This is a genomic window from Acidisoma sibiricum (assembly GCF_057837225.1).
The window spans coordinates 3,003,542-3,118,884 of the sequence record NZ_CM174445.1 but is presented as its reverse complement, the minus strand read 5'-3'; the positions used below and the strand labels follow the sequence as shown (position 1 = coordinate 3,118,884).

The 115,343-nt window shown below is 63.5% G+C and carries 98 protein-coding genes, 1 tRNA gene and 1 pseudogene (1 of these 100 cut by a window edge); 47 read left to right on the top strand and 53 right to left on the bottom strand.

The genetic code is table 11. The annotated features are described in order from the left end of the window. Window positions 1-168: 168 nt before the first annotated feature. Window positions 169-1,209: an extracellular solute-binding protein gene (locus AC3G7M_RS14850; RefSeq protein WP_489212908.1), complete on the top strand. Its 1,041-nt coding sequence runs from the start codon at window positions 169-171 to the stop codon at window positions 1,207-1,209. 104 nt (window positions 1,210-1,313) lie between these two features. Here AC3G7M_RS14850 and AC3G7M_RS14845 read toward each other — a convergent pair whose 3' ends face one another. Continuing rightward, on the bottom strand, window positions 1,314-2,129 hold the full coding sequence (locus tag AC3G7M_RS14845; protein WP_489212907.1) for a Stf0 family sulfotransferase: 816 nt from the start codon (window positions 2,127-2,129) through the stop codon (window positions 1,314-1,316). Between the two features lie 321 nt (window positions 2,130-2,450). On the opposite strand from AC3G7M_RS14845, the gene AC3G7M_RS14840 reads away from it, so the two are divergent. From AC3G7M_RS14840 to AC3G7M_RS14800, 9 genes are all read left to right on the top strand, one after another. Beyond that, window positions 2,451-2,870, top strand: a complete 420-nt coding sequence (locus AC3G7M_RS14840) for an NUDIX hydrolase (RefSeq protein ID WP_489212906.1) — start codon at window positions 2,451-2,453, stop codon at window positions 2,868-2,870. Window positions 2,871-3,346: 476 nt separating this feature from the next. Next, window positions 3,347-4,015, top strand: a complete 669-nt coding sequence (locus tag AC3G7M_RS14835) for a hypothetical protein (RefSeq protein ID WP_489212905.1) — start codon at window positions 3,347-3,349, stop codon at window positions 4,013-4,015. Between the two features lie 150 nt (window positions 4,016-4,165). Continuing rightward, window positions 4,166-5,056 carry an SDR family oxidoreductase gene (locus AC3G7M_RS14830; RefSeq protein WP_489212904.1) on the top strand — a complete coding sequence of 297 codons (891 nt, stop codon included), beginning with the start codon at window positions 4,166-4,168 and terminating at the stop codon, window positions 5,054-5,056. Window positions 5,057-5,136: 80 nt separating this feature from the next. Next, window positions 5,137-6,486, top strand: a complete 1,350-nt coding sequence (locus AC3G7M_RS14825) for an amidohydrolase family protein (RefSeq protein ID WP_489212903.1) — start codon at window positions 5,137-5,139, stop codon at window positions 6,484-6,486. A gap of 100 nt (window positions 6,487-6,586) precedes the next feature. Continuing rightward, window positions 6,587-7,567, top strand: a complete 981-nt coding sequence (locus tag AC3G7M_RS14820) for an isopenicillin N synthase family dioxygenase (RefSeq protein ID WP_489212902.1) — start codon at window positions 6,587-6,589, stop codon at window positions 7,565-7,567. A gap of 68 nt (window positions 7,568-7,635) precedes the next feature. Continuing rightward, window positions 7,636-8,724 (top strand): BMP family ABC transporter substrate-binding protein, encoded by a 1,089-nt coding sequence (locus AC3G7M_RS14815; protein ID WP_489212901.1) that lies wholly within the window; start codon window positions 7,636-7,638, stop codon window positions 8,722-8,724. 2 nt (window positions 8,725-8,726) lie between these two features. After that, window positions 8,727-10,292, top strand: coding sequence for an ABC transporter ATP-binding protein (locus AC3G7M_RS14810; protein ID WP_489212900.1), 1,566 nt, complete (start codon window positions 8,727-8,729; stop codon window positions 10,290-10,292). Between the two features lie 7 nt (window positions 10,293-10,299). Then, a complete protein-coding gene (locus tag AC3G7M_RS14805) occupies window positions 10,300-11,406 on the top strand; it encodes an ABC transporter permease (RefSeq protein ID WP_489216058.1) in 1,107 nt (368 codons plus the stop codon). Further along, entirely contained in the window at window positions 11,403-12,329 is a 927-nt protein-coding gene (locus AC3G7M_RS14800; RefSeq protein WP_489212899.1) for an ABC transporter permease, read from the top strand. Before AC3G7M_RS14805 ends, AC3G7M_RS14800 begins: the two co-directional genes overlap by 4 nt. Before the next feature lie 19 nt (window positions 12,330-12,348). Here AC3G7M_RS14800 and AC3G7M_RS14795 read toward each other — a convergent pair whose 3' ends face one another. The 6 genes from AC3G7M_RS14795 to AC3G7M_RS14770 form a co-directional block, all read right to left on the bottom strand. After that, entirely contained in the window at window positions 12,349-13,860 is a 1,512-nt protein-coding gene (locus AC3G7M_RS14795) for a sensor domain-containing diguanylate cyclase (protein WP_489212898.1), read from the bottom strand. Between the two features lie 166 nt (window positions 13,861-14,026). Then, a complete protein-coding gene (locus tag AC3G7M_RS14790) occupies window positions 14,027-15,316 on the bottom strand; it encodes an amidohydrolase family protein (RefSeq protein ID WP_489212897.1) in 1,290 nt (429 codons plus the stop codon). Between the two features lie 3 nt (window positions 15,317-15,319). Continuing rightward, on the bottom strand, window positions 15,320-16,273 hold the full coding sequence (locus tag AC3G7M_RS14785) for an isopenicillin N synthase family dioxygenase (RefSeq protein ID WP_489212896.1): 954 nt from the start codon (window positions 16,271-16,273) through the stop codon (window positions 15,320-15,322). A 41-nt stretch (window positions 16,274-16,314) separates the two neighbouring features. Then, window positions 16,315-16,983: a hypothetical protein gene (locus AC3G7M_RS14780; protein ID WP_489212895.1), complete on the bottom strand. Its 669-nt coding sequence runs from the start codon at window positions 16,981-16,983 to the stop codon at window positions 16,315-16,317. Continuing rightward, the gene (locus tag AC3G7M_RS14775) at window positions 16,983-17,402 is read right to left on the bottom strand and encodes a RusA family crossover junction endodeoxyribonuclease (RefSeq protein ID WP_489212894.1); all 420 of its coding nucleotides are present in this window, start codon (window positions 17,400-17,402) and stop codon (window positions 16,983-16,985) included. Before AC3G7M_RS14775 ends, AC3G7M_RS14780 begins: the two co-directional genes overlap by 1 nt. 71 nt (window positions 17,403-17,473) lie before the next feature. After that, window positions 17,474-18,697: a CaiB/BaiF CoA transferase family protein gene (locus AC3G7M_RS14770; RefSeq protein WP_489212893.1), complete on the bottom strand. Its 1,224-nt coding sequence runs from the start codon at window positions 18,695-18,697 to the stop codon at window positions 17,474-17,476. 151 nt (window positions 18,698-18,848) lie between these two features. On the opposite strand from AC3G7M_RS14770, the gene speB reads away from it, so the two are divergent. Both speB and AC3G7M_RS14760 read left to right on the top strand, forming a co-directional pair. After that, window positions 18,849-19,817 (top strand): agmatinase, encoded by a 969-nt coding sequence (gene speB / locus AC3G7M_RS14765; RefSeq protein ID WP_489212892.1) that lies wholly within the window; start codon window positions 18,849-18,851, stop codon window positions 19,815-19,817. Beyond that, a complete protein-coding gene (locus tag AC3G7M_RS14760; protein ID WP_489212891.1) occupies window positions 19,814-20,425 on the top strand; it encodes a flavin reductase family protein in 612 nt (203 codons plus the stop codon). Before speB ends, AC3G7M_RS14760 begins: the two co-directional genes overlap by 4 nt. Window positions 20,426-20,485: 60 nt before the next feature. On the opposite strand, the gene AC3G7M_RS14755 is transcribed toward AC3G7M_RS14760, so the two are convergent. Beyond that, window positions 20,486-20,983, bottom strand: coding sequence for a hypothetical protein (locus AC3G7M_RS14755; protein WP_489212890.1), 498 nt, complete (start codon window positions 20,981-20,983; stop codon window positions 20,486-20,488). Between the two features lie 155 nt (window positions 20,984-21,138). Here AC3G7M_RS14755 and AC3G7M_RS14750 point away from each other — a divergent pair, with 155 nt between their 5' ends. The 4 genes from AC3G7M_RS14750 to AC3G7M_RS14735 are packed head-to-tail and all read left to right on the top strand — an operon-like array spanning window position 21,139 to window position 25,490. Continuing rightward, window positions 21,139-22,446 (top strand): paraquat-inducible protein A, encoded by a 1,308-nt coding sequence (locus AC3G7M_RS14750; RefSeq protein ID WP_489212889.1) that lies wholly within the window; start codon window positions 21,139-21,141, stop codon window positions 22,444-22,446. Continuing rightward, complete coding sequence (locus tag AC3G7M_RS14745; RefSeq protein WP_489212888.1) at window positions 22,446-24,140, top strand: PqiB family protein; 1,695 nt, start codon at window positions 22,446-22,448, stop codon at window positions 24,138-24,140. Before AC3G7M_RS14750 ends, AC3G7M_RS14745 begins: the two co-directional genes overlap by 1 nt. Further along, window positions 24,137-24,715, top strand: coding sequence for a PqiC family protein (locus tag AC3G7M_RS14740; protein WP_489212887.1), 579 nt, complete (start codon window positions 24,137-24,139; stop codon window positions 24,713-24,715). The genes AC3G7M_RS14745 and AC3G7M_RS14740 overlap by 4 nt, the downstream gene beginning before the upstream one ends. Window positions 24,716-24,728: 13 nt before the next feature. Further along, a complete protein-coding gene (locus tag AC3G7M_RS14735) occupies window positions 24,729-25,490 on the top strand; it encodes a bestrophin-like domain (protein WP_489212886.1) in 762 nt (253 codons plus the stop codon). A 48-nt stretch (window positions 25,491-25,538) separates the two neighbouring features. On the opposite strand, the gene iolG is transcribed toward AC3G7M_RS14735, so the two are convergent. Beyond that, window positions 25,539-26,531 (bottom strand): inositol 2-dehydrogenase, encoded by a 993-nt coding sequence (gene iolG / locus AC3G7M_RS14730; protein WP_489212885.1) that lies wholly within the window; start codon window positions 26,529-26,531, stop codon window positions 25,539-25,541. A 265-nt stretch (window positions 26,532-26,796) separates the two neighbouring features. Here iolG and AC3G7M_RS14725 point away from each other — a divergent pair, with 265 nt between their 5' ends. From AC3G7M_RS14725 to AC3G7M_RS14685, 9 genes are all read left to right on the top strand, one after another. Next, window positions 26,797-27,750, top strand: a complete 954-nt coding sequence (locus AC3G7M_RS14725; RefSeq protein WP_489212884.1) for a MurR/RpiR family transcriptional regulator — start codon at window positions 26,797-26,799, stop codon at window positions 27,748-27,750. Window positions 27,751-27,882: 132 nt separating this feature from the next. Beyond that, window positions 27,883-29,796: a bifunctional 5-dehydro-2-deoxygluconokinase/5-dehydro-2-deoxyphosphogluconate aldolase gene (locus AC3G7M_RS14720; protein ID WP_489212883.1), complete on the top strand. Its 1,914-nt coding sequence runs from the start codon at window positions 27,883-27,885 to the stop codon at window positions 29,794-29,796. A 26-nt stretch (window positions 29,797-29,822) separates the two neighbouring features. After that, window positions 29,823-31,706 (top strand): 3D-(3,5/4)-trihydroxycyclohexane-1,2-dione acylhydrolase (decyclizing), encoded by a 1,884-nt coding sequence (iolD, locus tag AC3G7M_RS14715; protein ID WP_489212882.1) that lies wholly within the window; start codon window positions 29,823-29,825, stop codon window positions 31,704-31,706. Between the two features lie 51 nt (window positions 31,707-31,757). Next, a complete protein-coding gene (iolE, locus tag AC3G7M_RS14710; RefSeq protein WP_489212881.1) occupies window positions 31,758-32,642 on the top strand; it encodes a myo-inosose-2 dehydratase in 885 nt (294 codons plus the stop codon). Then, the gene (iolB, locus tag AC3G7M_RS14705) at window positions 32,642-33,442 is read left to right on the top strand and encodes a 5-deoxy-glucuronate isomerase (RefSeq protein WP_489212880.1); all 801 of its coding nucleotides are present in this window, start codon (window positions 32,642-32,644) and stop codon (window positions 33,440-33,442) included. Before iolE ends, iolB begins: the two co-directional genes overlap by 1 nt. 163 nt (window positions 33,443-33,605) lie before the next feature. Beyond that, window positions 33,606-35,099: a CoA-acylating methylmalonate-semialdehyde dehydrogenase gene (locus AC3G7M_RS14700; RefSeq protein ID WP_489212878.1), complete on the top strand. Its 1,494-nt coding sequence runs from the start codon at window positions 33,606-33,608 to the stop codon at window positions 35,097-35,099. A gap of 259 nt (window positions 35,100-35,358) precedes the next feature. Further along, the gene (locus AC3G7M_RS14695) at window positions 35,359-36,864 is read left to right on the top strand and encodes a sugar ABC transporter ATP-binding protein (RefSeq protein ID WP_489212876.1); all 1,506 of its coding nucleotides are present in this window, start codon (window positions 35,359-35,361) and stop codon (window positions 36,862-36,864) included. A gap of 261 nt (window positions 36,865-37,125) precedes the next feature. After that, complete coding sequence (locus tag AC3G7M_RS14690) at window positions 37,126-38,037, top strand: ABC transporter permease subunit (protein WP_489212875.1); 912 nt, start codon at window positions 37,126-37,128, stop codon at window positions 38,035-38,037. A gap of 98 nt (window positions 38,038-38,135) precedes the next feature. Beyond that, window positions 38,136-39,098, top strand: a complete 963-nt coding sequence (locus tag AC3G7M_RS14685) for an ABC transporter substrate-binding protein (RefSeq protein ID WP_489212874.1) — start codon at window positions 38,136-38,138, stop codon at window positions 39,096-39,098. Between the two features lie 66 nt (window positions 39,099-39,164). Here AC3G7M_RS14685 and AC3G7M_RS14680 read toward each other — a convergent pair whose 3' ends face one another. Beyond that, window positions 39,165-40,286 (bottom strand): Gfo/Idh/MocA family protein, encoded by a 1,122-nt coding sequence (locus AC3G7M_RS14680; protein ID WP_489212873.1) that lies wholly within the window; start codon window positions 40,284-40,286, stop codon window positions 39,165-39,167. Between the two features lie 116 nt (window positions 40,287-40,402). Between AC3G7M_RS14680 and AC3G7M_RS14675 the strand changes: the two genes are divergently transcribed. Next, window positions 40,403-41,476, top strand: a complete 1,074-nt coding sequence (locus tag AC3G7M_RS14675) for a threonine aldolase family protein (protein WP_489212872.1) — start codon at window positions 40,403-40,405, stop codon at window positions 41,474-41,476. A gap of 2 nt (window positions 41,477-41,478) precedes the next feature. Here the strand turns inward: AC3G7M_RS14675 and AC3G7M_RS14670 are convergent, their stop codons facing one another. Together AC3G7M_RS14670 and AC3G7M_RS14665 are read right to left on the bottom strand one after the other, a co-directional pair. Beyond that, window positions 41,479-41,940 carry a CreA family protein gene (locus AC3G7M_RS14670; RefSeq protein ID WP_489212871.1) on the bottom strand — a complete coding sequence of 154 codons (462 nt, stop codon included), beginning with the start codon at window positions 41,938-41,940 and terminating at the stop codon, window positions 41,479-41,481. Between the two features lie 107 nt (window positions 41,941-42,047). Continuing rightward, window positions 42,048-43,187 carry a ceramide glucosyltransferase gene (locus AC3G7M_RS14665; RefSeq protein ID WP_489212870.1) on the bottom strand — a complete coding sequence of 380 codons (1,140 nt, stop codon included), beginning with the start codon at window positions 43,185-43,187 and terminating at the stop codon, window positions 42,048-42,050. 284 nt (window positions 43,188-43,471) lie between these two features. Here AC3G7M_RS14665 and AC3G7M_RS14660 point away from each other — a divergent pair, with 284 nt between their 5' ends. Then, window positions 43,472-44,008 (top strand): hypothetical protein, encoded by a 537-nt coding sequence (locus AC3G7M_RS14660; RefSeq protein ID WP_489212869.1) that lies wholly within the window; start codon window positions 43,472-43,474, stop codon window positions 44,006-44,008. Between the two features lie 58 nt (window positions 44,009-44,066). Here AC3G7M_RS14660 and AC3G7M_RS14655 read toward each other — a convergent pair whose 3' ends face one another. Next, window positions 44,067-45,197, bottom strand: coding sequence for a M20/M25/M40 family metallo-hydrolase (locus AC3G7M_RS14655; RefSeq protein ID WP_489212868.1), 1,131 nt, complete (start codon window positions 45,195-45,197; stop codon window positions 44,067-44,069). A 237-nt stretch (window positions 45,198-45,434) separates the two neighbouring features. Here AC3G7M_RS14655 and AC3G7M_RS14650 point away from each other — a divergent pair, with 237 nt between their 5' ends. The 3 genes from AC3G7M_RS14650 to AC3G7M_RS14640 all read left to right on the top strand — a co-directional run bounded on the left by AC3G7M_RS14650 (window position 45,435) and on the right by AC3G7M_RS14640 (window position 49,170). Continuing rightward, window positions 45,435-46,196: a hypothetical protein gene (locus AC3G7M_RS14650; RefSeq protein ID WP_489212866.1), complete on the top strand. Its 762-nt coding sequence runs from the start codon at window positions 45,435-45,437 to the stop codon at window positions 46,194-46,196. A 220-nt stretch (window positions 46,197-46,416) separates the two neighbouring features. Beyond that, window positions 46,417-47,265 (top strand): hypothetical protein, encoded by an 849-nt coding sequence (locus AC3G7M_RS14645; RefSeq protein WP_489212864.1) that lies wholly within the window; start codon window positions 46,417-46,419, stop codon window positions 47,263-47,265. A 702-nt stretch (window positions 47,266-47,967) separates the two neighbouring features. Then, entirely contained in the window at window positions 47,968-49,170 is a 1,203-nt protein-coding gene (locus AC3G7M_RS14640) for an acyltransferase family protein (protein ID WP_489212863.1), read from the top strand. A 13-nt stretch (window positions 49,171-49,183) separates the two neighbouring features. Here the strand turns inward: AC3G7M_RS14640 and AC3G7M_RS14635 are convergent, their stop codons facing one another. Beyond that, on the bottom strand, window positions 49,184-49,501 hold the full coding sequence (locus AC3G7M_RS14635; protein ID WP_489212862.1) for a hypothetical protein: 318 nt from the start codon (window positions 49,499-49,501) through the stop codon (window positions 49,184-49,186). A gap of 127 nt (window positions 49,502-49,628) precedes the next feature. Here AC3G7M_RS14635 and mads1 point away from each other — a divergent pair, with 127 nt between their 5' ends. The 4 genes from mads1 to AC3G7M_RS14615 are packed head-to-tail and all read left to right on the top strand — an operon-like array spanning window position 49,629 to window position 58,794. Continuing rightward, window positions 49,629-49,820: a methylation-associated defense system helix-turn-helix domain-containing protein MAD1 gene (mads1, locus tag AC3G7M_RS14630; protein WP_489212860.1), complete on the top strand. Its 192-nt coding sequence runs from the start codon at window positions 49,629-49,631 to the stop codon at window positions 49,818-49,820. A gap of 49 nt (window positions 49,821-49,869) precedes the next feature. After that, on the top strand, window positions 49,870-53,193 hold the full coding sequence (locus AC3G7M_RS14625) for a helicase-related protein (RefSeq protein WP_489212858.1): 3,324 nt from the start codon (window positions 49,870-49,872) through the stop codon (window positions 53,191-53,193). Further along, window positions 53,186-57,259 (top strand): Eco57I restriction-modification methylase domain-containing protein, encoded by a 4,074-nt coding sequence (locus AC3G7M_RS14620; protein WP_489212856.1) that lies wholly within the window; start codon window positions 53,186-53,188, stop codon window positions 57,257-57,259. Before AC3G7M_RS14625 ends, AC3G7M_RS14620 begins: the two co-directional genes overlap by 8 nt. Further along, window positions 57,259-58,794 (top strand): AAA family ATPase, encoded by a 1,536-nt coding sequence (locus tag AC3G7M_RS14615; protein WP_489212855.1) that lies wholly within the window; start codon window positions 57,259-57,261, stop codon window positions 58,792-58,794. Before AC3G7M_RS14620 ends, AC3G7M_RS14615 begins: the two co-directional genes overlap by 1 nt. A gap of 42 nt (window positions 58,795-58,836) precedes the next feature. Here the strand turns inward: AC3G7M_RS14615 and AC3G7M_RS14610 are convergent, their stop codons facing one another. Continuing rightward, window positions 58,837-59,661 (bottom strand): hypothetical protein, encoded by an 825-nt coding sequence (locus AC3G7M_RS14610; protein WP_489212853.1) that lies wholly within the window; start codon window positions 59,659-59,661, stop codon window positions 58,837-58,839. Between the two features lie 244 nt (window positions 59,662-59,905). Between AC3G7M_RS14610 and AC3G7M_RS14605 the strand changes: the two genes are divergently transcribed. The 5 genes and pseudogenes from AC3G7M_RS14605 to AC3G7M_RS14585 form a co-directional block, all read left to right on the top strand. Then, window positions 59,906-61,954 (top strand): DUF3363 domain-containing protein, encoded by a 2,049-nt coding sequence (locus tag AC3G7M_RS14605; RefSeq protein WP_489212852.1) that lies wholly within the window; start codon window positions 59,906-59,908, stop codon window positions 61,952-61,954. Window positions 61,955-62,073: 119 nt separating this feature from the next. Beyond that, on the top strand, window positions 62,074-62,313 hold the full coding sequence (locus AC3G7M_RS14600) for a hypothetical protein (RefSeq protein WP_489212850.1): 240 nt from the start codon (window positions 62,074-62,076) through the stop codon (window positions 62,311-62,313). Between the two features lie 68 nt (window positions 62,314-62,381). Next, the gene (locus AC3G7M_RS14595) at window positions 62,382-62,738 is read left to right on the top strand and encodes a type II toxin-antitoxin system RelE/ParE family toxin (protein WP_489212849.1); all 357 of its coding nucleotides are present in this window, start codon (window positions 62,382-62,384) and stop codon (window positions 62,736-62,738) included. Next, complete coding sequence (locus AC3G7M_RS14590; protein ID WP_489212848.1) at window positions 62,735-63,034, top strand: helix-turn-helix domain-containing protein; 300 nt, start codon at window positions 62,735-62,737, stop codon at window positions 63,032-63,034. The genes AC3G7M_RS14595 and AC3G7M_RS14590 overlap by 4 nt, the downstream gene beginning before the upstream one ends. Further along, window positions 63,031-64,062, top strand: a pseudogene (locus AC3G7M_RS14585) (recombinase family protein); the annotation flags it as partial. The gene AC3G7M_RS14590 and the pseudogene AC3G7M_RS14585, both read left to right, overlap by 4 nt. A gap of 195 nt (window positions 64,063-64,257) precedes the next feature. Here AC3G7M_RS14585 and AC3G7M_RS14580 read toward each other — a convergent pair. The 11 genes from AC3G7M_RS14580 to AC3G7M_RS14530 all read right to left on the bottom strand — a co-directional run bounded on the left by AC3G7M_RS14580 (window position 64,258) and on the right by AC3G7M_RS14530 (window position 79,385). Next, a complete protein-coding gene (locus AC3G7M_RS14580; protein ID WP_489212847.1) occupies window positions 64,258-64,455 on the bottom strand; it encodes a hypothetical protein in 198 nt (65 codons plus the stop codon). A 180-nt stretch (window positions 64,456-64,635) separates the two neighbouring features. Further along, window positions 64,636-64,725 (bottom strand) — tRNA-Ser (locus AC3G7M_RS14575). 69 nt (window positions 64,726-64,794) lie between these two features. Continuing rightward, window positions 64,795-65,700, bottom strand: a complete 906-nt coding sequence (locus AC3G7M_RS14570; RefSeq protein ID WP_489212846.1) for an IclR family transcriptional regulator — start codon at window positions 65,698-65,700, stop codon at window positions 64,795-64,797. Between the two features lie 220 nt (window positions 65,701-65,920). Then, window positions 65,921-69,034, bottom strand: a complete 3,114-nt coding sequence (locus AC3G7M_RS14565) for an efflux RND transporter permease subunit (protein WP_489212844.1) — start codon at window positions 69,032-69,034, stop codon at window positions 65,921-65,923. A 6-nt stretch (window positions 69,035-69,040) separates the two neighbouring features. Next, complete coding sequence (locus AC3G7M_RS14560; RefSeq protein WP_489212843.1) at window positions 69,041-72,277, bottom strand: efflux RND transporter permease subunit; 3,237 nt, start codon at window positions 72,275-72,277, stop codon at window positions 69,041-69,043. After that, the gene (locus AC3G7M_RS14555) at window positions 72,274-73,491 is read right to left on the bottom strand and encodes an efflux RND transporter periplasmic adaptor subunit (RefSeq protein ID WP_489212842.1); all 1,218 of its coding nucleotides are present in this window, start codon (window positions 73,489-73,491) and stop codon (window positions 72,274-72,276) included. Before AC3G7M_RS14555 ends, AC3G7M_RS14560 begins: the two co-directional genes overlap by 4 nt. Window positions 73,492-73,499: 8 nt before the next feature. Further along, entirely contained in the window at window positions 73,500-75,026 is a 1,527-nt protein-coding gene (locus AC3G7M_RS14550) for an efflux transporter outer membrane subunit (RefSeq protein WP_489212841.1), read from the bottom strand. A 48-nt stretch (window positions 75,027-75,074) separates the two neighbouring features. Beyond that, window positions 75,075-76,100 carry a glycosyltransferase family 2 protein gene (locus tag AC3G7M_RS14545; protein ID WP_489212839.1) on the bottom strand — a complete coding sequence of 342 codons (1,026 nt, stop codon included), beginning with the start codon at window positions 76,098-76,100 and terminating at the stop codon, window positions 75,075-75,077. Continuing rightward, window positions 76,097-77,074 (bottom strand): glycosyltransferase, encoded by a 978-nt coding sequence (locus AC3G7M_RS14540; RefSeq protein WP_489212838.1) that lies wholly within the window; start codon window positions 77,072-77,074, stop codon window positions 76,097-76,099. Before AC3G7M_RS14540 ends, AC3G7M_RS14545 begins: the two co-directional genes overlap by 4 nt. Before the next feature lie 16 nt (window positions 77,075-77,090). After that, the gene (locus AC3G7M_RS14535; protein ID WP_489212836.1) at window positions 77,091-77,555 is read right to left on the bottom strand and encodes a GtrA family protein; all 465 of its coding nucleotides are present in this window, start codon (window positions 77,553-77,555) and stop codon (window positions 77,091-77,093) included. Window positions 77,556-77,657: 102 nt separating this feature from the next. Continuing rightward, entirely contained in the window at window positions 77,658-79,385 is a 1,728-nt protein-coding gene (locus AC3G7M_RS14530) for a bifunctional protein-serine/threonine kinase/phosphatase (RefSeq protein ID WP_489212835.1), read from the bottom strand. A 209-nt stretch (window positions 79,386-79,594) separates the two neighbouring features. On the opposite strand from AC3G7M_RS14530, the gene AC3G7M_RS14525 reads away from it, so the two are divergent. Both AC3G7M_RS14525 and AC3G7M_RS14520 read left to right on the top strand, forming a co-directional pair. Beyond that, the gene (locus tag AC3G7M_RS14525; RefSeq protein WP_489212834.1) at window positions 79,595-80,092 is read left to right on the top strand and encodes a L,D-transpeptidase family protein; all 498 of its coding nucleotides are present in this window, start codon (window positions 79,595-79,597) and stop codon (window positions 80,090-80,092) included. Window positions 80,093-80,357: 265 nt separating this feature from the next. After that, complete coding sequence (locus AC3G7M_RS14520; RefSeq protein ID WP_489212833.1) at window positions 80,358-81,077, top strand: response regulator transcription factor; 720 nt, start codon at window positions 80,358-80,360, stop codon at window positions 81,075-81,077. Window positions 81,078-81,112: 35 nt separating this feature from the next. Here AC3G7M_RS14520 and AC3G7M_RS14515 read toward each other — a convergent pair whose 3' ends face one another. Continuing rightward, complete coding sequence (locus tag AC3G7M_RS14515; RefSeq protein ID WP_489212832.1) at window positions 81,113-81,922, bottom strand: HpcH/HpaI aldolase family protein; 810 nt, start codon at window positions 81,920-81,922, stop codon at window positions 81,113-81,115. 120 nt (window positions 81,923-82,042) lie between these two features. Beyond that, on the bottom strand, window positions 82,043-82,444 hold the full coding sequence (locus AC3G7M_RS14510) for a c-type cytochrome (protein WP_489212831.1): 402 nt from the start codon (window positions 82,442-82,444) through the stop codon (window positions 82,043-82,045). 174 nt (window positions 82,445-82,618) lie between these two features. Here AC3G7M_RS14510 and AC3G7M_RS14505 point away from each other — a divergent pair, with 174 nt between their 5' ends. After that, on the top strand, window positions 82,619-83,377 hold the full coding sequence (locus AC3G7M_RS14505) for a GolD/DthD family dehydrogenase (RefSeq protein ID WP_489212829.1): 759 nt from the start codon (window positions 82,619-82,621) through the stop codon (window positions 83,375-83,377). Window positions 83,378-83,399: 22 nt separating this feature from the next. After that, window positions 83,400-83,891: a copper chaperone PCu(A)C gene (locus AC3G7M_RS14500; protein ID WP_489212828.1), complete on the top strand. Its 492-nt coding sequence runs from the start codon at window positions 83,400-83,402 to the stop codon at window positions 83,889-83,891. 10 nt (window positions 83,892-83,901) lie between these two features. Here the strand turns inward: AC3G7M_RS14500 and AC3G7M_RS14495 are convergent, their stop codons facing one another. From AC3G7M_RS14495 to AC3G7M_RS14485, 3 genes are read right to left on the bottom strand one after another with little or no spacing between them, the layout of a single operon-like run. After that, on the bottom strand, window positions 83,902-85,053 hold the full coding sequence (locus AC3G7M_RS14495) for a glycosyltransferase family 61 protein (RefSeq protein WP_489212826.1): 1,152 nt from the start codon (window positions 85,051-85,053) through the stop codon (window positions 83,902-83,904). 12 nt (window positions 85,054-85,065) lie between these two features. Next, entirely contained in the window at window positions 85,066-86,241 is a 1,176-nt protein-coding gene (gene rlmN / locus AC3G7M_RS14490; protein ID WP_489216056.1) for a dual-specificity RNA methyltransferase RlmN, read from the bottom strand. A 56-nt stretch (window positions 86,242-86,297) separates the two neighbouring features. Continuing rightward, the gene (locus AC3G7M_RS14485) at window positions 86,298-86,774 is read right to left on the bottom strand and encodes an invasion associated locus B family protein (RefSeq protein WP_489212825.1); all 477 of its coding nucleotides are present in this window, start codon (window positions 86,772-86,774) and stop codon (window positions 86,298-86,300) included. 120 nt (window positions 86,775-86,894) lie between these two features. On the opposite strand from AC3G7M_RS14485, the gene AC3G7M_RS14480 reads away from it, so the two are divergent. Beyond that, window positions 86,895-88,142 carry a class I SAM-dependent methyltransferase gene (locus AC3G7M_RS14480; protein WP_489212824.1) on the top strand — a complete coding sequence of 416 codons (1,248 nt, stop codon included), beginning with the start codon at window positions 86,895-86,897 and terminating at the stop codon, window positions 88,140-88,142. Between the two features lie 14 nt (window positions 88,143-88,156). Here the strand turns inward: AC3G7M_RS14480 and AC3G7M_RS14475 are convergent, their stop codons facing one another. The 8 genes from AC3G7M_RS14475 to AC3G7M_RS14440 form a co-directional block, all read right to left on the bottom strand. Then, window positions 88,157-89,554, bottom strand: coding sequence for an MFS transporter (locus AC3G7M_RS14475; protein WP_489212823.1), 1,398 nt, complete (start codon window positions 89,552-89,554; stop codon window positions 88,157-88,159). Further along, on the bottom strand, window positions 89,551-91,047 hold the full coding sequence (locus AC3G7M_RS14470) for an efflux transporter outer membrane subunit (RefSeq protein ID WP_489212822.1): 1,497 nt from the start codon (window positions 91,045-91,047) through the stop codon (window positions 89,551-89,553). Before AC3G7M_RS14470 ends, AC3G7M_RS14475 begins: the two co-directional genes overlap by 4 nt. 1 nt (window position 91,048) lies before the next feature. Next, complete coding sequence (locus tag AC3G7M_RS14465; protein WP_489212821.1) at window positions 91,049-91,969, bottom strand: efflux RND transporter periplasmic adaptor subunit; 921 nt, start codon at window positions 91,967-91,969, stop codon at window positions 91,049-91,051. A 10-nt stretch (window positions 91,970-91,979) separates the two neighbouring features. After that, entirely contained in the window at window positions 91,980-92,177 is a 198-nt protein-coding gene (locus tag AC3G7M_RS14460; RefSeq protein WP_489212820.1) for a DUF1656 domain-containing protein, read from the bottom strand. A gap of 3 nt (window positions 92,178-92,180) precedes the next feature. Next, entirely contained in the window at window positions 92,181-94,364 is a 2,184-nt protein-coding gene (locus tag AC3G7M_RS14455; protein ID WP_489212819.1) for an FUSC family protein, read from the bottom strand. After that, a complete protein-coding gene (locus AC3G7M_RS14450; protein WP_489212817.1) occupies window positions 94,361-94,828 on the bottom strand; it encodes a MarR family winged helix-turn-helix transcriptional regulator in 468 nt (155 codons plus the stop codon). The genes AC3G7M_RS14455 and AC3G7M_RS14450 overlap by 4 nt, the downstream gene beginning before the upstream one ends. A gap of 147 nt (window positions 94,829-94,975) precedes the next feature. Continuing rightward, window positions 94,976-95,734 carry an ABC transporter ATP-binding protein gene (locus AC3G7M_RS14445; RefSeq protein WP_489212816.1) on the bottom strand — a complete coding sequence of 253 codons (759 nt, stop codon included), beginning with the start codon at window positions 95,732-95,734 and terminating at the stop codon, window positions 94,976-94,978. A 93-nt stretch (window positions 95,735-95,827) separates the two neighbouring features. Further along, the gene (locus AC3G7M_RS14440; RefSeq protein WP_489212815.1) at window positions 95,828-96,712 is read right to left on the bottom strand and encodes an ABC transporter permease; all 885 of its coding nucleotides are present in this window, start codon (window positions 96,710-96,712) and stop codon (window positions 95,828-95,830) included. A gap of 162 nt (window positions 96,713-96,874) precedes the next feature. Here AC3G7M_RS14440 and AC3G7M_RS14435 point away from each other — a divergent pair, with 162 nt between their 5' ends. Then, window positions 96,875-97,819 (top strand): aliphatic sulfonate ABC transporter substrate-binding protein, encoded by a 945-nt coding sequence (locus tag AC3G7M_RS14435; protein ID WP_489212814.1) that lies wholly within the window; start codon window positions 96,875-96,877, stop codon window positions 97,817-97,819. A gap of 16 nt (window positions 97,820-97,835) precedes the next feature. On the opposite strand, the gene mazF is transcribed toward AC3G7M_RS14435, so the two are convergent. The 5 genes from mazF to AC3G7M_RS14410 form a co-directional block, all read right to left on the bottom strand. Beyond that, window positions 97,836-98,174, bottom strand: a complete 339-nt coding sequence (mazF, locus tag AC3G7M_RS14430; protein WP_489212813.1) for an endoribonuclease MazF — start codon at window positions 98,172-98,174, stop codon at window positions 97,836-97,838. Then, window positions 98,168-98,350 carry an AbrB/MazE/SpoVT family DNA-binding domain-containing protein gene (locus tag AC3G7M_RS14425; RefSeq protein ID WP_489212812.1) on the bottom strand — a complete coding sequence of 61 codons (183 nt, stop codon included), beginning with the start codon at window positions 98,348-98,350 and terminating at the stop codon, window positions 98,168-98,170. Before AC3G7M_RS14425 ends, mazF begins: the two co-directional genes overlap by 7 nt. Before the next feature lie 117 nt (window positions 98,351-98,467). Continuing rightward, entirely contained in the window at window positions 98,468-99,697 is a 1,230-nt protein-coding gene (locus tag AC3G7M_RS14420) for an aminopeptidase (protein WP_489212811.1), read from the bottom strand. Between the two features lie 57 nt (window positions 99,698-99,754). Next, window positions 99,755-100,369 carry a hypothetical protein gene (locus tag AC3G7M_RS14415; RefSeq protein WP_489212810.1) on the bottom strand — a complete coding sequence of 205 codons (615 nt, stop codon included), beginning with the start codon at window positions 100,367-100,369 and terminating at the stop codon, window positions 99,755-99,757. A 3-nt stretch (window positions 100,370-100,372) separates the two neighbouring features. Beyond that, window positions 100,373-100,765, bottom strand: coding sequence for a hypothetical protein (locus tag AC3G7M_RS14410; RefSeq protein ID WP_489212809.1), 393 nt, complete (start codon window positions 100,763-100,765; stop codon window positions 100,373-100,375). Window positions 100,766-101,212: 447 nt separating this feature from the next. Between AC3G7M_RS14410 and AC3G7M_RS14405 the strand changes: the two genes are divergently transcribed. Both AC3G7M_RS14405 and AC3G7M_RS14400 read left to right on the top strand, forming a co-directional pair. Then, a complete protein-coding gene (locus AC3G7M_RS14405) occupies window positions 101,213-101,995 on the top strand; it encodes an N-formylglutamate amidohydrolase (protein ID WP_489212808.1) in 783 nt (260 codons plus the stop codon). Further along, window positions 101,992-103,176, top strand: a complete 1,185-nt coding sequence (locus AC3G7M_RS14400) for a mandelate racemase/muconate lactonizing enzyme family protein (protein ID WP_489212807.1) — start codon at window positions 101,992-101,994, stop codon at window positions 103,174-103,176. Before AC3G7M_RS14405 ends, AC3G7M_RS14400 begins: the two co-directional genes overlap by 4 nt. Before the next feature lie 198 nt (window positions 103,177-103,374). Here the strand turns inward: AC3G7M_RS14400 and AC3G7M_RS14395 are convergent, their stop codons facing one another. The 9 genes from AC3G7M_RS14395 to AC3G7M_RS14355 form a co-directional block, all read right to left on the bottom strand. Next, window positions 103,375-105,222, bottom strand: a complete 1,848-nt coding sequence (locus tag AC3G7M_RS14395; protein WP_489212806.1) for a methyl-accepting chemotaxis protein — start codon at window positions 105,220-105,222, stop codon at window positions 103,375-103,377. Window positions 105,223-105,343: 121 nt separating this feature from the next. Next, window positions 105,344-106,699: an L-serine ammonia-lyase gene (locus AC3G7M_RS14390; protein ID WP_489212804.1), complete on the bottom strand. Its 1,356-nt coding sequence runs from the start codon at window positions 106,697-106,699 to the stop codon at window positions 105,344-105,346. Between the two features lie 18 nt (window positions 106,700-106,717). Continuing rightward, window positions 106,718-107,263 (bottom strand): sarcosine oxidase subunit gamma, encoded by a 546-nt coding sequence (locus AC3G7M_RS14385; protein WP_489212803.1) that lies wholly within the window; start codon window positions 107,261-107,263, stop codon window positions 106,718-106,720. Further along, window positions 107,253-110,312 carry a sarcosine oxidase subunit alpha family protein gene (locus tag AC3G7M_RS14380; protein ID WP_489212801.1) on the bottom strand — a complete coding sequence of 1,020 codons (3,060 nt, stop codon included), beginning with the start codon at window positions 110,310-110,312 and terminating at the stop codon, window positions 107,253-107,255. The genes AC3G7M_RS14385 and AC3G7M_RS14380 overlap by 11 nt, the downstream gene beginning before the upstream one ends. Continuing rightward, entirely contained in the window at window positions 110,312-110,605 is a 294-nt protein-coding gene (locus AC3G7M_RS14375; protein ID WP_489212799.1) for a sarcosine oxidase subunit delta, read from the bottom strand. Before AC3G7M_RS14375 ends, AC3G7M_RS14380 begins: the two co-directional genes overlap by 1 nt. 11 nt (window positions 110,606-110,616) lie before the next feature. Then, on the bottom strand, window positions 110,617-111,870 hold the full coding sequence (locus AC3G7M_RS14370) for a sarcosine oxidase subunit beta family protein (RefSeq protein WP_489212798.1): 1,254 nt from the start codon (window positions 111,868-111,870) through the stop codon (window positions 110,617-110,619). Between the two features lie 120 nt (window positions 111,871-111,990). Beyond that, the gene (locus AC3G7M_RS14365) at window positions 111,991-112,689 is read right to left on the bottom strand and encodes a trypsin-like serine peptidase (RefSeq protein WP_489212796.1); all 699 of its coding nucleotides are present in this window, start codon (window positions 112,687-112,689) and stop codon (window positions 111,991-111,993) included. Window positions 112,690-112,771: 82 nt separating this feature from the next. Next, window positions 112,772-114,496 (bottom strand): family 4 glycosyl hydrolase, encoded by a 1,725-nt coding sequence (locus AC3G7M_RS14360; protein ID WP_489212794.1) that lies wholly within the window; start codon window positions 114,494-114,496, stop codon window positions 112,772-112,774. Window positions 114,497-114,873: 377 nt separating this feature from the next. Beyond that, window positions 114,874-115,343 carry the 3' portion of a GNAT family N-acetyltransferase gene (locus AC3G7M_RS14355; RefSeq protein WP_489212793.1) on the bottom strand. It continues 133 nt past the right edge of the window, so the window shows 470 of its 603 coding nt (coding positions 134-603); its start codon lies beyond the right edge, outside the window; it ends in the stop codon at window positions 114,874-114,876.

Below are 115,343 nucleotides of genomic sequence, written 5' to 3'. Positions count from 1 at the left end.
CGTGTCGTGGCGGGGCGGTGGCCTGCCGCCTGGCATAGCGACCGGAAACGTTTCGGCAGTATCGTCCAGAACCGCAGCAATGCCATACGAAGCGGGCGCTATAACGGTTTCTGGCCCAAATTTTGCATGCTTTGCGTCGTTCAACAATTTGTATTGAGGGCCGCCTTCATGCGACACGCCTTTGGCTTCCTCTTCGCCGCTTTACCGCTCCTAGGGCTTGGTGCTCCGGCAGCAGAAGCCGCCGACCCCGGCGTCCTGCATATCTACAACTGGACCGACTATACATCGCCCGATCTGCTCAAGAAATTCACGGCTGAGACCGGAATCAAGGTGACACTTGATACCTATGATTCGAACGAGACTCTGCTGGCGAAGCTGAAGGCGGGCGCGACCGGCTACGATCTTGTCATCGTGACCAATGATTTTGTCAAAATTTTCATCGATCAAAATCTGATTCAAAAGGTCGATGTCGCGTCGATGCCGAATTTCAAAAATCTTGATGAGCGGTGGAAAGCCCGTCCCTGGGACCCGCAGGCCGATTATACCGTGCCGTGGCAGTGGGGGCTGACGTCCTTCATCTATGATACCAAGGTCTATCCCGAACCGGTCGATAGCCTGGCGACGCTGTTCAAGCCGCCGGCGGTCTTTGACGGCAAAATCGGCATGCTGGGCTCACCCAGCGAGGTCATCAATCTGGCGCTGATCTATGAAGGCGCCAAACCCTGCGACAGCGATCCGGCTCTGATGAAGCAGACGATGGCGCTGCTCAAGGCGCAGAAGCCCTTCGTGAAGCTTTATAACTCCGACGCGATCATCGACCGCATGATGTCTGGCGAGACGACGATCAGCATGGAGTGGTCGGGCGGTGCGGCGCGCGTGCGGCAGCAGAAGCCAAGCGTCAAGTTCGTTTATGCCAAGGAAGGCGGCGGCGGCTGGATGGATAATTTGGCCGTGCCGGTCGGCGCGCCCGATGTGGAGAACGCCAAGAAGTTCATGAACTTCATGATGGACCCGCAGAATGCGGCCCTGGAGACCGAGTTCGCTCAGTATCAGAACGCCATTCCGGCGTCGAACCAGTATCTCCCGGCCAGCATCAGCCAGGCACCTGAATTCAACCCGCCCAAGGACTACAAGATTTTCTTCTCGCCGGGTTGCGATGCCAAAGCGACCAAAAGCTATGACCGTATCTGGACTGTTCTGCGCCAGTAGTCTTGCGGAGGCCTCTGGCCGGCGAACGCCGGCCAGAGGCTCTATCTCGCGGCGTCTGTTGTGAGGCCGGCCTCAAACCAGACGCTGGCTAAGAAAGGGGGCCGCTAGCCTGCAAGCGCATCCAAAAAGCGCGTGTCGGCATATTCAGCCAGGAAGCGCTCTCGCCAGGCCTCATTGATATGGTCGCTTTGCTGCTCAAACCGATACCAATCGGTTTGGCGCATCGGCGGCGTGGCCGTCAGGCCGGCATGGCCAGCGACGCGGCCGACCACGGCCTGCGGCTCGCTTTGCAACTGCTCGTAGTCGATATAAAGCGGCCGGATGCCGTTGCGCGCGAAGTAAATTTCCCAACGCTCACGCCGCAGGGCGAGTTCAGAGACAAGGGCGCGGATGCGGGCGCCGTCATACACGGGCTCTGATTTGTTTTGAGACCAGGACGTGAATTTCTGTGTTGACTGCGCCTTATGCAGGGACAGTGCCTGAGCCAGGAGGTCCCGGCGCTGCAGGGAAACGAACTGCGGTTCGGGCAGGTCCCGGCACAGATCGAGATAGGGCGCTATGCGGTCCATCGCCCAGGGATGCAGCTTCAGACTGAAATACCCATTGGACGTCGTGCCCAATCGCTTGGCCCAGAGAAGCTGCCCCGGCACATCCTCCGGGTAGTCGGCGTAATGCGCCTTCATCCAGGGCGTATTAAAATATTCGTAGGCGCGGCCAAGCTGCTCCGTGGCGGCCAGAAGCTGCGCCAGATAATGCGAGCCGGTGCGCTCATCGGTACACAGGATCAATGTCCGGCGGGGGGCAGGCGCTTCCGTTTCCCGCAAACGTGTCGCGACCTCTGCCGGGTCAAAGATCTGAGTCTCTACCTCCGCGTCATCCTGGCGCCACCGTGCGAGGAGATTGCGCAACACCGCGGTCACGCCGCGCGCAGGAGAGACGCATGCCTCACCCTGCGGCCGTGTTGGGCCATGCGACCCTCAAACCCTCGCAAACTCATAATCTGTGTCATGGAAGATGCCTTCTTCCCTGATCAAGGCGGATGACGGAAACGGACAGGCGCGGCAGCGCATCTGTCACCAAAGTCTCATGAAATTTTCATGACAGCAAGACGCCATGTCGTGGCATCAACCTCTGCTCGCGGGCCTGTGAAGGGATGAATTTACCCTTTTGGGTGTAACGAACCCGTGATGCGGCCTGTAAAGACATCTAGACATTTAGGGATCTGGGCTTGATAACGCCTCATGGCTAAATCCGATCGAACCGCCGATACCCAGTTCGCCGCTTTGCCTTACCGCTTTGAGAAGGGCGAGCTGGAGGTGATGCTGATCACCTCGCGCGGCCGCGGTCGCTGGGTCATTCCCAAGGGCTGGCCCATGCTCGGTCGGAAGCCCTATCAGGCGGCGGAAATCGAGGCTTTTCAAGAGGCTGGGGTCAAGGGCAAGATCGACAAGACGCCGATCGGGACCTACGCCTATTCCAAACGCCTGCCCAGCGGCGAGGATCGACTGTTTCTCGTCGTCGTCTATCCGCTGCGGGTGACGCTGGAAGCCGTGAAATGGCGCGAGCAGGCGGAGCGGCAAAGGGGCTGGTTCAGCAAAGGCGATGCGGCCGATCGCGTGGAAGAGGGCGGCCTGGCCCAAATCATCGCGGGATGGCGCTGACCGTCGGCCCTGGCGGCAAGGTGATGACCTGCTACGGGCCCATGGCCCATGGCCCATGGCCCATGGCCCATGGCCCATGGCCCTGCCTGCTCGGCGCCGACGGCGCTCTGGTCGATCGCGGTGGGCCGGCGAAAGGGCCGATGATCCAGGGGCCGGTCGGTCGGTTTTGGGTCGATACGATGCATAATCATAATGAAATGGACATAATGAGACTGGCGGCTTGCGGCCGGGACAGTGTTGTTGACCTGACAATTTCGGTGACATCGTCCTGTTCAGTGTGGAATGTTGCCATCAAAAAGACGTGAGACCTCGCCGCCGTAGGTAACGAATCTTTGCTTTTGAGGCGGCAGGCTGGATTCGGGGCCATGCGCAGGGCGTAAGGCAGTATCCGCTGTATGAGTCCCATGCAGTTAGCCGGAGAAGCGCCATGTCTTTGCAAAGGGCAGAATGCCCTTCAAAGAACACGGCACAAACATATGGACTTTGTAGAGACTGAAGCGATGGGGCAGGGCGATGTGCCCCCCACGCGTCTTGATATTACGGCCATCAGTCCAGGCGCCTTGCCGTTTACGGCGCTGGTCGGCCAAACCGTTTTGGCCGCCAATGAGTTGGTGAGCGCCTGGGCGATGTTGTATGCGTCCATTTCCGGGCATAGCCTGTCTTATGTCGGCACCGCCTTCGACAAATGGGCCCGCGAGAGCGTGCAGCGCGAGCATGTGTCCGAGCTTGCTGGGCAGTTTCTGGGCAAGCTGCCGCGGGAGCTGGAACAGGTAGAGACGCTGCTGGAGCGGGCCGAAGAATTGGCGCATGAGCGCGACCTTCTGGTCAGCCAGCCCTGGAGCATCAGCCAGCTGCACGAAATGCGGCCCGCTCAGCCCGTCGATGCGTCCGGCCATCTGCCGGTCAGGCAGGAATTTCTTCTCGAACATATCGCCCAGTTTGAGATGCTGTTTGAAGCGCTGGAGCGGCTGCACGGCGACGTGATGGCGCTGGCCGCGGAGTTCAGCCAGTCCCGCGACATCGAAAAACTGCGCGTCCTCAACCGCAGCGCGGTTCTGGCCGCCGAGCAGAAATCCGCCCAGAAGGGTCGCCGGGGCAAAGCCGGATCGCGCCAGAAATCCTGGCCGCAATCGCTGCGGGCCTAACTTGCGTGCCGTCCACACAATGGCGCGGGCAATAAATTGTCTGATCAACGTTTAAGTTTTGTGAAGCCGTGCTCACGGGAGGTTGTTGACGCCGCTGCTTGAGCGACCATCGTCACTGCGTAGCTAAGGCCCTGAACGGAATACCCCGTGATGGAGACCATTGCTATGCAGGACCCGCGCACGAAATATCCCGCGCCCCCCTTTCCCAAGCAGCCTCAGTCCGTGCCCGGCCTCGCCGCTGAGATGATCCCGACACCCGATCATGGCGAAACAAGCTACAAGGGCAGTGGCCGCCTGGCCGGCCGCCGGGCGCTGATCACCGGTGCTGACAGCGGCATCGGCCGGGCTGCCGCCATCGCCTATGCCCGCGAAGGCGCGGATATCGCGCTGAGCTATCTGCCCGAGGAGGAGCGCGACGCGCAGGCAGTCGTGGCGCTGATCCGCGATGCCGGACGCCGCGCGATTGCGCTGCCAGGCAAGCTGGTCGATGAAGCCAGCTGCATCGCCCTGATCAAAAAGGCCGAGGCCGAACTCGGCGGCCTCGATACGCTCGTCATTGTCGCGGGTCACCAGCAGGCCTGCGAGGATATTCTGGAACTGAGCACCGAGCAGTTCGACGAGACGTTCAAGACCAATGTCTATGCCCTGTTCTGGCTGTGCAAGGCGGCGATCCCCTCTCTGAAACCGGGTTCGACCATCATCACCACGACCTCGATCCAGGCCTATGAGCCTTCGGCCAGCTTACTGGATTATGCACAGACCAAGGCCGCGATCGTCGCCTTCACCAAGGCGCTGGCCAAGCAGCTGGCGGAGAAGGGGATTCGGGTCAATTCCGTGGCGCCCGGCCCGATCTGGACGCCGCTGCAGTCGTCCGGCGGTCAGCCCCAGGACAAGATTCCGACCTTTGGCGCGCAGACGCCGCTCGGCCGGCCTGGTCAGCCGGCTGAACTGGCCGGGGTCTATGTGCTGCTGGCGTCGGAGGATTCGAGCTACATCACCGGCGAGACCTTCGGCGTGACCGGCGGCAATCCGCGTCCCTGATCGCTAGCGCCGCCCCCGCCGCTTGCGGGGGAGAGCGACGCTCGTCATCTTCGGCCCCGTTTCAGCGGGAGGGGCCGGCGATGGCGGCGGATTGGGCGATATACGGCCGGGCCATTCACGCGCCCGATGGCGTGGAAGACCTGGCCGCGGCGCTGATCTGCATCGGCGCGGATGGCATCATCACCGCGGTTGAGCCGGGCGTGGACCAAAACGATCCGCGCCTTGCCGCGCTGCGGGCCGATGGCCGTCTGATGGAACTCGCTCCTGGCGAAATCCTGATCCCCGGCCTGGTCGATCTGCATGTCCACGCGCCGCAATTCCCGCAGCTCGGCACCGCGCTGGATGTGCCGCTGGAAGACTGGCTGCAGCGCTATACCTTTCCGCTTGAAAGCCGCTACGCGGATCTCGGCTTTGCCGAGACCGTCTATAGCGATCTGGTCGCGACGCTGCTGGCCCATGGCACAACGACCGCAGTCTATTTCGCGACCATCCATCTGCCCGCGACGCAGCGTCTGGCGGAAATTTGCCTCTCTGCCGGGCAGCGCGCCTTTGTCGGCCGGGTCGGCATGGATCATCCGGCGCAATGTCCCGCCTTCTATCGCGACTCCTCTGCCGCGGTTGCGATTGCCGAGACGCGCGGGCTGATCGACCATATCCGCGCGCTGCCGGGCAATGACGGCGAATTGGTGCGGCCCATCATCACGCCGCGATTCGTGCCGGCCTGCACCGATGCGCTGCTCGACGGTCTCGGCGCTCTTGCGGCGGAGACCGGCTGCGCCGTCCAGACCCATTGTTCCGAAAGCGACTGGGCGCATGCCCATGTGCTGGACCGCACCGGTATCACCGATACCGAAGTGCTGGACCGCGCCGGCCTGCTGCGCCGGGGCAGCGTGCTGGCGCATTCCAATTTCATCACGGACGCCAATGCGGCGCTGATCCGAGCGCGGGGTGCGGCCGTCGCCCATTGCCCGCTGTCCAATATTTATTTCGCGGGCGCCGTGTTTCCCCTGCAGCAGATGCTGGGGCAGGGGCTGCATATCGGCCTCGGGTCCGACATTTCCGGCGGGCCCAGCGCATCGTTGTTTGAGGCGGCGCGGCAGGCGGTCGCCTGCTCGCGCCTGCTCGAAAGCGGCACCGATTCCCGAATGCCCGCGGCAGAGCGGGGCCGTGCAGGCACGCGGATCGATTTTCGCACGGCTTTCCGTCTGGCGACCGCTGGCGGCGGCGAATCGCTCGACCTTCCCATCGGCCTCTTCCGCCCCGGCTATGCCCTCGACGCCCTTTTGCTCGCGACCTCCCTGCCCGATGGAAACCTGCGCTTCCATGCGGCCGAGAGCGGGGAGATGATTGTCGAAAAAATCGTCATGACGGCAGGGCGCGGCGATATTGCACGGGTCTGGGTCGCGGGCAGGCTCGTCAAATCGCGCTGACTATGGTCATAGGCGCAGGCTGCCGGGTGGACAAACAGCTGGCATGAATTTTGCGTGATGTGGCAGCATACTGGGCTGGCTAGCTGGATAGGAAGAGACCGTGGCTTTTGACGCAATCCCGATCATCGATTTCGCGCCGATGCTGGGCGAGGACGCTGCGGCGAAGCACAAGCTTGCCGCCGAACTGCGCGTGGCCTGCACCGAAATCGGCTTCTTCTACATCAAGAACCATGGCGTCGCTCAGGACCTCATCGACCGGACCTTCGCCGAATGTCCGCGCTTTTTCGGCCTGCCGCTGGATGAGAAGATGCGCATCCATGTGCGCGGCTCGGTGAATAACAGCGGCTATACGCCGCTGCTGGAAGAGAATACCGACCCGACCGCCAAGGGCGATCTGCACGAAGCCTTCGACATTGCCCATGAACTGCCCGAATCCGACCCGGACCGGGCGGCGCACCCCAACCATTACGGCCCAAACCAATGGCCGCCCGGTCTGCCGGGATTCCAGGCGCAGCTGGAAGCCTATTATGCCGCCATGCTGGACCTGGGGCAGCGGCTGTTCGGCGCCTTCGCGCTCGCGCTCGATCTGCCGGAGGATTACTTCCGCACCCTGGCCGACAAGCCGACCGCCATCATGCGCATCATTTCCTATCCCAGCCAGGATGGGCCGATCGACCCTAAGCAGATCGGCATCGGGGCGCATTCGGATTATGAATGCTTCACCATCCTGTGCCAGGAAACGGTGCCCGCACTTCAGGTGCGCAATACCGACGGAAACTGGATCGACGCGCCGCCCATCCGCGGCACCTTCGTCATCAATATCGGTGACCAGATGGCACGCTGGACGAACGATCTGTTCGCCTCCACGCTGCATCGCGCGCTGAACACCTCCGGCCGCGCCCGCTATTCGATCCCGTGCTTCGTGGGCTCGAACTTCGATACGCTGATCGCGGCGCTGCCCGGCACTGTCACGGCAGACCGCCCCGCCAAATATCCGCCCGTTCTTGCTGGTGATTATGTCCAGGGCCGCCTCGACGCGACCTATGCCTATCGCCAGGACGGAACGGAGGCTGTGGGTTGAGCGCTGCTCAGCCTTGCTTGCCTGCCAATCACCTCAATCCCAGTCGCCTTAATCCTAGGAGGATCTCCGTGAAACGGCTTTCCCTGCTTGCTTCGGTCTTCGGCCTATTCGGCAGCCTCGGTTTCGCCGCGCATGCGCAGGCGCAGGTGAAGCTCAGCGGTCCGCCCAAGGTTGCCTTCATCTATCTGGGTGCCATCAGCGATGGCGGCTGGACCGGCGCGCAGAACCGCGCGCGCCTGGTTCTGCAGAAGGAATTCGGCGTCAAAATTCCCTATGTCGAGAACATCCCTGAGCAGACCGAGAAGGTTGAGCAGACGGTCGAGCTGTTCGTCAACCGCGGCTACAACGTCATCATCGGCGGCACCTACGGCTATGGCGATGCCTTCAAGGCCGAAGCGAAGCTGCATCCGAATGTGGCCTTCGTGAACATGGCCGGCGTGACGACGGCGCCGAACCTGGAAAGCCCCTACCCGAAGACCTATCAGGGCTGGTACCTGGCCGGCTACGCGGCGGGCTCCGTCACCAAGTCCAAGGTCATCGGCATGATCGAAGGCTTCCCGATCCCGACCGTGCTTTGGGACATCAACGCCTATGCGCTCGGCGCGAAGGCCGCCAATCCCGGGACCGTGGCCAAGGTCGCCTTCGTCAATTCCTGGGATGATCCGGTGAAGGAAGGCCAGCTTTCCAACGCCATGATCGAGCAGGGCGCGGACGTCATCGCGACCGACATGGACAGCCCCGCCGCCATCGTGCAGTCCGAAAAGGCCGGCAAGTTCTCGATCGGCTATGAAAACGATATGTCTGCCGCGGCGCCGAAGACCATCATGACCTCGGTTGTCTTCCATTGGGACAAGATGCTGGTGCCGATGGTCAAGGCTTTGAAGGCGGGCACCTGGACCAGCGCCGGCGCCAGCCTCTACGGCATGGATTCCGGCATGGTCGAGATCACCGAGCCGGTGAACCACGTGACCCCGGATGTGCAGAGCAAGATCGACGCGCTGAAGGCCGAGATGGCCGCCGGCAAGTTCGAGCCCTTTACCGGCCCGATCAAGGCGCAGGATGGGTCCGTGAAAGTCGAAGACGGCAAGGTGATGACCCTCGACCAGCTCTTCGGGATGAACTACCTGTTCGACAACGTTCAGGGCTCGATCAAGTAGGCATGACTGTGACGACCACTGACCGCGCGGATAAAGCCGCGGCGCCCAGCTTGCCCGCGGCCGGCGGCGCGGTCGCTGTTCGTATGCAGACTGTGCGTAAAGCCTTCGGAGACCGCATCGCGCTTGACGGTGCGGATCTGACCGTGACCTGGGGCGAGGTTCACGCCCTGCTTGGCGAAAACGGCGCCGGCAAATCCAGCCTGATGAATATCCTGGCTGGCTTCTACGGTGCGGATGACGGGCTGATCGAGGTGGACGGCCGGCCCGCCGTCTTTGCTGAGCCGAAGGCGGCGTCGGCCGCCGGCATCGGCATGATCCACCAGCATTTCAAGCTGGTGGGGCCGCTGACGGTGCTTGAAAACCTGCGCCTTGCCTGCGGTCGCAAGGCCGGCTGGACCTCGCGGGAGGCAGCACTCGCCGCCATTCAGGCCATGGCGCAGGATCTGGGCTTCGTCATCCATGCCGATGTCCGGGTCGATCAGCTGTCGGTCTCCGAACAGCAGAAGGTCGAAATCCTGAAGGTACTGCTGGGTGGCGCGCGCATCCTGATCATGGACGAGCCGACGGCCGTGCTGGCGGAAAGCGAAGCCGCCGGCATGCTGGAACTGGCACGCCGGCTGGCCGATGACGGGCGCGCGGTTATCCTGATCACCCATAAGCTGCGCGATGTGAGTGCGACCGCCGACCGTGTCACTGTCATGCGGGCCGGCCGCACGGTCATCGACGGTGCCCCGGCGCGCGGCCTGTCGGCGGGTGAACTGGCGCGCGCCATGGTCGGCGGCGAGACCGCCGTGGTTCGCCGCGGCACCGCCAGCCTGTCCGGCCAGGTCGTGCTGGAATTGAAGGATGTCGCGACCGCCGCCGCCGAGCATGACGTGCCGCTGCGCGACCTCAACCTGCGCCTGCATAAGGGAGAGATTTTGGGTGTCGCTGGCCTGGGCGGCAACGGCCAGTCGGAGCTGCTGGAGACGATCATCGGCCTGCGCCTGCCGACCGAGGGCGATATCATCATGCATGGTGAGACCGCCCCCTTGCAGCCGGCAGAGCGGCGGGAGGCAGGATTGCGCTTCGTGCCCGCCGACCGCTTTCATCTCGGCCTGTTCGGCAGCCTGTCGCTTGCCGAGAATCTGGCCGTGCCGGCGCTGTCAGGCTCCAAGCCCGAAAAGCGCTATTGGGTGACGCGCAGCTGGATGCGCCGCCGGGCCGAGGGCTCGATCAAGGAATTTGAAATCGCCGGTGGCGTCGCCGATACGCAGGCGCGGTTGCTCTCGGGCGGCAATGCTCAGAAGCTGATCCTGGCGCGGGAGTTTGAGGGCGACTTCTCCATCCTGATCGTCCATTCGCCGGTGCGCGGCCTGGACGTGCGGGCCGCGGCCGCGGTGCAGAATCGCCTGCTGGCCGCCGCCGCCCGGGGGGTTGGCGTGCTGATGATCTCCGAGGACCTGGATGAGGTTCTGGCGCTGTCCAGCCGGGTCGCCGTCCTGTCCCATGGCCGGCTGTCAGACGCCATGCCGATCGAACAGACCGACCGTGCCGAACTGGGCCGGTTGATCCTGGAAGGTGCCTGACGTGTCCATGATGCCCTATCGCCTTGTGCTGTCGCCGCGCCTGGCCGTGCCGCGCTGGCTGACGGCCGCGACCCTGATCGCGGGTATTATTTTCGGTCTGCTGTGCTGTGCGATCTTTCTGATCGCCTTCGGCGTTCCGGTGAGCGACCTCGGCAACGAATTCATCCTCTATGTCTTCGGCAATAGCGCCGGGCTTGACCAGACATTGACGCGCGCCATTTCGCTGACACTGGTCGCGATGTCGGTCGCACTTTGCCTGCGCATCCGCTTCTGGAATATCGGCGTCGAGGGCCAGCTTTGGATCGGCGCGCTGGCGGCGACCGCCGTCAGCATCTACCAGATCGGGCCGTGGTTCCTGCGCATGCCGCTGATGATCCTGGCCGCCATGATCGGCGGCGGAGTGTGGTGCGGCATCGCGGCGGTCGCCAAGGTGCGCCTGCGCGCGGATGAAGTGATCACGACGCTGCTGCTGAACTATGTCGCCTATCTTCTCGCCCAGGATCTGCTGTACGGCCATTGGCGCAATCAGGCCGACCAGTTTCCGACGACGCCGATTTTCCCGAAATACGAGCAGTTGCCCAATTTCGGCAGCTGGCACCTGCATTATGGCGTGTTCATCGCCCTTATCGTCACCGCCTTCTGCTGGTGGCTGTGCCGCTACAGCCGCTTCGGGCTGCTGTCCAAGGCGGTCGCTGAAAACCGCACGGCGTCGCGCGCGCTGGGCATTCCGGTGGGTCGCATCACGCTCGCGACCGCCTGCCTGGCCGGCGCCGTCTCGGGCCTGGCGGGCTTCAGCATCATCTCCGGCGAAGAACACAAGCTCACGCAATTCGTCGGCAATGATTTCATCTTCCCGTCGATCGCCATCGCCTATCTCGGCCGCGCCAATCCGATCGGCGTCCTCATCGCGGCGCTGGCGGTCGCGGGTCTCTACACCGCGGGCGACTCGCTGAAAGCCTTTTACCAGCTGCCGGACACGGTGGTGGTGACGATGGAGGCTTTCCTGCTGATGACGGTCGCGGCCTTCGACGTCTTTGTCCGCTACCGCATTTCCATCCTGCGCCAGCGCCCGAAGGCGGCGGTCGCGGTGCCGGCCGCAGGACGCAAGGCATGAACGGGTTTCTGGGCGACTGGATCGGCGCCATTCCGGTTTTCGCGGCACCCTATCTGCTGGCGACGACGGGCCTGATTATCAACGAGCGTGCCGGCGTGCTCAATCTCGGCGCTGAGGGCATCATGTCGATGGGGGCGGTCGCGTCCGTCATCGCCATGCTGTCGGGCCTGGGTCTGCCAGCGGCCATCCTGCTCGGCTGCGTCGCGGCCCTCGGTATGACGATCCTTTTCGCGCTGCTGACGGTGGTGCTGCGCCTGGAGCAGGTGCTGTCGGGCCTTGTCATCTTCGCCTTCGGCGTCGGGCTTTCGGGCGTGATTGGCGACAGCTTCGCCAACCAGCCGATCAAGGCGCTGGGGCCGATTTTCCCGTCACTCTTTGCGGGACTGCCGCACTGGCTGGCGCGGCTGATCGATCAGGACCCGTTGACCTATCTCGCCTTCCTTCTGCCCTTTCTCGTCTGGTGGGTGTTGGAGAAGACGGAGCTTGGCCTGCGCCTGCGTGCGGTGGGCGAGAATGCCCCGGCGGCGGATGCGGCGGGCGTCAATGTCATGCTGATGCGGATCGGCGCGGTGCTGGCCGGCGGCATCGTGCTTGGCCTGGCGGGCGCGCATCTCAGCCTCGTCGGGAGCCAGGTCTGGGTCACCGGCATGGTCAGCGGCCGCGGCTGGATTGCGGTGGCACTGGTGACCTTTTGCCGCTGGAATTCGCTGCGGGCGATTGGGGCGGCGGTACTGTTCGGGGCCGTGCAGGCGGTTATTCCGCTGCTGCTGTCGAGCGGCCTGCATGTGCCGATCTATCTGATTCAGATGATGCCGTACCTGGCGACCATCGCCGTGCTGGCGGTCTCCGGCATGGGGCGCCTGCGTACGAGCGCGCAGCCGGAAGATCTGTCGCGGCCCTTCCTGCGGGAAGAGCGGCGCTAGGCGCGACCTTCGGTGAGGGTCAGCCCGGGCGGTCGCGCTTCACGCGCGGTGGCGGATGGGGCGTGCTGCTGTAGTAGCTCTGTTTGGCATCGTACATGGCCTGATCCGCTGCGCGAATCGCCTGTTCCAGCCGCATGCCGTCGCGAGCCGTGGCGCAACCCATCGCCGCGCGCAGGGGCGTGCTGTAGAACTGGTTGTTGATGGCAAACAGTTCCTCGATCTGCGCCATCAAGGTCTGGGCGGCGTTCTCGTCCGCCTTGGGCATCAGGATCGCGAATTCATCCCCGCCGATGCGACAGGCGAAATAGGGTTCGGCCGCCGCCTTGTTCAGCACTTCACCGGCGCGGCGCAGCAGCGCGTCACCGGCCTGGTGGCCCCATTCGTCATTGACCTCCTTCAGGCCGTTGAGGTCGATCATGATGATGGAAATCGGATAATGGCCACGCCGCTCCAGCCGGTTGATTTCCTCAACATGAAAGGAGCGGTTGTAAAGCTTGGTCAGTTCATCATGCTTGCCGAGATATTCGAGATAGGCTTCGGCCTTCTTGCGTGCCGTGATATCGGTCAGCGCGATCAGCACCATGCTCCAGTCATCCTCATGCCCGGGCATGACGGAGAATTGCAGGTGCAGGTAGATCTCTTCGCCGGTCAGGCTGTAATTGATCACCTCAAGCTGATGAAACAGATTGCCGTCCCAAAGATGCTTGAGCTGTTCGGCAAAGGGCTGCCGCATCCTGTCCCGGAAGATATCTCCGGTGCGCTCCAGCAGCGTGTTCCGGTCGGGCGCACGAAACAGGCGCAGCGTGTAGTCATTGACGTCAATGACCCGGATTTCGCTCATGCAGCGCTGGATAAATTCGCCGTGGACGTCAAGAAAGACCGGAAAATCGACAATGCCGCATTGCCGCACCTCAGCGAGCAGATGGCGAATGGCACTGAAATCCTCGACCCAGAGAGACACCGGGGAATATTCAAAAAGGCCGCGGGCGTAGCCTTCACTGTCCAGCAGCTTGGCGCGCGCCTGCTCGCGCTCCGTCACATCCTGCACGGCGACGAGGACACGACTGAAACTGTCTTCGTGGCCGGGCAGAACCGTGCCGGTTATTTCGACATCCAGCCGCCTGCCGGACAACGTATAATTCACGGCACGGTTGCTGAAGTGCAGATGCCCGTCCCAAAGGGCCACAAGCTCCTGCGCGTGGACGGCGAGCGAATCCTCCCGGAAGACCCGGTCGAGATTGCCAACCAAATCATGCAGTCCGCCCGCTTCAAACAAATCCAAAGTGCGCTTGTTGACCTTTAGAACGCGCAGTTTGCTGGCGCAGGTACGGATACGCGCCTCATCTTCCTCGAAATAGGCGGCCAGAGAGGTCACGCCCTGCGCACGCAGGACATGGAACAGCGTCTTAAGTTCGCTGTAATCCTCCAGCCAGAGAGACACTGGGGCGAGATCGAACACATCGGCATCAGCGGCGGCCATAACCTGCGCCGCCAAGGGTTCTTCCCCGTTATCCAAGACGTTATCGACCATGCTGCTATTTCGTTGAAATGAAGACCAGCGGGATTAGTAGCACCGTCAACGGGTCTGGTCCAAATCAGCTTTAGGTGTTTTCAGGACGCATGTCATTCAGGTCCGAAAAGACGATGCGTAAGTGGTATGATTTCTAAGCCAGGTCGCGCCGCGGACCGCGCCGTGACTAGGTCAGCTTCGGCGCGTAGCGGGCGGGGTTCACGCTGGCTGGGCGGCCGGCGAGGAACAGCGACGCTTCGCGCGCCGGCGTGCGGGCGATTACGCGTCCCGCGCGGATGACCGCCAGCCGTGTCGCCCGCAGCCGGATCGCTTCCACGGGGCTTGCCGCCTGCAGCAGGACCATGTCGGCCTTGCAGCCGACCGCGATGCCATAGCCTTCCAGCCCCATGAGCTTGGCAGAATGCGTGGTCACCGCATCGAAACAGGCTGCCATGGCCGTTTGTGAGGTCATCTGCCCGACATGGACCGCCATATGCGCCACGTCCAACATATCGCCGGAGCCGAGCGAATACCACGGGTCCATGGTGCAGTCCTGTCCGAAGGCGACGTTGACGCCAGCGGCCAGCAGTTCCGGCACGCGCGTCATCCCGCGCCGCTTGGGATAGGTATCGTGCCGGCCTTGCAGCGTGATGTTGATGAGGGGATTGGCAATGACGTTCAGCCCGGATTCCGCGATCAGCGCGATCAGCTTGGATGCGTAGTAATTGTCCATCGAATGCATCGACGTGACATGGGAGGCGGTGACGCGATCACCGAGCCCGTAGCGGACCGTCTCCGCCGCCATCGTCTCGACATGGCGGGAGAGCGGATCGTCACTTTCATCGCAATGGATATCGACGCGCAGACCGCGGTCGGCTGCGATGCGGAACAGCGCCTCCACCGACTGCCGGCCGGCTTCCATGGTCCGCTCGAAATGCGGAATGCCGCCGACGATCTCGATACCCCGATCCAGAGCCTGGGTCAGCAGGCTGGCGGCGCGGGGAGAGCGGAAATAGCCGTCCTGCGGGAAGGCGACGAGCTGCAGGTCGATAGAGGGTTTGACCCGCTCACGCACATCCAGCAGCGCTTCGACGGCGAGGAGCGAATCACTGACATCGACATGGCTGCGGATGGCCAGCAGTCCCTGGGCCACGGCGAGGTCGCAATAGCGCAGGGCGCGTTCAACCAATGCCTCATGCGTCAGCAGGGGCTTGAGTTCACCCCAAAGGGCGATGCCCTCCAGCAGCGTGCCGGATCGGTTGATGCGGGGAATGCCCAGCGAGAGCGTCGCATCCATGTGAAAATGCGGATCGACGAAGGGCGGCGATACGAGCTGCCCGGCGGCGTCGATGATCTCGCCAGCCTCGGCGGTGATGCCAGGCTCCACGGCGGCAATGCGGCCGTTGCGTATGGCGATATCCTGGCCGGTACGGCCATCGGGCAGGGTGGCGCCGCGAATGATAAGGTCGAAGGTCACGCGTCAGTTCCCGGTCTTGAGATGATCATAGGTCGCCGTCAGCCGCTCGCGCAGATAGTCGGCGCAGGTGATGGCCGGATAGCGCGGCGCCTCACCAGGGGCGAGGCAGGTGGCCAGGGTCTCGACAACCGCATCCGGGTTGGCATCGGCGAAGAAGGCGACCGAGTAGCGTTCGGTCCGCGGGCGCAGCACGCGATGCGGGGTGGAGACGTAGACGTCATTGGTCCAGCGCATCAGACAGTCGCCGATATTGCAGACAAAGGCGCCGTCGATATGTGGCGCATCCAGCCAGACGCCGTCGCGCCGCTGCACCTGCAGCCCCGCCACGCCGTCGGTCGCCAAGATGGTGACATTGCCGTAATCTGTATGCTGGCCGGCGCCGATTTCGGCACCCGCAACCGCGTCCCCGGCCGGATAGTGCAGCAGGCGCAGCGTGGCGATTGGCCGGTCCATCTTATCGGCGAAGAAATCCTCAGGCACGCCCAGGTCGAGCGCGAAGCCACGATGGATGGTCAGCTGCAGGGTCATGCAGGCGTCGTAATAGGCCAGAACCTGATCGCGCCAGCCCGGGAGATCTGGCCACAGATTGACGCCGCGGAAGGGTTTGCCGGCCAGCACCTCGGGGTCGTCGGGCGGCAGGTCGAAGCCGATATTGAAGGCCTCCTTCTGGTCTGGGCTCGCTTTGGTATCCAGCCGTTCCCCGGCGACGCCGACATAGCCGCGATTATGCGGCGAGCGCTTGATCGACAATTTTTCCTTCTCCGCTGGCGGCTGCGCGAAGAGCGTGCGTGCGGCGTCAAAGATACCGCGCGCCACACTGTCCGGGATACCGTGGTTCTTCACGTAGAAGAAGCCTACATTCCGGCAGGCGGCGCCAAGCGCGGATGCGACGGCGCGGCGCGCAGCCTGATCCTCCGACCTCAGGTCAGTGAGGTCGATGATGGGAATGTCGGTCATGAGCGGGTTCCGTGGAGGGACAATGCAAACGCCCGCAATGCTCAAGCAGCGCCGGCCGGTTCGGTCAATTCCAAAAGAAGATGTGTCACGGCAACCAACTGTTCCAGTTCGGATTCTGTCATGACGATATCAAGCTTGCCGTGCGCAGCTTGGTTTCTGAGCCGTCCCAAGCGGCGGAGGAGATCGGCCTCATCGGGGGTCACAGCGCCGCGTGAGGCGAGGGTCTCCAGCATCAGGGAGGGCGGCTGCGGTCGTTCAAAATCCTCGGGCATCAAATGTCGCGCGGCAGCTTCAAACGCCGACCAGCCGGTGAGCAGGGCTGCCACAGCACCGCCTTGGTCGTACAGAGATGGGAGGCGGTCAAGCGCAGCGGCGATTGCCGCTTTGGATTGCGGTCCGGGGGAGAGGTCCGCGTCAGACCCTTCCGACGGGGCATAGAGAACCCGAAACTCCCAATCCTCATGACCGTAGAAAAGTGCGCGAGCACGTTCCAGCGAGGTCGCGTCTCCGCGCTCTTTGCCGCCGGTTTGGATTTCGATGGCCAGGTTACGGCCAGGTTTCACCGCAATCGCATCAGGCCTATAGCCCTGCATGAAGGGCGGCAGAAGCTTTGGCGATGGCTGAATAAATACCTCATACCCTTCCGCTTCCAGTCGCGGGAGAAGGATTTGCAGAACGGCAGCCTCTCTATTGCTCCCTGTTTCGGTCATCAGCCCAATTCCTCAGTCGGGTCATCGGATAGCCGCACATAGAGCAGCGGCTTCGGTCCAGCGATCGCGCGGGCGAGGATAGGGGATGGCGCGGCGAAGGCGAAGATTTTTTCTGGTTCAAACTTTTGCACCAGAATCCGATCGACCTGTCGGTCATCCATGTAAATGTGACGTGAGAAAGCGTCGAGAATCGGTTTGACGATATTGTCGATATCTCCACGCATCTCGCCGTCTGGAAAATAGAAGAGTGTGATCGCAATTCGGTTTTCGCTGGCGAAATGCCCCTCAGGCGAGGAAGGGGCGCAGGCGGACCGGATAGTCTCCTGCCAATTCTTTCTCGCTTCCGCGCGCTTGGTCTGGAGTGAAACCGGCGTGCCCGCGATGATGAACTCGATTGGAAAGGAGAGTTCGAGCGTCATAAGCGCGTTCCAGCCTCGTCTCATTGAGAGACATCCCACGATTACCTTCAAAAAGTCGATTCCAAATCAAATCAAACCACCCCTTTTGCCACCAGCCGTTCGATCTCCGTTTCGTCCAGGCCAAGCCTATCCGCCAGCACGGCCTTGGTGTGCTGGCCGAGCGTGGGCGGGGCAGACCGGTATTCGGGCGGGGTTTCTGACATGCGGATGGGATTGGCGACGAGCGGCACATCCACGCCCGCTGCGTGTGGCAGGGTGATGCGCGTAGCGCGGGCGATGACCTGGGGGTCGTCGAAAACCTCGGCCAGGGTATTGATCGGCCCGCAGGGCACGCCGGCCGCTTCCAGGGCTGCGATCCAGTCCTTCGTCGTGCGCGTGACGGAGACGGCGGTGAAAGCCTCCACAAAGGCCGCCCGATTTTCCACCCGCGCGCGGTTGGTGGAAAATTCCGGTGCCAGCGCCCATTCGGAATGGCCGGCGACGATCGCGAGTTTCGCGAACTGGCTGTCGTTGCCCACCGCGAGGATCATCGCTCCGTCCTGGGTCGGGAAATCCTGGTAGGGCACGATATTGGGATGGGCATTGCCCATGCGCTGCGGGCTGCTGCCAGTGGTAAGGTAGTTCATGGTCTGGTTGGCCAGGCTCGCCACCTGCACATCCAGCAGCGCGAGGTCGATATATTGCCCGCGACCCGACATCTCGCGGTGGAGCAGGGCGGCCATGATGGCATTGGCGGCATAAAGGCCTGTCATCACATCCGTCAGCGCGACGCCCACCTTCTGCGGCCCGGCCCCGGCCTCGCCGTCACGCCTTCCGGTGATGCTCATCAGCCCGCCCATGCCCTGGATGAGGAAGTCATAGCCCGCACGCTCGGCATAGGGGCCGGTCTGGCCAAAGCCGGTGATGGAGCAATAGACGAGGCGCGGGTTCACCGCCGCCAGGCTCGCGTAATCCAGCCCATATTGGGCGAGACCGCCGACCTTGAAATTCTCCAGCACGACATCCGATTGCCGGGCGAGGTCACGCACCAAGGCCTGGCCCTCGGGCTTGGTGAAGTCGATGGTGACCGACTGCTTATTGCGATTGGCACAGAGGAAATAGGCGGCGTCGCGCGTATCCTGGCCCGCGTCATCCTGCAGGAAGGGCGGCCCCCAGGCGCGGGTATCGTCACCGCTGCCCGGCCGCTCGACCTTGATGATCTCGGCGCCCAAATCTCCCAGCAACTGGCTGGCCCAGGGCCCGGCCAGCACGCGCGAGAGATCAAGCACCCGAATATGAGACAGCGCGCCGGCCATTATTACCCCAATCCTGCATCGGCCTGACGGTCAGGCGCGCGGGAGAGAGACAGGATACCACTGGCCGCGGTTGATCAAGCCGCCGTTGATCCAGCGGGGGGAGCATGCTCTGTGAGACCCACGCCCAGTCCGATCATCCAGGAGCCTTGCCATGACGAGTTTCAACCAGCCGGTCGACGCGGCCCTGGTGCCGCGCTTTGCCGGTCATTCGACTTTCATGCGCCTGCCTGCGGTGGAAACCCCCCATGGTCTGGATGTCGCGCTGATCGGCGTGCCGTTCGACGGCGGCACCACCAACCGTGCCGGCGCCCGCCACGGTCCGCGGGAGATCCGCAACCAGTCAAGCCTGATGCGCCGCACCAACCATGCGACCCGCATCTCTCCCTATGATCTGCTGCAGGTCGCAGACCTCGGCGACTGTCCGGTGAACCCGATCGACGTGCGCGATTCGCTGCAGCGCATCGAAGCCTTCTTCCTGGACGTGGTGATGGCGGGCGCCGTACCGCTGACGGCAGGCGGCGACCATCTCATCACGCTGCCCATCCTGCGAGCGGTCGGCCGGCGCGAGCCCCTGGGCCTGGTCCATTTCGACGCCCATTCCGATACCAACGACACCTATTTCGGCGACAATCCTTTCACTCATGGCTCGCCCTTCCGCCGCGCGATCGAGGAAGGCGTGCTCGATCCGCGCCGCATGGTACAGATCGGCCTGCGCGGCTCGTTGTATACGGCGGAGGATCACGCCTGGGCGCAAGCGCAAGGCATAAGGCAGATCTATATCGAGGAATTTGCCGCCCGCGGCATCGACGCCGTGATGGACGAGGCCTTGGCCATCGCCGGGGACGGCCCCACCTATGTGTCCTTCGATATCGACAGCCTTGATCCGTCGATGGCGATCGGCACCGGCACGCCGGAGATCGGTGGCTTCACCACGCGGGAAGCGCAGTTCATGCTCCGCCGCCTGAACGGACTGCGCATCGTGGGTGCCGATGTTGTGGAAGTATCGCCACCCTTCGACCCGTCGGGTCTGACCGCGCTGACCGGGGCGACGATGATGTTTGAACTGCTATGCGCCATTGCCGCCGGTCGGCAGTCCGCGCGTGTGGAGGCCATGGAATGAGCGAGACGCATTTTTACCAGCCGGAGCAGGGGCATCGGCTGCCGCATGACCCGCTAAAAGCGATTATCGCGCCGCGCCCCATCGGCTGGATTTCAACCATCAGCCAATCTGGGCTGGTCAACCTCGCGCCCTACAGCTTCTTTAATATGGTCTCAGACGAACCGCCCATGGTGATGTTCAGCAGCTATGGCTGGAAGGACAGCGTGCGCAATGTCGAGGAGACCGGGGAGTTCGTCGCCAATCTGGCGGTCGAGGCCTTGGCCCGGCAGATGAACGAAACCAGCGCATCGGTGCCGCCGGAGGTGGATGAGTTCACGCTGGCAGGTCTGGCCCAAGCGCCGTCCGTTCTGGTGAGGCCGCCCCGCGTCGCCGTGGCCCCGGCAGCGCTGGAGTGCAAATGCGTCTCCATCCAGCAGTTGCAGGGCCTGGGCGGCGTGCCGTCCTCCAACTACATGGTCATCGGCCAGATCGTCGGCGTCCATATCGACCCGGCTTTTCTGAAGGACGGCCTTTTCGATACGGCCGGGGCCAGGCCGCTCGGCCGCTGCGGCTATCGGGGCGACTATGTCTCGGTCAGCCACCTGTTCGAGATGGTGCGGCCGCGCTGACGGGCAGGGCACCCGGCGAGGGGCACCCTGCACCGGGTGCCCGCCATTGTCGCCGCTCCTCTATTTCCAGGTGATGACGACCACGTCGCCGCCCAGGCTGAGCATCAGTCCCTCCCGCTTGGCATGAAGATGCAGCACCACGCCGTCATTATTCTTCAGCCATAGGTCGCCGCGGCTGGTCGTCCCGAAGGCGAAGCCATAGCGTCCCTGGACATAGGACCCGGGGAACTGGCTGAGGGATTTCAGGCCATAGACCTCGCCGGTCGCGTCGATGGTCGAGGCGCCAATACCGCCGACGCCCAGGCCGCCGACGGTGAAGTCACGCGTGATGCCCTGAAAGGTCAGCGTGCCGTAGCCGCCGCTGCCGCTGCCGATGAAGGCCGCCTGCACCTGATGCATAACGAGCGTGCCGTCGGGCGCCTGCCCATCGACCGTCTTCGGACCCGCCCCGGAATGGCTGCAACCGATGAGGCCTGAGACCGACAGCAGGGCGGCCAGCATGAGGGCGCGGGGGAGGCCCGCGGTGCGACGCCGGGTGATGGTTTTGCTCATCATCATCGTTCCATTCTCGTTCGCAGTACAGATGATCGCGGGGTGATCCCGTCGGTGCGGGCTGCATCATCACGACAGCCACGCTTGACACTTGTTTTGGAAAGCTATCATTGCAGACGACGGTTTGAACAGAAGCTTGGGCGGCAGAGGCGGAGAGCGCGGTGACGATTGCGGGCGAAGATACTGCCGGCGATATCAGCCCCGCGCATCCCATCATGTGCCGATCCTGCGGACTATTGCAGCAGATACCGGCGCTTGTGGCGCCGAGCACCGCATCCTGCCTGCGCTGCGGCGTGACCCTGCGCCGCGTGCAGGTGAATACGCTCGGTCGCGGGCTGGCCTTTTCCCTGACCGGCCTGGCACTCTTTGGCGTTGCCTGCAGCATGCCCCTGATGCGCGTGAGCACGTCCGGCATGACGCTCGGCGCCGATCTTTTTTCCGGTCCGCGGCGGCTTGACCAGCAAGGCATATGGGAGCTGGCACTTGTCGTGCTATTCACGACCGTGGCCGCGCCGTTTCTGAAACTGCTCGGTACCAGCTACGTTCTTTTAGCGCTGCGGCAGCGTCGGCCCCCCGCCCATCTGGGGCGGGTCTTCGCCTGGATCGCCAAGCTCAGCGCCTGGTCAATGGTGGAAGTCTATTTGCTCGGTGTCTTCGTCGCTTATGTGAAACTTGTCGATATCGTGCATATCGATGTCGGACTCGCGGTCTATGCGCTGGTGGGGTTGATGATCGCGACTGTTGCCGCCGATGCCTTTCTCGATCGCCAGGCCGTCTGGGAAGCGCTGGAACGCAAAGGCGCCGTCGCCTATCCGCAAGCTGGAACCAGCGTGCAGGCGCAGCTGCAGGGCACCGGCACGCCGGTGAGTTGCGAGACCTGCGAAAAGGTCTCTGTCCTTCACAGCGAAGTTCACGGTGATAGCGTCCAATATTGCCCGCGCTGCGGATCGCGGCTGCATGTGCGTAAACCGAACGGTATTGTGCGCTGCTGGGCGCTGGTGATCGCTGCCGCCATCCTCTACATCCCGGCCAATGCCTATCCGGTGCTGACGGTGGTGCAGCTTGGCGCCGGCGCGCCGAGCACCATTCTGGGCGGGGTGGAGGAGTTGCTGGCGGCCAAGATGTATCCGCTGGCGGCTCTGGTTTTCGCGGCCAGCATCATGGTGCCGATGCTGAAACTCGCAGGGTTGGTCCTGCTTCTGCTGATGACGCAGTTCCGCCGCAGCGAGCGGCTGCATGACCGCGGGCGCCTGTATCGGATCGTCAGCGTCATCGGACGCTGGTCGATGATCGATATCTTTATGGAATCGATCCTGGTCGCTTTGGTCCAATTCGGCGCTATCGTGACGATCGAGCCGGGCGTGGGTGCCGTCGCCTTTGCGGGCGTCGTCATTCTGACAATTTTTGCGGCCGAAGCCTTCGACCCGCGCATGATGTGGGACGCGGCCGCTATGCCAGGCAGGGTGTGATGAACGAGTCTCCGACCAGTCTTCCCACCGCCGCGGTGCAGCAAAAAGGCAAGCGGCGGATTTCGCTGATCTGGGCCATTCCGGTCGTCACCGTCCTTGTCGGTGGCTGGCTGGTCTGGGACACTTATGCCAAGCGCGGGCCATTGATCAGCATCATCTTCGATCAGGGCGATGGGCTGACGGCCGGGCAATCCCTGGTCAAGCATCGGGATGTGACGCTCGGCACCGTGACGTCGGTCAAGCTGACCCCTGACATGAACCATGTCGTGGTCAAAGTGCAGATGACGCGGGACGCGACGCCGCTGATTTCGGACAAGACAAAATTCTGGATCGTGCGGCCGCGCTTCTTCGCCGGCAGCCTGTCCGGCCTGGGCACGCTGCTCAGCGGCCCCTTCATCGACCTGCTGCCCTCGCCCGATGGCACCAAGCCGCAGACGCAGTTCACCGGGCTGGAAGATCCGCCGGTGCTGCAATCGGTCGTGCCCGGCCGCACCTTCCTGCTCAAGGCCGATCATATCGGCTCGGTCTCGCTCGGCGCGCCGATCTTTTTCCGCGATCTGCAGGTTGGGCAGATCCTGGGATGGGATATCGGCAATATGGTCCGCGACGTCACCATCCACGCCTTCGTGCGCGCCCCCTATGACAGCTACGTGCATGCCGATTCCCGCTTCTGGAATGCGTCCGGCCTTTCGGTGAAGCTGGGTGCAGACGGCGTGCAGGTGCAGGTGCAGTCGCTGGATGCGCTGCTGCTGGGCGGTATTGCCTTCTCGACCCCCGATGAAGAGTCGGGCGAGCCAGAGGCGGCGGCCGAGGCAAACTTTCCGCTGTATGACAACAAGGATGCGGCGGATCAGGCGATCTATCAGCGCCGCATTCCCTTCGTCGCCTATTTCTCGGGCTCCGTCTCGGGCCTCGGCGCTGGGTCGCCGGTGACCTTCCAGGGCCTCAAGATCGGCCAGGTGAAAAGCGTCGACATGGTCTATGACAGCATCGCCAATACCGTCCGTGCGCCGGTGCGGTTTGAGGTGGAGCCGCAGCGGATCAAGAATATCGAGGTGGTCGCGCAGCGCGGTCCGCTCGCCAATCTCCAGGCCCTGGTCGCGAGCGGATTGCGGGCCCAGATTCAGAAATCCAACCTGCTGACAGGGCAGAGCGAGGTCGCGCTGGTGATCCTGCCGAACGCGCCCCGCGCGGATGTCACCCTGCAGGGTTCCGATATTGTCTTCCCGACGGCGCCCGGCGCGCTCGATTCCATCACCACCTCGGTCAGCACGCTGCTGGCCAAGATCAACAATCTGCCCTTCGACCAGATGTCGGCCAGCATTACGAGCACGCTCTCCGGCCTCTCTGACCTCACCAACGGGCCCGAGACCAAGCAGGCTGTGGCGTCGCTGGCGGGGACGCTCGCGGCATCGCAAACGCTGGTGAGGCAGCTCAACACGCAGGTGGGACCGGCGCTGAAAAGCCTGCCGGCGCTGACGGCGCAGCTGAAATCGGCGGCCGGCAATCTCAATACAGTGCTGGTTTCGGCCAATAGCACCTATGGCGGCGACAGCCATTTCAGCCGGCAGCTGCAGCAGCTGATGGCGCAGCTCAACGACATGGCGCAATCCTTTCGGGCGCTTTCGGATCTGCTGACGAGCCATCCTGAAGCGCTCATCCGAGGACGCACCAATGCGGGGGTCGAGCAATGACACTATCGCGCCGCCAGCTGTCGCTGGGCTTTTTGGCCCTCGCCGCCTTGCCCGCGTCCTGCGCGTCACCCAGTCCGACGTTCTATACGCTGGATGCCGTGCCCGGCGCCGTCCAGCCCGGCGGGCCGCGCGTCGTCATCCTGCAGGATGTGGGCCTCGCCCCCTATCTGGATCGCAAGCCCATCGTGCGCTCCTCGGCGGATTATCATATCGCGGTGGAGGCCAATAGCTGGTGGGGGGAAACGCTGCCTGCCATGATCGGCCGCGTGCTGGTCACCGAGCTGGACCAGCGCCTGGCCGGAACACAGGTCTTTTCGGAAAGCAGCACGGTGACGCCGCATGCCGATGCAACCGTCTCCGTCAATATCACGCGCTTCGACCGCGATGAGCATGGATCGGTCGTCCTGGTGGCGGAGGTCGAGGCAACCTATAGCAGCAATGTGCGGCCGCCCCTGGTGGACAGTCTGCGCTTTACGGCGCAGCCTCCGACACCCGATGTCGTCGGCCAGGTGCAGGCGATGAGTATCGCCCTTGGCCTGCTCGCGGATCGCCTTGCTGCCGATTTGAGCCACTGAACGGAGACTTTTAATGCTTGGTCCGGGTGGTCAATCCATCGTTGTCCTGATCATCGTCTGCCTGGGTGCCGCGATCGGGATCGGCATTCAAAAGATACAGCCCGTCCATCACCGGGATGACGCGACCAAGGATGTCGTGAAGCTGATCATGGGTCTGATGGCGACCATGACGGCACTTATTCTGAGCTTGCTGATTGCGTCCGCGCATACGTTTTTCGATACCCAGCGGGGCGAAATCCAACAGATGGGTGTCAATGTTCTGTTGATGGATCAGTCTCTTGCGGCCTATGGGCCGGAGAGCATGCCGACGCGACTGAAGCTGAAGGAAGATTTGGGCTTCATGCTGAACAGCATGAAGCCGTATCATGAGCATGGCGCGGAAAATCACGCGACGGTCGCGCAGACCGGGACGATGACACTATTGGATGTCACACATGGTCTGACACCGAAGACGGATGCGCAGCGCGCCTCCTTGAGCACGGCGCAGTCCTACGCCTCCCAAATTGCCGAGGCACGGCTTCTGATGCATGAGCAGGCGACGACGCCATGGCCGGCGGCTTTGGCGCTCACGCTGCTATGCTGGCTGGCACTGCTGTTTCTATTCTTTGGGCTTTTTTCGCCAGTCAATGCGACAGTTGTCTCGTCTCTTCTGATTGGCGCTGTTTCCGTGACCGCGGCGATGTTCCTGATGCTGTCGATGAGCCATCCCTACAAGGGAATCATGCATCTGAGCGATCTGCCCTTGCGCAGGGCGATCGCCCAGGTCGGACAGTGAGCCGGGCGGGAGAGCGACGCCCGCCTGTCTCGATAGGCCTTCAATCCATCAGCCGAGCTTGACGCTCTGCCCCGTGCGCAGGCTTTCCAGTGCGGCATCGGCCAGCCGCAGCGCCTCGGCGCCATCCCGGAAGCTGGTCAGCGGTGTCACGCCGGCCGCGACACTTTCCACGAAATTGGCGATTTCGGCCGCATAGGCCTCGGCATAGCGCTCGATGAAGAAGGGCAGCACGACATCGCCCTGGCCGGTGCCGGCAGCGGAGAAGGACTGCACGCTGGTGGCGGTCTTGTTGCCGGCGATGAGCATGCCCTTTTCGCCAAACACCTCCAGCCGCTGGTCGTAGCCGTAGCTCGCGCGGCGGCTGTTGTTGATGTGAATGAGCGCGCCGGAGGCCGCCCGCAGCGTCACCATGGCGGCGTCGATGTCACCGGCTTCCTTGATTGCCGGATCAACCAGATTGGCGCCGAAGGCCTGCACTTCGACGATATCGCCGGCGAAGTAGCGGGCGAGGTCGAAGTCATGGATGGTCATGTCGCGGAACAGGCCGCCCGAGACCTTGATGTAGCTGACCGGCGGGGGCCCGGGATCGCGGCTGGTGATGACGATCTGCTCCAGCTTGCCGATTTCGCCGGCCGTCATCCGGTCATGCACCGCGCGGAAGGACGGGTCGAAGCGGCGGTTGAAGCCGATCATGATGGTGGCACCGAGATCGCGGATCTCGTTCCAGCATTGCGTGACCTTGCTCATATCGAGGGCGATAGGCTTTTCGCATAGGATGGCCTTGCCGGCCTGAGCGGCGCGGGTGATCAGCTCGACATGGGTGTCGGTCGAGGTCGCGATCAGCACGGCATCGACCTCGGGGTCAGCCAGCACCTCGTCGACCGACTGCGCGGCCTTCACGCCAAGTTCCGCCGCCATGGCGTCGGACGCCTTGGTGAAGACGTCGAAGACGGACACCAGCTTCGCCTGCGGATGGCGCGCCAGATTGCGCGCATGCATGGTGCCGATGCGGCCGCAGCCGAGGACGGAAAAACGGATCATCACAGGGTCTTTCTTGTCGGACGTTTGGCAGCGTCGGCGGCCTTCGCCGCCGAATTGGCGTAAAAGCCCCGCTTCGCTTCACGGGTTGGGTGAAACAAATGGAATGTGCTGCACAGGCTGTGCGGGCGTTCCATGGGGTAAAAGGCGGCTAACTTCCCCATATGCTTGGATCGTCTTTATTTCTTGGCGGAAGATATGGAAGAAATATTCCATTTAGGCTATCTCTTGTCAACGGGAGAAGCGTTCGGATGTGGAAAGCGTTGCGATGATGAGTGAGCAGAACGACGATCCGCAGGCAGCACGGGATGACGACGGGTTGAGCAGCGCCTTGGACCCGGCCGCGGCGCCGCGGGATTTTCGTACGCTGCGGGCGCTGATCGTCGCGCGCCGCAGCCAATTGCCCAAACGCCTGGTGCAGGTGGCCGATTTCGCCGTTCAGCATCCGCAGGAAATTGCCTTCGGCCGCGTCGCGGAACTGGCCAAACGCGCGGATGTGCAACCTTCGACGATGATCCGCTTTGCCCAGGCGCTGGGCTATTCCGGCTTTTCGGAGCTGCAGCTGGTTTTCCAAAGCCATGCCCGCAACCGCTGGCCCGACTATAATGTGCGGCTGGAAGCATTGCATGACGGCAATCAGGGCGGCGACGTGCTCAGCCTGCTGGACGGGCTGGTGGAAGCCTCCTGCGCCTCGGTGCGCGATTTCCGGCAAAGCATTGATGTCGAAGCGCTGGAGCAGGCGGTGGAACGGCTCGCGGCCGCCCGCACGATTTATATAGTGGGCGTGCGGCGTGCTTTTCCGGTGGCGGTCTATCTGGCCTATGCGCTGCAGAAGCTCGGCGTGCGGTCCGATCTGGTCGATCAGCTGGGTGGGCTCGGCGGTCGGCAGACCGATCTCATCGGGCCGGAGGATGCGCTTCTGGCCCTGAGCTTCACGCCCTATGCGGCGGAGACCTTGACCTCGGCCCGGGCGGCGTTTCAGCGCGGCGTGCCGGTCATTGGCATCACCGACTCGCCCTTTTCGCCGCTGGTGCAGGTCTCCTCTGTCTGGCTGGAAGTGGCCGAGGCCGATTTCGGCGGTTTCCGCTCTCTGTCCGCGTCTTTCGCGCTGGCGACGACGCTGTCCATCGCCTTGGTCAGCAAGCGCACTGGCGACCTGCCGGCGGTCGATATGCGGCCCAAAAAGGAATATACGGATCGGATTGACGAAAATTTGGAATAATGGTTTTATTTGCCCATAACAAAAGACGGTGCCAAGCCGTCTCGGCAGGAAACGTCCGGCCTTTGCCGCCGCCCTCGCTTTCGGGTTGGGCTGCGCGGGCCATACGCTTCGTCACAGGATTAGGGGGTTCCCATGAGCGCACCGGTACTTGACCTGATTACGATCGGGCGATGCTCCCTTGATCTCTATGGCCAGCAGATCGGCGGCCGGCTGGAGGATATGGGCAGCTTCAGCAAGGCGATCGGTGGCTGCCCGGCCAATATCGCGGTCGGCACGGCGCGCTTGGGGCTGCGTTCGGCGCTGCTGACGCGGGTGGGTGATGAGCAGATCGGCCGCTTCATTCTGGAGCAACTGGCGCGGGAAGGAGTGGAGACAAAAGGGATCACGGTTGATCCCAAGCGCCTGACGGCCTTGGTGCTGCTCGGCGTGCGCGACAGCAGCACATTCCCGCTTGTCTTCTACCGGGACAATTGCGCTGACATGGCGCTGTCCGAAGACGATGTCGACGACGATTTCGTCGCCTCCGCCGGTGCCATCGTCGTCACGGGCACGCATTTCGCACAACCCGGCACGGCAGCGGCGCAGTTCAAAGCCATCCGCATCGCCCGCGCCCATGGCCGCAAAGTCATCTTCGATGTCGATTACCGGCCCAATCTTTGGGGTCTTGCCGGTCATGATGCCGGTGAGAGCCGCTATATCCGCTCGGATGCGGTGACGGCTCATCTCGCCCCCGTGCTGGCCGAGTGCGATCTGATCGTCGGCACGGAGGAGGAGCTGCATGTCGCCGGCGGGTCCGAGGATACGCTCACGGCCATCCGCACGATCCGCGCCCGCTCGTCTGCCGTCATCGTTTGCAAGCGCGGCCCGATGGGTTGCGTGGTCTTCGCTGACGCCATCCCCGACAGTCTGGAGGATGGCGTGCGCGGCCCGGGCTTTCCGGTGGAGGTCTATAATGTGCTCGGCGCCGGCGACAGTTTCATGTCCGGCTTCCTGCGCGGCTGGCTGCGCGGCGAGCCGCTTGAGACCTGCTGCGCCTACGCCAATGCCTGCGGCGCTTTCGCGGTCTCCCGCCTGCTTTGCTCCCCCGAAATCCCGACCTTCGCCGAGCTTGAATACTTTCTGCAGCACGGCAGCCCGCATCGGGCACTGCGCCATGACCAGGACATCAACCATATCCATTGGGCAACGACGCGGCCCGTCAGCCCGCCCGGGATCATGGCATTGGCCATCGACCATCGTATCCAGCTGGAAGCGGTGGCGAGGGAAGTCGGCGCGCCCTTCGAGAAGATATCCGATTTCAAGGTGCTTGCCGTGCAGGCCGCGGCCCGCGTGGCGGCCGGCCGCCCCGGTTTCGGCATGTTCATCGACGGCCGCTACGGGCGTGAGGCGCTGTTCCGGGCCGCCGACCACAAGCTTTGGGTGGCGCGCCCGATCGAGCGCACCGGCTCCCGCCCGCTGGATTTTGAATATGGCGGCAGCCTGGGCACGCATCTGATCGAATGGCCGATGGCGCAGGTCGTGAAATGCCTGTGCTTCTATCACCCGGATGACCCGGAGGAGCTGCGCCTGCGGCAGGAGCGGGAACTGGCCCGCGCCTATGATGCCTGCCGCACCACGGGGCGCGATCTGCTGATCGAGATCATCGCCGGCAAGCACGGGCCGCTGCGGGACGATACCATTCCGCGCGTCATCCAGCGCCTGTATGACCTGGGTCTCAAGCCTGACTGGTGGAAGCTGGAGCCGCAGAAAAGCGCCGCCGCCTGGACCCAGATCAATGAGGCGATCACCCGCAATGACGCCTATTGCCGCGGCGTGCTGGTGCTGGGGCTGGAGGCGCCGATGGCGGATCTGGTCGAGTCGTTCCAGGCCTGTGCCGGCGTGCCGGTGGTCAAAGGATTTGCGGTCGGCCGGACCATCCATATCGACCCCGCCCGCGCCTGGCTTGCGGGCAGGATGTCCGATGCCGAAGCGGTGGACCAGATGGCGGAGCGCTTCCAGCATCTGGTCAATGCCTGGCAGGGCGCGCGCCAGATCAAGGCCGCGTAAAGAACGAGAAACGGGAAACGCTCAGCATGCGCACACTTCGTCTGACCATGGCCCAGGCCCTGGTTCGCGCCATGGCCGCCCAGAAGACGGTGCTGGAAACCGACACCGGCGAGGAGAAGATCCTGCCCTTCTTCGGTGGCGTCTGGGCCATTTTCGGCCATGGCAATGTCGCGGGGATGGGAGAGGCGCTGTATGGACTGCGCGACCGCCTGCCCACCTTCCGGGCCCATAACGAGCAGGCCATGGCGCATGCGGCCATCGCCTATACCAAGGCGCTGCGCCGCCGCCGCGTGATGGCCTGCACCAGCTCCATCGGTCCGGGCGCGCTCAATATGGTCACGGCTGCGGCCGTCGCCCATGTCAATCGCCTGCCGCTGTTGCTTTTGCCCGGTGATGTCTTCGCCAGCCGGCGGCCGGACCCGGTGCTGCAGCAGATCGAGGATTGGGCTGACGGCACGGTCAGCGCGAATGACGCCTTCCGCCCGGTCTCCCGCTATTTCGACCGCATCACCCGGCCCGAGCAGATCATCCCGGCCTTCGCCCGCGCCATGCAGGTGCTGACCGATCCCACGGATTGCGGGCCGGTGACGCTGGGCCTGTGTCAGGACGTGCAGGCTGAAGCGTACGACTTTCCGGTCTCCTTCTTCGAGGAGCGGGTCTGGGCGCCGCGCCGGCCGCGCCCGGATGCGGCCGAACTGGCGGCGGCGGTGACGCTGCTGCGGGACGCGAAACGTCCCTTCATCGTCTGCGGCGGCGGCACGCTGTATGCCCAGGCCGAGCAGGATCTGGCGGCTTTCGCGCAAAGCCATGGCATCCCTGTGGGTGAGACCCAGGCCGGCAAATCCGCCCTCGCTGTCACGCACCCGATGAATATGGGCGCGATCGGCGTCACCGGCACGGCGGCCGCGAATACCATGGCCGCTGAAGCCGATGTGGTGCTGGCCGTCGGCACAAGGCTGCAGGATTTCACAACCGGTTCCTGGGCGCTGTTCCAGGGAGAGGGTGCCGGCGGCGGGCGGCGCATCATCGGCCTCAACACCCAGCTTTTCGATGCCGGCAAGCATCACGCCCAGCCGCTGGTGGCGGATGCCAGGGCAGGGCTTGGCGAACTCGGCGCCGCACTCGGCGCATGGCGGGCCGATGCGTCCTGGACGGCGCGGGCCGAAGGGCAGAAGGCGGCCTGGGCCGATGTCGCGCGGCGCTATACGGATGCGCCGGAGCCGGTCGCCAATGCGCTGCCCTCGGACGCGCAGGTGATCGGCGCGGTGCAGCGCCAGGCACAGAGTTCCGATGTGGTGCTGTGTGCGGCCGGCGGCCTGCCGGGCGAGTTGCACAAGCTGTGGCTGGCGGGTCAGCCCGGCGGCTACCACATGGAATACGGCTTCTCCTGCATGGGCTACGAGATCGCGGGCGGGCTGGGCGTGAAGATGGCGCAGCCCGAGCGCGAGGTTTTCGTCATGATCGGCGACGGGTCCTATCTCATGCTCAATTCGGAAATCGCGACCTCCGTCATGCTGGGCCGCAAGCTCATTCTGGTCATTCTCGACAATCGTGGTTTCGGCTGCATCAACCGGCTGCAGCATGCGACCGGCGGGGCAGGGTTCAACAATCTGCTCAAGGACAGTGCCCATGAGGTGCTGCCCGAGGTGGATTTCGCGCTGCATGCGCGGAGCCTCGGCGCGGTGAGCGAGAAGGTCGAGACCCTGGCGGGCTTGGGTGAGGCTTTGGCGCGGGCGCGGGCCAGCGACCGCACCTATGCGATCGTGATCGATACTGACCCGCTGCCGTCCACGGATGCGGGCGGCCATTGGTGGGACGTGGCGGTGCCTGAAGTCTCGGAACGCGCCGAGGTGCAGGCCGCGCGGGAAGCCTATCTCGTGGCGCTCAGCCGCCAGTTCGTCGGCAATTGATAGGAAGGGCGGGAGATCACCCGCCCGCGCGGAAAGAGAGACGGAGAGACAATGCCCATTCGTATCGGCGCCAACCCCATCTGCTGGGCCAATGACGACATGCCCGAGCTGGGCGGCGACACGACGCTGGAGACCATTCTGAGCGAGGCCCGCCAGATTGGCTTCGAGGGGATGGAACTCGGCAAGAAATTCCCCCGCACGCCGGACGGGTTGAAGGCCGCGCTCGCCCCTTATGGCCTCGCCTGCATCTCCGGCTGGTATTCGGCCAAGCTGCTGACGCGCGATGGGGCAGCGGAGTTCGCTGCCGCGCGAAACCACCTGAACCTGCTGAAGGCGCAGGGTTCCACCGTCATGGTCGTCTGCGAAACCTCCAACACCATTCAGGGGGAGATCGACACGCCCCTGTCGCGCCGGCCAACACTGTCGGGCGATGAGTGGAAGACCTTTGGCGACCGGATGACGGAATTCGGCGACCTGCTGGCGGCCGAGGGCATGCGCATCGTCTATCACCATCACATGGGCAGCGTGGTGCAGAGTGCGGAGGATATCGACGCTTTCATGGCCCATACCGGCCCGTCGGTCGATCTGCTGCTCGATACCGGCCATGCCGTCTGGGGCGGGGATGATCCGGCCCGGCTGGCCGCGCGCTACCGCGCCCGCATCGGCCATGTCCATACCAAGGATATCCGGGCCGCGGTCCGCGCGCAGAGCGAGGCCGAGGATTGGAGCTTCCTTAAAAGCGTCCTGGGCGGCATCTATACCGTGCCGGGTGACGGCACGATCGACTTCCGGTCGATGTTCCGCGCGCTGCCTGGCTATTCCGGCTGGGTGGTGCTGGAAGCCGAGCAGGACCCGGCGAAAGCCAATCCCTTTACCTATGCGAGCCTCGGCTATGCCAATCTCCGCACCTATCTCCGCGATGAGGGGCTGATCTGATGGCATCGAGACTTCTGCTGCATCCGCATGCGCCGGACCGGGACGGGTTCATCCACCACATCACCCCGGCCTCGGCCGGCTGGGGCTATGTCGGCTTTTCCGTGCTGCAACTGCCGCCGCAAAAGGTCGTCTCCCGTCCGACCGAAGGGAATGAGGTCTGCCTCGTCGTGCTGTCGGGACGCGTGCGCATCAGCGCGGGCGATGTCGATTTCGGCCTGATGGGGGAGCGCGACTCGGTCTTCGACGGCCTGCCCTGGTCAGTCTATATCCCCGCCCGCTCGAGCTGGACGGTGGAGGCTGAAACCCCGGCCGAGGTTGCGGTCTGCGCCGCGCCCGCCGAGGGCAGGCTGCCCGCCCGCATCATCCCGCCCAGCGAAGTGGGGGAGGAGGTGCGCGGCAAGGGCACCAATACCCGCCACGTGCGCAATATCCTGCCCGATACGGCCACCGCGGAATCGCTTCTGGTGGTCGAAGTGGTGACGCCCGGTGGCAACTGGTCTAGCTACCCTCCGCACAAGCACGATATGAACGACCCGCCGCGTGAAACCTATCTGGAAGAGACCTACTATCACCGTCTCAAGCGCGGAACGGGCTTCGCCCTGCAGCGCGTCTATACCGATGACCGCTCTCTCGATGAGACGATGGCGGTCAGCGACGGTGATGTCGTGCTCGTCCCCCGCGGCTACCACCCGGTCGGCGCGCCGCACGGGTTCGACCTGTTCTACCTGAACGTGATGGCGGGGCCGGTGCGCGAATGGCGCTTCACCATGTCCCCCGATCACGCCTTCCTCACCTGGTAAGCCCGTGCCTTTGAAAACCCTACTATGCAGGCCGTCTAACCCGGTTTTTTGCGCTCCGGTGCTCACGGCCTCTTACGGCCGCTCCGCTCCGGTGCTCAAAAGTCCGGGCCAGCCGGCTCAGCCTAGCGGGTTTTGAAAGGCACGTTCCTCTTTGGAGACCATCATGGACATCGTTCAGCACTATATCGGGGGCAAGCTTACCTCCGGGACCTCCACCCGCACTGCCAATGTCTACCAGCCGGCCGATGGGTCGGTCGCCCGCCAGGTCGTGCTGGGCACGGTCGCCGACGTCGATACCGCGGTGAAGGCGGCCGAGGCCGCTTTTCCGGCCTGGGCCGCAACCCCGCCGCTGGCCCGCGCCCGCGTCATGTTCCGCTTCCGCGACCTGATCGAGCAGAATGCCAAGAAGATCGCCGCCATCATCACCGATGAGCATGGCAAGGTTCTGTCCGATGCGCTGGGCGAAGTCACCCGTGGCATGGAAGTGGTGGAATTCGCGACCGGCGTGCCGGAACTGCTGAAGGGCGATTTCACGGAGCAGGTCGGCCGCGACATCGACGCCTATTCCATGCGCCAGCCGCTGGGCGTCTGCGCCGGCATCACGCCCTTCAACTTCCCGGCGATGGTGCCGCTCTGGATGCTGCCGACCGCGCTCGCCTGCGGCAATTGCTTCATTCTCAAGCCGTCCGAGCGTGACCCTTCGGCTTCGCTCTTCATCGCCGATCTGCTTAAGCAGGCCGGTCTGCCGGACGGCGTTTTCGGCGTGGTGCATGGCGATAAGGAAGTGGTGGATGCCATCCTGGAGCATCGCGGCATCCATGCCGTCAGCTTCGTCGGCTCGACCCCGATCGCCGAATATATCTACACGACCGGCACCCGCAACGGTAAGCGCGTGCAGGCGCTGGGCGGCGCCAAGAACCACGCCATCGTCATGCCGGATTGCGATCTGGACAAGACGGTCGATGCGCTGATGGGGGCGGCTTACGGTTCGGCCGGCGAGCGCTGCATGGCGATTTCGGTGGCCGTCGCGGTCGGCGGCATCGGCGACAAGCTGGTCGACACACTGGCGCCGCGGGTGCGCGCGCTGAAGATCGGGCCGGGCACCGACAACAGCAATGAGATGGGTCCGCTCGTCACCCGCGCGCATCTGGACAAGGTCAGCGGCTATGTCGATGCCGGTGTCGCCGAAGGCGCCAAGCTGGTCGTCGATGGGCGAGGACTCAAGCTGCAGGGTTACGAGAACGGCAATTTCATCGGCGGCACGCTGTTCGATGACGTGACGCCCGAGATGAAGATCTACAAGGAAGAAATCTTCGGGCCTGTTCTGGCGGTCGTCCGCGCCGACACCTTTGACGCCGCGCTGGATCTCGTGAACACGCATGAATTCGGCAACGGCACCGCGATCTTTACGCGTGACGGCGACTCGGCACGGACCTTCGCGACCAAGGTGCAGGCCGGCATGATCGGCATCAATGTGCCGATTCCCGTGCCGATGGCCTTCCACAGCTTCGGCGGCTGGAAGCGCTCGCTGTTCGGTGACCACCACATGCATGGGCCGGAAGGCATTCGCTTCTTTACCCGCTACAAGGCGGTCACCTCACGCTGGCCGACGGGTATCCGTGCCGGTGCGGATTTCATCATGCCAACGCTGGGCTGAAGGGATGGGCGGCCACGGATCTGACACGCAGGCGTGGCCGTTTTACTGCACCGCAGCGAGGCGGCGGATCTGCGTCTGATGGCCGGACCACTGCGCTGTCAATGTCTTGACTTTGCCGTGGGGGGTGCCAAACCTCGCGCGAGACGAAAGTCAGGGCAAATGCCCGGGGAGGCAGGAAATGACCAGCGAGACGACAAATGTGCCGACCACTGCAGCTTCGGGTGACACTCGTCCGGCTGGACGGTCTGCGGCTCTTGAGATGCGTGGTATCAGCAAGACCTTCGGCTCTGTTCGTGCCCTGTCCGATGTTTCCCTCACCGCCTATTCCGGCGAAATCCATGCCCTGATGGGTGAGAACGGCGCCGGCAAGTCGACTTTGATGAAGATCCTGTCGGGCGCCTATCACGCCGATCCGGGCGGAGAAATCCGCATTGACGGCAAGCCGCTGCAGATCGGCAGTCCGCTGGCCGGCCGTCGCAGCGGCATCGCCGTCATCTATCAGGAACTCGCACTCGCCCCCAACCTGACGGTGGCTGAGAATATGTTCCTAGGCGAGGAATTGCGCCGCCATGGCATGATCGATCGTGCCGCGATGAATGCGGCGGCACAGCCCTTTCTCGACCGTCTGGCCGCGCCTTTCAGCCCCGCGTCGAAAGTCGCCTCCCTGTCCATTGCCGAACGCCAGCTGGTGGAAATCGCCCGCGCGCTGGCCGGGCACCCGCATATTCTGGTCATGGATGAGCCGACGACGGCGCTTTCCGCGCGGGAGGCGGAGAAGCTCTTTACGATCATCCGAACTTTGAAGGCGGAAGGTATCGCTATCATCTACATCAGCCATCGTATGGCCGAGGTCTATGAACTGTCAGACCGGGTCAGCGTTCTTCGCGATGGCAGCATGGTCGGCACGCTGATGCGGGATGAGCTTAATCCGCAGACGCTGGTGCGCATGATGGTCGGGCGTGAGTCCTCCTCTTTCTATAAGAAGGAGCATCGCGCTCCGGTCAGCGGTCGCAAGATCGCGCTGGAAGCGCGCAATATGGATGATGGTGATCGCGTCCATGACTGCTCCTTCAGCGTGGCCGAAGGCGAGGTGCTGGGGATTGCCGGTCTTGTCGGGTCCGGGCGCACGGAACTCGCGCGTCTCATCTATGGGGCCGATCCGAAAAAGCACGGCCAGGTTTTCGTCAATGGGCAGGAGCGGAGCATTCACAATCCGCGTGATGCGATTGATGCCGGCATCGTCTATCTGACGGAAGATCGCAAGGCGCTCGGCCTGTTCCTGGACATGAGTATCAATGGCAACGTCAATATGAACGTGATCGGCCAGGATGCGCGGCTGGGCGGGGTGCTGAACCTCGCCGCGGCCCGTCGTCGCGCGGCCGAGGCCATCAAGACGCTTGGCGTGCGCGCGCCCAATGCCGATATCAATGTGGGCAGTCTTTCCGGTGGCAACCAGCAGAAAGTCCTGTTGTCCCGTCTGCTCGAAACCAATCCGCGTGTGCTCATTCTCGATGAGCCGACGCGCGGCGTCGATATCGGCGCTAAATCCGAAATCTATCGCATCATCGATCAATTGGCCCGCACGGGTGCCGCCATCGTGGTCATTTCCAGCGAATTGCCGGAGGTGATCGGCGTATCGGATCGCGTCGTCGTCATGCGTGACGGCTATCTGGTGGGCGAAGTCGTCGCCGAGGCCGATGCACCGATCACGCAGGAAGCCATCATGGAGCTGGTGACCGGGCTGGCCGGCGCCGAAGCCGCCTGACCCAAGCCTTCTTCGCCCTGTTTGACACTTTTTGTGCCGTCAGCCTGGGTGTATAGTTCTGGATATTGCCCGTAGCGACGGGTTTGCGTGTGATTGTTGCGACAGGCTTAACGCCCGGCCGGGCGACCGGGTCGCGCTTTACGCGAAACGACTGAGTGGTGAGGAAGTTTTATGGCTGAAGTGGCGAGTGAACCCGTGGGCTCACGGCAGGTGTCGATTTCGAATCAGCAACGGGTGCGTAATTTTCTGCAATATGCAGGCATGCTGCCAGTTCTGATCATTTTGTGCATCGGCTTTGGTATTGAGAACGGGCGTTTCTTTAGTCTGACGAATGCCTCCATCGTTCTGCAGCAGGCGGCCATCAATACTGTTCTTGCGGCCGGCATGACCTTTGTCATCCTGACCGCCGGTATCGATCTCTCGGTCGGCTCCATCCTGGCCGCGTCCGCCATGGGCGCATTGATGGTGTCCTTGATTCCAGACATCGGCATGCTTGGCATCGTCGCCGGCCTGCTGATCGGTCTGGGCTTCGGTGCGATCAACGGTTTCCTGATTGCAGTGATCCGGCTGCCGCCCTTCATCGTGACCCTGGGATCGCTGACGGCCGTGCGCGGCATCGCCCGCCTGCTCGGTGCCGACCGGACGGTGTTCAATCCCAGCCTGCCGTTCGCCTTCATCGGCAACGCGACGCTGTTTGGCGTGTCTTGGCTTGTCATCATCGCCATGATCGTCGTGCTGATCTCCTGGTTCATCCTGCGGCGCACCGTGCTGGGCACGCGCATTTATGCGGTGGGCGGCAATCCAGACGCGGCGCGTCTGACCGGCATCAAGGTTGGCCGTATTCTGATGTTTGTCTATGCGACCTCGGGCCTGCTGGCCGGGCTTGGCGGCGTGATGTCGGCCTCGCGCCTTTATGCAGCGAATGGCCTGCAGCTTGGCCAGAGCTACGAGCTGGACGCGATCGCCGCGGTCATCCTGGGCGGCACCAGCTTCACCGGTGGTATCGGGTCGATCTGGGGCACGCTGGTCGGCGCGCTGATCATCGCCATCCTGACCAATGGTCTGGTGCTCTCGGGCGTCTCGGACATCTGGCAGTTCATCGTCAAAGGCCTGGTGATCATCGGTGCCGTGGCGCTTGACCGTTACCGGCTGGATCATAAGGGTCGCACCTGATCCGATCCACATTCAGAAATTCGCGTGCGGGGACGGCTTGATCTCCGCATGAGGACACGTGACGAAAAACCAACAATGCTCTCAAGTGGGGAAATACAATGAAGCTTGCACGTTATGGACTGTCGCAGATCGCGCTCGGTGCGGTCATGGCCGCCGGCATTTCCGGCGCCGCGATGGCAAAAGACATCACGACCGTGGGCATTACCGTGGGCTCCCTCGGCAATCCCTATTTCGCGGCGACCGATAAGGGTATCGAAGCCAAGGCGAAGGAAATCACCCCGAACGCCAAGACGATCGCCGTCTCGTCCGATTACGATCTGAACAAGCAGTTCACGCAGATCGACAATTTCATCGCGGCCGGCGCTCAGGTGATTATGGTCAATGCGGCTGACCCGGTGGCCATCGCCCCGGCGCTGCTCAAGGCGCATAACGCCGGCATCGCGATCGGCGCTTTCGACGTCGCCGCGACCGGCGCCGACGTGACGGTGATGACGGATAATGTGAAGGCCGGCGCCCAAGCCTGCCAGTACATCCTTGATCACGTGAAGAACAAAACCGGCAATGTCGTCATCGTCAACGGCCCGCAGGTCTCCTCCGTCATCGATCGCGTCAAGGGTTGCGAAGATGTTCTGAAGACCGCGCCGGGCATCAAGGTTCTGTCCGACAGCCAGAATGCCATGGGTTCGCGCGATGGCGGCTTCGCATCCGGCCAAAGCCTGCTGACGCGCTTCCCCCAGATCGACGCGGTTTTCGCGATCAACGATCCGACCGCGATCGGGTTTGAGCTGGCGGCCAAGCAGCAGAACCGCAAGGAGTTCTTCATCACCTCCGTCGACGGCGCGCCCGATATCGTGCCCGAGATCAAGAACAAGGACGGTCTGATCAAGGCGTCCTCCGCGCAGGACCCCTACGGCATGGCTGCGAAGGCCTATGCCTATGCGGTTGACGTCGCCAACGGCAAGGCGCCCCCCTCCAAGATCATTCTGCTGTCCCCGACGCTGGTCACCATCGACAATGTTGACAGCTACAAGGGTTGGGACCCGACCGCCGCGACGAAGTAATCTGTCTCGCGACCGCCTTTAGTCAAAACCGCTCCGGGCTTGCCCGGGGCGGTTTTTTCATGAGCGTCAGAGTTTCACCCAGGCTTCGCTGCGGGATGACAGCAGCGCCGCGTCGATGACGCGCTGCACCTCATAGGCCTCGCGGAAATCCGCGAAGGGTTTTTCGCCGCCGGCCAGGGCGGTCAGAAAATTTCGGATCTCAATGACTTTAAGATCGTTGAAGCCGATCTGATGCCCGCCGGCGACGCAGAAGGCGCCGTAGGGCGGATGCTGCGGGCCGGACAGGATGGTGCGAAAGCCATTGCGCGTGCGATCGGCCTCCACCTTATAGTAGCGTAATTCATTGAAGCGCTCCTGGCTGAAGACGAGCGCACCTTTCTCCCCGATCACCTCAAATTCCAGCTGCATTTGGCGCCCTGACGAGAGCCAACTGGTCTCGATCGTGCCGCGGCAGCCGCGCGCGAAGCGCAGCAGCAGCCGCGCCTGGTCGTCGACCGCGACGGCGCGCATTTGATCAGGCTGGCCGGGCAGGGGGCGGCGATCGATCACCGTCTCGACATCCGCGCAGACAGCACTGATCGGTCCCAGCAGGAAGCGCGCCATGCCGATGATATGGCTGCCGATATCGGCGAGTGCGCCCGCACCCCCGGCCGGGTCCAGCCGCCAGGTCCAGGGGGACTGCCGGTCGATCATGAAGTCTTCGGCATGGATGCCGCGAAATCCCCAGATCTGTCCCAGCTCGCCCGCCACGATCATGTCGCGGGCCAGGATCAGCATCGGATTGCAGATGTAGTTGAAGCCGACCTGGGTCACTACTCCCGCGCGCTCGGCGGCCAGCGTCATGGTCAGCGCCTCGTCGGCCGTGGGTGCCAGCGGCTTTTCACAATAGACGGGCTTGCCCGCGGCAATGGCCGCGAGGGACATCGGCGCATGCAGCAGATTGGGCGCCGTGATATCGACGACATCGACCGCAGGGTCTGCCACCAGCGCCCGCCAATCTGCCGTCGCGCGGGCAAAGCCGAAACGCGCGGCGGCGGCGGCGGCCTGCGCTTCGGTGGCATCGGCCAGCAGTTCCAGCACGGGGGCCACGGGCAGATCAAAAACGCCGCCGACGCTGCGAAAGCCCAGTGCGTGGGTGCGGCCCATAAAGCCGGAACCCACCAGACCAATTCGGATTGCTTTTTTCATTATTCTTTTCCGTTGGAACGCAGGGTCTATTTTACACCAAATCGCCGTCCCGTCATGCGGATTTGGGAAAAGACCGGCCTCATGGCAAAAGTGCTGTGTTGGAACGGAGAACGCGCGTGGCGGATGGCATCAAAAGCAGCTGGAATTTTTGTAGTGACAACGTCGCCCCGGTGGCGCCGGAGATCCTGGCGGCTCTGGTCGAGGCCAATCAGGGCAATGTCTCGTCCTATGGTGCCGATTCCTGGACCGAGCGGCTGACCCAGGCGCTTGGCCGTATTTTCGAGAAGCCCGATCTGGTCGCTTTTCCGGTGGCGACCGGGACCGCCGCCAATGCGCTGGCACTCAGCACCATGGTGCCGCCCTATGGCGGCATCATCTGCACCGATGACGCTCATATCAATACCGATGAATGCGGCGCGCCCGAGTTCTTCACCGGGGGCGCCAAGCTGCTCGCCGTGCCGGCGCCCGATAGCCGGCTGACCCCGGCCCAGATCACGGCGCGGGTCGAGGCCGCCCGCGAGCATGGCGTGCATGTGGTGCAGCCGCATGCCATCAGCATCACCCAATCGACCGAATGGGGTGCGGTCTATGGCCTGGACCAGATCCGCGCCATCGGCGATGTGGCGGCGCGCCACAAGCTGGGCCTGCATATGGATGGCGCGCGCTTCGCCAATGCTGTGGTCCATCTCGGCTGCTCCCCGGCGGCGATGACCTGGAAGGCGGGCGTGACCTCGCTCTCCTTCGGGGCGACCAAGAATGGTGCGATGGCGGCGGAGGCGGTGATTTTCTTCGATCCTGCTCAGGCGAGGGGCTTTGCCGAGCGGCGCAAGCGGGCGGCGCATCTGTGGTCCAAGCAGCGTTTCATGAGCGCGCAGCTGCTGGCCTATGTAACGGAGGATCTTTGGCTGCGGAATGCACGCCATGCCAATGCCGTCGCGCAGATTTTTGCCCGCGGCCTGCCGGCCATTCCCGGCGTGCGCCTGCTGCATGCGGTTGAGGCGAACGAGGTTTTCGCGGTCCTGCCCGAAGGCGTCGTGGCCGCCCTGGAGGCAGAGGGATTCGGCTTCTACCGCTGGCATGCGGAGACCTCTGCCGGCGAGGTCGCAATCCGCCTGGTCACGTCCTATGCCTCGCAGCCGGACGCGGCTGAGGCATTGGTGGCGGCCGCCGCCCGGTTCGGCAATCGCTGAGGTTACGGCGTCCCGCCGGTCGGCACCGCTGTGATCGAGTTGAAGGGGCTGCCTTCCTTGATCCGGCTGCTGATGACGACGTAGAGCAGAACCTTCTTGTCCGGGTCTAGCAGCCGGTAGACCTCCAGCGTCTTGAAGAAGACCGAGAGGGAGCTGGTGAAGATCCGCTGCTTTTTGGGCAGGTTGGCGGGCCAGGAGACGGGGCCCACGGCGCGGCAAGCGATGGAGAAGCGGGACGGGTCCTCGGCCAGGCCCAGGCTGCCCTTCACGCCGCCAGTCTCGGCGCGCGAGACATAGCAGGAGACCTTGGGCACGTCCGGGTCGTCATAGCGGTCGACCACGACGCGATCATTGGAGCCGAGCAAGCGAAAGGTCGTATCGACGCCGCCAATGCGGGTCTGCGCCTTTGCCGCCGTGCCGGTCAGTAAAAGCCCCATTATCAGGGCTGCTGCCAAACGTTTCATCGGAAATCCCCCGCCATAGTCCTGTATCACGGGGATGGCTTTACCATGGCGGATGCCACTGCGTCGCGGCGGTCATCCGGGGTACGACTGCCTCTGGAGCGGCGCGCCTATTCCAGCTCTTCCGCCATCACCTGCTTCACATTCACCGTATTGCCGCGCCAGACATAGTCCTGGCGCAGCCAGGCGACGATCCAAAGCGGCGGCAGCAGGAAATCGCGCAGGGCGCAGGCGAGCAGCATGCGGGACGAGAAGTGCCAGCCGGCGATGCGCGCCAGCAGCGCCTCGGGCCCGAACCAGAGGGCCGCGAGAACGGCTGCGACCACCGCGACGTTCACATTCGCGTCCCAGGCGGCGTAGATGCCCGCGACCATGGGGAAGAAGGCGCCGGTCAGAAGTTCCAGCAGATAGACGGCGGGAAAGGTCTTGCGGCGGAGCATGGCCCAGCGGGCCTGCCGGGACCAGACTTCCGGCAGGCTGCGGCGGCCAAGCGGCTGGCTGAACGGCGCATCGACCAGATGCACCGACAGACCGGCCTGGCGCACCAATTTGGTGAAAGCGGCGTCTTCGGCGATTTCGGCGCCGAGCGTCTTCAGCAGACCACCGCCTGCGTCCACGATATCCCGCCGCATGAGCATGGACTTGCCCTGAGCAAAGCCCTGGCCCAGGCTTTCGCCGACATATTGCCAGCGGGCCTGGAAGGTATTGAGGAAGGCGCATTCCAGCTCGGCCGAGAAATTGCCGGGGCGCGTGCCGATGGGCATGGAGCAGACCAGTCCGGTCTTCTCCGTCCAGCGGCCCATCATCTGCTGGATATAGTCAGCAGGCATCAGCACATTGCTGTCCGCCATGATGATCCAGGGATTCTGCGCCGCGTCCCAGCCTTTCAGGCAGTTATTGAGCTTGGGATTTTTCGTGCGGCGTTCCTGCCCGATGAGCAATTGGGCCGAAACTTCGGGGAATTTTTCCATGAGGTTATAGACGAGGCCTGCCACGGGGTCGTTGCCGTCCTCCAGGCAGAAGATGATCTCATAGCGCGGGTACGTGAGCATGAAGGTGGAAGCGAGGGTTTCCCGCTCATAATTATTGATCCGGCAGAGCGGCCGGATGATGGTGACCGCGGGGATCTCGGCCGCCGCCATGGCGGGTTTTGCCCGCGGGCGCAGCCGCACGGCCGCCACGATCATCGCGCCCAGATTGACGGCCGTCGCCACCAGGCAGAAGGCCGCGGCACAGAATGTGAACGTCATTCGCGAAACAACTCCGGGCTCGGACGCATCGGGAGGCCGGCCCACGCGGCGTGAGTCGGAAAGCCCTTGTTTTGAGCCAGATCGCCTTTGCTTTGTCCAACGCTTCCGGTGGATTTCGCGTTACAGACGCAAGACATTCGCGGCCGCCGGGCCTGGGCTGGCCGTGCCGACGCCCGGTCTCCCTCACGCCCAGTTGAGGTCGTCAGGCCGGATTTCGCCTGCCCCGCGGGTTACGGCACCGATCCACGCGTGTACATGACGCGTTCATATCGTCAGGAGGTGACATGCGTCGGAACGCTATCGTGCTCGCAACTCTCTCGCTTGCCGGATGCGGCTATGGTGCTTCGCGGGACGCGCATCTGGCGCAGAGCAGCATGATCGGCATGAGTGCGGCCGATTTGCTGGCCTGCGCGGGTCCGGCCGCCAAGTCGACCAAGATCAACGACAAGGCGCATGTCGATACCTATACCTACAACCCTGCGGCTACGGGCGGCCTGACGCTGACATTGCCGCTCAGCCTGGGCGGCGTCGCCCTGGGCGGTTCCGGCACGGGTTGCATTGCCAATGTCCGTGTCGTCCGCAACACCGTCACCGAAGTGCATTATACCGGCCCGAACGACATGACGATCGGCAGCGATGGCGTCTGTGACCCCATCTTCCGCGGCTGCGTCCGCCAGCCGGAAGCGACGATGCAGCCGGTCACCGGCCCCGATTATGACCAGTCCTCGGCCTTCCATTCCCCTGCCGTGCCGCCGCAGACGCGGGAGAGCGAAGACATGGAGGCGACCACACCCGCCACCATCACGCCGCCGAAGAAATAGCCCCAGACGCGCGTGACGCGTATCGATGGCAACACAACGATACGCGTCACCCGGTGTCTCAGGTCAGTTCAAGCAGCAGCCCCGCGATGAGCTTCGCGCGTTCGGCGAGGCTCGCTATTTCGACATGCTCGGTCAGGGTATGTCCGCCGCCGCCGACCAGGCCGAGACCGTCCAGGCTGGCGATGCCGAGCGCGCCGGTGAAATTGGCGTCCGACCCGCCGCCGGCGCTGTGATGCGGCAAGGCGAGGCCGAGCCGGGCGGCCACGCCTTGCGCCGTCTCATAGAGCGCCATGCAGGCGTTATTGGGTTCCCAGACCGGACGCGTCACGGTGCGGGTGGCAGTAAAACGCGTCTCCGGCGTGCTGCCCTGAAGCGCCAGCATGCGGGCCACGCCGGCATCGAGATCGGCCTGCCGCTTGGCCATGCTCAGCGCCTCGCCGGTGCAGGTCGTCGCCACGCAGTTCACCCATTGGCCGCCATGGAGGATGCCGACGCTGAAGGTGCAGTCGGGCGTCGTCATGTCCTCGATGGCCAGAATCTGCCGGGCCATTTCGCGGATGGCGGAGCGGCCCTCGGACAGCGACGCGCCGGCATGGCTCGGGCGGCCGCGGCTTTCCAGATGGAAGCGGGCAATGGCGTAGCGGCCGGTGATGACGCCGCGACCGGGGGCGGCGGGCTCGGGCACCAGGACATAGCGCTGCCGGCGGCCCTCTGCCTCGATCAGATCGCGGGTGGAGGGGCTGCCCACCTCCTCGTCACTGGTGAGCAGAAGCGTGACCGGCAGGGGGCTGGCGAGACCGGCGGCGGCCAGGCCGCGCACGGCTTCGAGCGCCGCGACAGTGCCGCCCTTCATGTCCCAGATGCCGGGGCCGAAGCAGGTGCCGTCTTCCTCGCGCCAGGGCAGATCGGCCAGCGTGCCGATGGGATGAACGGTATCGAGATGCGCCATGATCAGAATGCCGGGCGTCCCCGCTTTGGGATGCGGAAAGCTGGCGCGGAGGCAGTCACCGAAGCCCAGGCGCCCGGGGATACGCTCGACGCGGGCCCCGCTGCTGACCAATTCCCAGGCTGCCAGATCCATCATGCGCCCGACAGCGGCGGGATCATGGGTCGGGCTTTCGCACAGCACCCAGGGCTTCAGGCGGCGCAGCATATCGGTGCTGTCGAAGGGCAGGCGGGAGAGATCCATCGCGGCTTATCCTGTAGGTGAACGGTTTCGAGGCGCGGCCGCAGCCTTGCCGAGCCTGACCGCATAGCCAAGCAGGATTTATGCCTCGGGCGCGGATGGCACGACGCAGGCCGGCGCCTGCGCCGGGTGATGCGGGGGCCTGGACAAAATCGCCTCCCGCGACTGGCATCTCGTTTCGCCGCGGCCATATGCGGACCGGAACGGCACCTTTCGGGCGAGAAGCGGTCTAGTGGCATCATGATTTACGTCTGCACGGTCCATTTTGAAACTGAGCGGTGGATTTCCCGCCAGAATGGCTTCCTGCGGCGCAATCTGGACCGGCCCTACCGCGTGCTAGCCTGCGTGCCCGAGCCGCGGCGGCGACGGGATTTTTATCTCGAAAGCACCTATGATCCGCCGACCAAAATCAGCTTCAACCACGCCGATAAGCTGAACTACCTCGCCCGCATCGTGACCTTGGAAGCGAAGCCCGATGACGTCATCGTCTTTCTGGACGGTGACGCCTTTCCCATCCGGCCACTTGGCGCCTATCTGGAGGAGAAGCTGGCCCGCTACCCGCTGATCGCGGTCCAGCGCCTGGAAAATGACGGCGATATGCAGCCGCACCCCTCTTTTGCCGCGACGACGGTCGGGTTCTGGAACGACATTGCGGGCGATTGGAATCCGGGTTTTGAGTGGGCCGACCGGCATGGCCGGATCGTGACGGATGCCGGCGGCAATCTGCTGCAGACGCTGACTGAACGGGGCGCGGATTGGTATCCGATGCTGCGCTCAAACCGGCGCAACCTGCATCCCCTGTGGTTCGGCCTCTACGACGGCGTCATCTATCATCACGGTGCCGGCTACCGGAAGCCGATTTCCCGGCTTGACCTCAACCGCAGCCAGACCAGCATCGAGGACTATGCCAAGACGCGCGAATACGCGCATTTTTACCGCCTGCAGCAGCGGGTGTTTCGCCGCATGGCCTTCAACAGCGGCTTCTATAAAGCGTTTTTATAGGGTGCAGGCCGGTGCCGGCTAATCCTATGCGCGCGCAACGCGCGGCACGATCACGCGGTCGGGAATGGCGGCCGCGGCATTGCCCTCTAGGAATTTGCCGCCAATCGCCCATCTCTGTTTTGTAACAATCGGAGGAAATCATGCCCATTCTTCTTTGGCTTCTGGGTATTCCCATTCCCATCATTCTGCTTCTTCTTTTGCTTTGGCATTAGGAGAGATTATGTCTTTCACCAGTGCAGATCCCGGACTGCGTGTGACCACGCGTGCTGGCATATCCTGGGCTGCCGTCTTCGGCGGCGCCGCGGTCGCGACCGCAATCACCATCATGCTGGCGGCCGCTGGATCGGCTTTCGGTCTTGCCTGGGTGTCTCCTGTCTCCGGCGACAATCCATCGCCTGTCACCTTTACGGTCGTCGCCGCGATTTGGCTGATCATCGTGCAGTGGGTGGCGTCCTTCTTCGGCGGCTATCTCGCGGGCCGTCTGCGGCCGGCGCTGCCCGATGTGCATCGCCATGAAGTGACCTTCCGTGACACGGCGTCCGGTCTGGTGACCTGGGCGGTCGCGGCACTGTTCACGATCGGTCTCGTGACCTCAGGTGTCGGCTCCCTTGCCGGGTCGCTCGGCAAAGCGGTCGCCTCGGTCGGGGCTTCCGCTGATGGCCACGCATCTGCCGGGATGGCGCAGCCTGGCATGCCGACTGGCTATGACCTCGACAGGCTGTTTCGCCCCAGCCGGAATTCGGCGCAGTCCAGCAGCCCGCAGGCGAAGATGGAAGCTGGCCGCATTCTGGCGACAGCAGCAACCGGACCGGTGAGCCAGGCGGATCATGATTACCTGGTGCAATTGGTTGAGGCGCAAACCGGGCTCGCTCAGCCCGATGCCTCGGGACGGGTGGATCAGGCGATCAGCGATGAAAACCAAATGATCGCCAAGGCGAAGCAAGTGGCCAATGCCGCGCGCAAGGCGGCGGCATCCTTTGCGGCCTATACGTTCTTTGCGATGCTCATTGGTGCCTTCATCGCCAGTGTGGCCGGTGCGATTGGCGGACGTCAGCGCGACACGTTCTGACCCCAGCGCTCTTATATCCCTCCCGTTATGAATAGAGCGGGAGGGATCAATTTTTTGGGGTCATATGACTTGCGCAAAGTCGCGGTAATTCTGTCAAATCCAAGACAAGAATCCCATTCTTTGGCCATGTACTTGGATGCACCAATCATGCGTGCGGTTTATCACGCTTAATTCTGTTGACTCGGGTGCCCTAGTCCTTTGGTGTGGTCGAGCCGCGGCGGCGCCACTGGCTATGTAAGCCGCCGGCCGGGTTTTCGGCGCAGGCAGACATCCGACATTAACCAATCTGTCTTCTTGTCCGCGGCACTTTCCCCAATCAGAGAGCGAATAATCGCTCCCCCCAATCGTCTGACGATGGAAATCAGGGATTTATGTGGTCTCTTGCGGGCCAAATCCGACAATCATGCGCACTTTCCCCAACGCCGAACGAAGCTAGCGATCGACAGATTATCTACGACCCTCGCCCATCGCGGAAGGGTTACCACGCGTCTCGCGGTTAAGCCGTGGGGAAGTTACTAGGGCAAACTTACCGATCGGTTCGGCGGTCAGTGGATGCGGAACGGCCTCTCGTAGCTGTGTAGTCCTACTGAGCGTGCGTTGACCTTGTTCTCGTTGCAAGTGTGCGATTATTCGACGGTCCCGCAGTAGACGCTATCGCAGCCCGCGGCTACCTATTCTCGTGACGAACGAGGAACGGTTTGAATGCGAATCGCTGCGACTAACCATGGCGGGATAGGAGCTTATCCCCACTCGCGTGATTACCTGCCTGCGCTTACGAGCCTGCGGTTCGTGGCTGCCGCCCTTGTGGTCGTCGAGCATACGCGCGATTGGCTGCACTATGGCGGCTGGCTGGCGACGAAGATCGCGCTCGACCAGGGAGTATCGTTCTTCTTCGTGCTATCTGGCTTCATACTGTTTTATAACAACCGCGATTTGCGGGGTGCGTCTGGTGCCTGGCGCTTCATTGTGGCGCGGATCGCCCGCATCTTCCCGGTACATCTCGCCACGCTGTTCCTCCTCGTGACCTTCACTGCCGGACCATGGGGACTATCCGCTGGCCCGACCCTCGCCAACATCACCCTGCTTCAGTCATGGATTCCACTGCCGCAGTATTTCTTCTCCTACAACGCCGTGGCCTGGAGCCTTTCCACAGAGTTTTTCTTCTACCTGATGTTTCCGCTGCTGATCTGGCGTTGGTCACAGACCTGGCACATCAAGCTGCTGGCCTCGCTCGGCCTGACGGCGCTGATGATCGTGCTTACCGACCGGTTGCACCTGAAGCCATTCAGCGGCAGCCAATCCGCGGTCAGCATTGATGCCATGGTCTATATCTACCCGACTGCGCGGCTCTCAGAATTCGTCATTGGCCTAGTCTTCGCCTATGCCTGGGTATCATGGGCAAAACATCTGCATCGTCTGCCAATGCTGTTCGGATCGGCCCTGGAGCTAGTGGCCGTGGCGACCGCCGGCTACTCCATGATCTACCTTCTACTTGACTTCGACCACCTTTATTCGTCCGGGTTCATTTCCTTGGCAATGCTGCGGTGGCTGTCCGCCGCCGGCAGCGCACCGAGTTTCGGGTTACTCATTGCTGTGTTGGCGCTACAGCGTGGCTTCATTTCCAAAGCCCTGAGCTGGCGCCCGTTCGTGTTACTGGGCGATATCAGCTTTGCCCTTTACATGTGCCACACGGTTCTAGAGCACGCATTTCAAGCGACAGGGACGCTGGCGAACTTCGGCGGTCATCTCGCGCAGATCGTGGCCTATTGGACATTCGCGCTTGCGATGTCCTATGCGCTGTTCCGCTTGGTCGAGCAGCCGTGCCGTCGCGTGATCTTCCGCCTTCTGATGACCGACATACGCACCGCACAGCCCCGCAAAGCCGCCATCGCGCCACCTCTGTAGTGTCGGCCAACGGCTAGGCTGCCGTTCGCAACGGCGCCATCGCGGTCTCGATCTGGTCGATTGACATGTTGAACGGCGTCGCTCCGTTGGCGTTGATCCGCAGGGGATTGGCCAGGAAATACGCCTCATCGCAGACCTTGGCCGCGCGATACCGAGGAATCAGCAACGGCCTACCCAGATTATATCCAGGAAATCCATGCGTTGCTGCGGAAGTGTGCGAAACCACGTGCAAAGTCGAAATAGCGGACATCTGCCGACAATACTTGGCAGCGATCCGTCGTGACGTGGTGTGAATGGCCCATGGCGGGCCACGCTCGATGAAGATGAGCACTATGTCTACGCCATAGCCCTATAGGCTGTTGGCCTATCGCCAGGCACGGCTCTCCCTGTCTGGCGCCCTCTGGCAATTACTGCTAAACGTTAGCTTCCGATGGCATGATCGGAAGGGGGCTTTGCCAGTGCCGGACGAAATTCTAACGCTGCCGGAGGTAGCCGCGCTTCTGAAGGTGGCTGAAAAGACCGTCTATACGATGGCCCAACGCGCCGAGATCCCTGCTTTCAAGGTCCGAGGGCAGTGGCGGTTCAAGCGGGCAGATATCGACGGATGGATTGAAAACCAGACCTCCGGGCCGCTCAAGGGCTCCGAGTAAGATCGATGGCTTCCACCCCCCGCCAGCGCCCTCATCGAGCGAGATCAGCATGACACAATTTCACCCAACTGCCATGCATGGGATTCGAGACAACCACTCGAGGGGCAGCGTTGCGGAATTCCTCGAGCATCGAATATCGGACGGGAGCGCGCTTTCGGTCGTATCAGCGTATTTTACGATCCATGCCTACGACGCTCTCAAGGAAAACCTGGATGGCATCGACAGTCTTAGGTTCCTGTTTGGCGAGCCCCGCTTCATCGGCTCTTTGGACCCGGAGAAAACTGAGCGGAAGAGCTTCGCAATCGAGGACGATGGGCTGGAACTGGTCAACCGCTTGCAGCAGCGTCAGGTCGCCTTGGATTGCGCGCGATGGCTGAAGGAAAAGGTCGATATACGCTCGGTTATCGACGCAAATTTTGTCCATGGGAAAATGTATCACATCGACGACGGGCGCCGGGAACACGCGATTGTCGGGAGCTCGAATTTTACGCGCCGCGGCCTCGGTATATCAAGTACGCCAAACATCGAGCTCAATCTGATAGTGGACAGCGACCGTGATCGTGCCGACCTGAAATCTTGGTTCGATGCGCTCTGGAATGATCAAAGTCTCGTCTCGGATGTAAAAGCCGAGGTTCTTCGCTATCTCGAACAGCTTTACGTCAATCACGCACCAGAGTTTATCTATTTCAAAACACTTTATTATATTTTCGAGCGCTTCATTTCGGGGCAGGATGCTGACGCGGCTCTGTTCGAACAGACGGCGATCATCGACACGGACGTGTGGAAGGCGCTCTTCGACTTTCAGAAGGATGGCGCCAAGGGCGCAATCCACAAGATCAATGCCCACAACGGGTGCATTCTCGCCGATAGTGTTGGCCTCGGGAAGACCTATTCAGCGCTCGCCGTCATCAAGTACTTCGAACTCCGCAATCACCGGGTCCTGGTATTATGCCCAAAGAAATTGCGCGACAACTGGACCGTATTCTTGGCCCAGAACAACAGCGATCTCAATCCCTTCTTGCGAGACCGTTTTAGCTACACGGTTCTCTCACACACGGACCTATCGCGGGAGTCTGGGAAGGTTGATGGGATCGATTTAGCGACCATCAGTTGGGGCAACTTCGATCTGGTGGTAATCGATGAATCCCACAATTTCAGAAATAACACCAAGGGGAAGCGCGACGAAGACGGCAACATCGTCCGAAAGAGCCGCTACGAGCGACTGATGGACGACGTGATCAAGAAGGGTGTCAGAACCAAGGTACTGTTGCTGTCGGCGACGCCGGTCAACAACGATCTGCGCGATCTTCGGAATCAAATCTACTTTGTGACCGAGGGGCGTGATTCAGCGTTTGCCCCCGACTTGGCGATCAACAGCATTAAGGACACGCTCGCTACAGCGCAAAAGACCTTTATGGAGTGGGCGCGCCGGAGCGGCGAACGCGACGCCCGCGACCTAATGGATCGTCTTCCAGCCGCCTTTTTCACGCTACTTGACGAACTCACCATCGCCAGGTCGCGCAAGCACATCAAGAAATACTATCGGGCATCTCTGGAGAAGATCGGCCATTTTCCACAGCGTAGGAAGCCACTTTCCGTATTCTCAGAAATCGACCTGAAAGGACGATTTCTGTCCTATGATCGACTAAATGACGAGATATCCAAATACGAACTGTCACTCTTCAATCCGTCGCGATACGTGCTGCCCGCATACGCGGCTCAATATGAAGAGCGGAAGATCGTCAACTTCTCGCAAGCTAACCGTGAGAAGTTCTTGATCGGCATGATCAAGGTCAATTTCCTCAAGCGGCTCGAAAGCTCGGTCCACGCCTTCGCGATTACGATGGAGCGCACGGTCACGAAGATTGAGCAGCTTGAGGCCCGCTTGCGTGCCTACAAGCTTCATGCACAAACAGAAGCGGAAGACCTGCAGCCGGACATGTTCGCGGCTGAGGACGAGGACGACGACGACCTGACGCAGGCCTTTCAGGTAGGCACCAAGCTCAAATTTCAAATGGCGCATCTCGACGTCAATCGGTGGCTGAAAGACCTAGCTACCGACAAGCAGCAGCTATCCCTGCTGTCAGATGCTGCGAAAGCCGTCGATCCTTCACGCGACGCCAAGCTCGCAGAAATTAAGAAGCTGATCGAGCAAAAGGTCCGGCATCCTGAGCGCAACATGCGCGGTGAAGAAAATCGCAAGGTGATCGTGTTTTGTGCGTTCGCCGACACTGCGGCCTACCTGTATGAGGCCTTGGAAGATTGGGCCAGGAAAACGCTTGGCCTGCACATCGCTCTTGTCTCCGGTGGCTCAAAGCCGAATCGGACCACATTTGGCAAGGCAGAGTTCTCTCAGATTCTGACGAACTTCTCTCCGCGAGCCAAACAGCGCGCAAAGATCAAGTCGATGCCACAGAATGGCGAGATCGACATTATGATCGCCACGGACTGTATTTCAGAGGGACAGAACCTTCAGGATTGCGACTACTTAATAAACTACGACATCCACTGGAACCCTGTTCGCATTATCCAGCGCTTCGGCCGAATTGATCGTATCGGAAGCCTGAATCAGGAAATCCAACTGGTGAATTTCTGGCCGACGCCCGACCTGAATAAATACATCAACCTGAAAAACCGCGTCGAAGCGCGTATGGCGCTGGTGGACATATCGGCGACTGCTGAGGACAACATCCTTCTAACGAAGGATATTGAAGACCTTATTCAAGATGACCTGCGCTACCGCGACAAACAATTGCTGCGCCTGAAAGACGAGGTGCTCGATCTTGAGGATTTCAACGAGTCTGTGGCGTTGAATGAGTTCACGCTGGATGACTTCCGCATCGAGCTGATGGGCTACATCGAGGCAAATCGGGAACGACTGGAGGCCGCGCCGCTGGGTCTCTATGCGGTCGTACCACCGCATGCCGATTATCCGACGATCCAGCCCGGCACGATTTTCTGTCTCAAGCAGCGGCTGGCATCGCCAGGTGGCGAGGCCGTCAACCCCCTACAGCCGTACTTCCTAGTCTACCTGCGCGAGACCGGCGAAATCCGGTACAATTTTACCGCGCCGAAGCAGGTGCTGGAAATTTTCCGTGCCGTCTGCCAAGGGGCGACCGAGCCATATGCCAAGCTCTGCGAGATTTTCGACGAGCAGACCGACGACGGCAGGGATATGGCGCGTTTTAGCGGCCTGTTGGAGGCGGCTATCAGCGCCATTGCCTCCCAATCGGATAAGAAGAACCTCGGCAATCTGTTCACGGGTCGCGGTGGCAAACTGATCGACGACAGTAAGTTGCCCAAGTCCGCGAGCGACTTCGATCTGGTAACATGGCTCGTCATCATGCCGGAAACGGAGCGCGTGGATGGCTGATCCCCGCCTTCAGGTCCAATCCGCGCTCAAGGCGCTTGCCACAAAGCCGGTCAAGCCAGCCGCGACGGGGTTATTCGCAGCGCTTGGCTATGTCAGCCGGAAGACCGTCGATCTTGACGGGACTTCGGCGTCCTTTCTCGCGTTTTTGGACCCGGCAGGCACCTTGCCCACGAAGCCAGCGGCGCAAATCGACAAGTGGCAGCGCGTCGATTTCCTTTTTCAGCTAACCAACGACGAAATTCCGATCCTCGCACAGGGCAACCGCGACCTCCTGCACAGCCAGCAGGACTACCGGACCTCCATCATCGAATCATTCGTCTTCCTTGCAATCGAGTTAGCCGGCGACGAGTGGACCCGTGGCGGGCTGGCCGGCATCACGCGCGAGATCAACCGGCTATTCCCGATGCCAGCCGTTATTCTTTTCAGGCACGGCGCATTCGTGTCTCTGGCCGTGATCGATCGTCGTCCGAACAAGAAGGATGGATCGCGGGACGTGGTGGAGAAGCGGATATCGATCGTCAAGGACATCAACCTTGCAGCACCTCATCGTGCGCATGTCGATATTCTATGCGACATCGCCCTCTCTGAGGTGAAGGTGCGAGGTCGAGGCACACCAACCAATTTTCGCGACCTCTATGACGGCTGGATCGAGGCCCTATCGGCGCAGGCGCTGAATACGCGCTTCTACCGCGAATTGGCGAACTGGTTTTTCTGGTCGGTCAACGAGGTGACGTTCCCTGCCGCAGCGATCGAGACGGACGAGAAGAAGAGTGACGAGCAGAACCAGATTGCCGTCATTCGCCTGCTGACCCGACTCATCTTCGTCTGGTTCATCAAGGAGAAGGGTCTTGTCCCCGAGGGCCTGTTCGAACCTAGTCAACTGGCCGGGTTACTGAACGAGAACCCCGCAAATCAGCGCGAGAGCAGCACCTTTTACAAGGCCGTGCTGCAAAACCTGTTCTTCGCCACCCTGAACACGGAGATGACCGAAGACCGCAAGTGGCGAACCAAAGCAAGTGGTAGCGGTCTCGATGGCCAATATCTCATCCACACCGTCTACCGCTTCCGGGACGCCTTTCGCGACCCGGACGCGGCGCTCGCGCTATTCAAACAGGTTCCCTTCCTCAACGGCGGCCTCTTCGAGTGCCTTGACCGGGAGGTTTCAGCACTCGACCTTGAGCGCAATCCTGATCTAAAGCGGCGCCTTGTCAAAGAGGGCAGCCGCGAGGTCATCCGAATCGATGGCTTCTCCGAGCGGCCTGGAAATCCTCTCCATGTCCCCAACAAGATATTCTTCGCGCGGGGAGAGAAGGTCGATCTCAACGCGGAATACGATACCAAAGGCAAGACGTACGAAGCCGATGGTTTGATCGAGCTATTTTCCCGCTACAAATTCACGGTCGAGGAGAACACCCCCGTCGAGGAAGAGGTCGCACTCGACCCCGAACTGCTCGGCAAAGTCTTTGAGAACCTGCTGGCCAGCTACAACGCCGATACGCGTACGACAGCCCGGAAGAAATCCGGCTCTTTCTACACGCCGCGTGAGGTCGTCGACTACATGGTCGATGAGGCGCTGATCGCCTATTTCGGCAGCCGCATGGCGTTAAAGCCCGCCGAACCTGACCGCCGCAAGCTGAAGCCTCAGATGCTTGACATGGCGATGCCCGGTGAGTTCGACCTAACGGGCAGGCCACGATCCAACGGCGGCGCGACCGCGAACGAGACCATCGATCTGGACGCGCGCCTGCGCAACCTCCTTTCGTTCAAGGAGACGGGCAATCCCTTTTCCAGCGGCGAGACGGACGCGCTTATCGCCGCCATTGATAGCCTCAAGGCGCTGGACCCGGCCTGCGGCTCCGGCGCCTTCCCGATGGGGCTCTTGCAGAAGCTCATTCACGTCCTGCATCGGCTCGACCCGGAAAACGTACGCTGGAAAGCACAGAACCGTGCGCCGCTGGAGCAAAGCCTTGCCGCCGCTCACGCAACCGTTAATCCGGCCGATAAGGAGAGACGGATCGAAGAGGCCGAAGCGGCGCTGGCAAAACTCGACCGTGATTTCTCCGATTCCAACAAGCCGGACTATGCGCGCAAGCTGTACCTCATCGAAAAGTGCCTCTTCGGCGTAGATATCCAGCCGATCGCCGTACAGATCGCCAAACTGCGCTTCTTCATCTCGCTCGTGGTCAGCCAGAAGATCGACCGCGGCCAGGACAACGCCAACATCACGGCATTGCCCAACCTAGAAACTAAGCTCGTTGCCGCTAACAGCCTTATTCCCATCGAACGGCCCGTCCAATCGGATCTGTTCCGCAACACCAAGATCGCGGAAAAGGAGGCCGAGCTCCGGGGCATGAATGCGCGGTATTTCAGCGCCCGCACCGCCAGGACCAAGCGCGCCCGGCGCGACGACATCGCGCGTCTGCGCGACGAACTGGCGGGATTGTTGAAATCCGATCGGGGCCTGCCGGAGGCCGACGCCGGAAAAATGGCGGCGTGGGACCCGTTCGACCAGAACGCGGCTGCCCCCTTCTTCGATCCCGAATGGATGTTTGGTCTATCGCCCGGTTTTGATATGGTGATCGGCAACCCGCCCTATGTGCGCCAGGAAGCGATCAGGGATCAGAAGCCGCTGCTGGAGAAGCACTTCGGCGGCAAGGACAAGAGCGGAAACCCACTTGGCGCCTATGCTGGCACGGCGGACCTGTTTGTCTATTTCATTCAGCGCGGGGTGGAATTGCTCAACTCCGGCGGGGCATTTGCCTTCATCACGTCGAACAAGTGGTATCGCGCCAAGTATGGCACAAACTTGCGCGCCTGGATGAACCGGCAGATGGAGATCCGGCGCATCATCAATTTCGGCGATGCCGAGGTGTTCGATGCGATCTCCTATCCGTCCATCATTATCGGCACACGGCGTGCTGCACCCATACAGTCACCGAAGGATAGCGACAGCCTTCGCGTTATGAACTGGCCTCCCGACTTGACGAGAGAAGAGATTCCTGACTTCCCGGTGCTAGTGGAGAAAATCGGCTTCGACTTGCCGCAGAAGGCGCTCACCGCTGATGGTTGGCAGTTGGAGCCGCAGGCTAGGCGCGGTCTGCTCGAGCGTATCCGAGCAGCCGGAATGCCACTCGGCCAATATGTCGAGGGACGGTTCTATCGTGGCATACTAACCGGCTTCAATGACGCCTTCGTGATCGAAGGGCCGACCAAGGATCGGCTGATTGAGGAACACTCCAGTTCCGCCGAGATCATCAAACCCTTCCTACGTGGCCGTGACGTCAAGCGCTGGCGCGTGGAGCAGCGGGACCTATGGTTGATTTTTACGCGGCGTGGCATCGACATTCAAGCCTATCCAGCGGTGCTCCGTCACCTGTCCGAATACCGCGATCGGCTAGAACCAAAGCCGTCAAACTGGAACGACGAAAGCAATGGAAAGTGGGAAGGTCGGAAGGCGGGTCCGTATAAGTGGTTCGAGATTCAAGATAACATTGCTTATTGGGAGGAACTCGAAACACAGAAAATTATATATCCAGACATCTATGAGCATCAGAGTTTCGCCTGGGACCAGAGCGGCGCTTATGGAGCGAACACGTGCTATTTCATTCCAACGAACCAGCGTTGGCTGACGGGATTTCTGAACAGTAATCTTGTTGAGTGGTTCTACGGCCAGCTCTCGAACAGGATTCGCGGTGGCTATCTACGCTCATTCAGCGACTATATGGAGCAGGTGCCTATTCCAAACCGTGCGACAGAGAATCAGCGCGGATTGATCGACTGCATCGTTAGCGCGCAACTTCTGAGGCCTGACAACCGCCTCGAACAGCTCTTAAATGGTTTTGTCTACGAGCTTTTCTTCAAAGATGATTTGCACGCGCGCGGCGCAGCCTTGTTCGACGAAGCTGAAAGGTCAGGCCTCGGTCGACTCGCCGGTCTCGAAGGCGCGGCATTGATGGAGACGGCGAATGAGTTCGTTGGCCGCGTGTTTAGGGCATCACATCCACTCTATGCGATGCTTTTCGACCTCCAAGCTCTCGATGTCGTCCGCATCATTGAGGAGAAGTGATGGCCGAGGACGCAGCGGGACAGGCGCCGGGTCGTCCGGTCGCCGGACCAAGCCCACTCCGCATCACAACACTCTCGCTCTGCGACTTCCGCGCCTTCCCGAATCCTGTAAGGTTCGATTTGGCAGGCAAGAATATGCTCATCTACGGCGAGAATGGCGCCGGCAAGTCTTCAATCTTCGAAGCATTGCGACACTTCTTTGCGATGAAACCGCCGAATATCGCGTCGGTAAAGAATATATTTTCTGCCCGGCCAGATGTCGACTTTAAGGTCGAGGTGAGTTTCAATGACGGTAGTCAGCCGATCGCCTGGTCTGCCAGCCGTCACCCAACTCGTCTGCCCGGCGCCGACGCGCGCGTAGCCGAAGCTGCACTGCGCAAGTCGTGCCTAGATTACCGGGCCCTGCTCGACACAAACTATATTCATGGTGCCAAACGGCCCAACCTTTTTGACATCGCTATCACCACCCTTCTGGCGGACTTTCCGGTTCCAACTGAAGAAGGTTCGGTCAAATCGATTAGTGAACTATGGACGGAGATCGAGAGAGCAAAGCCATGGAATTACAACAGCGCTCTGGAGCAAATCCAGAGGGCCTGCGTGGCCTTCAACGAAGGCTTCCGATTGGCATTGGATGCCCTACACCCCCGTCTCGTCGAGTTGGTTCATACCATGCTCGGGGATGCAGTCGAGGTGCGGCCGTTTACCTTTAGCGGTATCACATATCAACATGCGTGGTGGAAGCGGGACCGCATCGTCAAAGGCCGCGAGCTATTCCCGGAGATCGTATTCAATGGCAGAGAACTCCTGACGCCGCAAACATTTCTAAACGAAGCGCGTCTGTCTGCCTTTGCCCTGGCAATGTATCTTGGCGGGCGCCTTGCCTGCGTACCTGTAGCGGACGATCGTCTGAAGCTACTTGTGCTCGATGACGTCCTGATCGGTCTTGACCATGACAACCGCGTACCGGTGTTGCGCCTGCTCGATCAGCATTTCCAGGACTGGCAAATCGTTATCCTCACGCATGATCGCGTCTGGTTCGACATGGCCCGCCAATTCCACGATGGATCAGCTCAATGGACCTGGGCAGAGATATACGCGGATGGCGATGGCGGCCGCGCCACCCCTTCAGTGAAGATGCCGAATGGCGACATAGTACGAGCTGCGCTTGAAGAGTGCGCCACGCATCTTACTGCGAATTCTATCGCTTCGGCTGCGACGTCAGCGCGGCGGGCGTTCGAATGGGCGTTGAAGCGCTTCTGCGAAAGACGGCGCGTTCAAACAGCCTTCACGATGAACCCAAAAGACAATGACACAGAGGTCCTTCTCACGGCCATCACGTCCTGGGCTGAGATGCCAGGGCAAAACCGCACGAAAAAAATCATCCCAATCTTAAGCAGTCTGAGAATGTATCGCGCAGCAGTTTTGAACCCTCAAAGTCACGCAAATGCGCCGAATCCCTCCCGACAGGAAGTGGAAGGAGCTGTCGCAGCGATACGCGCTTTGGATTCCGCGCGCAGCGACAATACAATCACATAGTTAAGTCTGTGCCGTCGTTCACCGCAAAATTATTGAACATCTTCATGTTAATTGGCGGCGCTTCGCCGCGCCAAATATTTCTGCGGCATCGTCGAGACGTGCGCTGACTCGCGGGACCGATGCAAGAGCGTCTGCAAACTTCTCCGCTCTGGCGGTCAATTCCGGGTCAGGGTCAACGACGGTAAACCAGCGCTGGCGCTGCACATAGGACGACTCCCCCGCGGCGCGTGGAACGGAAACATCGGTCCGCAGCGTGATGACGTTTTCTGCATCAGATTCGACAGCCAACCGTTCATGGAGGCGCCGAAGTAGTGCGTCATGCGGCATGGTTCTGCCGGGAAAGGTGATGAAGACGATCGGCCTGCCTGGCTTCCGAAGCAGGCGGATTTCGGAGAAGGTTGCGTTCTTTTCGCTTTCCGCGCCAATGCCATTGTCTGGGTCGAGAAACACAATATCCGCACCGTGGAGCGCTGTTCGCTTGCGCGCTCCCCATGCGCCGCGCTCGACCCGTGGCGGCATTGGATCGCGGTGAAACAGCGCCCCATCCGGCCAGATCATCGCGCGCTCCAGCGCTGCAATACTGCGTTCTGGCAGCGCGGAAAGCCCGGCGTAAAGTTGCGCGTCGAGCAGCCGCCATGCCGGCTCGTCACGCCATTCCAGATGCCGGCCGTCTGCTCGTCCATCGTCACCCGGCGCGTAATACCAGGCGACGCCAAGCGTCCGATCGGCACCGGCCAATGCGCGCAGGAAAGCAAATTTCAGCACGTCGCTGACATCGCCGGCATACTGATCGCGCACTTGTTTTCCTTGCGTTGGATGGCCGTTTTCCGGGCGTGATTCGAATTTGGCGTTCGAGTCCGTTGCCACCGGCTACCATTTTCTGGATCGTGGTCTGGAGTAGGTTAGCGCAGACTCTTCGGATTTGGGAGTGAGGGCAAGATTAAAGGAAACTCGCGTTTCTCCGTAAGCCTTTGTCTGCACACTGGTTTTCGACCGTCAGCTGGCGGGGCGGGTGCCGCTGACCATGCCAATCCTTTGTTTTTGCAACCGTTTGTACGACGTCGGCCGGTTCGGGCTTGCCCGGTGACGGCGCTCATTCGACCTATCGCCCATGAGCCGGGAAGACCCTTCTGACTTTCGCCCCCGCACGGGCCGCATCCGCGATCAGGGCCGCGCCATTGAGCGCCGGTCGCAGTCTTTCGTTGCCCAGGTAATGAAGGCGGCGGCTAGGGCCAATGGCGGTCCGCTGACCCAAACCCAGTTGAGCGGCGGCAAGCGGCGCGGCGGTTCCACCGGGAAGGGAAGATGCTCGCGGATCGGCCGGGGCCAGGCCGTCGCCGACTCATTGAAGCGGCAGGCGGCAGAGCGTTCCCCAGCCCAGCGCCAGCGGCGGGTGGTGGTAAAGGCGCGGATCGTCCGCAATCGCGCCCGCAGCGGGGCTGCCGGCGCCCATGTGCGCTACATCCAGCGGGACGGCACGACCCGCGACGGCGAGCGCGGTCAACTCTACGGGCCGGAGCGCGACCAGGAAGACGGCAAGGCGTTCGTCGAGCGCGGCGAGGGTGATCGGCATTCCTTCCGCGTCATCGTAGCGCCGGAGGATGGCGACCGCCTCTCCGACCTGCGCGGTTTCACCCGCGACGTGATGCGCCAGATGGAGACCGACCTCGGCACCAAACTCGATTGGGTGGCCGTGGACCACTACAACACCGGCCATCCGCACAGCCATATCGTCATCCGTGGCAAGGACGATCTCGGCCGCGACCTGATCATCGCCCAGGACTACATCACCGATGGCGTGCGCCTGCGCGCCCAGGAGCGGGCGACCCTGGAACTGGGGCCGGAGAGCGACCTGGAACTGCGCGAGAAACTCCGCGCCGAGATCACCGCCGATCGGTTCACGCGCATCGACCGGGCGATGATCGAAGAGGCGACGGAGAAGGTGCTCGATCTCCGTCCCGAGGCGGGCCAGGTCCGCGCCGATTTTGACCGGACGCTCCGGCTTGGCCGATTGCAGACCCTTGAGCGGTATGGGCTGGCCGCCGAAGCCATGCCGGGAGTCTGGACCATCTCCGAAAAGCTGGAGCCGACGATGCGCGCGCTGGGCGAGCGCGGCGATATCGTGAAGGCCATCAACCGCGCGCTGACCGACCGGGGTCTGGAGCGTGGAATGGACCGCTATGTTCTCCACGGCGAGGAGATGACGCAGCCGGTGGTCGGTCGCGTGATCGGCAAGAGACTGACCGACGAATTGGGCGACCGGGTGGCGCTGATCGTGGACGGCGTGGATGGCCGCACGCACCACGTGGTGCTGGGTGACAAGGCAGTGGCGGCGGATGCGCCCATGGGCTCCATCGTGGAGATCGGCCGCGCGCCAATGGGGCCGCGCGCCTCCGACCGCAACATTGCCGCCATGGCGGCGGATACCGGCGTCTATCGCCCCAGCGAGCATCGCGCCATGGCCGTAGGCGGTCATGTCCGCGTGCCCGGCGGCGATTTCGACGGCTATATCGAAAGCCACGTTCGACGGCTGGAGGCACTACGGCGCGGCGGCATAGTCGAACGGCTGGACGGCGACCGCTGGACCATCCCCGCCGACTACGAGGCACGGGCGATGGCCTATGACACTGCGCAGAGTCGAAGGTTGAACCTCCGCGTTCTCTCCACTTTTGATCTTGAGCGGCAAATCAACAGCGATGGCGCGACCTGGCTTGACCGGGAATTGGTCAGTCCCAATCGGACGCCGCTGACCCAAGCCGGGTTCGGGAGCGAAGTTAGCCAGGCGTTGGAGCGGCGCAAGGACAGCCTGGTCTATCAGGGCCTGGCGTCGCGAACGCCCGAAGGCGGCGTCCGCGCGCCCAAGGACCTGCTGTCGCGGCTGGAGCAGCAGGAAATCGCCCGCGTCGGTCCCGAGATGGCGAAGGCCCGCGGCCTGACTTTCAAGCCTCCCGAGGTCGGAAACTATGTCAGTGGCACGCTCGTCGGATCGACCAATCTAGGCAGCGGCAAGTTCGCCATGATCGATGACGGTGTCGGCTTCAGCCTCGTCCCTTGGCAGCCCGTCCTGGATCAACGGCTTGGACGCCAAATCACCGGAATTGCGATGCCCGGTGGCGGAATAGACTGGACCTTTGCGCGTAGCCGGGGCCTTGGACTCTAGCCACCGCCCCGCTCGCGTCCGGCGCGGTAAACGTCCGATTTACGCGCCTTGACCGCCGATTCCGCGCCGACAAGTTGGCGGTCATTCCCCCTCGTTCCGGTGCGACCCACCTTTTGCAGATGAGCCGTCCGCGCGCACCTCGCCGGGCGCTGTGTTTCGACAACGCTGCGATCCCGGCTGACCTTTACGATTACTTGCTCGCGCCCGATCGCAGACCGGGTCGGCCGGTGAAGCACGATCTGATTGGCTGGCGCGTCATCGACGACTGGCCGCAGCGCGTGCCCGTCACCGAACGCGAGGTTGACGTGTTCGAGACGTGGTTTGGCGACATCCTCGATGAATTGTTCGGGCCGCCCTAGCCGCAGTTCCTCATGCATTGGATTACCGCAATCCTTGCACTATATCGTCCATTGGAGTAGTGACTGCCATGGCCAGGCCAGTTCCCGTCAGCGTCGTCGAGACGCCCGAGTTCCTGGCCGCGGCGCGGCGTATCATGGATAAGGAGGAGCGAGGCTTGCTGGTTGATTATCTCGCCCGCAATCCAGCGGCCGGCGACCTGGTTCCCGGAACCGGCGGCGTGCGCAAGCTGCGCTGGGCCTTGGAAGGACGTGGCAAGCGGAGTGGCGCCCGGGTGGTCTATTACTACCACAGCGACGCCATGCCGATCTTCGCCCTAACCGCCTACGCCAAAAACGAACGGGCCGACATCAGCCAGGCCGACCGAAACGATTTTCGCCGCCTGACCGCGCTGCTGGTCGAGCGTTACGCGAGGAGATCACGATGACGAGCAAGGTTGCCGACAGCATCCGGCGAGGGCTTGAGGAGGCGCTGGCCTACGCCGAGGGAACGGCGGACGCCAGCCGCTACGGTGTCCACATCCCCGACGATATCGACGTGAAGGCCATCCGCTCCAAGCTAGATATGACCCAGGAGGAATTCGCCGGACGCTTCGGGTTCAGCATCAACACCCTGCGTCATTGGGAGCAGGGCCGCCGCGTTCCTGAGGGGCCGACACGCGCCTATCTCCTCGTCATCGACCGCAACCCCAAGGCGGTTCAGAAAGCACTGAGGGCGGCATGACAGCCACCGTTCCCCTTCGCGCCGCCCTTTATCTTCGCGTTTCGACCGCGCGGCAGGCCGAGCATGACGTGTCGATCCCGGATCAGCGCAAGCAGGGCGAAGCCTATTGCACTTCGCGCGGTTACCAGTTGGTCGAAACCTATGTGGAGCCTGGCGCCTCCGCGACCAACGACCGCCGGCCTGAGTTCCAGAAGATGATGGAGGCGGGCACCGCAAAGCCCACAGCTTTCGACGTGGTGATCGTCCATTCCTTCAGCCGGTTCTTCCGCGACCATTTCGAGCTGGAATTTTACGTCCGGAAGCTGGCGAAAAACGGCGTGCGCCTCGTCTCCATGACGCAGGAGCTGGGCGACGATCCGATGCACATCATGATGCGGCAGATCATGGCGCTCTTCGACGAATACCAATCCAAGGAAAACGCCAAACATACATTGCGAGCCTTGAAGGAGAATGCACGGCAGGGCTTTTGGAACGGCTCGCTGCCGCCGATCGGCTATCGGGTCGTGGATGCGGAGAAGCGCGGGGCCAAGGTCAAGAAGAAGCTGGAAATCGATCCGCTCCACGCCGACACGGTGAGGTTGGCTTTCAAGCTGGCCCTTGAGGGCGACGGCGTATCCGGCCGCATGGGCGTCAAGTCCATCGTCAAGCACCTCAACGAGCGCAAAATCTACACCCGCTCTGGCGGGCGCTGGGGCGTGGGCGCGGTCCATCGGATACTGACTCGGCCGACCTATGTTGGCCGCCACGAGTTCAACAAGCGCGGCAAAACCAAGGCCCTGAAGCCAACCGATCAGGTCATTGCCGTTCCCGTCCCACCGCTGATCGACCGCGAAACATTCGATGCCGTTCAGGCGCACCTCAAATCGCGTAATCCCAAGGTCGCGCCACCCCAGGTCGTCGGCGGCCCAACAATGCTCACCGGGATCTGCTTTTGCGCGGACTGCGGCGGCGCCATGACCATCCGCACCGGAAAATCCGGGCGCTATCGTTATTACACCTGTTCCATGGCAGCCCGGCAGGGCGATACCGGCTGCAAAGGCCGCTCGATACCGATGGAACGGCTGGACGATCTGGTCGCCCAGCATCTGGAGGAGCGCCTGCTCGATCCCGCCAGGCTGGAAGAGGTTTTGAGTATTGTCCTCGATCGCCGTCAGGAGCGCGCCGAACGGCGGGCCTCCCACGCGACCGAACTCCGCAAGAAAGCCGCCGAGGCCGAAGCCCGGCTAAAAAGGTTGTATGACGCCATCGAAAGTGGCGTGGCCGACATCGAAGACGAATCGCTGAAGGAGCGCATCGCCGAATTGCGGGCGCTCAAATCCCAGGCCCAGGTGGACGCCGAGCGCGCGACCATCGCGCTGGATGCGGTCGGGGTAGAGATCACCCCAGCCAAGCTTCGCACGTTTGCCGACGCGGCGCGCCAAAGGCTACGCGGACCTGACGGCAGATACCGCCGTGATCACCTCCGCGCGCTGGCCCAGCGGGTGGAGGTAGCGGATGGCGAAGTCAGGATCATGGGATCGCGGGGTAACCTGCTGCGCGCACTGGCGGCCGCAGGCGGCGTAAAATCGGCGGCTGGCGGTGTGCCCAGCTTTGTTCCGAGTTGGCGGAGAGGGTGGGATTCGAACCCACGGTACGCTTGCACGCACAACGGTTTTCGAGACCGCCCCGATCGGCCACTCTGGCACCTCTCCGCGGGGAAGCGGCTTATAGGAAGCTTTTACGGCCTCCGCAAGCCGCTACAGGGCAGACCTACCCCGTTTTCAGGCCATCGCCTCGTATTGGCTGTATTCCGCCTCCGTCACCGGCTCCGGCACCAGGGCCGGCTCGGCCCCTGGCAGGCGGGCTTTGGCGAAGCTGATCGGCCCGAAGGGCCGCCAGCCGACGCGGGATTCGATGCGGGCGGCGGCTTCGCGCACCGCAGTCGCATAGGTGTCGAGCGATTCGCGTACCCGGATTTCCGGCATGATGATGCTGATCGTCATCTCGCAGATGCCCGAGGCATTGGTGATGGGCGCGGCGATGCAGGCGATGCCTTCGTCGGTGCCGCTGAGCTGGCTGGCATAGCCCAGGCGCCGGGCCTCGTCACAAAGGGCGACGAACTGTCCGGGGTCGACCGGGGCGCGGCCGGTGGCCGACGGCACGGCATTCTGGCGGAAAATCTCCAGCTGCTCGTGCTGGGGCAGATGGGCGAGGAAAAACCGGCCCGAAACCGACCAGTTGATGGGCACGCGGGCGCCGATGCGCGAGGACACGCGCAGATTGCGCGAGGCCTCAGCCATATCCTGAATCACCACAAAGCCCTCGTGCCGGGCACAAAGCTGGACGGTCTCACCCAGATCCTCGGCCAGACGCCGCATTTCCGTGCGCGCCTCGCGCAGCAGATCGACATTGCGGCCATAGGCGAGACCATAGTGATACATGCGGCTGCCGAACCAGACCGCGCCAGCCGCGTCACGCTCCAGCAATCCCGCCGTCACCAGCGCATCGACCACGCCATAGATGGTCGACACCGGCGCGCGGATTGCTTTGGCGAGATCGTAAGCCGAGGTCGACTTACCTTCGATCACCAGACGGTCGAGCACCTGCGTCGCTCGCAAAAGCCCGCTCATCCGCGAACGCGGCGAGGCTGCTGTCTCGTCTGAGAATGGATTGACGGTCGCGTCCATGGCTCACTCCTCTCCGCTTCTCGGTCCCGAGCCAGGGGGTCGGAACGGTCGCGTTGGTCTGGCCCGCCCGGTCGCCGGGCCGCCACGTTTATCTATGCCATTAAATAGGCAGAGAGTGACAGGAGGGCAAGAAACCAGATGTCTGCTCTGCAGCCGGAGAAAACCCTAGTCAGGAACTGGGGGTTTAATGCTGCAGTGCAGCACGGCATGGCACCGCAGATTATGCCTCGACCGTGCGGCGGCGCCACAGCCGCCAATGCCATTTGCGCTGCAACGCAACATAAATCACCGGCGTCGTATACAGTGTCAGAAGCTGGGAGATGAGCAGGCCACCGATGATCGACAGGCCCAAGGGGCGACGGTATTCGTAGCCAATGCCGAAGGAGAAGGCGAGCGGCACCGCGCCCAGAATGGCCGCGAGCGTGGTCATGATGATGGGACGAAACCGCGCGACCGAGGCTTCCTTGATCGCATCGACCGGCGACAGCCCACGCGTGCGTTCCGCTTCGAGCGCGAAATCGACCAGCATGATGGCGTTCTTCTTGACGATGCCCATCAGCAGAAAGATTCCGATCAGCGCGATGATGGTCAGCGCCGTGCCGGTTGCGAGCAGAGCCAGCAGCGCGCCGACGCCCGCCGAGGGCAAGGTGGAGAGAATGGTGATCGGCTGGGTCAAACTCTCATACAGCACGCCGAGCACGATATAGATCGCCAGCAAGGCCGCCAGCAGCAGAAGCGGTCCCGAACTCGCCGATTGCTTGAACAGCTGCGCATTGCCGGCGAAGCTCGTATGGATGTCGGCCGGCATGAAGATATCGGCGGCTGCCTGCTGCACGATGGCCGCACCCCCGCTGATGGCATTGCCCGGCTTCAGGCTGAAGCTGACGGTTGCTTCCGGGAACTGGCCCTGATGCCGCACGGTCAGCGGCGCGGTCGACCGTTCGAGATGCGACAAGGCCGATAGCGGCACCTGGGTGCCGGAATTGCTCGCGACAAAGACCCGGTCGAGCTGAGACGGATCGGTCTGCAATCCCGGCAGCGTCTCCAGCACCACCTTGTACTGATTGCGCTGCTCGTAAATGGTGGAAATCTCACGCTGGGAGAAGCCGTTGTTCAGCGCATCATCGATTTCGCTCATCGGCACATTCAGGCGCGAGGCTTTCGCCCGGTCAACGATCACGTCGACCTCGGGGCTGGCCTTATCCTGATCACTGGAAATATCGGTGAGTTGCGGAATGGTCTTGAGCTTGTCCTCAAGCTTCAAGGCCCAGGTCTGCAATTCGCTGAGGTTGCTGCCGGACAGGACGAAGTCGTAATCGCTCGCACTTTGCCTTCCGCCGGTGCGCAGATCCTGCTGCGGCATCAGAAAGCTCTGGATGCCGGGGATACGGGCAAGCTTCGTGCGCAGGCGGGCGATCACCTGATCCGACGTCACGTGCCGCTGGTTCATCGGCTTAAGCGAAATATAGAGATTGCCCCGATTGAGGGAGGAGAAGCCCGACGATACGCCGATGCGCGAGCCGACTTCGGCAACGGCCGGGTCTTTCAGAATGACGCCCACGACACTGCGCTGGAGCGTCTCCATCGCCTGGAAGGAGGTCGAGGGCGCGGCAATGGTCTGGCCCATCAGCAGGCCCGTATCCTCGTTGGGCAGGAAACCCTTGGGCACGATGATATACAGCCAGACCGTGAAGACGATGGTGCTCAGCGTCACCAGATTCATGAGAATGCGATGCCGCAGCACCCAGTTCAGGCTGCGGCCGTAGCTGGTGACGATGCGGTTGAAGCCGCGATCGAAAGCCTCGCCCGCCCGCCGTCCCCAGCGGCGGTGTGCCCGCTCATCCTCGGTCGGGCGGCGTCTGCCCATGAACCAGCCGCAAATCATCGGCGTGACTGTCAGCGAGACCACGGCTGAGATGCTGACTGCCATGACCAGTGTCATGGCGAATTCGTGGAACAGCCGGCCCATGATGCCGGGCAACAGCACCATCGGCGAAAAAACCGCGATCAGCGACAGGGTGATGGAGAAGACGGTGAAGCCAATCTGCCCGGCGCCGCGCAAGGCCGCGCGCATGGGCGGCATGCCGCGTTCCACATGGGAATGGATGTTCTCGATCATCACGATGGCATCGTCGACCACGAAACCGACGGAGATGGTAATCGCCAGCAGCGAGAAATTGTCGATCGTGAAGCCTTCCAGCCACATGCCGGCCAGCGTGCCTGCGATCGACAGGGGAATGGTGATGCCGGCCGCGATGGTCAGCACGGTCCGTTGCAGGAAGATGATGACGACGGCGAGCACCAGCATCACGGTGCCCAGCAAGGTAAACTGAACATCTTCGACGCTGGCGCGGATCGTCGTCGTGCGGTCGGTCAGGATGGTGGTGTGGATGCCGCTCGGCATCAGTCTCATGAGGCCGGGCAGCATCGCCTTCACGCCATCGACCGTGTCGATGACGTTGGCGCCGGGCTGTTTCGTGATGTCGAGCAGAATGGCAGGCTGCTGCCGGTTCCAGGCCGCCAGCCGCAAGGTCGCGACGCTGTTGATGACATTGCCAAGGTCACGCAGATGCAGCACGCCATCTGTGCTTTTGGCCATCACCAGATTGCCGTAGTCGGTGGCGTCCTTGAGCTGGCTATTGACGACCAGCGTATAGGCCTTGGTTGGCGTCTGGATGCTGCCGGTGGGCTGCACCACATTGGCGTCGCCGATCGTCTGGCTGATCGTCTCGGCCGACAGGCCGGCGAGTGCGACCGTCGTCGGGTTGAGCTGCACGCGCACGGCGGGCTTGTCGGCGCCGCTTTCCGAGACTTCGGCAACGCCCGTCGCCTGGGCCAGACGCTGCGCCAGGATGGTGTCCACCGCATCGTAGATCTGGGCGATGGACAGCGTGTCCGAGGTCAGCGCAATGGTCATGACCGGCGTGTCGGACGGGTTGAACTTCCGGTAGTAAGGCGCGCTCGGCAGGTCTGACGGCAGATCGGCCTCAGACGCGTTGATCGCCGCCTGCACATCGGCGGCTGCGGCGTCGATGTCCCGGTCGACATCGAAAATGCAGATGATGCTGGTCGAGCCGGTGGAACTGATCGAGGTCAGTTCGTTCATGCCCGGAATCTGGCCCAAATGCCGTTCCAGCGGGGCCGCGATCGAATTCGCCATGGTCTCGGGGCTGGCACCCGGACGGCTCGCGAAGACGACGACGGCGGGCAGATCGACATTGGGCAGCGAGGCGACGGGCAGGAAGCGATAGGCGACGGCCCCCGCGATGAGCAGGCCGATTGCGAGCAGCATCGTGCCGACGGGCCGCCGGATGAAGGGCGTGGAGAGCGACACGGCGGGTCAGCCCGGCTGGCTGGCTGGCCGGCGGCGGCCGCGTGGCGCGAAGCGCGCACGCAGACCCTCGAAGGCGAGGTAGATCACCGGCGTCGTATACAGCGTGAGCAGCTGGCTGAGCAGGAGGCCGCCGACGATGGTGATGCCCAGGGGCCGTCGCAGCTCAGCCCCGGCACCGCCTTCCAGGATAAGCGGCAGCGCGCCGAGCAGGGCCGCCATGGTCGTCATCATGATCGGGCGGAAGCGCAACAGGCAGGCTTCCAGAATGGCATCGCCTGGCGTCTTGCGCTGCTTGCCCTGCGCTTCGATCGCGAAATCGATCATCATGATCGCATTCTTTTTCACGATGCCCATGAGCAGCACGACACCGACGAGGGCGACGATCGACAGATCATTGCCCGTGACCATCAGCGCCAGCAGCGCGCCGATGCCGGCGGAGGGCAGGGTGGAGATGATGGTGACCGGGTGGATGGTGCTTTCGTAGAGCACGCCGAGCACGATGTAGATGACGACGACGGCGGCCAGGATCAGCCAGGGTTCGGAAGCGAGCGAGCTGTTGAACTCGGCCGCCTCGCCCTGATAGCTGCCCGAGATGGTGGAGGGCACGCCGAGTTCGGCCTCTGCGCGGCCGATCGCCTGCACGGCCTGGCCCAGCGACGTGCCGGGCGCAAGATCGAAGCCGATGGTCGTGGCGGGGAACTGCTCGTCATGCATGATGGCAAGCGGCGTCGTCGTGCGCGTCACGTTCGCGAAAGCCGCGAGCGGCACCTGGGACGACGTGCTGGTGCTGGTGCCGGTCGATGCGCTGGTCGTGGAGGTCTGGGTATTCGAGCTGCCGGAGGAGATCGCCGTGCTCGATGTGCTGGTTGTATTGGAACTATTGGTATTGGCGTTCGTGCTGCTGCTGCCGCTTTGCACATTGCCCGGAAAATACAGCATGTCGAGCAGATCAGGGTTACTCGCAAAAGCCGGCGCCACTTCCAGGATCACGCGATACTGGTTGGTCTGCCCGAAAATGGTGGAGATCTGCCGCTGACCGAAAGCATCGTCCAGGATGTCTTCCACGGTCTGCATCGGCACGCCGAGGCGGGCGGCCTGGACGCGGTCCACATTGATGGAAATGCCGGCGCCGTCATTTTGCAGATCGCTGTTCACGTGCGCGATTTCAGGCAGGGTCCCGAGCTTGGCCACCAATTTCGGCACGAAATCCGCAAGCTCGTTCGCATCCGTGTCGGTCAGCAGATACTGATAGGCCGTGCGATTGACGCTGGTGCCGAGATTGATGTCCTGCACCGGCACGAAATAGACCTGCAGCCCGGGAATATCCGCGACTGCATCACGCAATTTGTCGATGATGACGGCGACACCCGGACGGCTTCCGATCGGCTTGAGCGATATCGTGACCTGCCCGGAATTGGGTGTGGAATTACTGGCGCCGGTGCCGACGTTGGAGACGACATTGGCAACCCCCTCGACCGAGCGGAACGCCTTCGCGGCCTCGTTCTGAAGCGAAACCATGGCGGGGACGGATACCGTCTGCGAGGCTTCGGTGATGGCGATAACCGAACCGGTATCCTGCGTCGGCAGAAAGCCTTTCGGGATGGCGATATACAGCAGGATGGTGCCGACCAGCGTGGCGAGGGCGACGAGCAGCACCAGCGTCTGACGGCCCAGAACCCAGAGCAGCGTGACGCGATACAAGGCGAGCAGACGGGCGAAGCCGGCATCGGCCATGCGGGCCGGCCAGGCGGGTTTTTCTTCAGACGTGGGACGCAGCAGGCGACCGCACATCATGGGTGTCAGCGTCAGCGAGATAACCGCCGAGACGATGACCGCGACCGAGAGCGTGACGGCGAATTCATGGAACAGCTTGCCGACGACGCCTGTCATGAAAAGCAGCGGAATGAAGACGGCAATCAGCGAAATGGTCAGCGAGATAATGGTGAAGCCGATCTGACGGGCGCCGCGATAGGCGGCTTCCATCGGCGAATATCCGTCCTCGATCAGCCGCACCACGTTCTCGATCATGACGATGGCATCATCGACCACGAAGCCGGTCGCGATGGTGAGAGCCATCAGCGACAGATTGTCCAGGCCGTAGCCCAGGAAATACATGATGCCGAAGGTGCCGATGAGTGAGAGCGGCAGAGCGAGGCCCGGAATGATCGTCGCCCGCACCGAGCCCAGGAAGAGGTAAATCACCAGCACGACCAGCAGGACACTGATCAGCAGGGTGATCTGCACGTCGCGGACGGAGGCGCGGATCGTGGTCGTGCGGTCGCTGACGAGCGTGACCTTCACCCCGCCGGGCAAAGTCTGCTCCAGCTCCGGCAGCATGGACTTCACGACATCGGCGGTCGCCACGATATTGGCGCCCGGCTGCCGCTGGATCGACAGAACCACAGCCGGCTGGCCGTTATAGCGGACATCCGTCTGGTTGTTTTCCATCGCCGTCACGACGGTCGCAACGTCCCGCAGCCGCACCGGCGCGCTGTTGCGCCAGGCGACGACGACATCGGAATAATCCTTTGCCGTCTCCAACTGGTCATTCGCGCCGACCGTGACGGCCTGGGCGGGACCGTCGAAACCGCCTTTGGAGCCGTTCTGGTTGGCATCCGTCACGGCCGTGCGGATGTCTTCAAGGGACAGGCTATAGGCGGCGAGCCGCGCCGGGTCGGCCTGAATGCGGAAGGCCTGGCGCAATCCGCCCAGAACCGTCACCTGGCCGACGCCGCTGACCTCGCTCAGCTTGGGCTGCAGCAGGGTCACGGCGTCATCCGCCATGGTGTAGAGCGGCACGTTTTTGGAAGTCAGCGCCAGGGTGACGATCGGCGTATCCGCCGGATTGACCTTGGCATAGACCGGCGGATAGGGCAGCGAGGTCGGCAGCGTGCCGCCGGAGGCATTGATCGCGGCCTGCACATCCTGCGCCGCGTCATCGATATTCCGCGACAGCGCGAACTGCATGACGATCTGGCTGAGACCCTGGCTGCTGGTCGATGTCATGCCGACCACGCCCTGGATTTCGCCGAACTGACGCTCCAGCGGCGCGGTGATCAGATTGGCTATGGTATCGGGGCTGGCGCCGGGCAGCTGCGTTGTCACCTGAATGGTCGGAAACTCGACCTCGGGCAGGGAGGAGACGGGTAGCTGCATATAGCCAAGCACACCCGCGAGCAGCACGGCGACTGCCAGGAGTGCGGTCGCGATCGGCCGCGCGATGAAGGGAGACGAGACGCTCACTGCGCGGTCGCCGCCTTGTCCGCGCCCTTCGGCCCTTGATTGCCCGACTGCTGCTGGGCCTGCTGATCGGTGGCCGTCTTCGGTTGTACCACCTTGATCTTCGCCCCGTCGCTGAGGCGGGACGCGCCTTGCAGAACGACCTGGTCCCCGGCGGCGAGACCGCTTTGGATCACGGCCGCCTTCTCATTCTGCTGTCCGACCGTGACGTTGACCTGTTTCACGGTGTTGTTGGGCTGCAGCACGTAGACGAAGCTCTGGGTCGGCCCGCTCTGCACCGCCGCCGGGGGCACGGTCAGCGCGTCCTTTAGTACCTGCACCGTCAGATGCGCGGTGACGAAGCCGCCCGGCCAGAGATGTTCGTCGGCATTCGGGAAATAGGCCTTGAACTTCACCGTGCCTGTCGAGCTATCGACCTGATTGTCGATGACATTGAGGGTTGCGGTCTCTTCCGGGCCCGATGCATTGCCTTCCGGCACCACGGATACGGGCAGTGAGCCGGCCTTTGCGGCGTCGATGACGGTCGGCAGATTCTGCTGCGGCAGGGTGAAGATGACGCCAATCGGCTGGATCGTCGTCAGCGTCACGATGCCCGTGCTGCTGCCGGCCGATACGATATTGCCGAGATCGACATTGCGCACGCCCAGCCGGCCATCGACCGGCGCGGTGATGGTGCAATAGCTGAGATTGGTTTCGGCTGACTCGATCGAGGCCTTGTCCTGGATGATCAGGGCGCGGGTCTCATCAACCGTCGCCCGTTCGTCATCCGCGGTCTGCTGCGAAATATAGGAGGCGCCGGAGAGTTTGGCGTAACGGGCGAGGTCGCGCTCGGCGCCGGCCAGCGTCGCCTGATCCTGCGCCAGCTTGCCGCGATCCTGGTCCAGCGTCGCCTGATAGGTGCGCGGGTCGATCACTGCCAGCACATCGCCTTTCTTGACCGTCTGACCCTCGGTGAAATTGATCGAGACGATCGGTCCCGTGACCATCGGGCTGATGGTGACCGTATTCGATGCCTGCACGGTGCCGATGCCTGTGAGCACGACAGGGACATCCTGTTTGGTGACCGCGACGGCGGTGACTGGCGTGACATCGTTCGGCATGGCTTTGCCTCTGCGCTGGGTCTGCGCGTCCGCACTGGCGAAGGTCAGCGCGGTGCCACCGAGCAGAGCGAGCAGAAGGGCGGCGCTCAGGCGCTGGCCGGGCTTACGGTCCATCATGGTCAGGCTCACGGAATGATCGAGGGGTTGATAGCGGGAACGGGATGGGCCGTGGCAGCTTCACCCTGCTGCCAGCCGCCGCCGAGTGCCTTGAACAGCGCGACATAGGCTTCGAGGCGCGCAAGCTGGACGGTGACCAGCGTGTTTTCGTCGGTCAGCTGGGTCTGCTGGGCGGTAATCAGCGTCGTGATATCCGCCGTGCCGGCGTCGAGCTGGGCGCGCGACACCGTGGTCGCCAATCTGGCCTGCTGCACGGCGATCTGCTCTAGGGCTTCCTGCGCCTGGCTATAATTCACCTGGGTGAGCGCGGTTTCCACATCCGTGTAGGCCTGCAGGACCGCTTCCTGATAGGAGGCAGCGTCTTCCTTGGCCAGGCCGCGGTCCTCGGCGACCTGGCCGGACAGCTCGCCATTGTCGAACAGCGTCTGAGAAGCGCTCGCCGCTGCGCTGATGATGAGCGACTGCGGAGAGAGAAGGCCGTTCAGCGCGCCGTTGCTCCAGCCGATCGAGCCGGACAGGGTCAAGGACGGGAACAAGGCAGCGCGGGCGGCGCGCGTTGTGGCGACAGCAGAAATAAGCGTCGCCTCCGCTTCAGCGACATCCGGGCGGCGGCGGAGAAGCTCGACGGGCAGGCCCGGCACCACGGGCGGCGAGCCGAGGGTTGCGAGCGTGCCGGGGTCGATGGTGATCTCCTCCGGCGGCCGGCCGACGAGGATGCCAAGCGCGATGACCTCCTGCTTCTCGAGCGAGATCAGGTTCGGCACATCGGCGCGCTGACCGGCGACGAGGGCGGCCTGCTGGGCGACGTCGAGGATCGAGGAATAGCCGGCGGCCAGACGCCCCTGCTCGACCCTCAGCAGGTCTTCAGCGGTTTTAAGATTGGCCTCTGCGACGCGGATCTCATCCTGATAAGCAAGGGCGGAGAAATAGGTATCGGCGACTTCAGCAACCACCGTCAGCGCGGTGACCTGCGCGGCATAGCGAGCCGACATCGCACTGGCTTCCGCCGCGTTGAAGGTCGCGCGGTTCTTGCCCCAGAAGTCGATTTCATAAGAGGCCGAGAGTTCCGCGCTATAGGTGCGGGTATCGACGATGCCGCTGCCGACGCGGGTGATGGTGCCGTTGCTGTTGGAGACAATGCTGCCAGTTTTGCTGGAGCCTCCGGCATTCTCCTGGCTCCAGGAGACGCCGGGCGATGTGCTGAGCGTGGGCAGCAGCGCGCCACCCGCGACGCGCACGGCGCCGTCCGCCGCCTCCACGGCCGCGATGGCGCTTTGAATCGTGTAATTATGCGCCTCTGCCTCGGCCATCAGCTGGTTGAGCTGGGGCGAGCCGAACCCTTCCCACCAATTGGCCGAAGGCCAGAGCGGCGCGGGACCGGCATTGGACGTGGTCTGTGCGCCGGGCGATGTAAAGACCGGCGGCACAGCCGTTGCCGGCCGATGATAGTCGGGTCCGACATCGCATCCGGTCAGCAGGGACAGGGTCAGCAGGCCGATAGGGCCGAGCGTCAGGCGGCGGAGGGAAAAGATCACGCAATCCTCTGTGGGTGGGCGTTCGGCTTCAGTATCAGGCGGCAGGACCTATCGCCGATTTGTAACGGAGCTATTTCCGGCACCGGTCTGGCGGGATGATGGCAGAGCGGCGAATACCTCAAGCCGCAGGCGTTGCCAAAAACCACCGCGCCAGCGTCCGTCGGTCTGCCACAGATAGGCGGCGGCGGCCTCGCCGATCGGTGCGGGGGGATGCGGCAGGGGCATCGACAATCCCGCGCGGATACCCCGCAAACCCTGTCCTGGAAGCCCTATTCTGAAGCTTTTCAGGGCGTAAGCTGTCGCCCGCGCAGCTAGAACGACGGCCGGCCGGCGCCATTTCCGGGCGATGTAGAGGCGGTTTCGGACATACAGAAACCAGCGCTTATCCCCCCAGTCGATGCGTGCGGCGGTCGCGCGCTTGTGATGTACGGCAAGGGTGCCGTCGTAGCGCAGATGCCAGCCGCGGGCGATGGCGCGGAGTGCGAAATCGAATTCCTCCCAGGTGAATTCGAGAGCCGAATCGTAGCCGCCGACCTCCACCCAGGCCCGGCGGCTGATGGCATGGCCGGCGCCCACGAAGGTCGCGCAGGCAAAGCGCTCGGCCGCGCGGGGACGCAGCGCATCGGGATAGCCCCAGCAGGCGTGGTCGTCGGCGCTGCCGTCGCCGTTCAGAATGCGAAAAGCGACAACCGCACAATCCGCCGTCGCGTCCAGCGCCGCGACCGCCTGCGCCGCCGTGTCAGGGGTCGCGAAGACCGCGTCATTGTCGAGCGCGATGATGACCCGGCCTTCGCCGAGGGCGCTGGCCCGGTTCCGGCCGCCGGCCACCCCGACATTGCCGCCTGCTTCCGCCAGCCGCGCATCGGCACGTCCGTCGATCAGGCGGGTGAAGCGGGCAAGGTTTTCCGGCGTCGATCCCTGGTCGAGGACAATGACCTGGCGCGTCAGTCCCGTCTGGCTGAGGGCCGAGACGATGGCGGCCTCGGTGTCATCTGGCCGGTCCAGGCTCAGAATGATGATATCCGCGTCATAGCTGGCGGCCTCGGGCAGCCGGTCAGCGCGGATCGCCGTCACAGCCGCGGGGGAAAGCTGCAGATCGACAGATAGGCCATGCGCTTCGCTTCCTTGCGGCCGCGCGCGACCGTATCGAGGATCAGGCCGCAGGCGATGGACAGGAAGCCCAGACTGATGAAGCCGAGGGCGAGGATGGCGGTGGGCAGACGTGGCACCAGCCCCGAATGCATGAATTCAGCGACCACTGGCAGGCCGAGACCGAGGCCGATCACAATCGCTGCGCAGCCGCTGCCCGAAAAGAACATCAGCGGCCGTTCCTCGCGCACCAGATTGACGATGGTGCGCAAAATGCGGATGCCGTCGCGATAGGTGCGGAGCTTGGAGGCTGAGCCTTCGGGCCGCTCCTGGTAGCGGGTGCGGACCTCACCCAGCGGCATGCCGAGTTCCAGCGCATGCACGGTGAGTTCCGTCTCGGTCTCGAATCCGGTCGAGAGTGCGGGGAAGGATTTGACGAAGCGGCGGCTGAAGACGCGATAGCCTGACAGCATGTCGCTGATCCGGTCGCCGAAGATGTTCCGCACGATCCCGGTCAGCACGCGATTGCCCAGCCGATGGCCGCGCCGGTAGCTCCATTGCGAACTGCCGACGCGCACGCCGGTGACCATGTCGAGTCCGTCCTGCAGCAGCAGGCGCACCATGTCCGGGGCGTCGGCGGCCTCATAGGTGCCGTCCCCATCGACCAGGACATAGGCATCGGCCTCCACTTCCGCGAACATGCGGCGCACGACATTGCCTTTGCCCGGCCGCGTCTCCCGTCTCACGATGGCGCCGGCGGCCTTGGCGATTTCGGCGGTACCGTCGGTTGAGCCGTTGTCATAGACATGGATGGCGGCGGTCGGCAGCGCCGCCCGGAAAGCCTGAACGACTGCCGCGATCGTCACCGCTTCATCGCGGCAGGGAATGAGCACGGCGAGCAGCGGCGCGTCGGCCGAGGATTCCGCGATAGGCCGGAAAGGTGAGGGCTGGTCGCCCATCAGCATCGGCGGCCCGTCACCGGAAGACGACCCGGCGGGACATCACGAAATTGACCCCCAGGCCGGCAATGGACCCGGCGGCCAGCGCCAGAATCGGATGTCTGACGCACAGGGCGCTGGTGGCGATCAGCGCTATGTAGACGCCACGGTTGAGCACGAAGCCGATGGCATTGCTGCCCAGATAGCGCAGCCATTCGTGGTGCAGACGCCCGGTGCTGGCGCCGCGGAATGTCCAGATGCGGTTGAGAAACCAATTGGCCGTCGCGGCGACGAAAAACGAGAGGATGCCCGCCAGGATGAGGCCAAGCCCGAACCCATAATGCGCGGTATAGACGAAGGCATTGTCGACCAGGAACCCGAAGGTGCCGACGACGCCGAATTGCAGGAACTGCCGCATCAACAGGCCATGCCGGTCGATCATGCCCGCTACGCCGGACTTGGGGGCCACGGGCGCGTGCGGCCGGGTAACAGCGTCGGGCAAAGATCTGTCTTTCTGGGTCATTTCGCCGTCGTCGTGGGCTATTAGCATCGTCTCCGTGCCCCGTCACGCCGGCTTTTCCAAGGCAGCGTGACGGGGCACCTTTCAGCGCAAAGCGAGGGCCAGGAGCAGCAGAAGGCCGAGGACCAGGGACAATCCGCGCCACAGCTGCAGGGGCTCCAGGAAGCGGCGGGCGGAGACGCGGTTGCCGGAACCGTCCTGCAGCGCCTCCGACAGGGCGCGGCCCAGCGCTCCCGCATTCTGCGGCCGGCGGGCGGGGTCTGTTTCGAGCGTGGATGCGATCACCGCGCACAGGCGGGGCGGCAGATCAGGACGGCCGCGGGCGAGGGCCGCCGCAATATCGGCGCCAGGACGGGGGAAGCGGCCGAAGCCCGCCAGCCGGTGCAGGATGGTGCCAAGGGCGTAGACCTCGGTGCGGTCATCGGGGGCGGCACCGCGCAGCACCTCCGGCGCCATGTAGCGGAGCGTGCCGGCCAGCCCCTGCGCGGTTCCCGTCTCCATGCCTGCCAAATAGGCAAGGCCCAGGTCCAGCAGCCGCAGCCCGCCGCCATTGGGCAGCATGATGTTGTCGGGCTTGAGGTCGCGATGCAGCACCTGCACGGCGCGCAGATCCTCAACCGCCTGGGCGAGCTGCAAGCCGATCGCCACGATATCGGGCAGTGAGAAGCGCGGTTCCCGCGCGATCCGGCTTTCCAGCGTTTCGCCCCGGTAATAGGGCATGACGATATAAAGCTGGGACCGGCGCTCGGGCTCGGGCGGGATGATGCGCCCGATGACCGGGCTGTGGATGCTGGTGCCTATCCAGCTCTCCCGCGCGAAGCCGGCCTGGAAGACGCGGTCATTGAGCATGGCGGGAAGCGGGAATTTCAGCACCACCGGCTCGCGCGAACGGGTGTCCACGGCATATTTCAGCAGCGTATAGGCGCCACGATGCAGCGTGCGCCCGATGGTATAGCCGTCCAGGTTGTCGCCGTCCTGGGGAATGGGGCCGGAGGGCAGGTCGGTCAGGCTGGCCTCGGTCGCGGCGACCGTCGGCTCGGGCAGGCTTTCGATATCCAGCAGGATGACGCTCCGTGCGGCGGCGGCGGTCGCGGCGGCGCCGTCATCCTCAGGCGCGAAGCGGGCGATGGCATCGGCGATGGCGCCAGGGCCGGTCGCGGCGCGGCACAAAGCGAGCAGGGGTGTGGTGTCGATGCGGCCGCCCCGGGTGTCGCGGATGTCGCTGATGAGAATGTAGCGGTCCCCGGCCAGGGCGGTGTCTTCCTGATAATCCAGGAGGATATGGCTGTCATGGCCGAGTGCGCGGCGTGGCGCCAAGCGCCCCGGGGCCAGTCGCAGCAGTTGCGGCGTGGAGATGCGCATGACTTCGCCGGCGCGGACCCTCAGGATAAGGCCGGCGCCGATCTGGATGAGGCCGACGCGATGGCCCGCGAAGACAAGGGCGGATAGCGAGGTGGCAAGACCGGGTTCGGTCGCATCAAGCCCGTGGCTCGCGAACATCCAGCGATTGAGCGCTTCCACTGCCTGGGCCAGAGCCTGGCCTTGGCCAAAGGTTGGGCGGGCGTTGTAATATCCGTCCACCAGCGCCGATAGCGCGAGCATGGCGACCGACTCGCGCGGTTCGGTGCCGGCGGCCATCCCTGTCTCCTGCGTCACGGCGGCCAGGATGCCGCGGCGTGGGCCGGGGATCGTGCCAATATCGGCGGGACCGGTGGTGACCACGCCCGCGCTGCCGGGACCCGCGCGCAGGGTCTCGGTCATGACCCAGCCGGCGAGATCGATGCGACGGGTCATGGTCTGCGTAAGGCTCATCAGGACTCGCGTTTCAGAACCGGATTTAGGGACCAGGCAAAGGCGCATAGCTTTGTCCGAGCACCTGTCGCAATGGGAGCCCGCTTGGATGCCACGCAATTTTGAGGCCGGGCGAGCGGGCCCCGGCTAAATAAATTCTTATAAGAATTTCATTTGTTTATGTGATCCGTCGCATACCGCTGCCACAATCACGGGTTAGCGAACTGGCTATGGCGTATGCAGTTTTGACCCCGGATGGATTTCTGACCCTTGGGCCGGATCGCTATCCCGCATGTTTCGGGCGGGGCGGCATTCGGCGCGACAAGGAAGAGGGAGACGGTGGCACGCCGGTCGGGTTGATGCCGCTGCGGCGGCTGCTGTACCGGGCTGACCGTCTGGCCGCGCCCCGCGCCGCTGTGCCGCTGGAGCCGATCGGCCCGCGCGACGGCTGGTGCGACGATCCGGCCGACGCCGCCTATAATTGCAGGGTCCGACTGCCCTATGGCGGCCGACATGAAGCATTGTGGCGCAGCGATTCCGTCTATGATGTCATCGGGATCTTGGGATGGAACGATTCGCCGGTCGTCGCTGGCCGCGGTTCAGCGATTTTTCTGCATGTCACGACCCCGGATCGTGCGCCGACGGCGGGTTGCATTGCGCTGGATCTGGCGCATTTGCGGGATGTCTTGGCGAAGGGGCTGACGGGAATAGAGGTGCAGGCGCCGTAAGCTGGGATGGCAGTCGCCGCCGAGGCGGCGTCGGCCAGGCTGAAGCGTGGATTGGGTGGGATCATCTGAGGGGAAATACTTCACAAACTATAGTAAACCTCGTGAGCGCCACCATATCGGAGCCGTAGAGCGTTCGATTAGGCGCTGCATAACAGTATTCATAGGTAAGGTGCGACTTTGTGCCTTATCGTTTCGAGCCTGATTTCTCATCCGAAACCGGAGTGGATCGATGGCAGATGTGCTTGTTCAGAATGAGAGGGTCACAGTGGCAGACAAACCAAGCGGGGACGAGCGTTCCATCCTTATCGTGGACGACGATCTGGCGCTGAGGTCTACATTGGCAGAGCAGCTGGTGGTCGATGGTGAATTTTGGGCGGCTGAGGCGTCATCCGTTGCCGAAGCCGATGAGGCTTTGAACAGGCCCGGCTTGCGCTACGATGCCATTATCCTGGACGTCAGTCTGCCCGACGGTGATGGGCGCGATTTCTGTACCCAGTTGCGGGCGCGCGGCTTCAAGATGCCGATCATCATGCTGACCGGGTCGGCGGAAGAGACGGATGTCGTACGCGGCCTCGATTCGGGCGCGAATGACTATGTCTCGAAACCCTTCCGCCTGTCGGAGCTGATGGCGCGTCTGCGGGCGCAGCTGCGCATGTTCGAGAATAGCGAAGACGCAGTCTTCACCATCGGGCCCTATGTCTTCCGTCCTGCGACCAAATTGTTGCATGAGCCGATCAAGAACCGCCGCATCCGCCTGACCGAAAAGGAAGCGGCGATTTTGAAGTTCCTGTATCGGGCCGGGTCCAAGCCGGTCGCGCGCCAGGTGCTGCTGAACGAGGTCTGGGGCTACAATGCCGCCGTGACGACCCATACGCTTGAGACGCATATCTACCGTCTGCGGCAGAAGATCGAGCCCGATCCCAGCCATTCGCAGCTTCTGATTACTGAAGCCGGCGGCTATCGGCTGGACCCGAAGGCGAATTGAGGGGAAAGGCGGGGCGCAGGTGCCCCGCCTTTCGTCTAGTAGCTGCGTCCCGGCTGGGGCGCGTCCGCCGGATCGTCCCGGATCTGCGCCAGCATGGCGCGCGATCCATCCGCCAGAAACATCGTATCGGTGCCGACCGTCACGAAATTGAAACCCGCCGCGATCATCCGGCGGGCATAGGGCGGATAGCCGTTATGGATGCCGGCGATGCGCCCCGCAGCGCGGGTTCTGCGACCGACATCCAAAATCGCCTCCAGCACCACGGGATCGTCCTGGTCGAAGCGCGGCGGCCGGCCGAGGGCCAGTGAGAGATCAGACGGGCCGATATAGACCGCGTCCAGCCCGTCGACGGCCAGAATGGCATCGAGATTGTCCAGCGCGCCGCGGGTTTCGATCATCGCAAAGCGCAGGATCGTGTCATTGGCATGGGCGGTATAGCCCGGTCCGCCATATAGCGCCGCGCGGATGGGTCCCATGCTGCGGCGGCCGCGCGGCGGATACGACGTCGCTGTGACGAAGGCCTCGACATCGGTCGCCGTCTCGATCATCGGGCAGATCACGCCATAGGCGCCGGCGTCGAGGATCTTGCCCAGGATGCCGGGTTCGAGCCAGGGTGCGCGCACAAGCGGCACTGTCTGCGTGGTGGAGATGGCGGCCAGCATCGGTGCCAGATCATTGTAGCCGATCATGCCGTGCTGCATGTCGATGGTCAGACTGTCCCAGCCCTGATGCGCCATGACCTCGGCCGAGATGACGCTTGCGATGCCAAGCCAACCATTGATGGCCGCATCCCCGGCGGCCGTAATCTCCCGCAGCCGATTGGGTCTGATCGGTGGCTGGCTCATGGTCAGGTGCTCCCTCGACGGTGGACCGGCGGGGTTTGTCCCCCGCTTCAGTCCCCGCACGCGAGCCTAACGTCCGGGACCAAACTGCGCCAGACGGCCATAGTGGACTGGGTCAGCTCCTTATCGCTGCTGCCCCTTGGCATTGAACTGGGCCAGATAGGCGATCACGTCGGCACGGTCGCGCGCAGCGTCGAGGCCCATGAAATGCATCCTGGTGCCCGGAACCATGGCGGATGGGTTCTTCAGCCAGGCATTGAGGGCTGCGTCCGTCCAGGTTTTGCCGGCTTTGCCGCCGGCACGCAGCCCGGCTGAATAGGGATAGCCGGGATAGGAGGCCCATCTTTGGCCGACAATCCCGTCGAGTGGCGGCCCCACTTTCACCCGCGGATGGGGCCCGATGGCGTGGCAGCCGAAGCACATGCCATAGTCGAGCTTGCCGCGCGCCGCGTCGGCCGCAAAGGCACTCGTGATGCCGGTGCCGAGGGCCACTGCGGCCAATAGAACGGAAGCAAGCCGTGTCATCACCATCCTCGGATCTTTCAGGTTTGGCAGGAGGCTAGGCGGCGCGGCTTACGGTCTCCTTACAGGTTTCGGCAGAGCCGACCGGCGGCTTGGCGCCATGGCAGGCCCATGGGATAAAGCAAGGCAGCACAACAATCGTGCTGCCTAAGAATGAAAACAAAGGCGAGGGAAGACATGCCAGGATCAGTGGACGCAGCTTATGACCTCTCGGGCCAGGTCGCGCTCGTCACCGGCGGGGCGCGCGGCATCGGGCTCAGCATCGCGACCCTGCTGGCCGAACAAGGCGCGCGCATTGTTCTCGTCGATTCCAATCCCGAGGTAACGGGGGTTGCTGCTGGCCTCGGACAGGATGGTTTCGGCCTTGTGGTCGATGTGCGGGATGCCGCCGCGGTCGAAGCCGCAGTGGCTGAGATCATCGCCCGCACCGGCCGCATCGACATCCTGGTCAACAATGTCGGCGTCGGCGTCATCGCACCCGCGGTAGACCTCTCCAACGACGTCTGGGACCTGACGATGAGCGTCAATCTCCGCGCACCCTTCCTGTTTTCGCGCGAAGTGGGCCGCCACATGATAGACCGCGGCTACGGCCGCATCGTCAGCATGGCGTCCCAGGCGGCGCTGGTGGCGCTCGACGATCATGTGGCCTATGGCGCCAGCAAGGCCGGCATCATCGGCATGAGCAAGGTGCTGGCGCTGGAATGGGGGCCGAAGGGCATCACCAGCAACACCATCTCACCCACCGTCATCAACACGCCCATGGGCAAGATGACCTGGGTCGGCGAACGCGGGGACCGCTTCCGCGCCAAGATCCCGGTCGGCCGCTTCGGCGAGGCCGAGGAAATCGCTCATGCCGTGCTCTATCTCGTCAGCCGCGCGGCGGGCATGATCAATGGCGAGAATCTGGTGATTGACGGCGGCTATACGATCACCTGACGGCGGCACAGACGGGAGCGACATGATGCGGCGATGGCTGGGGCTTCTGACGGCGGCAGGATGTCTGTCCTCTGCCGTGGCTATCCCGGCCATCGCCGCGGATATCACCGTCACCGGGGCCTGGTCGCGCGTCACGCCCATCGCAACGATTCCGGCGGTCGTGTATCTCACCGTCACCGATACGGGCGCGCCCGACCAGCTCACCGCCGTGTCCACGCCCATCGCGCAGAGCGCCAGTCTGCATCAAAGCCATATGGTGAACGGATTGATGGTGATGGATGCGGTGGGGTCGCTGCCGGTGGCGCCGGGGCAGCCGATTGTCCTCTCGCCGGATGGCTATCACGTCATGCTCGAAGGACTGAGCCAGCCGCTTACGGTGGGTGAGCAGTTTCCCCTGACGCTCACCTTCGCGCATGCAGGTTCCATCACCGTTACGGTGACGGTGCAGCCGATGACCTATCTGCCGCCCGCCGCGGCACCCGCGTCCGGCGGTATGGCGGGCATGAAGATGTAGGGATGAGGCGTTAAGCCACGGCACCCGGCCAGGCACAGACCGCATCCAGAAAAGCCGTAAACAGGTCTTCGTCGATGGTGAACTGGCCGCTGACGGCGACCCCTGGCATCAGAAACGCATTGTGCTGCAAGCGCAGCGTGCCGATATCCGATTGCACGGCGTTCATGACGCCCAGCGAGGCCAAGCGGCTGCCGGGCCGTGCGAAGATCGCATTGTGCAAGCCGCTGCCCGCCAGCCCCAGCACGATGTCGGCCCGGTGGAACAGGGCGGCCTGTTCGCGCCAGCTCAGCGTCTCGGCTGCGACCGCCGCAAAGCCGTGCCGGTGTGCCGCGATCTCGACCAGACGATCCTCATTCATGCAGACGCGATAGGGCGCGGCCGGGTTGTAGAAGCCACGGCGGACGGCAAAAACCCGCGCTGGTGTGGGCGCAACCCGATCGAGATCGAGCCTGTGGATGAGCTGATCGATCATCGCATTGGCGCCGGGGTGGAAGCCACCCGGCTGCAAGATCTGCGTGGGCAGGATGGCATGGCGCAGCGCCACCTGCTCCTGCGCCGGATCGTAGAACAGGATCGCACTGCGCGGGATCTGCAGATGCTGCTCCAGAATATCCAGCAGCCACTGCGGCGATCGCACGGGCAAGAGGATGCGGAAGTTGAGGCCGGTGCCGGCGAAGGCCGCACGCGCGACCAGGACGCGGAACAGCATTTCCACCAGAAAGTGGCCATAGACGCCTGTACCATGGCCGGTCGCGAGGAGGCAGGGGGCGTCGATATGACGAATGGGCAGCCGCGCCTCGGCCCAAAGCTGGGGGTTTCCGCCCGCGGCCGCGGCCAGGGCATCGGCCACATAGTCCGGCATCACCGCGGGCGCCGTCACCAGCCGGTCCTGCCACCAGACGTTTCCGGCGCCGGAGACGCGTGCGCCGAGCAGGGAGTAGCAGGCGATATCATGCATGATCCAGCCGGTATCCCGGCCGTGATAGTCTGGCAGCCAGTGTCCCGCGAAACCCTCGGTGCCGGGGATCAGAGGCAGCCGGGGCACGCCGCCGAAGGCAGGTGCTACTTCGCGCCGGATGATTCCCATGCTTCTGGCGGCCAGTGCGTCGAGCGCGTCAATCGTTTCGAGCACGGGCTGCACGGGGCTGGCACCACCGGTCATGGCCTGGGGGACTCAGGCGCTGGCTTCGTCAGGCTCCGTGCCGACGCGGCGGCGGGCGAGGACCGTTTCCGTTTTCAGCTGGCCGCAGGCGGCCAGGATATCCTGGCCGCGGGGGGTGCGCACGGGCGCGGCATAGCCCGCATCCATGACGATATTGGCGAAGCGCCGGATGGCGTTCTGCGAACTCGTCTCGTATCGGCTGCCCGGCCAGGGATTGAACGGGATCAGATTAACCTTGGCCGGCAGGCCGGCGATCAGCCGCACCAGCTCCCGCGCATCGGCCTCGGTATCGTTGATGCCCTTGAGCATGACGTATTCAAACGTGATGCGCCGCGCATTGGACGCCGGGGGATAGCGCCGGCAGGCGGCGATGACCTCAGCGATCGGGTATTTGCGGTTCAGCGGCACCAGCTCATCCCGCAGATCGTCGCGCACGGCATGGAGCGAAACGGCGAGGTTGACGCCAAGCTCAGCCCCGGCGCGGTCCATCATCGGCACGACGCCGCTGGTCGATAGCGTGATGCGGCGGCGGGAGAGGGCGATGCCTTCGCCGTCCATGACGATCTTCATCGCCTTGGCGACATTCTCGTAATTGTACAGCGGCTCGCCCATGCCCATCAGCACGATGGTTGAGAGCAGGCGCGGCGTCTCACCTTTTGGGCTCGGCCACTCGCCATAGCTGTCGCGCGCCGCCATGAACTGGCCGACGATCTCGGCTGCACCCAGATTGCGCATCAGGCGCTGGGTGCCGGTATGGCAGAAACTGCAGGAGAGCGTGCAGCCGACCTGGGAGGAGATGCAGACGGCGCCGCGATCTTCCTGCGGATCGGGGATATAGACGGTCTCGGCCTCCTGCCCGTCGCGGAAGCGGAACAGGAATTTCCGCGTCTCATCCGTGCTGGTCTGGGTGACGGCGGCCAGAGGGCGCCCGACCACGAAATGCTCGGCCAGCTTGTCCCGCATCGGCTTCGCCATGGTGGACATCTTCGCGAAGTCGGTCTCACCCTGATGATAGATCCAGTGCCAGATCTGCTTGGCGCGGAACGGCGCCTCGCCGATGTCGCGGACGACTTCGATCAGCTCTTCACGCGACAGGCCGACCAGCTCGCGCCGGCCATCCGCCATGCGGGCGGGCGGCGGGGCAAACAGGGCCGCCTTGGCCATGATGCGCGCGGCATCCTCCGGCATGGCGCCGACGAAGGGTGTCGCGGCCTCTGTCTGGGTCTTCAGGGGCGGGATGGCGTTCACTTCGCGGGACATGCCTTCACGATGGCGCCATAGGCCGCGCTGAAGCCGGAGAGGGAGAACTTCTCGACATGCTTCTTGTCGGTTTTGCTGGCCCAGGCGGCGTTGGCGCCATTGCCCTTCTGGAGCGCGATGACGGTCGCACGGCCGTCACGGGAGAAGGCGCCTTTGCCGGAGGTGTAGAAGGACATCGCCGGCTGGTCATCGACCTGGAAGGCGACTTCGGTCTTGGCCGGATAGGGGACGGTTGCATTGACCACGACTTCGTCGCGGGAGGTCGCGCGCTCGGTCACGATGATCATCGCGGCGGTCGGCGTCTTGGCGCTGCCGATGGCCCGCGTGAAGGCGTAGCAGGCATGGCTGGCGCCCGCGCCGTATTCGGCGGCGGTCCAGTCCGAAAAGACGCCCAGCGACATCGGGCCGGTGGCCTTGTCTGCGGCGAAGGCCGGAGCCGAGAGGGAGATCAGGGTAGACACGGTGAGGAAGATCTTGCGCATGGTGAGGGGATAAGGGAGCAGGCGGGCGCTTCGCAAGTGAAGCTTGCGACATGCGCTGCATGTCTCGCCAGCGCGGGCGGGAGTCTTTAAAGCGGCAGCATGACCGATCGCACCGACGCCCAGCTCGCCGCCCAGTATGAGGCCTATCCCTATCCGGCCCGCGACCCGAAGGAGGAGGCCAAGCGCCTCATCATCGGCAGCCCCTCACATCTGCGCGAAATAGACTATTGGGTCTTCGGCGCTCAGCGGCCGCAAAGCCAGCCGCTGAATGCCCTGGTCGCAGGCGGCGGCACCGGCGACGGCACCATCATGCTGGCGACGCACCTCGCCCGTCGCGGCAATGCGGGCCGCGTGACCTATCTGGACCGGTCCCAGGCTGCGATGCGCATCGCCCGCGGAAGGGCGGAGGCGCGAGGCCTCACCAATATCGACTGGGTCGAGGGGTCCATTCTCGATCTGCCGCGGCTGGGCCTGGGCCCGTTCGATTACATCGACTGCTGCGGCGTGCTGCATCATCTGCCTGAGCCGGCGGCGGGTCTCGCGGCCTTGGAAAGCGTGCTGGCGCCGGGCGGCGGCATGGGGCTGATGGTCTATGCGCCGCATGGCCGCACCGGCGTCTATATGGTGCAGGAGGCGCTGAGCCTGCTGGCGCCGCCCGAACAGACGCCTGCCAGCCGGATCGAGATCGCGAAACGCGTCATGCGCCATCTGCCCGAAAGCAACTGGCTGCGCTTCAACCGCAATTTCTCCGATCACATCAGCGGCGGCGATGCCGGGCTTTATGACCTGCTGCTCAATCCCCGCGACCGCGCCTTCACCGTGACCGATTTCGCGTCCCTTCTGGCGAGCGCCGGCATGGCGGTGGCCGCCTTCATGGAGCCGATGCGCTACGACCCCGCGACCTGGCTGCCGGACCCGAAACTGCGCGGCTTGGCGGCTGGCTTGCCGGCAACGCAACAGGCGGCCCTCGCCGAAAGCCTCACGGCCAATATGAGCGTCCATATTACCTATTGCCGCCGTGCGGCTGAGCCGGTGACGCGGGCGGACCCGCTGGCCGATACGGCGGTGCCGGTGATGCGGGAAGTGCCAGGTTCGGAACTGGTGAAGTCCATCCTGCCCAATGGCCAGCTGCCCTTCCTGTTCGACGGGCTGCGCGCGCCGGTCAGCCTGCCGCCCCAGGCGCCCGCCATTCTGCAGGCGATCGACGGGGAGAAGACGGTCGCGGACCTGGCAGCGCTGTTCGAGGAACGCGGCATGGGCGCGGACAAATTCCGCCGCGCCTGGGAAGCGGTTTTTGCGGCGCTGGAGCCCGTCAACCGGGTGCTGCTGGCAGCACCCAAGAGCTGAGTGGCGGCTTTCGTCTAGCTCTTGGCGGCGGTGGGCACGCCGCCCGGCGCCCGCAGGCGCATAAAGCTCACGACCATGCCGCCGACCGCGAGGACGCAGGCGATGCCCAGCGCCACTGGCATCTGCCCGTGATGGGGGAAAAGCTTGAAGACCACAGCCGCCATCGTCGCCCCCAGCGTCTGCCCGGTGAGGCGCGCCATGCCCAGCATGCCATTGGCGCCCCCTGACCGGTGGCGCGGGGCGGAGCCCATGATCGCCCGGTTATTGGGAGACTGGAACAGGCCGAAGCCGGCGCCGCAAATCGCCAGACGCCAGCAGATATCCCAATTGGCGGGATGGGCGGGTAGGGCGGCCGTCAGCGCCAGACCCAGCGCATAGAAGCCGAGGCCGATGCCGCCCAAAATCCCGGCCGGCACCTTGTCGGAGAGCCGCCCGGCGATGGGGGCGACGAACATGATGACGAAGGGCCAGGGCGTCATCAGCAGCCCGGTCATCACCTCGCTTTTGCCCAGAGTGTCCTGAACGAAGAACGGGATGGAGACGAAGGCCAGCATCTGCGCGCTGAAGGACAGCACCGAGCTGATGATCGACAGGCGAAACAGCGAAATGCGCAGCAGATCGATCGGCAGCAGCGGCTCCGACCGGCTGAGTTGCCGTCGCACCAGGAGAATGCCGGCCACGATGCCGATGACGAGCTCTGCCAGGCCCCGCAGCCAGGTTGTGCCATGCGAGAGGTCCGTCAGTCCGAACATGCCGACGCCAAAGGTGACGCCGCATAGAACAGCGCTGATCACGTCAAAGCGGATCGACGACCGCAGGCTGTTCGGCACGCTGCGGACCGCGACCACGAAGCAGAGGATGCCGATCGGCACGTTGATGGCGAAAAGCCATTCCCAGTGTGCCACCGCGAGGATAGCGGAGGCGATGGAGGGTGCCACGGCTGTCGATCCCGCAACCACGAAGGCGTTGATCGACAGGCCCTGGCCGAGCTTGGCGCGCGGATAGGCGAAGCGGATGATGGCGCCCGTCACGCTCATCTGCACGGCCGCACCACAGCCCTGGAAGATGCGGGCGATGGTGAGTTCGTCCAGTGTGCGCGACATCGCGCAGGCGAAGGAGGCGAGCGTGAACAGCACGACGCCGCTCAGGAAGACGCGTTTGTAGCCGTAGATTTCGCCCAAAGACGACATGGGCAGCAGCAGCACGATGACGGCGATCTGATAGGCATTGATGATCGAGACGCTGTCATGCGGGCTGACATTCACATCGGCCGCGATGGTCGGCAAAGCGACATTGGCAATCGCACCGTCCAGCACGGCCATGATGAGACCAAGCGCCACCGCCAGCACCGCCCAGAAGCGCTGCGGCTGATCGAGCCCATCCTGCGGGATCGCGGTTGAAAAGGCCCTCACCAAAACAATCCTTTTTTGGCCGGTTGCGCGGCTTTGTCGATCATCGCCTTCACGTCCGGCGGGTCCAGTTCCACATGCTGCCAGCCGCCGCCGAGCGCCTTGAACAAAGCGATATAGTCGGTGACGAGTGCCGCGTCGCTCTGCGCCAGGGCATCGCGGGAGACGAAGACCGTGCGTTCATTCGTCAGCACCGTCAGGAAGTCCTGCAGGCCGGCGTGATACAGCGTGGTGGACTGATCAAGCGCCTTTTGAGCGTCGCGTACGGAGGCGGCGAGGGCGGCGTTGGCCTCGCGGTCGCTTTGCACATGCACCAATGCATCCTCGACCTGCTGCAGGGCTGAGAGCACGGTGGCCTTATAGTGCAGCCGGGCGGCCTCGGCATTGTCGCGCGCCTGCCGCACCTTGGAATTGAGCTTGCCCCCCGCATAGAGGTGCTGGGCGCCCTGCAGCGCCAGCGAATAGGTCAGCGATGCGCCCTCAAACAGCTGGCTGATCGCGCTCGCCTGTGGCGTCACCGAGATCGGGATGGAGAAATGGGGCAATTCCTCGGCCACGGCCACGCCGATCTGGGCATTGGCAGCGGCATAGTCCATCAGGGCCTCATGCACGTCGGGCCGGTTTTCGATGACCTCGGCCGGGATCGTATCCGGGATGGTGGCGGGGGTTGCCATCAGCGGCTGCGCTTCGCTCAGCATGGAGTCGAGATCGCCCGGATAGCGGCCCAGCAGCACGGCAATGGCGTGGGACATGACGGCTACGTCGGCCCGCAAGGCGGGGAGCGTGGATTGGGTCTGCTCGACCTGCGCCTGCGCCTGCAGAACGGAGACTGTATTGCCCAGGCCCTGGGATTCCAGCTGCTGTGAATAGCTCGCCACCTGCTGGGCGGTACGGAGATTGCTTTCCGCGATGGCCAGCCGGGCCTGGGCCGCCCGCAAGGTCGTATAATCGACCGCCACTTCCGACAGCAGACTGACCAGCAGCGCGCGCCGCTCCGCGATCGAGGCATTGACGCCATAGGTCGTGGCTTCCGTCGCGCGCCGGGTCTCTCCGAATATATCCAGCTCCCAGCTGGCATCGAAGCCGAGCGTATAGGCGTGATAATTGCCGAAGCCGGGCGGGTATTCGACCGTCGTGCTGGCGCGCGCACGCTGCGCGTCGCCGCCGAAATCGATCGTCGGAAGATCGCCGGCGGCGGCCTGCACCCTGTCTTCGCGCGCCTCCAGCAGTCTTTGCCGGGCGATCTGAAGATCGAGATTGCCGGCAATCGCCTGCCGCACCAGCCGGTCCAGCACCGGGTCGTTGAAGGCGCTCCACCACTGGGTCAGCTCGGCATCGGTCAGCGCGATATCGGTGGGTGAGGCCGGCTTTTCGGTGAATTGCGGCGGCAGGTCGAGCTTAGGCTTGGAAAAGTCGGGCCCCACCGTGCAGGCCGCGAGCAGCCCCGCGAGCGGTAACGCCAGCGCCCCTTTCAGGGAAAAGGAAGGACAGCGCATGTTAGAGATTATCCTCCATCCAGCGCTGCATCCGGCCGGTGAAACCATGGGCTTCGGGCACTTCGCGGCCGACATTGACCGAGCAGGTCATGCCCGAGGCCAGCACGACGCCCGGCGGCAGATGGTCGATCGCGATATAGACGGGAATGCGCTGCGCCAGACGGACCCAGTCGAAGACCGGATTGACCTCCGGCAGGCCGCGCGTATTGACGCCGTCATTCTGGTCGCCGATGCCGGCGCCGATGCTGCTGACATGGCCCGTCAGCCGGTCGGGAAAGCCCATCAGCTTGATGCTGACGGCATCGCCGACATGCACCTTGGCAATCTTCGTCTCCTCGAAATAGCCGATGACCTGGAAGGAGGCGGTATTGATCAGCGCGATATCCGGGTGTCCGGCGGTTGCGAAATCACCGGCCTGGAGGCGCAGATGGGTGACGATGCCCGAGACCGGGGCATAAAGCGTGGAGCGCGCCAGATTGAGCTTTGCGAGATCGACGGCCGCCTGCGCGCCACTGACATTAGCGGACGCCACGGCGGAGGCGATATTGGTATTGGAGACATCTTCCTTCGAGATCAGCCCACTCAGCCCGCGGCGGCGCGCCACGTCGTCCTGCGCCTTCTTTTCCTGCAACTGTGCGGCCTGAAGTTCGGACTGCGCCTGATCCAGCGCGATCTCAAACCGGCTTTTGTCGATCTGATACAGGACCTGGCCTTTCCGAACAGGCTGATTGTCCTGCAGCGGCACCGAGACCACGGTGCCTGAGACCTCCGGCGCCACGATGACGGTTTGCGCGAAAACGCGCCCGTCCCGCGTCCAGGGCGCCAGCATATAGACGTTCCACAGCTGCACGACGATGAAGACCGCGACGGCCACAACGGCGAGTGTGATCAGGAAGCGGATAAGGCGAATAACAGCAGACATGGTGATCCGGTCAGGCGACGAAGAGAACGAGGGCGCCGGTTATGATGAAATAGATCGCAAGCTCAAAAAGGGCAGGGTGCCAGACGGCGGAAAAAACGCCGAGCCGGCCGAGCAAAAACCGCACGGGCACGAAAATGATCGCACCTAGAAGGCAATAGATGACGATCGGGGCGAACAGGATGCTGTCGATCTGCGCTTCCGAAAACATGGGCTACGCGTCCTTCCGAAAGGGGGCTTCGAGTGACAGCAGGCGCTGCGCTTGCGGCATCAAGGCGGCAATGGTGCGGAAACTGCCGGCGGCCCGCAGCAGGCCGGGGCGCGGCGTTTCGCTGCGGGCGTGCAAGCCTTCAAGCCGCGTGCTGGCGCGCTCGGCGCTGAGCGTGGCCCGCCGCGGCCGGCGGAGCGTCATCAGATGGCGGATCGCGGTCTCGGCATCTGCGCGCTCGGCTTGCGGCAGATCCAGGCCGCGCAGGATGGACTGCAGGCGCAGCGCCTCCTGCGTGATGATCAGCAAGGCGCCGCTGTCGCCGATGGTCTGGTTGCGCAGGCTGGGATTGACCTGAAGGCGCAGGAACAGCCGCTGCATCGCCTGATTGTAGGTCACCAGCCAGCCCAGCCAGTCCCGCCGGCCACGATGGCGGCCGCCGCCACGGATGAGCCGTTCGGTCGCGCGGCGAATGCGCCGGGTGAGATGCGACGCATCCCGCATCGGATTAGGTGGCCAGACGACGCGGAAGGCCAGAACGGTCGCCCAGGCCCCGAGCGTGAAGGCGAGCGTGTTATTCGTGAAAACCACGATGTCGTAATTCATCTGATTGGCGAAATTGATCTGCGTCAGAAAGAAGATGACGAAGCCAACCGACAGCAGCCCGAAGCGCGGGATCGTCGATCCATAGACCGCGACCGCCAGCACGGGCACCAGGGAGGCGAACATCATCGGGTAGCCGGTGATATGGGGCAGAATCCAGAAGGCGTAGATGAAGGCAAAGACCGAGGAATAGGTGATGCCCTTGCCGAACTGGATGCTGGCGGCGGCGGCGCTGGGGGCATTCGACAGCAGCCCGCAGGAGGCGGCCAGGATGATCAGCGCGGTAGGACCGGCCGGCCACCAGCCGGTGAAATAGATGAAGAAGCCTCCGATCAAAACGGCGATTGCGGCTCGCACGCCGTTGCGGATGGCGGTCGGATAATCGTGGAAGCTTTTGAGGCGGCTGCCCCTGTGATAGGGGCGGCGCGTTTCCTGCCATGCGGCGAAAGGCGCCACGCAATCATGGAGCTGCTCCAGCTCCTGATGGATGCGGGCAAGGGTACTGACTTCGTCCAGCGAGGCGCGGTCCCCCTGCACCCGCGTCACGTCGCGCGCGACGGTGGCGATCTTTTCAGACAGCTGCATCGCGGCATGACGATCCTGCGGATCATAGGCCGCGACCTCCTGCAACAGGCCACGGACTTCCGCGGACAGCGATTCGGCACCCGCAGGGGCAACGACCGGCAGATCGCCACCCGCCACGGTTCCCTCATCCGCTTCTGGGGCCGCTGCCTTCCGGGCCGTCTCATCGGCGTCGGCCTCGGCATGGGCCGCCATCGTCAAGCGGTTGAGCGACTGCCCTGCGACCGAGACAGACAGCAGCGCGGCATAAAGGGCGGCGAGACCGCGGCGGATGCTGGCTGCGTGCCGGTTGACGTCCGTCGCCTCGGCGCCGGAAAACTCGACCGTCTCATCCAGCCGCTCGATGTCTCCGGCCAGGCGTGTGCGCTCCGCGATGAAGGCAGGATCGTCCATCGCCACCCCATCCGCACGAGACAGCAAGAGCTTGGCGACACCGCGCAACGATGCACGGGCCCGGCTCCGCATGACATTGGTGGTCACGCTGGGCTGAAAGATCATCGTCACCACGGTGGAGACCACGACCCCGAGCGTCACCACTGCCAGGCGCGCCAGAGCGTAATCCAGCACATGCTCGGGGTTGGCGATCGCACCCGCCGCGATCAGGGCGACCGTGTAACCCGCGAGGACCGCGCCATAGGCGCGAAAATGGCGAAAGAGGCTGGAGATGAAGGTGCAGATGCCCAGCCACGCCCCGAAAGCGACGAGGAACAGGATGGGGGTCTGACCGAACCAGGCCGTGATCACGACAGCGGCGACGGCGCCCATCACGGTGCCGAAGATTCGCCAGAAGCCCTTGGACAGGATGGCCCCGCGGGAGAGGCTCGCGACGATCATGACCGTGACCATCGAGGAAGCAGGCGAACTCAATTGCAGCCAGAGCGCGGCATGAAAGGCGATGGCCATGGCCAGCAGCGTGCGCGCGACATAGGCGGTCGCCGGAGACACGCGGACAATGCCCGCGGTGCTGCGCCACAGGGACGGCGCCGGGCGGATGGCAGCGCTCATACCGGGTCGCCGGCCGTAGACGCTGCCGGGTCCGGGGGTGAATAGGATTCGATGGCGCCGAGAACGCGATCCAGCACGCCCGCGCAGACATCCAGATCCGCCGGCGACACGTCCTTGATGAAGTCCTGGGCCAGTTGGCTGTGAAGGGCAGCGACCTTGTCATAGACCGCGCGACCTTCCGGCGTCATGGTCAGACGCTTCGAGCGCCGGTCGTCAGGGTCTTCGATCCGTTCGACCAGGCCCGCGCGCTCCAGCGCATCGACCAGCCGAACCAGAGACGCCGCCTCGATCATCAGGGCTGCCGCCAGATCCGTCTGGCGCTGTCCGTCTCCCAGACGGCCAATATACAGAAGCGGTCGCCAGGTCGCCTCCGTCAGACCGAAATCGCGGACGCGATAATCGATCTCCCGTCGCCAGGCGGTGGAGACACGGTAGACCAGCCGGCCGAATTCGGTGGCGCGCATGCCATCCCCAACAAAGCGTCAAACTCGATGCTGCGCTTATAGTTAGGATGCTAACCATTAGCTAAACAACTAAGGGAGAGCTGGGATGCGCATTTCTGAGGGTGAGAGTGCCGGATCGGCGGACGGGCAGACGCGGGCTGGCGACCGTCAGGCCGCCAGTTCATCGACGCCGAGCGTGGACAGCAGCTCCTGGCGCAGGCGGATGAAGTCGGGGTCGCCGTGGCGGCGGGGCCGGTCGAGCGGAATGGGAATATCCGCCCCGATCTGGCCATCGATCAGCACCACCGCGCGATCGGCCAGCAGCAGCGCCTCATCCACATCATGGGTCACCAGCAGGACCGTCAGGTCATGCTGGTGCCACAGCTTGGCGACCAGCGCCTGCATACGCAGCCGCGTCAGTGCGTCGAGGGCGGCGAAGGGCTCGTCCAGCAGCATCAGCTTGGGGTCCCGTACCAGCGCGCGGGCCAGGGCGACGCGCTGCGCCTCACCGCCGGAGAGGGTCAGCGGCCAGGCATCCAGCCGGTGCGACAGGCCGAGTTCCGCCAGGGCGGCGCTTGCTTTGGCGCGGGGATCGCCGTGGCGGAGGCCAAGCGAGACATTGCGCCAGACTTTTTTCCAGGGCAGGAGCCGCGGCTCCTGAAACACCACGGCGCGCTCGCGCGGCACCGAGACGGTGCCGGCCGGCGCCGGATCAAGCCCCGCCAAGGTGCGCAGCAGCGTGGATTTGCCCGAGCCCGAGCGGCCGAGCAGTGCCGTGAAGCTGCCGGCCTCCAGTTCAAGATCGAGACCGTCGAGGATATTCGGGCCGCCGAAGGACCGTGTCAGGCCGCGGACGCTGACCGCGGCTTCGCCACGCGTCAGGCGTGTATCCTCGACGACCGGGCTGAGGGTTTGCACGGTCGTCATCACGCGGTGCGCTCGTGGGTGGCCTGTTGGGTGCCGAAGATCATATCGGTCTCCAGAAAAACGCGGATATTTGTCATCACATCGCCGGTGCCGCTATGACCATTGGCCGGCGCGGCCACGGGCAGGATAGCCGATCGCCCGGCCCGCCTGCTGCTGGGCGCCGACGAAGCTTGGGCGCCAGGCAAGTGCCCGCCGCTCGATCGCGCGGACCATTTGGTCCGTGGTGAGACCGAGAATGGCGTAGATGATGAGGCCGACGAAGATGACGTCGGTCTGCAAAAAGTCGCGCGCATTCATCACCAGATAGCCGATGCCGCTATTGGCATTGACCTGCTCGGCCACCACCAGGGTCAGCCAGGCGATGCCGACGGCGTAGCGCAGCCCGACCAGAAAGGAGGGCAGCGCCCCCGGCAGCACGACGTTCCAGATGATCTCCGACCGCGTGAGATCGAGCGTGGAAGCCACTTCGATCACCTTGCGGTCGACGGCGCGGATGCCGGCGAAGAGGTTGAGATAGATCGGAAAGACGGAGCCGAGCGCGATCAGCGCGATCTTGGGCGTCTCCCCGATGCCGAACCAGAGAATGAACAGCGGGATCAAGGCCAGGTGCGGCAGGGTGCGAACCATCTGCAGGGTCGAATCGATCGTATCCTCGCCGAGGCGCGAGAGGCCGGCGAAAAGGCCGAAGACCACGCCGAGCACGACGCCAATGCCGAGACCGAGACAGACCCGGACCAGCGAGACCCACAGATTGCCGATCAACTGGCCGGTGACCAGAAGCTGCCAGAAAGCCTCGGCCACCATCACCGGGGAGGGCATCAGCCGGCTATTGACCAGATTGAGGGAATCGAGCCCCTGCCAGACCAGCAGGATCAGCACCGGAACGGTGAAGCGGTGGGCACCGCTCAGCAGCCCGCTGCCCGAGAGGGAACGCGGGCGGGTGCTGGATGGCGCGGCGGAAACAACGGCGCTGGCCAAAGGCGAACTCCCATGACGGAACTGTGACGTATGAGCGTGGAACGAAAATATACACGATTGACGAGGATGAGATAGTTCAAATACCACCACTGTGAAGCGGGTGGGCTATGCTGCACCTGCGTCCATACCATGCCCTCCCATCACGCATCGCAGGAAATCACGATGATCTCGCGCCGATCCCTTCTCGCGGCAGGCCCGGCTCTGGCAACCGCGGGCCTTCTCAGCACCGGGCGGCGGGCCGCCGCCGCCAGCGGCACGCTCCATCTCGGCTACCAGAAATACGGCACCCTGCTGCTTCTGAAGACAGCGGGCACCCTGGATGGCCTGCTGGCGCCGCTGGGTTTCACGGTGACATGGAGTGAATTTCTCTCCGGGCCGCCGCTTCTGGAGGCCCTGAATGCCGGGGCCATTTCCTTTGGCATCACCGGCGAGACGCCACCGGTCTTCGCCCAGGCGGCAGGCACCCCCTTCGTCTATGTCGCCGCTGACCCGGCGGCGCCGCATGGCGAGGGGATCGTCGTGCAGGCGAATAGCCCGATCAAGACGCTCGGCGATCTGCGCGGCAAGCATATCGTGACGACCAAGGGCTCGAACGCGAATTACCTGCTCGTCGCGGCCCTCGCCAAGGGCGGGCTGACGCCCAAGGATGTGAAGCTCAGCTTCCTGGCGCCTCCGGATGCGTTCGCCGCCTTCCGTGCCGGCAGCGTGGATGCCTGGTCCTGCTGGGACCCGCTCTTCGCCGCGGCGGAACTGACCGGCGGCCGGCTGCTGGCGGATGCCGAGGGGATTGCGCCAAACCACCAGTTCTTCCTGGCGCGGCGTGACTTTGCCGATGCCAACCCGGCGGTCATTCACACCCTGCTGGGCGCGATCGCCGATCAGGAAAAGAAGGTGCAGGCCGACACCAACGCGGCGGCCGCCACCATTGGGCCGGCGGCCGGCATTCCCATTCCGGTTTTGCAGCGCGCGCTGCCGCGCGTGGGCTATGGCGTCGCGCCGCTGACCCCGGCGATTTTCGCCGACCAGCAGAAGATTGCCGATACCTTCTACGGTCTTGGTCTCATTCCGAAGAAGATCGTCGTCACCGACAACGCCTGGAAGGGCTAACACGCTGGGCGCTGCGCTAGAGAAGCAGCAGCGCCCTCAGCTTGGCCTCAACCTCCGCCATGACCTGCGGTGTGGCACGCCCCTTGTGTTCGGCTTGGCGCGCCCGCCAGTCCAGACTCTTGACCTGATCCGCGAGGATTACCGAGGGCGGGTTGCCCCCAACCGCCACCTCGAACGGATAGCCCTTGATGCGGGTTGTCAGAGGACAACAGATCATCATGCCGCGCAGTCTGTTGTACCGTTCCGGCGACAGCACCAAGGCCGGGCGGTGCCCCGCTTGCTCATGGCCGGCCTGCGGGTCGAAGTGAAGCCACACGATATCGCCGCGGGCAGGAACATACTCCGCCGCTACCACATCTCTTTCCCGGCTGGACGGCCGAAATCAATGTCGTCGGGGAGGTTTTCCGGCATGATCCGGTCCAGCAGAGCGTCAAGCGTCAGCGCCGGTTGCGCCACTGGCTCGATGATGATCCGGCCGTCTTCTTCACGGACATCGACCATCTGGTCGAGATGAAGTGCGACCGCTGCCATCACCTGCGCCGGTATGCGGACGGCCGCGCTATTGCCCCATTTTTTGACTATGACTTTCATATCAGCATCATAAGCAATGTATCAACATAAGTCGATACATTGCTGGGTGTCCTGGCCTCAGATCGCCCATTCGCCGGCGTGCATCACCGGCTCGGAATTGCCGGACGCGGTCACGCCGTCGATATCGATTTCGCCCGAGCCGATCATCCAGTCGATATGGATGAGGCTGCGATTGGCACCGGCCTCGACCAGCGCGTCCTCGGACTTGGTCTCGAAATCGATGATGCATTTGTTATAGGCCTGGCCGAGCGCGATGTGGCAGGCGGCATTCTCGTCATAGAGCGTGTTGTAGAACAGGATGCCGCTCTTCGAGATGGGCGAGGAATGGGGCACCAGCGCCACTTCGCCGAGGCGCGCGGCGCCGGCATCCGTCTCCAGCACTTTGCGCAGCACTTCCTCACCCGTACGGGCCGTCGCCTCGACGATCTTGCCGGCCTCGAACCGCACCGCAATATCCTCGATCAGCGTGCCCTGGTAAGACAGCGGCTTGGTGCTGCGGACATGGCCTTCCACGCGCCTGGCATGCGGGGTGGTAAAGACCTCTTCGGTCGGGATATTCGGATTGCAGGTGATGCCGTTGCGCGCCACTTCCGACCCACCCGCCCATTCATGCCCATCGGCCAGGCCCACCGTCAGATCGGTGCCGGGCCCGCGGAAGCGTAGCGCCGAGAAACGCTTTTCATTGAGGAAGTTTTTGCGCTCTGCCAGGCGCGCGTTATGCGCGGCCCAGGCGGCGACGGGATCGGCCTGGTCAATGCGCGAGGCCGCAAAGATCGCGTCCCACAGCTTCATCACCGCGTCGGCCTCGGTCGCATCGGGAAAGACCATCTTCGCCCAGGCTACGCTGGCGAAGGAGATGATGCTCCAATTGATATGGAAATCCACGATATGCTGCAGCGCCGGCTGATAGGCTTTTGAGCGCGCGCGATTGGCGCGGCTGACCTTTTCGGGGTCTTGCCCTGCCAGCAAAGCCGGGTCCTCACCCGAAATCGCGAGGCGTGCGGCGCCGGCGCCATAGGCTTTCGCCATGCCCTCGAACAGCCAGGCGGGTGCGGTGTCGAACCCCTCTGAGGCGCCCAGTTCGAAACGCGCCAGTGTCGCCTGGTCGTCGCCATAGAAGGTGGTGACGAGCGACGCGCCAGCCTTGTACGCGTGACGGGTGATGAGACGCGCCAGCGGCAGGGATTCCAGCGGCGCCGTCATCACCAGTTCCTGGCCGGGGCGCAGACCGAGGCCGGTCTTGACGGCCACTTCAGCCAGACGGTCGAGCTTGGTTTCAAAATCCACGGGCGGTCTCCTCAGTCTGATCGCCCCAGGTCAGACCCGAATGGCCGCGCGGTCAAGTCATGCGGCGGCGGCACTGTGGCTCGCGCCGGTCTCCACGGTCGTGGATAAAAGGGCCGCATCCTCACCCACCCATCGGCGGAATGGGCGCGGCCGTCTGGTGCGGCGTGCGTAGGATGGGTTTTCCAGGAAATTTTGGAGCACGCCTTCCAGCAGCGCCTGGGTGTCGGTTTCGGTATTCAGGCAGCGGTTCATGGACGGGCCGCCGTGCTGCCGCAGGAAATAGTCCTCGATGATCGCCGCCTGCTGCTCCAGCCCGTAGTCGAGCAGGTCTCGGCCGGGCTCAAGGTGGAAGAGATAGGCCTTGGCGTATTGGAACTGATGCTTCACCCCCTCACGAACGGCCGCGATCGCGAGGTTCAGGATATTGTTCTGGTGTTGCCAGACATGCACCCCTTCATGAATGAACAGGCGTTTCTTCGACAGCGGTGCTTGGGAAAAGTCGTGGCTATGGCCATGGGGCAGATAGATATTGCCCCTGTAGGACATATTGCCGAATGCGTTCAGGAACGCATAGCCGCGATCGTACACGCCAACCGCAGGATAATGGATCGAATCAGCGAAGACGCTTTGTGCGAGCTTGATTTCACCATCTGTCAGGGAGCGTTTGGGCATGGTCTATCCGTTGAAAGCGTTGACCGCGGCGGCACGCTGCAAACGGCCGCGCCAATGTCTGTAACCAAGCTTGCTGCCGACGATGGCAGCCGCGATCAGGGCCGTGCCCGGCAAGGGAATGGCGTAGGCCGCGGCAATAAAGGCGGCATCTCGCTTGGAGACATGTTTTCTGACGATAGCGGGGACGGGAATAGTCCTGGTGAAATCACCGGCCTTGCGCAGGGCGACCTGACTGACCTGGCCCCAGGCAGCGGCAAGGGCATTTTTATAACGAACGGCGGCTAAGCCCGTAAAGGCGCCGGACGCCCGCTCAGACAATTCACCCGATTGCTGCGTGAAAGTGTGCTCAGGAGTCAGAAACAGAGGTCTAGGGGACATGGCGATATCTCCTGTCAACAATCACAACAGATGCAGCGATCTTCGATAAGCTGTCAGTAAAAGCGACAGCAACACCGCATGAAAAAATCAGTGACGTGCTGGGGGAGAAAAGAGGTTTTGGCCTTATGCATTCTCGTCTCTTTTTAAACGCCGTGCGGCGACGGGTCGCTCAATAAATCCGTCCTGCCCATCGGCAGGACCTTAAGATTTATCTCAACAACACAGAGACATAAGACGGAAAACCCCGCAGGTGATATTGAGAGCGTAAGGTTTGAAATCACTAAAGTCAACAGAGTAATATCGCCAAATGCGGAAAATTCCACATAATCTGTCCGCATTAAAGGGTGGCAGCCATCTGAAATGGCGTCACCTGATGGTCAAACCATGTCGTCTTCCCCGCTCCAGCGCCGGCCGAACTGCGCTCAGAAGGCTGGCAGAAAGCGCTGTCCGGGCTATGCTCCGGCCATGGACGATATAACAGCGCTGCTCTCCCCCGAAGATCCGGCCCCGGTGGTGATCGACCACCCGCAAGGCAGTTCGGATTTGTTCCTGACCTGCGACCATGCCGGCCGGCGCATGCCCAGCCGGCTCGGCCAGCTTGGCCTGCCGGACACCGAGATGGAACGCCACATCGCCTATGATATCGGGGCGCGTGCAGTCGCCGAGCGGGTGGCCGATGCGCTGGATGCGACGCTGATCCGGCAGGTCTATTCGCGCCTGGTGATCGACTGCAACCGGGACCCGTCCGTGCCCAGCTCGATCCCCGAGATCAGCGAATCCACCGAAATTACGGGCAATATCGGCCTGACCAATGACGAACGGCTGGCCCGGCAGGTCGAGATTTTCCAGCCCTATCATGAGGCGATTACGGCCGCCCTGGATGCCCGGCAGGCCAATGGCCAGCCCACGGCCATCGTCTCCGTCCATAGTTTCACCCCGGTCTATAAGGGGGAGGTGCGGCCCTGGCACGCGGCCGTGCTGTATAACCGCGACGCGCGCCTGTCGCTGATCCTGAAGCGGCATCTGGATGCCGAGGGCGGCCTCGTGATCGGCGACAACGAGCCTTATTTCGTGAGCGACCTGACCGACTACACCATCCCCGTTCATGCCGAGCGGCGGAACCTGCCTTATCTTGAGCTGGAGATCCGGCAGGATCTGATCGCAACCGAGGCGGGCCAGACGGAATGGGCCGACCGGCTGATCCGGCTGCTGCCGAAAGTCTGGGCGGAGTTCACGCAAGCGCCATGAAAATCCGGCGCATTACCGCCACACCGATCAACGTCCCGCTGGAAGCGCCCTATGTCTGGGTCTTTGGAGAATTGGGCGGCTTTCCGGTCACCATCGTCGAGGTTGAAACCGAGGATGGGCTGGTGGGATTGGGAGAGGCGCCATCGCCGGCCGCCGCTGCCATCATCCGGGACCGCATCGGCCCCGCACTGATCGGGCATGACGCCTTTGACATCGCCGGGGCGGAATTCCGCTGCCAGCCCTTTTGGGCTGGGGTGCAGAGTATCAATGATCCAACCCGCATCATGGCGTTCGGCGCCGTGGAAATGGCGCTGTGGGACCTGCGCGGCAAGGCATGGAACCAGCCGCTGTACCAGGTGCTCGGGGGCGCGGTGCGGAAGGAGATTCCGTTCACCGACTATTTCTCGCTGCGTGGGGACGGCCCGTCGGTGCGCGGAGAAAAAACGCCCGAAGACGTCGCGGATTACTGCGTCGCCTTGCACGAAACCTACGGAACGACTTTTTTTGAAGGAAAATTCTCGACGCATGACCCTGCCGTGTCGCTGCGCATGCTGGAACTGATCCGCGCCAGGCTGGGCGACGGCATCATGCTGCGCGTCGATTCCAACCAGGCCTATTCGCTGGCGACCGCGCGCCGGCTGGCGCGGCCGCTGGAGGAGCTGGGCGTGCGCAACTGGGAAGATCCCGTGGCGACATTGTCAGAGATGATCGAGTTGCGGCGTCATTGCTCGATCCCGTTTTCGACCCATAATACCGATATCGCCCATGCCATGGTGCATAAGATCCCGGATGCGATCTGCGGCAATCCGTCTGCCCTGGGCGGTATCGGCCGCTTGCTGCGCTTCGTCGGTGCCTGCGAACATGCTGGCATCGATTTCTGGTGCTACAGCGGTGACAGTGGCGTCGGCAGTGCCGCCTATTTGCATCTCTGTGCGGCACTCGGCTGGATACGGGAGCCGAACCAGTCGCTGTTTCGCATGCAGGCGGCCGACATCATTGAGGAAGGCCCCTTCGTGCCGCGCCATAATGTGGTCGCTGTCCCGGAGGGACCGGGATTGGGCATCACGCTGTCGCAGGAAAGGCTCGCCTTCCTGCATCGCGATTTTGTCGAGAATGGCCCCGCCAATAAGTATCACGATCCGGCACTGCCCGGCACCTATCGGCGGCTGCCCCAGGTCTAGAGCTGTTCCGCTGCGGTTGGAATTGCCCATTCAACACCGTCATACCCGCGCAAGCGGGTATCGTCTGAGGGTGCGGCGCCAGTCCCGGCGCGGCCGCCTGCTACCGTGAAGAAGATGCCCACTTTCGTGGGCATGACGGATTAAACTGTTTCAACCAAAGCCTGACAGACTCCAGCGGCGCTGAGCGCACAGGGTGCGTCAGGCCGAGGCGAAGCGGGCACGGGGGCGGGCACGGCGCGCGGGCGCTTCCTCCGCCTGACCATCGGTGCCGATCTGGAATTGCGCCACCAGCCGGTTCAGGGCTTCCGCTTCCTGCATCATGCCATGGCTGGCCGCGGTTGCCTGTTCAACCATGGCGGCATTCTGCTGCGTCATCTGGTCCATCTGGTTGACCGCCGTATTGACCTCCGAAAGCCCGGTTGCTTGCTCACGGGCAGAGGCCGCGATTTCGGCGACGAACTGGTTGAGCCGCCCGACCTGATCGACGATGCGTTCCAGCGCATGGCCGGTTTCGTCCACCAGTTTGACGCCGCCTTCGACCTGCTTGCTGGCATTGGCGATCAGGGTCTTGATCTCCCGCGCGGCATCCGCTGAGCGTTGTGCCAGCGCCCGCACTTCGGTCGCGACCACGGCAAAGCCGCGGCCTTCGTCCCCGGCACGCGCAGCCTCAACCCCGGCATTGAGCGCCAGGAGATTGGTCTGGAAGGCGATTTCGTCAATGAGCCCGACGATGGTGCCGATCTTGCGGGAGGATTCCTCGATACCGCCCATGGCGGTGATGGTCTGCTGCACAACCTTGCCGCTGTCTTCGGCATCGCCCTTGGCATGAGAGACGAGGTCGCGCGCCTCCTGCGCGCCTTCGGCGGTCTTGCGCACGGCCATGGTGATCTGATCCAGGGCCGCCGCGGTCTCTTCCAGCCCCGCCGCCTGCTGTTCGGTGCGGCGGGAAAGGTCGTCCGAGGCCTGGGCAATCTCCTGCGCGCCGGAGCGCACGCCGCCGGAATTGGCGACGATGGAGCGCATCGTTTCCTGCAGCTTATCCATCGCCCCGTTGAAATCTTCCCGGAGTTTTTCGTAGTCGGCAGGGAAAGGCTGGTCGAGCCGGAACAGAAGGTCGCCGAGGGACAGATGTTCCAGCCCCTCCGCCACGGAACTGACGACCCGTCCCTGCTCCTGGGCCCGCTCGGCCCGTTCAGCCTCGGCCCGGGCCCGCTCCTCGGCGGCCAGTAGGCGCGCAGCCTCGGCACTTTTCTCCAGCTGTTCTTTCTCGGTGGCGGCGTCGCGGAAGATGCCGAGCGTCTTGGCCATGCGGCCCAACTCGTCCCGCCGGTCGAGCCCGGGGATGGCGATGCCGTAATGGCCGGTCGCGACGGCTTCCATGCTCTGGGTCAGGCCTGCGAGCAGTCGCGCCACCCGCCCGCGCAAAAGATAGATGATGACGATAAAAAGCGCGATAAGTGGCAGGACGAAATAGGCCAGTTCGATCAGACTGCCGAGAACGGCGGCGCGCACATCATCCACATAAAGGCCGCTGCCGATCACCCATTGCCATTGCGGCACGGCAGCGGCGTAGGAGATTTTGGGCAAAGGGTCCGTGCTGCCGGCTTTGGGCACGTAGTAGCGGTGAAAGCCCGGATGGCCGGCCCGCGCCGTTTCGATCATCGGTGCAGTGGTCGGCGTGCCGTAGGGATCTTTGACGTTATAGCGGTTGACGCCGATATAGGCTTTGACGACGTGGACGACCGTCAGACCGGTATAATCGTAAACGAAAAGATAATTGCCATTGTCGAAGCGCATGGCCGAGAGAGCGGCAGCGGCGCGTTTCTGTGCTTCGGACTTTGATAGGTCACCACGCTCGGCCTGGGCGACAAAGGATTGCGTCAGAGTGACCCCGGCCTCAACAATGTTGCGAACCTGGGCCTCCTTCGCCTGCAGCGCGATCGTATAGGTCGTCCACGATCCGATCGAAATTGCGACCAGCGTGATGAAGACGCCGATCCCGCCAAGCAGCGAGAATTGCCGGGTGATGGAGAGACGTTTCAGCATCGCGACCGCTCCGACAGCACAGGTGTTCCGGCTTCTGGCCCGCAGAGCAGCAGAAGCGGCGTTTTTATGGCCGAGGGAGGCTGAAGGAAAGATGAACTCTAAGCCGGCACGGTGCCGTTGCTCAGCACTCGGTGAAATTCACCGCCAGACCGCCGAGCGACGTCTCCTTGTATTTCGACTGCATATCCATGCCCGTCTGGCGCATGGTGGCGATGACCTGATCGAGCGAGATGCGATGCGTGCCGTCGCCGTGCAGAGACAGCGACGCGGCATTGATCGCCTTGATGGCGCCGAAGGCATTGCGCTCGATGCAGGGGATCTGCACCAGCCCGCCGACCGGGTCACAGGTCATGCCAAGGTGATGTTCCATGCCGATTTCGGCGGCATTCTCAACCTGGGTGATGCTGCCGCCGAGGGCTGCCGTCAGCCCGGCCGCGGCCATCGAACAGGCGACGCCAACCTCGCCCTGGCAGCCCATTTCCGCGCCCGAAATGGAGGCGTTGATCTTGAACAGCGCACCGATGGCCGCCGCGGTGAGCAGGAAATCCCGCATCCCATCCAGCGAACCATCCGGGCAATGATCGCGGTAGTGGCGCAGCACGGCCGGCACCACGCCGGCGGCGCCATTGGTGGGCGCTGTCACCACGCGGCCCCCGGCGGCGTTCTCCTCATTCACGGCGATGGCATAGAGGCTGACGCGGTCCATCATGCCATGCGGCAGGGGCGTGTTGCTGCGGCTGGCGGCCTCCATCCGGCCGAGCAGGGCCCGCGCCCGGCGGCGCACTTTCAGCCCGCCCGGCAGCTCGCCTTCCGCCTCCATGCCGCGGTCGATGCAATCCATCATCACCGCGATGATCTCATCCAGCCGCCGCTCGATCTCCGGTTGCGGCAGACGCGCGCGCTCATTCTCCCACATCATGGCCGCGACCGAGAGGCCCGCTCGTTCCCCCATGCGCAGCATGTCCGCGCCGTTCGTGAAAGGATAGGGCAGCGGCGCTGCGCCTGTGTCGTAAGCCGCGTCCACCTCATGCTCGCGCGCGATGAAGCCGCCGCCGACCGAACACCATCGCTCCGATAGCAGCACGGCGCCGTCGGTGCCGAAGGCAGTGAAGATCAGCGTATTGGCGTGGACGGGGGTTTCGGCCTCGGTGTCGAAGACGATGTCGCGCGCCGGGTCGAAAGCGATCATCGTGGCACCCAGCGACAGGCGATAGGCGCCGCGCGCATCATTGATGATGCGGCGCGCGGCCTCGGCCGTCACTGTATCGGGCCTTTCGCCGGCCAGGCCCAGCATGACGGCGGTATCCGTCGCATGCCCCCGGCCGGTCCAGGCGAGGGAGCCGAGCAGCCGCACTGCGATGCGCGATGGCTGGCCGGGCAGATTGGCCACAAAAGCGGCTGCTGCCTTCATCGGTCCCACGGTATGGGAGGACGAGGGGCCGATGCCGATCTTAAAAAGGTCGAAGACGCTGATCATGCGGTCCCGGCGCGCCGCTCAGGCGCCGAATTCGCGCATATGCTCAGCAAGAAAGCCGCGAATATAGGGCGCGAAGCTGCGCCAGACCTCGATATGGAAGCGGTCGGGCTCGGTGCGCCAGAGCACGATTTCGGCTTTCCCCAGGATGGTGCGGGTACACATGCCTACGGGAAAGGTGCGGAGGTCGAGATCGAGCGGATTGCCGCCCGCAAGCACGGTCGCCGCATGGCGGCCGGACAGGCCGAGCGCGATCTGCCGTTCTGACACATCGACCAGACTATGCGGCAGGGTTGCGAGCTGTCCTTCCGCCGCTTCGATCAGGCCTTCGGTGACGCCGGGCAGCGTCAGCAGAAGCCATTCGTCCGGTCCGAGCCACAGCGCCGCGCGGTCTGCGCCGAGAGAGGCGCGGCAGGCCGCGCGCGGCAGCGATGGCCCGAAGACCGTCTCCATCGCCTGCACCGCGCCCTCGGGGCCGCGGAAATTCAGGCGGCCGAAGGCGGGCAGGGTTTCCAGGCGGACGCCATTGGCGTCGATCGCCGTGGTCTCGATACGATCAGACAACATCGAGGCGCGCTCCCTCAGCGTCATAGAAGACAGGCGGCACGAGTTTGACGGCGACCGGGCGGCCGCCCGGCACCAGCACCTGCAGCGTCTCGCCCTGGCGGCTGCGCCCGGCCTCGACCAGCGCGAGCGCGATCGGGTGGCCGAGCACGGCGCTCATATAGGAGGAGGTGACATGGCCCAGCACCGTCATCGGCTTGGGCTGGTTGGGGTCGGCCACGATCTGCGCGCCTTCTTCCAGCACCGTGCGATTATCGGCCGACAGGAGGCCCACCAGCTGCTTGCGCTTCGGGTCGGTCATGCTGGGGCGGGCGAGGGAGCGCTTGCCGACAAAGTCCTTCTTCGCTTTGCCGATGGCCCAGGTCAGGCCGACGTCATCGGGCGTCGCGGTGCCGTCGGTCTCCTGGCCCACGATGATGAAACCCTTCTCGGCCCGCAGCACATGCATCGTCTCGGTGCCGTAGGGGGTGATGTCGTGCTTCTTCCCCTCGGCGCAGAGCGCTTCCCAGACGCGGCGAGCAGCCGACGGCGGGATGTTGATCTCAAAACCCAGTTCGCCGGTGAAGCTGACGCGGAAGAGGCGCGTCTTGACGCCGCAGATGCGGCCTTCGACCACCGCCATATGCGGGAAAGCGGCGGGTGACAGGTCAATCCCTTCCACCAGAGGTGCCAGTGTCTCGCGCGCCTTCGGTCCCTGCAGGGCGATCACGGCCCATTGCTCGGTCGCCGAGGTCAGCCAGACGCGGAGGTCCGGCCATTCGGTCTGGCGGTAATCCTCCATCATGTTGAGCACGGAGGCCGCGCCGCCCGTGGTCGTCGTGACATGGAAGCGGTCTTCCGCGATGCGGCCGACGACGCCGTCATCATAGACGAACCCGTCTTCCCGCAGCATCACACCGTAGCGGCAGCGGCCAATACCGAGCTTCGTCCAGGGGTTGATATACATGCGGTTCATGAACTCGGCCGCATCCGGCCCCACGACCTCGATCTTGCCCAGGGTGGAGGCATCGAAAATACCAAGGCCGCGGCGGACGGCCTGGCATTCGCGCGCGACGGCGGCATGCATGTCTTCACCCGGACGGGGGAAATAGCGCGCGCGCTTCCACTGCCCGACATCCTCGAAGACCGCGCCCTGGCCCTCGGCCCAGTGATGGATGGCGGTGCGGCGGATGGGGTCGAACAGATCACCGCGTGCCGCGCCCGCAAAATTGCCGAAGGTGGTGGGCGTGAAGGGCGGGCGGAAGGTCGTGAAGCCGACCTCGGGGATCGTCTTGCCCTGCACCTGCGCCATGACGCCGAGCATGGGCATATTGCTGGTCTTGCCCTGGTCGGTCGCCATGCCGGTGGTGGTATAGCGCTTGGCGTGTTCGACCGAGCGGAAGCCTTCGCGCACGGCGAGCTTCAGATCCTTGGCCGTGCTGTCATTCTGGAAATCGACGAAGGCCCGCACGCGGTTGGCATCCCGGTTATGGGGCAGCGCGCCGAGCACGGTGGAGACGTCACCCGTGGCGCTGACGGTGACGAACACGCGGGTGGTGACAGCCTCGCCTCCCGCCGCGACGGCGGCGTCCGCGCCTGCCGTGAAGCCCGTGCTCAGCGCTGATTCCAGCCCATAGGCGCCGCTGGCGGCCCCCGCGGCACGCAAGGCCTGAGAGGCCGCGACCGCACCCGGCACATAGGCCTGGATTGCGTCATCCCAGCGCAGTTTCGACAGCGACTGCGAATAGAGATGCAGGGTCGGGGTCCAGCCGCCGGCCATCAGCAGCAGATCGCAGGCGATGTCCTGCGTCTTCCAGATGGAACCGTCCTCGCCCACGGAGGCGATGGTGGCGCCGTCGATCCGCAGCTTGCCGGATGTCCCGGCGATGGTCTGGCCGGTGGCGACGGCCAAGCCCGCGCGGACGGCAGCGTCATGCCAATGGCCTGCGGGCGCGCGGCGCATATCGGCAATCGCCGCGATCTCAACGCCCGCATCCGCCAAGGCGAGGGCCGCGCGATAGCCGCTGTCATTGGCGGCGGCGATTACGGCACGCTTGCCGGGCTTCACGCCATAGCGGTTGACATAGGTGGTCGCCGCATCGGCGAGCAGAATGCCGGGACGGTCATTCTCGGGGAAGGTCAGCGGACGCTCGAAGGCACCGGTCGCGAGCACCACTTGCTGCGCGCGCACCTGCCACATCCGCTCGCGGGGCTGGCTGTCATCCGGTGCTGCCAGATGATCGCTCACCCGCTCCACCAGGCCGATATGATTATGCGGGTAATAGCCGAATCCCGTGGTGCGCGGCAGCAGCGTGACATTGCCGAAGGACGCAAGTTCGGCCAGCGTCTCGGCCAGCCAGACCTGCGCGGGTTTGCCCGCGATCAGCGAGGTGGTGTCGGCCAGCAAAGACCCGCCCATCTCGCTCTGCTCATCGCACAGAATGACGCGCGCGCCAGATTCTGCGGCCGCCAGTGCCGCCGTCAGACCGGCCGGGCCGGCGCCGATGACCAGCACCTCGCAATGGGCGTTGCGCTGCAGATAGCGATCGGGGTCAGGCGCGGTGGGCACGCGGCCGAGGCCGGCGGAGGCGCGGATCACCGGCTCATAGACGCGGTCCCAGAAGGTCCGCGGCCACATAAAGGTCTTGTAGTAGAACCCCGCCGGTAGCAGCGCGGCAAACCGGTCGTTGATGCCGCCGACATCGAATTGCAAAGAGGGAAAGCGGTTCTGGCTGATCGCCGTCAGCCCGTCATACAGCTCCACCTGGGTGGCGCGCAGATTGGGCGCCGTGCGGCCAGCATCGCGGCTCACCGTCACCAGCGCATTCGGCTCGTCGGACCCCGCCGTCATCACGCCGCGCGGGCGGTGATATTTGAAGGACCGGCCCATGAGATGGACGCCATGGGCGAGCAGGGCGGAGGCCAGGGTGTCGCCCGCCAGACCGGAATAGGATTTTCCGTCAAACTGGAAGCTGACCGGCTTTGTGCGGTCAATCCGGCCGCCTGCTTCCGTGCGGAAAGGTTCGTTGACCGCGGTCGCGACCGACAGCGTGGGTGTCAGGGAATCAGGCATCACACGCCCCCGCTTTGCACAGCGTCCGGGCGGGATTCGCCTGTCTTGTAGCTGGTCAGGATGCGGTCGGTGGAGGTATCGCGCACCACGTTGAAGAAGCGCGCGCAGCCATGGATATGGCGCCAGCGCTCGGCATGGACGCCGCGCTCATTGTCGCGCTGATACAGGAAGGACGCCCATTCCTGGTCGGTGAGTGGCGATGGATCGGCCGGGCGCGCGATATGGGCCTGGCCGCCATAGCGGAATTCCAGTTCCGGGCGCGGGCCGCAGAAGGGGCAGGGGATGAGCAGCATCGGGGCTCTCCTTAATGCGCCACGGCCGCGGCGGCGGCCTCGTCGATGAAATGACCGGTGGTGAAGCGCTCCAGGCTGAAGGGCGCGTTAATCGGATGCGGCTCGTCGCGCGCGATCGTATGCGCGAAGAGATGGGCCGAGCCTGGCGTCGCCTTGAAGCCGCCGGTGCCCCAGCCGCAATTGACGTAGAGACCCGGCACAGGGGTCTTGGAAATAATCGGCGAACGGTCCGGCGTTGTGTCAACAATTCCGCCCCAGTTGCGCAGCATGCGCAGACGCCGGTACATCGGCACCAGCTCGCAGATCGCATCCAGCGTGTGGCTGGCGATATGCAACCCGCCGCGCTGCGTATAGCTGGTATAGGCGTCGGTGCCGGCGCCGATCACCATCTCGCCCTTGTCGGACTGGCTGATATAGGCGTGGATGGTGTTGGACATGACGACGCAGGGAAAATCCGGCTTGACGGGTTCCGAGACCAGCGCCTGGAGCGGAAAGCTTTCCAGCGGCATGCGCAGCCCGGCCATGCCCATCACCACCGAGGTATTGCCGGCGGCCGAGACGCCGACCTTTTTCGTGCGGATGAAGCCCTTTTCGGTCTCGACCCCTTCGACGGCGCCAGACGCATCGCGCCGGATGCCGGTGACGGCGCAGTTCTGAATAATATCGACGCCCATCGCGTCCGCCGCGCGGGCATAGCCCCAGACGACCGCATCATGCCGCGCGGTGCCGCCACGGCGCTGGAGGGCGCCGCCGACGACCGGGTAGCGGATATTGGGAGAGATATTGAGCGGCGGGCAGAATTCCTTGCACTGCTCGGCCGTCAGCCACTCATTGTCCACGCCCGCCGCCTGATTGGCGAAGACATGGCGCTTGAAGACCTGCACGTCATGCACGGTATGCGCCAGCATGAGCACGCCTCGCGGCGAGAACATGGTGTTGTAATTGAGGTCCTGCGAGAGCGTTTCCCAGAGCTTCAGCGCATGGTTGTAAAGCCCTGCACTCTCCGGGAAGAGGTAGTTGGAGCGGATGATGGTGGTGTTGCGGCCGGTATTGCCGCCGCCCAGCCAGCCCTTGTCGAGCACTGCGATATTCCGCAGGCCATGCTCCTTCGCCAGGTAATAGGCCGCACCCATGCCGTGGCCGCCGCCACCCACGATGACGGCGTCATATTCGGCCTTCGGCTCCGGCTCGCGCCAGAAAGGTTTCCATCCTTGATGGCCACCGAGAGCATGACGAAGAAGGGATAGGCCAGAGAAGCGTTCCATATGGGCCGATCGTTTCTTTGCGCAGGATGGATGAGAGGTGCGCCGACCGTGGCGCGGCAGCCAGAACGCAGGTGCCCGGTGATTTGAACGAAGACGACGGAGGCCGGCAAGGACGAAAAACTATGGCGCCAATGGCTCGGCAAGCCCCTTGATATGCTTCCGCCCTGTGCTCGCGACCGACAGGCCGACCACGCTCCAGCTGCCGTTGCCGTCTTGGGTGAACAGCGCGGCGCCACTGGTCCCGGGCTCTCCGCGGCAATCATCCAGTAGCAGGCGATGGCCGCCGTGATCGACGCGGAAGCCAAGCAGGCGGCAGCGATCCACTTGCAAAATTTCGTCATGATCGCGGTTGTAGCCGCCCAGATAGAGCGTCGCGCCGAGCGGCGGCAGGGCCGGCGCGAAACGCACGCTGTCGGCCGTGGTGCCGATCGGATGGTCGAGCGTCAGAAAGGCGCGGTCGAGCCCGAGCGTCCGCAGCTCCTGCTGTGGGTCATAGCCGGGCGAGACCACGAAGCTGACGGCGCGGGCATGGTCGGCATAGGTGCCGCGGTCGTAGCGCCACAGGAAATGCACCGAACTCGGCTGCACGTAATGGCCGGTTTCGGGCCGGAACAGGCAGTGGGCGGCCGTCATCACCAGGCTCGGGGCGATCAGGAAACCGGTGCAGCGGGTGCCAAGCTCGGTCTGCACGCGCCCGAGCGCGTGCCATGGCGCGGCCGAGAGGTCGGCGGCCACCGGCTGAGCCTGGGCGGGCGGCGGCGTCAGGGTGCCAGTCAGCAGACATGCGGCGGTCAGGCGCAGAAGCGAGCGAAGGATCATGATCTCTATTTAGCGCAAGCCGGGGTCTGGCTCACCCCCCGGTCCCATCACGTCGCATGCCTTCTGCGCCGAGGGCCGTGCGTCACGCCGGACTGGTCGGATTGCCGGGCGGCAGGGCGATCTGCCGGCCGGCCTGCCAGATGCGATCGACGGCACGGTTCAGCTCGATCGGGTTGCGGCGGAGGTCAGAGCGCGGCGTCAGCATCATGGCCTGGTAGAGATGGTCCTTCTTGCCGGACAGCGCGGACTCGACCGTCAGCCCCTGAACCCCGATATGGGGGTACATCATCGCGGCCAACTGCGGTGGCAGCGGGCCGACCGGCACCGGCTGCAGCCCGTTGGAATCGACCAGGCAGGGCACTTCCACGGCGCAATGCTCGGGCAGGTTGGGAATCAGTCCCTTATTGGCGAAGAGGCCGTAAATCACGCAGAGCGAGCCTGTTTCCGTCGCGGCCATCAGGGCGGCGCCATGGGGAACCGATTGCGAATATCTGTCCTCCGACGCGGTGCCGGGCCGGCGCTCTCTGCTGCGCGGCAGGTGAGGCGCGGAGGCGGCATAGCGCAGCCAGTCCAGACCCTCATAATTATGCCGTGTCGCGGGTGCCAGGCGCGGATCGGCCATCAGCGCATGCAGGCGTGGATAGAGATCAAAACCATCCTCCTCCAGACGCAGGAAATAGGACATTTTGTCGATGCCGCCAGCCAGATAGCGCAGCCGGTTGAGCGGGACAGAGAGATCGTGCGCGATGTCCTCGGCCTTTTCCGACACACCGGTGCTCATGCCGATGACGGGCATCTTGGAATGCCGGGCCAGTGCCCAGGTGGTCGCCGACAAGGGCTCCACATAGTTCAGATGCAGGGCCTTGGGGCAGAGGTCGTCCAGCCGGCTGGCCAGCATAAGCAGCGCGGGGATGATGCGCTGGGCGTTCAGGATGGTTTGAATGTCGCGCAACGACGTGCCGAGCTTGATCCGTGTTAGCCGGCGCGTGACCGCATCGACCAGACGGCTGGCATTCGGCAGGCCCGGCACGCCCATGGTCACGACGTAATCCGCGCCCGTGAAGGCCTGGTCGTAATCGCCGGTCGCGGAGACCGGCCGGCCATTGCCCAGTCGCGTGGCTATTTGCTGGGCCGCGACCTGGCTGGACCGTAGCCGGCCGCTGTCATCGTCAAAAAGGTAGATCCGGCTTTGGTTAAGGGCGGCATGCCCCAGAATGGCTTCCAGCAACTGGCTGAAATCTGGACCGCTCGGGCAGACGAAGACGATTTTCGGCCGTCGCATGGCAGAGCGGTAGCCGGCGAACCATAGTTTGGCCTCGCGACGGGCCAGTCCCGCCTCGGCGCTCGGCTTCGGGTTGAGTGCCAGGGCCCGCAGGAATTCGGGCGTCAGATCCATCGCCTCGGCACGCCACGGGCGGAGCTGCAGCTCCTGCGCCACGGCGACGCGGGTGCTATGCCAAATGGGCACGGTCGCTTCAAAACCGCGCGGCGTGGTGGCTCTTATCCGAACCCGCCCGGAGAGAAGATCCTCCATGCTGGCCATGCCCGCGCAATCGATCGAGAAGCCGACCTTGATTGCGCTATCAGATGCGATGTCCGGCCGCAGTTTATCTGGCTCTGCCCGCGCGATGACTTCGTTGCCGCGCAGAGCTTCGATGATGATGCCGGGTTCCCGATCATGTCCCAGCGTCCAATACGCCCAGCCTGTGAGTGTTGCGGGGAACGTAAAACCGTCAATGCAGCTTTTGATCTCAACGTGATGCGCCGCAACCGGAGACGGAATTGGTGTCCTGAGACGGAAGGGCATTTCACGCTCTCTACTGGAAGAAGCGAACCACCGCCGCCGTTCTCTCCGTAGGAGAAAGACACGCAGGGGTTTTGAGGGATTGAGGATCACACAAACGTGAAATCTGACTCGTCTACTAAGCCAGCCCGATCGCGCGGTCAAGGATAAATAAATAAAACAGACCCAAATGGGTGTTGACTAGAAAAAAATGCACAGGGAACGGCGCTGCCATGACGTTGAGATTACGCCATCAACGCGGGTACGGATGCATCAGACCGTGCCTGTGGCACGAGGGATTGTGATCACAATTATGGGGTCTGGGGCGTACAGAGCCGCTCGCGTTTGTCCGAGCGGAATGGCAGCGCGTGGCGCTGCTATCTCTTCCTGACTAAGTCTATTTATTGACGCAGGGCCTGCGGGATCGCTTGACCGATCGTCTGACGGAAAGACGCGGCACTGAGCCGATATAAGACATGAAGCTGCAAGGGGCTGTCCGGGGGCAGCAGCGGATGGTCAAAACTGCCGGCATAGGCCATGCCCAGTCGCTCCATCACCGTGCGGGAGGCCCGATTGTCCGGCACGGTCTGGGCCACGATTTCATCAAGCTTGAGTGTTGCGAAACCAAAATAAACGGCGGCGCGGGCGGCCTCGCTCGCATAGCCGCGGCCCCAGAAACGGCGCGTCATGCGCCAGGCGATCTCGACCGCCGGGGTGAAGGCCGCGTCAAAACGCACCCGCTGCAGGCCGAGCGCACCGACGAATTCACCGGTCTCGGCCAGTTCCACGGCCCATTTGCCGAAGCCGTCCTCGGCCCAGTGCGCCTGCGTGCGCAGAATGTAGGCGTCGCTCGCGGCGCGCGTCATTGGAC

Coding starts and splice junctions, on each gene's coding strand:
- AC3G7M_RS14365 (WP_489212796.1), bottom strand. CDS start 112,689: ATGATCCTTCGCTCGCTTCTGCGCCTGACCGCCGCATGTCTGCTGACT.
- AC3G7M_RS14500 (WP_489212828.1), top strand. CDS start 83,400: ATGATGCGGCGATGGCTGGGGCTTCTGACGGCGGCAGGATGTCTGTCC.
- AC3G7M_RS14405 (WP_489212808.1), top strand. CDS start 101,213: ATGGACGATATAACAGCGCTGCTCTCCCCCGAAGATCCGGCCCCGGTG.
- AC3G7M_RS14385 (WP_489212803.1), bottom strand. CDS start 107,263: ATGTTGTCTGATCGTATCGAGACCACGGCGATCGACGCCAATGGCGTC.
- AC3G7M_RS14605 (WP_489212852.1), top strand. CDS start 59,906: ATGAGCCGGGAAGACCCTTCTGACTTTCGCCCCCGCACGGGCCGCATC.
- AC3G7M_RS14590 (WP_489212848.1), top strand. CDS start 62,735: ATGACGAGCAAGGTTGCCGACAGCATCCGGCGAGGGCTTGAGGAGGCG.
- rlmN (WP_489216056.1), bottom strand. CDS start 86,241: ATGCCGGAGGATGCCGCGCGCATCATGGCCAAGGCGGCCCTGTTTGCC.
- AC3G7M_RS14645 (WP_489212864.1), top strand. CDS start 46,417: ATGTCTTTCACCAGTGCAGATCCCGGACTGCGTGTGACCACGCGTGCT.
- AC3G7M_RS14625 (WP_489212858.1), top strand. CDS start 49,870: ATGACACAATTTCACCCAACTGCCATGCATGGGATTCGAGACAACCAC.
- AC3G7M_RS14800 (WP_489212899.1), top strand. CDS start 11,403: ATGAACGGGTTTCTGGGCGACTGGATCGGCGCCATTCCGGTTTTCGCG.
- AC3G7M_RS14445 (WP_489212816.1), bottom strand. CDS start 95,734: ATGACGACCGTGCAAACCCTCAGCCCGGTCGTCGAGGATACACGCCTG.
- AC3G7M_RS14740 (WP_489212887.1), top strand. CDS start 24,137: ATGACACTATCGCGCCGCCAGCTGTCGCTGGGCTTTTTGGCCCTCGCC.
- AC3G7M_RS14670 (WP_489212871.1), bottom strand. CDS start 41,940: ATGAAACGTTTGGCAGCAGCCCTGATAATGGGGCTTTTACTGACCGGC.
- AC3G7M_RS14655 (WP_489212868.1), bottom strand. CDS start 45,197: ATGGATCTCTCCCGCCTGCCCTTCGACAGCACCGATATGCTGCGCCGC.
- AC3G7M_RS14770 (WP_489212893.1), bottom strand. CDS start 18,697: ATGGCCGGCGCGCTGTCTCATATTCGGGTGCTTGATCTCTCGCGCGTG.
- AC3G7M_RS14805 (WP_489216058.1), top strand. CDS start 10,300: ATGATGCCCTATCGCCTTGTGCTGTCGCCGCGCCTGGCCGTGCCGCGC.
- speB (WP_489212892.1), top strand. CDS start 18,849: ATGACGAGTTTCAACCAGCCGGTCGACGCGGCCCTGGTGCCGCGCTTT.
- AC3G7M_RS14375 (WP_489212799.1), bottom strand. CDS start 110,605: ATGCTGCTCATCCCCTGCCCCTTCTGCGGCCCGCGCCCGGAACTGGAA.
- AC3G7M_RS14650 (WP_489212866.1), top strand. CDS start 45,435: ATGATTTACGTCTGCACGGTCCATTTTGAAACTGAGCGGTGGATTTCC.
- AC3G7M_RS14455 (WP_489212819.1), bottom strand. CDS start 94,364: ATGAGCGCTGCCATCCGCCCGGCGCCGTCCCTGTGGCGCAGCACCGCG.
- AC3G7M_RS14755 (WP_489212890.1), bottom strand. CDS start 20,983: ATGATGATGAGCAAAACCATCACCCGGCGTCGCACCGCGGGCCTCCCC.
- AC3G7M_RS14510 (WP_489212831.1), bottom strand. CDS start 82,444: ATGACACGGCTTGCTTCCGTTCTATTGGCCGCAGTGGCCCTCGGCACC.
- AC3G7M_RS14810 (WP_489212900.1), top strand. CDS start 8,727: ATGACTGTGACGACCACTGACCGCGCGGATAAAGCCGCGGCGCCCAGC.
- AC3G7M_RS14370 (WP_489212798.1), bottom strand. CDS start 111,870: ATGGAACGCTTCTCTGGCCTATCCCTTCTTCGTCATGCTCTCGGTGGC.
- AC3G7M_RS14850 (WP_489212908.1), top strand. CDS start 169: ATGCGACACGCCTTTGGCTTCCTCTTCGCCGCTTTACCGCTCCTAGGG.
- AC3G7M_RS14360 (WP_489212794.1), bottom strand. CDS start 114,496: ATGCCCTTCCGTCTCAGGACACCAATTCCGTCTCCGGTTGCGGCGCAT.
- AC3G7M_RS14530 (WP_489212835.1), bottom strand. CDS start 79,385: ATGAGCCTTACGCAGACCATGACCCGTCGCATCGATCTCGCCGGCTGG.
- AC3G7M_RS14600 (WP_489212850.1), top strand. CDS start 62,074: ATGAGCCGTCCGCGCGCACCTCGCCGGGCGCTGTGTTTCGACAACGCT.
- AC3G7M_RS14760 (WP_489212891.1), top strand. CDS start 19,814: ATGAGCGAGACGCATTTTTACCAGCCGGAGCAGGGGCATCGGCTGCCG.
- AC3G7M_RS14840 (WP_489212906.1), top strand. CDS start 2,451: ATGGCTAAATCCGATCGAACCGCCGATACCCAGTTCGCCGCTTTGCCT.
- AC3G7M_RS14725 (WP_489212884.1), top strand. CDS start 26,797: ATGATGAGTGAGCAGAACGACGATCCGCAGGCAGCACGGGATGACGAC.
- AC3G7M_RS14745 (WP_489212888.1), top strand. CDS start 22,446: ATGAACGAGTCTCCGACCAGTCTTCCCACCGCCGCGGTGCAGCAAAAA.
- AC3G7M_RS14525 (WP_489212834.1), top strand. CDS start 79,595: ATGGCGTATGCAGTTTTGACCCCGGATGGATTTCTGACCCTTGGGCCG.
- AC3G7M_RS14595 (WP_489212849.1), top strand. CDS start 62,382: ATGGCCAGGCCAGTTCCCGTCAGCGTCGTCGAGACGCCCGAGTTCCTG.
- AC3G7M_RS14465 (WP_489212821.1), bottom strand. CDS start 91,969: ATGTCTGCTGTTATTCGCCTTATCCGCTTCCTGATCACACTCGCCGTT.
- AC3G7M_RS14380 (WP_489212801.1), bottom strand. CDS start 110,312: ATGCCTGATTCCCTGACACCCACGCTGTCGGTCGCGACCGCGGTCAAC.
- AC3G7M_RS14785 (WP_489212896.1), bottom strand. CDS start 16,273: ATGACCGACATTCCCATCATCGACCTCACTGACCTGAGGTCGGAGGAT.
- AC3G7M_RS14515 (WP_489212832.1), bottom strand. CDS start 81,922: ATGAGCCAGCCACCGATCAGACCCAATCGGCTGCGGGAGATTACGGCC.
- AC3G7M_RS14480 (WP_489212824.1), top strand. CDS start 86,895: ATGACCGATCGCACCGACGCCCAGCTCGCCGCCCAGTATGAGGCCTAT.
- AC3G7M_RS14640 (WP_489212863.1), top strand. CDS start 47,968: ATGCGAATCGCTGCGACTAACCATGGCGGGATAGGAGCTTATCCCCAC.
- AC3G7M_RS14460 (WP_489212820.1), bottom strand. CDS start 92,177: ATGTTTTCGGAAGCGCAGATCGACAGCATCCTGTTCGCCCCGATCGTC.
- AC3G7M_RS14780 (WP_489212895.1), bottom strand. CDS start 16,983: ATGACCGAAACAGGGAGCAATAGAGAGGCTGCCGTTCTGCAAATCCTT.
- AC3G7M_RS14680 (WP_489212873.1), bottom strand. CDS start 40,286: ATGAAAAAAGCAATCCGAATTGGTCTGGTGGGTTCCGGCTTTATGGGC.
- AC3G7M_RS14450 (WP_489212817.1), bottom strand. CDS start 94,828: ATGCGCGCCACCGAATTCGGCCGGCTGGTCTACCGTGTCTCCACCGCC.
- iolD (WP_489212882.1), top strand. CDS start 29,823: ATGCGCACACTTCGTCTGACCATGGCCCAGGCCCTGGTTCGCGCCATG.
- AC3G7M_RS14555 (WP_489212842.1), bottom strand. CDS start 73,491: ATGATGGACCGTAAGCCCGGCCAGCGCCTGAGCGCCGCCCTTCTGCTC.
- AC3G7M_RS14615 (WP_489212855.1), top strand. CDS start 57,259: ATGGCCGAGGACGCAGCGGGACAGGCGCCGGGTCGTCCGGTCGCCGGA.
- AC3G7M_RS14570 (WP_489212846.1), bottom strand. CDS start 65,700: ATGGACGCGACCGTCAATCCATTCTCAGACGAGACAGCAGCCTCGCCG.
- AC3G7M_RS14720 (WP_489212883.1), top strand. CDS start 27,883: ATGAGCGCACCGGTACTTGACCTGATTACGATCGGGCGATGCTCCCTT.
- AC3G7M_RS14435 (WP_489212814.1), top strand. CDS start 96,875: ATGATCTCGCGCCGATCCCTTCTCGCGGCAGGCCCGGCTCTGGCAACC.
- AC3G7M_RS14395 (WP_489212806.1), bottom strand. CDS start 105,222: ATGCTGAAACGTCTCTCCATCACCCGGCAATTCTCGCTGCTTGGCGGG.
- AC3G7M_RS14735 (WP_489212886.1), top strand. CDS start 24,729: ATGCTTGGTCCGGGTGGTCAATCCATCGTTGTCCTGATCATCGTCTGC.
- AC3G7M_RS14830 (WP_489212904.1), top strand. CDS start 4,166: ATGGAGACCATTGCTATGCAGGACCCGCGCACGAAATATCCCGCGCCC.
- AC3G7M_RS14620 (WP_489212856.1), top strand. CDS start 53,186: ATGGCTGATCCCCGCCTTCAGGTCCAATCCGCGCTCAAGGCGCTTGCC.
- AC3G7M_RS14700 (WP_489212878.1), top strand. CDS start 33,606: ATGGACATCGTTCAGCACTATATCGGGGGCAAGCTTACCTCCGGGACC.
- AC3G7M_RS14660 (WP_489212869.1), top strand. CDS start 43,472: ATGCGTCGGAACGCTATCGTGCTCGCAACTCTCTCGCTTGCCGGATGC.
- AC3G7M_RS14540 (WP_489212838.1), bottom strand. CDS start 77,074: ATGGGCGACCAGCCCTCACCTTTCCGGCCTATCGCGGAATCCTCGGCC.
- AC3G7M_RS14400 (WP_489212807.1), top strand. CDS start 101,992: ATGAAAATCCGGCGCATTACCGCCACACCGATCAACGTCCCGCTGGAA.
- AC3G7M_RS14425 (WP_489212812.1), bottom strand. CDS start 98,350: ATGGCAGCGGTCGCACTTCATCTCGACCAGATGGTCGATGTCCGTGAA.
- iolB (WP_489212880.1), top strand. CDS start 32,642: ATGGCATCGAGACTTCTGCTGCATCCGCATGCGCCGGACCGGGACGGG.
- AC3G7M_RS14470 (WP_489212822.1), bottom strand. CDS start 91,047: ATGCGCTGTCCTTCCTTTTCCCTGAAAGGGGCGCTGGCGTTACCGCTC.
- AC3G7M_RS14835 (WP_489212905.1), top strand. CDS start 3,347: ATGGACTTTGTAGAGACTGAAGCGATGGGGCAGGGCGATGTGCCCCCC.
- AC3G7M_RS14665 (WP_489212870.1), bottom strand. CDS start 43,187: ATGACGTTCACATTCTGTGCCGCGGCCTTCTGCCTGGTGGCGACGGCC.
- AC3G7M_RS14825 (WP_489212903.1), top strand. CDS start 5,137: ATGGCGGCGGATTGGGCGATATACGGCCGGGCCATTCACGCGCCCGAT.
- AC3G7M_RS14795 (WP_489212898.1), bottom strand. CDS start 13,860: ATGGTCGATAACGTCTTGGATAACGGGGAAGAACCCTTGGCGGCGCAG.
- AC3G7M_RS14390 (WP_489212804.1), bottom strand. CDS start 106,699: ATGATCAGCGTCTTCGACCTTTTTAAGATCGGCATCGGCCCCTCGTCC.
- AC3G7M_RS14695 (WP_489212876.1), top strand. CDS start 35,359: ATGCGTGGTATCAGCAAGACCTTCGGCTCTGTTCGTGCCCTGTCCGAT.
- AC3G7M_RS14685 (WP_489212874.1), top strand. CDS start 38,136: ATGAAGCTTGCACGTTATGGACTGTCGCAGATCGCGCTCGGTGCGGTC.
- AC3G7M_RS14690 (WP_489212875.1), top strand. CDS start 37,126: ATGCTGCCAGTTCTGATCATTTTGTGCATCGGCTTTGGTATTGAGAAC.
- AC3G7M_RS14415 (WP_489212810.1), bottom strand. CDS start 100,369: ATGCCCAAACGCTCCCTGACAGATGGTGAAATCAAGCTCGCACAAAGC.
- iolG (WP_489212885.1), bottom strand. CDS start 26,531: ATGATCCGTTTTTCCGTCCTCGGCTGCGGCCGCATCGGCACCATGCAT.
- AC3G7M_RS14495 (WP_489212826.1), bottom strand. CDS start 85,053: ATGACCGGTGGTGCCAGCCCCGTGCAGCCCGTGCTCGAAACGATTGAC.
- AC3G7M_RS14505 (WP_489212829.1), top strand. CDS start 82,619: ATGCCAGGATCAGTGGACGCAGCTTATGACCTCTCGGGCCAGGTCGCG.
- AC3G7M_RS14775 (WP_489212894.1), bottom strand. CDS start 17,402: ATGACGCTCGAACTCTCCTTTCCAATCGAGTTCATCATCGCGGGCACG.
- iolE (WP_489212881.1), top strand. CDS start 31,758: ATGCCCATTCGTATCGGCGCCAACCCCATCTGCTGGGCCAATGACGAC.